This is a genomic window from Planctomycetota bacterium, assembly GCA_016207825.1.
GTDB lineage: Bacteria > Planctomycetota > MHYJ01 > JACQXL01 > JACQZI01 > JACQZI01.
In genome coordinates, this window is record JACQZI010000007.1 from 173014 (window position 1) to 288356 (window position 115343).

113 protein-coding genes and 1 tRNA gene (2 of these 114 only partly in view) are annotated in these 115343 nt (G+C 47.7%); 42 read left to right on the plus strand and 72 right to left on the minus strand.

Annotated elements, in window-relative coordinates; genetic code table 11:
- The 5 genes from HY811_02530 to HY811_02550 all read left to right on the plus strand — a co-directional run.
- Positions 1-446, plus strand: partial view of a hypothetical protein gene (locus HY811_02530; protein MBI4833683.1) — the 3' portion only. 58 nt of this gene lie to the left of the window's left edge; only the last 446 of its 504 coding nucleotides appear in the window; the start codon falls outside the window, past its left edge; the stop codon is at positions 444-446.
- 16 nt (positions 447-462) lie between these two features.
- Positions 463-996, plus strand: coding sequence for a hypothetical protein (locus HY811_02535; GenBank protein MBI4833684.1), 534 nt, complete (start codon positions 463-465; stop codon positions 994-996).
- Positions 997-1024: 28 nt separating this feature from the next.
- Positions 1025-1225: a hypothetical protein gene (locus HY811_02540; protein MBI4833685.1), complete on the plus strand. Its 201-nt coding sequence runs from the start codon at positions 1025-1027 to the stop codon at positions 1223-1225.
- A gap of 18 nt (positions 1226-1243) precedes the next feature.
- Positions 1244-2425: a hypothetical protein gene (locus tag HY811_02545; GenBank protein ID MBI4833686.1), complete on the plus strand. Its 1182-nt coding sequence runs from the start codon at positions 1244-1246 to the stop codon at positions 2423-2425.
- Positions 2426-3915: 1490 nt separating this feature from the next.
- Positions 3916-4086 carry a hypothetical protein gene (locus HY811_02550; protein MBI4833687.1) on the plus strand — a complete coding sequence of 57 codons (171 nt, stop codon included), beginning with the start codon at positions 3916-3918 and terminating at the stop codon, positions 4084-4086.
- Positions 4087-4392: 306 nt separating this feature from the next.
- On the opposite strand, the gene HY811_02555 is transcribed toward HY811_02550, so the two are convergent.
- A complete protein-coding gene (locus tag HY811_02555; protein ID MBI4833688.1) occupies positions 4393-5505 on the minus strand; it encodes a hypothetical protein in 1113 nt (370 codons plus the stop codon).
- Positions 5506-5838: 333 nt separating this feature from the next.
- Here HY811_02555 and groL (HY811_02560) point away from each other — a divergent pair, with 333 nt between their 5' ends.
- The 7 genes from groL (HY811_02560) (at position 5839) to murJ (ending at position 13815) form a co-directional block, all read left to right on the plus strand.
- Positions 5839-7449, plus strand: coding sequence for a chaperonin GroEL (groL, locus tag HY811_02560; GenBank protein MBI4833689.1), 1611 nt, complete (start codon positions 5839-5841; stop codon positions 7447-7449).
- 112 nt (positions 7450-7561) lie between these two features.
- The gene (locus tag HY811_02565) at positions 7562-8113 is read left to right on the plus strand and encodes a hypothetical protein (protein MBI4833690.1); all 552 of its coding nucleotides are present in this window, start codon (positions 7562-7564) and stop codon (positions 8111-8113) included.
- 148 nt (positions 8114-8261) lie between these two features.
- Positions 8262-8549, plus strand: coding sequence for a co-chaperone GroES (locus tag HY811_02570; GenBank protein ID MBI4833691.1), 288 nt, complete (start codon positions 8262-8264; stop codon positions 8547-8549).
- A 111-nt stretch (positions 8550-8660) separates the two neighbouring features.
- Positions 8661-10274 carry a chaperonin GroEL gene (groL, locus tag HY811_02575; protein ID MBI4833692.1) on the plus strand — a complete coding sequence of 538 codons (1614 nt, stop codon included), beginning with the start codon at positions 8661-8663 and terminating at the stop codon, positions 10272-10274.
- 8 nt (positions 10275-10282) lie between these two features.
- On the plus strand, positions 10283-11398 hold the full coding sequence (dnaJ, locus tag HY811_02580) for a molecular chaperone DnaJ (GenBank protein ID MBI4833693.1): 1116 nt from the start codon (positions 10283-10285) through the stop codon (positions 11396-11398).
- On the plus strand, positions 11395-12060 hold the full coding sequence (gene grpE / locus HY811_02585; protein ID MBI4833694.1) for a nucleotide exchange factor GrpE: 666 nt from the start codon (positions 11395-11397) through the stop codon (positions 12058-12060). Before dnaJ ends, grpE begins: the two co-directional genes overlap by 4 nt.
- A 90-nt stretch (positions 12061-12150) precedes the next feature.
- Positions 12151-13815 carry a murein biosynthesis integral membrane protein MurJ gene (gene murJ / locus HY811_02590; GenBank protein MBI4833695.1) on the plus strand — a complete coding sequence of 555 codons (1665 nt, stop codon included), beginning with the start codon at positions 12151-12153 and terminating at the stop codon, positions 13813-13815.
- Positions 13816-13832: 17 nt separating this feature from the next.
- Here murJ and HY811_02595 read toward each other — a convergent pair whose 3' ends face one another.
- The gene (locus tag HY811_02595; protein MBI4833696.1) at positions 13833-14507 is read right to left on the minus strand and encodes a type II secretion system protein GspG; all 675 of its coding nucleotides are present in this window, start codon (positions 14505-14507) and stop codon (positions 13833-13835) included.
- 180 nt (positions 14508-14687) lie between these two features.
- Here HY811_02595 and HY811_02600 point away from each other — a divergent pair, with 180 nt between their 5' ends.
- Both HY811_02600 and HY811_02605 read left to right on the plus strand, forming a co-directional pair.
- Positions 14688-15134 carry an EamA family transporter gene (locus HY811_02600; protein MBI4833697.1) on the plus strand — a complete coding sequence of 149 codons (447 nt, stop codon included), beginning with the start codon at positions 14688-14690 and terminating at the stop codon, positions 15132-15134.
- A gap of 76 nt (positions 15135-15210) precedes the next feature.
- Complete coding sequence (locus tag HY811_02605; GenBank protein MBI4833698.1) at positions 15211-15672, plus strand: hypothetical protein; 462 nt, start codon at positions 15211-15213, stop codon at positions 15670-15672.
- Positions 15673-15676: 4 nt separating this feature from the next.
- On the opposite strand, the gene HY811_02610 is transcribed toward HY811_02605, so the two are convergent.
- Genes HY811_02610 through HY811_02625 form a run of 4 tightly spaced genes read right to left on the minus strand, consistent with a single transcriptional unit; the run spans position 15677 to position 22364 of the window.
- Positions 15677-16105 carry a prepilin-type N-terminal cleavage/methylation domain-containing protein gene (locus HY811_02610; GenBank protein ID MBI4833699.1) on the minus strand — a complete coding sequence of 143 codons (429 nt, stop codon included), beginning with the start codon at positions 16103-16105 and terminating at the stop codon, positions 15677-15679.
- 59 nt (positions 16106-16164) lie between these two features.
- Positions 16165-17166 carry a type II secretion system protein gene (locus HY811_02615; GenBank protein MBI4833700.1) on the minus strand — a complete coding sequence of 334 codons (1002 nt, stop codon included), beginning with the start codon at positions 17164-17166 and terminating at the stop codon, positions 16165-16167.
- The gene (locus tag HY811_02620) at positions 17167-21327 is read right to left on the minus strand and encodes a hypothetical protein (GenBank protein ID MBI4833701.1); all 4161 of its coding nucleotides are present in this window, start codon (positions 21325-21327) and stop codon (positions 17167-17169) included.
- Entirely contained in the window at positions 21324-22364 is a 1041-nt protein-coding gene (locus tag HY811_02625) for a prepilin-type N-terminal cleavage/methylation domain-containing protein (GenBank protein MBI4833702.1), read from the minus strand. Before HY811_02625 ends, HY811_02620 begins: the two co-directional genes overlap by 4 nt.
- A gap of 142 nt (positions 22365-22506) precedes the next feature.
- Between HY811_02625 and cooS the strand changes: the two genes are divergently transcribed.
- From cooS to HY811_02645, 4 genes are all read left to right on the plus strand, one after another.
- A complete protein-coding gene (gene cooS / locus HY811_02630) occupies positions 22507-24444 on the plus strand; it encodes an anaerobic carbon-monoxide dehydrogenase catalytic subunit (GenBank protein ID MBI4833703.1) in 1938 nt (645 codons plus the stop codon).
- A gap of 55 nt (positions 24445-24499) precedes the next feature.
- Complete coding sequence (locus HY811_02635) at positions 24500-24892, plus strand: four helix bundle protein (GenBank protein MBI4833704.1); 393 nt, start codon at positions 24500-24502, stop codon at positions 24890-24892.
- Positions 24893-25048: 156 nt separating this feature from the next.
- Positions 25049-27313, plus strand: coding sequence for a CO dehydrogenase/CO-methylating acetyl-CoA synthase complex subunit beta (gene cdhC / locus HY811_02640; GenBank protein ID MBI4833705.1), 2265 nt, complete (start codon positions 25049-25051; stop codon positions 27311-27313).
- Positions 27314-27795: 482 nt separating this feature from the next.
- Entirely contained in the window at positions 27796-29076 is a 1281-nt protein-coding gene (locus HY811_02645; protein ID MBI4833706.1) for a hypothetical protein, read from the plus strand.
- A 508-nt stretch (positions 29077-29584) separates the two neighbouring features.
- Here HY811_02645 and HY811_02650 read toward each other — a convergent pair.
- The 3 genes from HY811_02650 to thyX all read right to left on the minus strand — a co-directional run bounded on the left by HY811_02650 (position 29585) and on the right by thyX (position 31921).
- The gene (locus HY811_02650) at positions 29585-30391 is read right to left on the minus strand and encodes an ABC transporter permease (protein MBI4833707.1); all 807 of its coding nucleotides are present in this window, start codon (positions 30389-30391) and stop codon (positions 29585-29587) included.
- The gene (locus tag HY811_02655) at positions 30388-31140 is read right to left on the minus strand and encodes an ABC transporter ATP-binding protein (protein MBI4833708.1); all 753 of its coding nucleotides are present in this window, start codon (positions 31138-31140) and stop codon (positions 30388-30390) included. Before HY811_02655 ends, HY811_02650 begins: the two co-directional genes overlap by 4 nt.
- Before the next feature lie 154 nt (positions 31141-31294).
- A complete protein-coding gene (gene thyX / locus HY811_02660; protein ID MBI4833709.1) occupies positions 31295-31921 on the minus strand; it encodes an FAD-dependent thymidylate synthase in 627 nt (208 codons plus the stop codon).
- A gap of 277 nt (positions 31922-32198) precedes the next feature.
- On the opposite strand from thyX, the gene HY811_02665 reads away from it, so the two are divergent.
- The 4 genes from HY811_02665 (at position 32199) to HY811_02680 (ending at position 36476) form a co-directional block, all read left to right on the plus strand.
- A complete protein-coding gene (locus HY811_02665; GenBank protein ID MBI4833710.1) occupies positions 32199-33038 on the plus strand; it encodes a PAS domain-containing protein in 840 nt (279 codons plus the stop codon).
- Between the two features lie 359 nt (positions 33039-33397).
- The gene (locus HY811_02670; protein ID MBI4833711.1) at positions 33398-34567 is read left to right on the plus strand and encodes an aminotransferase class I/II-fold pyridoxal phosphate-dependent enzyme; all 1170 of its coding nucleotides are present in this window, start codon (positions 33398-33400) and stop codon (positions 34565-34567) included.
- Positions 34567-35136: an RdgB/HAM1 family non-canonical purine NTP pyrophosphatase gene (rdgB, locus tag HY811_02675; protein MBI4833712.1), complete on the plus strand. Its 570-nt coding sequence runs from the start codon at positions 34567-34569 to the stop codon at positions 35134-35136. The genes HY811_02670 and rdgB overlap by 1 nt, the downstream gene beginning before the upstream one ends.
- 29 nt (positions 35137-35165) lie before the next feature.
- The gene (locus tag HY811_02680; GenBank protein ID MBI4833713.1) at positions 35166-36476 is read left to right on the plus strand and encodes a serpin family protein; all 1311 of its coding nucleotides are present in this window, start codon (positions 35166-35168) and stop codon (positions 36474-36476) included.
- A gap of 53 nt (positions 36477-36529) precedes the next feature.
- Here the strand turns inward: HY811_02680 and HY811_02685 are convergent, their stop codons facing one another.
- The 4 genes from HY811_02685 to HY811_02700 are packed head-to-tail and all read right to left on the minus strand — an operon-like array spanning position 36530 to position 38667.
- Positions 36530-36967 carry a peptidylprolyl isomerase gene (locus tag HY811_02685; protein MBI4833714.1) on the minus strand — a complete coding sequence of 146 codons (438 nt, stop codon included), beginning with the start codon at positions 36965-36967 and terminating at the stop codon, positions 36530-36532.
- A gap of 16 nt (positions 36968-36983) precedes the next feature.
- On the minus strand, positions 36984-38225 hold the full coding sequence (locus HY811_02690) for a DUF11 domain-containing protein (protein ID MBI4833715.1): 1242 nt from the start codon (positions 38223-38225) through the stop codon (positions 36984-36986).
- A complete protein-coding gene (locus HY811_02695; GenBank protein ID MBI4833716.1) occupies positions 38222-38425 on the minus strand; it encodes a type II toxin-antitoxin system HicB family antitoxin in 204 nt (67 codons plus the stop codon). The genes HY811_02690 and HY811_02695 overlap by 4 nt, the downstream gene beginning before the upstream one ends.
- Positions 38426-38427: 2 nt before the next feature.
- The gene (locus HY811_02700) at positions 38428-38667 is read right to left on the minus strand and encodes a hypothetical protein (protein MBI4833717.1); all 240 of its coding nucleotides are present in this window, start codon (positions 38665-38667) and stop codon (positions 38428-38430) included.
- Positions 38668-38876: 209 nt separating this feature from the next.
- Between HY811_02700 and nifS the strand changes: the two genes are divergently transcribed.
- Complete coding sequence (gene nifS / locus HY811_02705) at positions 38877-40046, plus strand: cysteine desulfurase NifS (protein MBI4833718.1); 1170 nt, start codon at positions 38877-38879, stop codon at positions 40044-40046.
- 2 nt (positions 40047-40048) lie between these two features.
- Positions 40049-41014: a thioredoxin-disulfide reductase gene (trxB, locus tag HY811_02710; GenBank protein MBI4833719.1), complete on the plus strand. Its 966-nt coding sequence runs from the start codon at positions 40049-40051 to the stop codon at positions 41012-41014.
- Between the two features lie 39 nt (positions 41015-41053).
- On the opposite strand, the gene HY811_02715 is transcribed toward trxB, so the two are convergent.
- The 6 genes from HY811_02715 to HY811_02740 all read right to left on the minus strand — a co-directional run bounded on the left by HY811_02715 (position 41054) and on the right by HY811_02740 (position 47135).
- Positions 41054-42733 carry a hypothetical protein gene (locus HY811_02715; protein MBI4833720.1) on the minus strand — a complete coding sequence of 560 codons (1680 nt, stop codon included), beginning with the start codon at positions 42731-42733 and terminating at the stop codon, positions 41054-41056.
- A 212-nt stretch (positions 42734-42945) separates the two neighbouring features.
- On the minus strand, positions 42946-43968 hold the full coding sequence (locus HY811_02720) for a hypothetical protein (GenBank protein MBI4833721.1): 1023 nt from the start codon (positions 43966-43968) through the stop codon (positions 42946-42948).
- A gap of 92 nt (positions 43969-44060) precedes the next feature.
- A complete protein-coding gene (locus HY811_02725; protein ID MBI4833722.1) occupies positions 44061-44585 on the minus strand; it encodes a hypothetical protein in 525 nt (174 codons plus the stop codon).
- Positions 44586-44596: 11 nt separating this feature from the next.
- Positions 44597-45484, minus strand: coding sequence for a hypothetical protein (locus HY811_02730; protein ID MBI4833723.1), 888 nt, complete (start codon positions 45482-45484; stop codon positions 44597-44599).
- A gap of 40 nt (positions 45485-45524) precedes the next feature.
- A complete protein-coding gene (locus HY811_02735) occupies positions 45525-46562 on the minus strand; it encodes a hypothetical protein (GenBank protein ID MBI4833724.1) in 1038 nt (345 codons plus the stop codon).
- Positions 46563-46595: 33 nt separating this feature from the next.
- Positions 46596-47135 carry a sigma-70 family RNA polymerase sigma factor gene (locus HY811_02740; GenBank protein MBI4833725.1) on the minus strand — a complete coding sequence of 180 codons (540 nt, stop codon included), beginning with the start codon at positions 47133-47135 and terminating at the stop codon, positions 46596-46598.
- An 80-nt stretch (positions 47136-47215) separates the two neighbouring features.
- On the opposite strand from HY811_02740, the gene mnmE reads away from it, so the two are divergent.
- The 3 genes from mnmE to HY811_02755 all read left to right on the plus strand — a co-directional run bounded on the left by mnmE (position 47216) and on the right by HY811_02755 (position 50550).
- Positions 47216-48601 (plus strand): tRNA uridine-5-carboxymethylaminomethyl(34) synthesis GTPase MnmE, encoded by a 1386-nt coding sequence (gene mnmE / locus HY811_02745; protein ID MBI4833726.1) that lies wholly within the window; start codon positions 47216-47218, stop codon positions 48599-48601.
- Positions 48602-48809: 208 nt separating this feature from the next.
- Positions 48810-49418 carry a dTMP kinase gene (gene tmk / locus HY811_02750; protein ID MBI4833727.1) on the plus strand — a complete coding sequence of 203 codons (609 nt, stop codon included), beginning with the start codon at positions 48810-48812 and terminating at the stop codon, positions 49416-49418.
- Between the two features lie 748 nt (positions 49419-50166).
- Positions 50167-50550 carry a hypothetical protein gene (locus HY811_02755; GenBank protein ID MBI4833728.1) on the plus strand — a complete coding sequence of 128 codons (384 nt, stop codon included), beginning with the start codon at positions 50167-50169 and terminating at the stop codon, positions 50548-50550.
- A 108-nt stretch (positions 50551-50658) separates the two neighbouring features.
- On the opposite strand, the gene HY811_02760 is transcribed toward HY811_02755, so the two are convergent.
- The 9 genes from HY811_02760 to HY811_02800 all read right to left on the minus strand — a co-directional run bounded on the left by HY811_02760 (position 50659) and on the right by HY811_02800 (position 57483).
- Positions 50659-51093: a DUF126 domain-containing protein gene (locus tag HY811_02760; GenBank protein ID MBI4833729.1), complete on the minus strand. Its 435-nt coding sequence runs from the start codon at positions 51091-51093 to the stop codon at positions 50659-50661.
- Positions 51094-51235: 142 nt separating this feature from the next.
- On the minus strand, positions 51236-52546 hold the full coding sequence (locus HY811_02765; GenBank protein ID MBI4833730.1) for an aconitase X catalytic domain-containing protein: 1311 nt from the start codon (positions 52544-52546) through the stop codon (positions 51236-51238).
- A gap of 55 nt (positions 52547-52601) precedes the next feature.
- Entirely contained in the window at positions 52602-53048 is a 447-nt protein-coding gene (locus HY811_02770) for a hypothetical protein (GenBank protein MBI4833731.1), read from the minus strand.
- Positions 53049-53101: 53 nt separating this feature from the next.
- Positions 53102-54808: a CocE/NonD family hydrolase gene (locus HY811_02775; GenBank protein MBI4833732.1), complete on the minus strand. Its 1707-nt coding sequence runs from the start codon at positions 54806-54808 to the stop codon at positions 53102-53104.
- Positions 54809-54928: 120 nt separating this feature from the next.
- Positions 54929-55234, minus strand: a complete 306-nt coding sequence (locus HY811_02780; GenBank protein MBI4833733.1) for a membrane dipeptidase — start codon at positions 55232-55234, stop codon at positions 54929-54931.
- Positions 55221-55982, minus strand: a complete 762-nt coding sequence (locus HY811_02785; protein MBI4833734.1) for a membrane dipeptidase — start codon at positions 55980-55982, stop codon at positions 55221-55223. Before HY811_02785 ends, HY811_02780 begins: the two co-directional genes overlap by 14 nt.
- A gap of 82 nt (positions 55983-56064) precedes the next feature.
- Positions 56065-56451, minus strand: a complete 387-nt coding sequence (locus HY811_02790; protein MBI4833735.1) for an endonuclease domain-containing protein — start codon at positions 56449-56451, stop codon at positions 56065-56067.
- Positions 56452-56486: 35 nt separating this feature from the next.
- Entirely contained in the window at positions 56487-56852 is a 366-nt protein-coding gene (locus HY811_02795) for a DUF192 domain-containing protein (GenBank protein ID MBI4833736.1), read from the minus strand.
- Between the two features lie 88 nt (positions 56853-56940).
- Positions 56941-57483 (minus strand): DUF2284 domain-containing protein, encoded by a 543-nt coding sequence (locus HY811_02800; protein MBI4833737.1) that lies wholly within the window; start codon positions 57481-57483, stop codon positions 56941-56943.
- A 246-nt stretch (positions 57484-57729) separates the two neighbouring features.
- Between HY811_02800 and yajC the strand changes: the two genes are divergently transcribed.
- The 4 genes from yajC to HY811_02820 all read left to right on the plus strand — a co-directional run bounded on the left by yajC (position 57730) and on the right by HY811_02820 (position 62447).
- Entirely contained in the window at positions 57730-58056 is a 327-nt protein-coding gene (yajC, locus tag HY811_02805) for a preprotein translocase subunit YajC (protein MBI4833738.1), read from the plus strand.
- Between the two features lie 36 nt (positions 58057-58092).
- Positions 58093-60813: a protein translocase subunit SecD gene (gene secD / locus HY811_02810; protein MBI4833739.1), complete on the plus strand. Its 2721-nt coding sequence runs from the start codon at positions 58093-58095 to the stop codon at positions 60811-60813.
- Positions 60814-60905: 92 nt separating this feature from the next.
- Positions 60906-61892, plus strand: a complete 987-nt coding sequence (locus HY811_02815) for a VWA domain-containing protein (GenBank protein MBI4833740.1) — start codon at positions 60906-60908, stop codon at positions 61890-61892.
- Positions 61893-61925: 33 nt separating this feature from the next.
- Complete coding sequence (locus tag HY811_02820; GenBank protein MBI4833741.1) at positions 61926-62447, plus strand: LysM peptidoglycan-binding domain-containing protein; 522 nt, start codon at positions 61926-61928, stop codon at positions 62445-62447.
- Here the strand turns inward: HY811_02820 and HY811_02825 are convergent.
- Positions 62434-63324, minus strand: a complete 891-nt coding sequence (locus HY811_02825) for an NAD(+)/NADH kinase (protein ID MBI4833742.1) — start codon at positions 63322-63324, stop codon at positions 62434-62436. The two genes, HY811_02820 and HY811_02825, sit on opposite strands and share 14 nt — an antisense overlap.
- Entirely contained in the window at positions 63311-64693 is a 1383-nt protein-coding gene (locus tag HY811_02830) for a HEAT repeat domain-containing protein (protein MBI4833743.1), read from the minus strand. Before HY811_02830 ends, HY811_02825 begins: the two co-directional genes overlap by 14 nt.
- A 66-nt stretch (positions 64694-64759) precedes the next feature.
- On the opposite strand from HY811_02830, the gene rnpA reads away from it, so the two are divergent.
- From rnpA to HY811_02850, 4 genes are read left to right on the plus strand one after another with little or no spacing between them, the layout of a single operon-like run.
- Complete coding sequence (gene rnpA, locus HY811_02835) at positions 64760-65107, plus strand: ribonuclease P protein component (GenBank protein MBI4833744.1); 348 nt, start codon at positions 64760-64762, stop codon at positions 65105-65107.
- Positions 65088-65309 carry a membrane protein insertion efficiency factor YidD gene (gene yidD, locus HY811_02840; GenBank protein ID MBI4833745.1) on the plus strand — a complete coding sequence of 74 codons (222 nt, stop codon included), beginning with the start codon at positions 65088-65090 and terminating at the stop codon, positions 65307-65309. The genes rnpA and yidD overlap by 20 nt, the downstream gene beginning before the upstream one ends.
- 56 nt (positions 65310-65365) lie before the next feature.
- Positions 65366-66373 carry a Gfo/Idh/MocA family oxidoreductase gene (locus tag HY811_02845; protein ID MBI4833746.1) on the plus strand — a complete coding sequence of 336 codons (1008 nt, stop codon included), beginning with the start codon at positions 65366-65368 and terminating at the stop codon, positions 66371-66373.
- Positions 66374-66389: 16 nt separating this feature from the next.
- Positions 66390-67094, plus strand: a complete 705-nt coding sequence (locus HY811_02850; protein MBI4833747.1) for a hypothetical protein — start codon at positions 66390-66392, stop codon at positions 67092-67094.
- On the opposite strand, the gene mgtE is transcribed toward HY811_02850, so the two are convergent.
- The 6 genes from mgtE to HY811_02880 all read right to left on the minus strand — a co-directional run bounded on the left by mgtE (position 67087) and on the right by HY811_02880 (position 73136).
- Positions 67087-68511, minus strand: a complete 1425-nt coding sequence (mgtE, locus tag HY811_02855) for a magnesium transporter (protein MBI4833748.1) — start codon at positions 68509-68511, stop codon at positions 67087-67089. The genes HY811_02850 and mgtE overlap by 8 nt on opposite strands.
- A 26-nt stretch (positions 68512-68537) precedes the next feature.
- Positions 68538-69986 (minus strand): homospermidine synthase, encoded by a 1449-nt coding sequence (locus HY811_02860; GenBank protein ID MBI4833749.1) that lies wholly within the window; start codon positions 69984-69986, stop codon positions 68538-68540.
- A 186-nt stretch (positions 69987-70172) separates the two neighbouring features.
- Positions 70173-70970, minus strand: coding sequence for a hypothetical protein (locus HY811_02865; GenBank protein MBI4833750.1), 798 nt, complete (start codon positions 70968-70970; stop codon positions 70173-70175).
- Complete coding sequence (locus HY811_02870) at positions 70967-71959, minus strand: trypsin-like peptidase domain-containing protein (GenBank protein ID MBI4833751.1); 993 nt, start codon at positions 71957-71959, stop codon at positions 70967-70969. The genes HY811_02865 and HY811_02870 overlap by 4 nt, the downstream gene beginning before the upstream one ends.
- 2 nt (positions 71960-71961) lie before the next feature.
- A complete protein-coding gene (locus tag HY811_02875) occupies positions 71962-72360 on the minus strand; it encodes a hypothetical protein (protein MBI4833752.1) in 399 nt (132 codons plus the stop codon).
- 191 nt (positions 72361-72551) lie between these two features.
- Positions 72552-73136, minus strand: coding sequence for a hypothetical protein (locus tag HY811_02880; GenBank protein ID MBI4833753.1), 585 nt, complete (start codon positions 73134-73136; stop codon positions 72552-72554).
- 516 nt (positions 73137-73652) lie between these two features.
- Between HY811_02880 and HY811_02885 the strand changes: the two genes are divergently transcribed.
- Genes HY811_02885 through HY811_02895 form a run of 3 tightly spaced genes read left to right on the plus strand, consistent with a single transcriptional unit; the run spans position 73653 to position 75298 of the window.
- Positions 73653-74402 carry a TIGR04255 family protein gene (locus HY811_02885; protein MBI4833754.1) on the plus strand — a complete coding sequence of 250 codons (750 nt, stop codon included), beginning with the start codon at positions 73653-73655 and terminating at the stop codon, positions 74400-74402.
- Positions 74399-74836 (plus strand): hypothetical protein, encoded by a 438-nt coding sequence (locus HY811_02890; protein MBI4833755.1) that lies wholly within the window; start codon positions 74399-74401, stop codon positions 74834-74836. Before HY811_02885 ends, HY811_02890 begins: the two co-directional genes overlap by 4 nt.
- A 3-nt stretch (positions 74837-74839) precedes the next feature.
- The gene (locus tag HY811_02895; protein ID MBI4833756.1) at positions 74840-75298 is read left to right on the plus strand and encodes a hypothetical protein; all 459 of its coding nucleotides are present in this window, start codon (positions 74840-74842) and stop codon (positions 75296-75298) included.
- A gap of 670 nt (positions 75299-75968) precedes the next feature.
- Here HY811_02895 and HY811_02900 read toward each other — a convergent pair.
- From HY811_02900 to HY811_03020, 25 genes are all read right to left on the minus strand, one after another.
- Complete coding sequence (locus HY811_02900; GenBank protein ID MBI4833757.1) at positions 75969-77207, minus strand: cation:proton antiporter; 1239 nt, start codon at positions 77205-77207, stop codon at positions 75969-75971.
- A gap of 73 nt (positions 77208-77280) precedes the next feature.
- Positions 77281-78621: a chloride channel protein gene (locus HY811_02905; GenBank protein ID MBI4833758.1), complete on the minus strand. Its 1341-nt coding sequence runs from the start codon at positions 78619-78621 to the stop codon at positions 77281-77283.
- Positions 78622-78677: 56 nt separating this feature from the next.
- The gene (locus HY811_02910; protein MBI4833759.1) at positions 78678-79766 is read right to left on the minus strand and encodes a mechanosensitive ion channel family protein; all 1089 of its coding nucleotides are present in this window, start codon (positions 79764-79766) and stop codon (positions 78678-78680) included.
- Positions 79750-80556, minus strand: coding sequence for a trehalose-phosphatase (gene otsB, locus HY811_02915; protein MBI4833760.1), 807 nt, complete (start codon positions 80554-80556; stop codon positions 79750-79752). The genes HY811_02910 and otsB overlap by 17 nt, the downstream gene beginning before the upstream one ends.
- A gap of 1 nt (position 80557) precedes the next feature.
- Positions 80558-81781 carry a glycosyltransferase gene (locus HY811_02920; GenBank protein MBI4833761.1) on the minus strand — a complete coding sequence of 408 codons (1224 nt, stop codon included), beginning with the start codon at positions 81779-81781 and terminating at the stop codon, positions 80558-80560.
- A 4-nt stretch (positions 81782-81785) separates the two neighbouring features.
- Entirely contained in the window at positions 81786-82463 is a 678-nt protein-coding gene (locus HY811_02925) for a hypothetical protein (GenBank protein MBI4833762.1), read from the minus strand.
- Positions 82460-83923 carry a trehalose-6-phosphate synthase gene (locus HY811_02930; GenBank protein MBI4833763.1) on the minus strand — a complete coding sequence of 488 codons (1464 nt, stop codon included), beginning with the start codon at positions 83921-83923 and terminating at the stop codon, positions 82460-82462. Before HY811_02930 ends, HY811_02925 begins: the two co-directional genes overlap by 4 nt.
- Before the next feature lie 19 nt (positions 83924-83942).
- On the minus strand, positions 83943-85016 hold the full coding sequence (locus HY811_02935) for an ABC transporter ATP-binding protein (GenBank protein MBI4833764.1): 1074 nt from the start codon (positions 85014-85016) through the stop codon (positions 83943-83945).
- A 17-nt stretch (positions 85017-85033) separates the two neighbouring features.
- Complete coding sequence (locus HY811_02940; GenBank protein ID MBI4833765.1) at positions 85034-85855, minus strand: carbohydrate ABC transporter permease; 822 nt, start codon at positions 85853-85855, stop codon at positions 85034-85036.
- A complete protein-coding gene (locus HY811_02945; protein ID MBI4833766.1) occupies positions 85855-86724 on the minus strand; it encodes a sugar ABC transporter permease in 870 nt (289 codons plus the stop codon). The genes HY811_02940 and HY811_02945 overlap by 1 nt, the downstream gene beginning before the upstream one ends.
- A 64-nt stretch (positions 86725-86788) precedes the next feature.
- Positions 86789-88039 (minus strand): ABC transporter substrate-binding protein, encoded by a 1251-nt coding sequence (locus tag HY811_02950; GenBank protein MBI4833767.1) that lies wholly within the window; start codon positions 88037-88039, stop codon positions 86789-86791.
- 18 nt (positions 88040-88057) lie between these two features.
- A complete protein-coding gene (locus HY811_02955) occupies positions 88058-89431 on the minus strand; it encodes an HAD-IB family phosphatase (protein MBI4833768.1) in 1374 nt (457 codons plus the stop codon).
- 13 nt (positions 89432-89444) lie between these two features.
- The gene (locus HY811_02960) at positions 89445-89759 is read right to left on the minus strand and encodes a hypothetical protein (protein ID MBI4833769.1); all 315 of its coding nucleotides are present in this window, start codon (positions 89757-89759) and stop codon (positions 89445-89447) included.
- Between the two features lie 217 nt (positions 89760-89976).
- Entirely contained in the window at positions 89977-91386 is a 1410-nt protein-coding gene (locus tag HY811_02965) for a sodium:proton antiporter (protein MBI4833770.1), read from the minus strand.
- 73 nt (positions 91387-91459) lie between these two features.
- A tRNA-Gln gene (locus HY811_02970) sits at positions 91460-91531 on the minus strand.
- Positions 91532-91586: 55 nt separating this feature from the next.
- A complete protein-coding gene (gene larB / locus HY811_02975) occupies positions 91587-92267 on the minus strand; it encodes a nickel pincer cofactor biosynthesis protein LarB (protein MBI4833771.1) in 681 nt (226 codons plus the stop codon).
- Between the two features lie 3 nt (positions 92268-92270).
- Positions 92271-93257 carry an inorganic phosphate transporter gene (locus HY811_02980; GenBank protein ID MBI4833772.1) on the minus strand — a complete coding sequence of 329 codons (987 nt, stop codon included), beginning with the start codon at positions 93255-93257 and terminating at the stop codon, positions 92271-92273.
- Between the two features lie 18 nt (positions 93258-93275).
- Positions 93276-93902: a DUF47 domain-containing protein gene (locus tag HY811_02985; protein ID MBI4833773.1), complete on the minus strand. Its 627-nt coding sequence runs from the start codon at positions 93900-93902 to the stop codon at positions 93276-93278.
- Between the two features lie 115 nt (positions 93903-94017).
- Positions 94018-94287, minus strand: a complete 270-nt coding sequence (locus HY811_02990; protein MBI4833774.1) for a DUF1232 domain-containing protein — start codon at positions 94285-94287, stop codon at positions 94018-94020.
- Entirely contained in the window at positions 94287-95306 is a 1020-nt protein-coding gene (tsaD, locus tag HY811_02995; protein MBI4833775.1) for a tRNA (adenosine(37)-N6)-threonylcarbamoyltransferase complex transferase subunit TsaD, read from the minus strand. The genes HY811_02990 and tsaD overlap by 1 nt, the downstream gene beginning before the upstream one ends.
- Entirely contained in the window at positions 95303-95926 is a 624-nt protein-coding gene (purN, locus tag HY811_03000) for a phosphoribosylglycinamide formyltransferase (GenBank protein MBI4833776.1), read from the minus strand. Before purN ends, tsaD begins: the two co-directional genes overlap by 4 nt.
- Before the next feature lie 28 nt (positions 95927-95954).
- The gene (locus tag HY811_03005; protein MBI4833777.1) at positions 95955-96866 is read right to left on the minus strand and encodes an isoaspartyl peptidase/L-asparaginase; all 912 of its coding nucleotides are present in this window, start codon (positions 96864-96866) and stop codon (positions 95955-95957) included.
- Between the two features lie 63 nt (positions 96867-96929).
- Positions 96930-97589 (minus strand): rhomboid family intramembrane serine protease, encoded by a 660-nt coding sequence (locus tag HY811_03010; protein ID MBI4833778.1) that lies wholly within the window; start codon positions 97587-97589, stop codon positions 96930-96932.
- A gap of 301 nt (positions 97590-97890) precedes the next feature.
- Positions 97891-98697, minus strand: coding sequence for an endonuclease/exonuclease/phosphatase family protein (locus HY811_03015; GenBank protein MBI4833779.1), 807 nt, complete (start codon positions 98695-98697; stop codon positions 97891-97893).
- A gap of 14 nt (positions 98698-98711) precedes the next feature.
- Positions 98712-100841 (minus strand): glycine--tRNA ligase subunit beta, encoded by a 2130-nt coding sequence (locus HY811_03020; protein ID MBI4833780.1) that lies wholly within the window; start codon positions 100839-100841, stop codon positions 98712-98714.
- A 195-nt stretch (positions 100842-101036) separates the two neighbouring features.
- Between HY811_03020 and HY811_03025 the strand changes: the two genes are divergently transcribed.
- The 3 genes from HY811_03025 to HY811_03035 all read left to right on the plus strand — a co-directional run bounded on the left by HY811_03025 (position 101037) and on the right by HY811_03035 (position 104080).
- The gene (locus HY811_03025) at positions 101037-101438 is read left to right on the plus strand and encodes a DUF3568 family protein (GenBank protein ID MBI4833781.1); all 402 of its coding nucleotides are present in this window, start codon (positions 101037-101039) and stop codon (positions 101436-101438) included.
- 234 nt (positions 101439-101672) lie between these two features.
- On the plus strand, positions 101673-103013 hold the full coding sequence (locus tag HY811_03030; protein MBI4833782.1) for a HEAT repeat domain-containing protein: 1341 nt from the start codon (positions 101673-101675) through the stop codon (positions 103011-103013).
- Positions 103014-103015: 2 nt separating this feature from the next.
- Positions 103016-104080 carry a radical SAM protein gene (locus HY811_03035; protein ID MBI4833783.1) on the plus strand — a complete coding sequence of 355 codons (1065 nt, stop codon included), beginning with the start codon at positions 103016-103018 and terminating at the stop codon, positions 104078-104080.
- Positions 104081-104090: 10 nt separating this feature from the next.
- Here the strand turns inward: HY811_03035 and HY811_03040 are convergent, their stop codons facing one another.
- Genes HY811_03040 through HY811_03050 form a run of 3 tightly spaced genes read right to left on the minus strand, consistent with a single transcriptional unit; the run spans position 104091 to position 106500 of the window.
- Complete coding sequence (locus tag HY811_03040) at positions 104091-104855, minus strand: AAA family ATPase (GenBank protein ID MBI4833784.1); 765 nt, start codon at positions 104853-104855, stop codon at positions 104091-104093.
- Positions 104856-104894: 39 nt separating this feature from the next.
- Entirely contained in the window at positions 104895-105746 is an 852-nt protein-coding gene (locus tag HY811_03045; protein ID MBI4833785.1) for an ABC transporter permease, read from the minus strand.
- Positions 105703-106500, minus strand: coding sequence for an ATP-binding cassette domain-containing protein (locus HY811_03050; protein MBI4833786.1), 798 nt, complete (start codon positions 106498-106500; stop codon positions 105703-105705). The genes HY811_03045 and HY811_03050 overlap by 44 nt, the downstream gene beginning before the upstream one ends.
- Before the next feature lie 216 nt (positions 106501-106716).
- Between HY811_03050 and HY811_03055 the strand changes: the two genes are divergently transcribed.
- Positions 106717-107049, plus strand: a complete 333-nt coding sequence (locus tag HY811_03055; protein MBI4833787.1) for a cupin domain-containing protein — start codon at positions 106717-106719, stop codon at positions 107047-107049.
- On the opposite strand, the gene HY811_03060 is transcribed toward HY811_03055, so the two are convergent.
- From HY811_03060 to HY811_03095, 8 genes are all read right to left on the minus strand, one after another.
- Positions 107042-107884 (minus strand): fumarate hydratase, encoded by an 843-nt coding sequence (locus tag HY811_03060; protein MBI4833788.1) that lies wholly within the window; start codon positions 107882-107884, stop codon positions 107042-107044. The two genes, HY811_03055 and HY811_03060, sit on opposite strands and share 8 nt — an antisense overlap.
- Positions 107871-108404 (minus strand): 2-oxoacid:acceptor oxidoreductase family protein, encoded by a 534-nt coding sequence (locus HY811_03065; GenBank protein MBI4833789.1) that lies wholly within the window; start codon positions 108402-108404, stop codon positions 107871-107873. Before HY811_03065 ends, HY811_03060 begins: the two co-directional genes overlap by 14 nt.
- Before the next feature lie 6 nt (positions 108405-108410).
- Entirely contained in the window at positions 108411-109289 is an 879-nt protein-coding gene (locus tag HY811_03070) for a 2-oxoacid:ferredoxin oxidoreductase subunit beta (protein MBI4833790.1), read from the minus strand.
- An 11-nt stretch (positions 109290-109300) separates the two neighbouring features.
- Positions 109301-110455, minus strand: coding sequence for a 2-oxoacid:acceptor oxidoreductase subunit alpha (locus HY811_03075; protein MBI4833791.1), 1155 nt, complete (start codon positions 110453-110455; stop codon positions 109301-109303).
- A gap of 8 nt (positions 110456-110463) precedes the next feature.
- Entirely contained in the window at positions 110464-110772 is a 309-nt protein-coding gene (locus HY811_03080) for a 4Fe-4S dicluster domain-containing protein (GenBank protein ID MBI4833792.1), read from the minus strand.
- A gap of 87 nt (positions 110773-110859) precedes the next feature.
- Entirely contained in the window at positions 110860-111567 is a 708-nt protein-coding gene (locus HY811_03085) for an NAD(P)H-hydrate epimerase (protein ID MBI4833793.1), read from the minus strand.
- Positions 111568-111648: 81 nt separating this feature from the next.
- Positions 111649-112290: an MBL fold metallo-hydrolase gene (locus HY811_03090; protein ID MBI4833794.1), complete on the minus strand. Its 642-nt coding sequence runs from the start codon at positions 112288-112290 to the stop codon at positions 111649-111651.
- A 22-nt stretch (positions 112291-112312) separates the two neighbouring features.
- On the minus strand, positions 112313-115343 hold the 3' portion of the coding sequence (locus tag HY811_03095; GenBank protein ID MBI4833795.1) for a DNA polymerase III subunit alpha. Its footprint extends 422 nt past the window's final position; the window shows 3031 of its 3453 coding nt (coding positions 423-3453); its start codon lies off the right edge, out of view; its stop codon occupies positions 112313-112315.

A 115343-nucleotide genomic window follows, 5' to 3' on the forward strand; every position in this document is an offset into this window, starting at 1 on the left:
CCTTTGAAGGGGCGGAAACAATTCTTTCCCAATGTCTTAACTTTATGAAAAATACCGGAAAACTGGGTGAAGTTGTGCATTCTTTGGGATTGGAACTCTCCAGGTTCAGGCAGAATGAAGCGCTGGAGTTCTATTACGATATAAAAAAGGACGGGGAAGACCTTGCCTATATTTCTAAAGGCTGGGAAGACCCCGGTTTTCGTTTGGGCGAATTGATAATCATCCCGTTTAAAGACCTGAATATATTCAGGCAAAACTCTGATAAAATACTTAATATCTGCTCCACGCAGGTGATTGCCTGCGGCGTTAACGCGACGCCTAAAAGCGAATTGCAGCTGGATTTGACAATCCCCATTTACCAGGACGGGCTGACCGCGAAAACGCTCAAAGACGCTCTGGACACGATGAAAACCTGCGTCACTAAAATCAAGGCGTTCTTCAGATAATAAGAAAGGAGTGTTTATGAGGTATTTAGTGATATTGTTTGTGCTTATGGCTATGCTGAGTGGATGTAGCAGAAAGCCTGCTGTGCCTGAGGCTTTTAAAGGGCAATTAATGAAGTTTTTAGATGCAGGAACCAAGATAAATGTGATGCTGCATGGGCAATTGTCTTATACTGAGTTTAGACAGCAGCTCGCTGATACTAAGGCAGCTCACGATTTAATGGGTTCGATGTGGCCGGGTGCGCTATCGCAAAGCTTTGATGATGGATTTGCGAAGGCAATAGAAGGGTGGGATTTAGTTCTAAGTTTGTGGACGTTTAAAGTGGATGGTGAGTATCCTCCGTCCGAGGTGGGAAATAATGGCTACGATTTCTATGTTGCTTATGAGGGAGATAAAGTGTGGACGGAAGAGTTCAAGAGTGACTGTCCTGATATAAGCAAACGAGGCAAGTTGTTTATTCCTGTTAACGAGAATGTTCGTATAATAGGCGACATAGCTGGTGAAGCGTTTGAGGATGGAAGAAATAAAATATTAAAGGAGTTAGAAAAGTGAAATAAGTGTGCTTTAGGACGTTATATTTATGCAAAGAATAATTGAAAGATTTAATATCTGCGCTACTCAAGTGATTGCCTGCGGCGTTAAATCAACGGATAGAAGCGAACTACAATTAAATTTGACAATTCCCATTTACCAGGGCGGTCTTACCGTAATCACGCTTAAAGATGCCTTGGATACGATGAAAACCTGCGTCACACAAGTAAAAGCTTTTTTCCCGCGGTAAAATATAGGGAGTAAGTTAATGGAAAAAGAAATATATCGGGCAGAGGAAATAACAAATAAGGAAAGGGCGATAATCTACGGAATAATCCGGAAAGACGGCACCGTATCCACCAGATACAGCAGTGAACCGATTTTCCCTGCCAAGTTGGCCGAAGAATTACGCCAAAACGATGACTTAAAACGAAAATGCCCCATAGACGAAAATGGAAACGTTAAAGTAAACGAAATAGATAAAAAAGAAATAACCCGATTAATGATTGATAATAAGGAACAGGTTTTCAGCCGTCTTTGTAGCGAGCGGAGCGAGGATTTGGTAACTTTTACGGTGTTCGAAAGCCTTAATATAATCCATGGTCGGGACGAAAACAATACGCCGTTTGATATCACTCCTTTGCTCGGCGGGCAAAAAGTAAGGTATAGGAATAAAGTCAGGCTTTGGTTTGGAGCAAACGGTGACACCTTGTTTTGGAGGCCGTTAGATGATAAAGATATTCCACCGGATAAATACAATCCGGCTCTTCTGGATACCATAAAGAAAATAGAAATTCATCCCAGGGAAATAGGCGGTCATATACAAAGAACCGAATCGGATGCCGTTCATGTAAACAGCGATAAAAAGACCATGGTGTTTCTGGATGCCAAATTAACTGCCCAATCTTCCCCTTGTTATTCTGCCGAGCAAAAAGCCTGCCGACTTTATGTTAAATGTTCAAGGAGTGATGGGGGGCATCAGAAGGAAAACCATTGCGATTATTGGGGAAGCGATAATTTTGCAGAAAAAGATTTAATTCCCAAATACTTTAATTCCATAAAAAAACCGGAAAACATTTCAGGGGAAGTGGATAACCAAATTGCCTTCTGTAATAAATATTACCAGCTTATGAGAAACTGGCTTTTCGGTAATATACTGGTGGATACAGTTGATGCTTTTAAAGGATGGGATTTCCACCTGGTTCACGTCGGTGATATAAATCACCTGCAAGATATGGAGTTTTACCTTGGGTTTAAAAAGCATTTGAAAGAAATTGATATAGAAGGGCAACCTTCCCGGACATTTGCCTTAACCACTTGGCAGCATATCGCCTCGTCTGTCGGGCAAACATTCCCCGCCGATGAAAAAGCATTGTCTCTTTTGGGTTGGCTTTCCAATCACCCTGTAACAGGCTCTATTTACGGACAACATAATTGCTTATTTCGATAACTGATTAATAAATGGGGACTTTAGCTGTATATAAGTGTAATAACTGCGGAAATCAATTTGAAGCTTCCAAGGGAGGGGGATTTAACTTTGTCGAATATAGGTGTGTTAAATGTGATTATATAAAAGGCGTGCCGAGCAAGAATAAAGGCGGCAAATATTATAAAAAGATTCCCACTAAACTAATAGGTGTATGCAATAAATGCGGAGGTGAACTGGACAATAAACTGCATCCCATGTGTCCGAAATGTAAAAAAAGAGATGTAACAGAAAAAGAAGTATTGTTGTATTATGATTAAAAAACGGTTTAGAAAGAATGTTTTGCTTGGATAATTCAGGGCATCCATCCCGAATTTCAAATCCCCCTTGACACTTGAAGTTTGTAATACATCCCCACGGAAAAAACCTACCATTTCGCTGAGCCTCGGACACCATTATCCACTATGTCTGATAGCAAGGCGCAGAGGAACGGTCTTCATTATGCACAGGATTCCTTAGCATTCCGCACAGGATCGGTCAGCAAGGCGCACCAGACCAGTCACCATTATCCACCGGATTCCTCTCCATTCCGCAATGTATAAGTCACCATGGCGCAGAGGATTCCTCAGCATGATGCAAAGGATTCCTCAGCATGGCGCAAAGAGAGAGACATACTACTCCCGCTCATCCGTTCCAATTCTCATCAGTATTAGCTTCTATCCCTGAGTATGGCAGATTAAACGATTAGTAGTGCCAGTCTCTATGGTCAAGATGGGTACGATAAATGATTAAGAGGGGTAGACTAAATGGCTTAGAGCGGTAGATTAAATGATTAGTAGTGCCGGATTAAATGATAAGGATGGGTAGGATAAATAGTTGAGAGGGGTAGTCTAAATGGTTATGACGGGTAGATTAAATGGCTGGGATGGGTAGACTAAATGGCTATAGTGGGTAGTCTAAATGGTAAAGAGTGGTAGATTAAGTGGTAGGGATGGGTAGGGGGTATGGTACCACCACCCCCAAAAAGTTAGAATACCACTTATTAGCAGGTTTAAATCAATATAAGCAGTAATCAGCCTATTTTAGGCTCTTTTTCGAAATAACCACTACCAAAAAAACACTGTTTTTTGGGTAGACCTCTACCACTTTTTAGGTGTTTTGAAGGGGTTTTGTACACTGATTCAGCAGATTTTGCTGATTTATCCGTTAAATCTGTTTAATCCGCTTACAGAACTCAATATATTAAAAATGGCGTCAAATATACGCGTTTTCATGGAATAAACGGAAAGATTGGGTTGACAAAGTGGAAGAAAATGCTTGACAAAGTGGAATAAATAAGTTGACAAGAATGGATTAGAATGTCAGAATATCAGGATACCAGATGACCAGAAAAAAACAGACTATCAGAAAATCAGAATAACAGAATGCCTAAATCTGATGCTCCCGCCAAAGGCGAGGCTCGCCGAAAGCGGCTGATAATCTGATGCTCTGATACTCTGATAATCTTTAAGCCTATGCCAAGAAGATGTATTTTCATCCAGCTGGATAAATCCGAGATTGCCTCGCTCCAGCACTTTATGTCCCGGATGTCGGTCGAAGGCAACCACCACGCGCGGAAACGCGCCCAGGCAGTCTGGTTTTCCCACGAATTCCATACCGTGGAACGAATCGCCGAAGAACTTTAAACCTCTCCCCGCTCGGTTTACCAATGGCTCAAACTCTATAAAGAAAAAGGGCTGAACGGATTTATTTATCCGATACGCTCCAGGAAATTAACCGCCCAACAGATTGATGAGATTATGTCCGTCAGCGGATGGTCCGCTTATATGATAAAAAGAAGGGTATCCACCGAAGGCTGGTCATCACGCAAAATCGCCCAGTGGATAAAAGACAACTGGAATATAAATATCTCCCATGAACGCTTAAGGCAGATTATAAATAAGAAACTGCGCGGAGGTTAAACATGTCCCCGAATTATACGCGCAAAGAGGTTATTCTTTTATAGGCAACTGGATTGTAATCCTCTCCGAGACGGTGCCTTTCTTGGTATCCATAATCCTGAAAGATAGGTTTACCTCGCCTGTTTTATCCGGCATCCTCAAAAAGAGCTGACGGTTTTTGGAATCGTATCTGAATGACTTCTCGTCCAGGTCAAGTATCTTAACTTCGCCATCCGGTATATTCGCGCCGATAAACGTGATGCCCGCTTCCGCGTTTCTCCTAAGGGTCATTTTAGGAAATTTTACCCCGATGACGCGGATAAAATCCTTCATATCCGCCAGCTTAAACCCGCCGGCGCCGGCCAGGATTGATTTATCGATTTCCCCGGCAAGCGCTTCTATTTTCCGGTAACTATAAGACCAATCCTGCCTCCCGTTTAATACCACCAGGACATTTTTCCGTGTAAAGAAAATCGTTCCGCGGTCGGATTCAGCGGGCAGCCAATAGCAATTATCCCCGAATTTGCCGCCGGATTGGCTGCCTTCTTTGGCTTTTTCCGCGAGCAGTAACGATTCTTCCAGCGCATCAACCGCGCTTTCGGCGTCAGCGAAGACTTTTACTGTCATCTCAAATGAATCCTTGTTGGGTTCGGCAAGCGGCGTCTTCTCATCGTTTTTCCCCTCCTGTTTTTCCGGCCGGACGGTAAAACAGCCCGCCCCGCCTTCAAGCGCGCCTTTCGGGAAAAAGCGGGCCAGCCATTCGGCGCTGTTAAATTCAACTATCTGGTTGCCGTTCACCTCTTTGACAACCCGGAATTTGTATGAGCCAATATGTTTGCCTTTCCTGATTATTTCCTTGGGTTTTTCCCGGCCGGGAGTTTGCTCCTCGGGTTTACTTTTCATTTTGTAGTCGAGGTTTAAATAGATAGTATTATCTGTGGTAAGCTTGGAATCCATATCCGAAGATTCCAGTTCTTCGATTTTCCTCCTGATGGTTTCCTTAAGCAGTGATTTATAGAGTTCGTCAAGCTCGTTTTGGTCGGACGAGGTTTTATCGTCATCCGAAGCGCCGGTAACGATATCTTCTGCTTTAAGGTCTGGGCAAACCGCCGCTAAACACATTAGCGTAATAAGCAAGGTAAATATTTTAATATGCTTTGGCATAAAGATAATCTCTTTCCTTAATGGGTAGTGTAAGATATTTTGGACGGGGTGTCAAGCGAAATTATGCCTGCCGTATCCCCATTCTCAATCTTCTTGACAAATCAGGCGTTTTGGATATAATATGCGGGTTTGAAGTATAGGTTTAACCGGATTAATGAATATATCCCGCTTAACTACGTTGCGGGACGCCCGATTATATGATTAGGTGGAACGGGCGCTGATAAAGCTGATGATATTTTTGAACTGTCCCACTCCGTCCCCCGACGTTACGTCGGGAGACTGCGGGGACGCTTGATTTATACTTGATTTTAGTAGAAGCGGAGGTTATTGTCTATGCCCAAAGAAATCAGATACGATGAGAATGCATGGAAATCCCTTAAAACCGGTATTGAAAAATCAGCCCGGGCAATCAAATTCAGCCTGGGACCCAGAGGACGCAACGTCATGCTCGACCAGGGCTGGGGCAGTCCCAAGATAATCAAGGACGGCAACGACATCGCCGATGAAATCGAGCTTTCCGACCCTTACGAAAACCTCGCCGCCAATATGGTCAAGCAGGCCGCTTCCAAAACCAATGACATGACCGGCGACGGCTCCACCACAACCGTGGTCCTGACCGAAGCCATCTTTATGGAAAGCTTAAAGCACGTCAATTCCGGCGCCAACCCAATGGCCGTCAGCCGCGGCATCGGCAAGGCCGCCGATTTCGTCATCAAGGAACTCAAGAAAGCCTCCAAGCCCGTAACTTCCAACGAACAGATTAAATATATCGCCACGGTCGCCGCGGGGAACTCTCCCGCCGTGGGCGAGATGCTCGCCAACGCCATGAAAAAGGTCTCCAAAGACGGCGTCATAACCATCGAGGAAGGCAAAGGCATAGAAACCGAAACGAAAATAGTCGAAGGCATGCAGTTCGACCGCGGATATATCTCACCTTATTTCATCACCGACCAGGAAAACCTGAAGGTGGAGCTAAACGAGCCTTACATCCTGGTTTACGAAGAGAAACTTGCCAGCACCATAGACTTAATCCCGCTACTGGAAAAGATAGCCCAGACCAAAAAGCCGCTTTTGATTATCGCGGACGAGGTGGAAGGCGATGCGCTGGCAATGCTCGTGGTCAATAAGACCAAAGGCATCCTCCAATGCGCCGCGGTCAAGGCGCCCGGCTACGGCGACCGCAGGAAGGAAATGCTGGAAGATATCGCCATCATGACTGATGCCGAAGCGATTTATAAGGATTTGGGCATAGATTTAAAGACGCTCTCCCTTGATAAACTGGGGCGCGCCAAAAAGGTGGTCATAGATTCGGAAAACACGACCCTGATGGAAGGCGCCGGCGCAACTAAGAAAATAGAGGCGCGGATAGCATCCATCCGTAAGGAAATAGAAAGAAACGATTCGGATTACGATAAAGAAAAACTGCAGGAACGTTTAGCGCGCTTAGCGGGCGGAATCGCCCAGGTGAATGTCGGCGCGGCAACGGAATCCGAACTTAAGGAAAAGAAATCGCGCGCGGAATCCGCCCTCCACGCAGTCAAGGCCGCTAATGAGGAAGGCTTTGTCACCGGTGGCGGAGTTACACTCTTAAAGCTTGCGGAGAAACTCGACAGCCTGAAACTGTCGGGAGATGAACAGCTCGGAACGGAAATAATGAAAAAGGCCTTGGCCATGCCCATCAGGCACATCGCCGGCAATGCCGGGCAGGATGGGTCATTGGTTATCAGGAAGATGGAACAATCCAAGGATGTTAATTTCGGCTACGACGCGGATAAAGAGGAGTTTACGGATTTGGCAAAGCGCGGGATACTGGACCCGGCGAAGGTCGTCCGTTGCGCCATCCAGAACGCTTCCAGCGTCGCCCAGCTTATTTTGACGGCAGGGGCGGCGATTATTGAAGCGCCTGAGGAAGAAGAGAAAGACGAAGAAACGCGGGGAGAATAACGACACACCCCTCACTCCCCTCTTATTAGAGGGGACTTAAATATCCCCTCTTGAGAGGGGGCAGGGGGTGTGTTACCGAAGGCTTTATTGTTTTAGAGTTACTAAATAGACTATGTTAAACAAAGCTTTATTGGTGCTAATCGGTTTCGCTATCGCATTCAGCGGGGTTAATCCATCCTTCGCTAAGGAGGAAAAGGAAAAAGTTCCCAAGGGCTTGAAGACAAAGACGGAAATAAACTATGAATTTAAAAAAGAATCAGGCAAATACAAAAAGACCTTATACGCTAAGAGTATTTACCAATACGATATTAAGGGTAAAGAAACTGATCGGAGCGTTTATAATACAGATGGTAAGTTAGCATCTAAGATACTTTTAAAATATGATAACAATGGCAATAAGATTGAATGGGATTTGTATGATGCCAATGATAAGTTAAAAAGCAAAGACCGTTATGAATATGATAACAAAGGCAATTGTATTCAGCTGGCTCAATACGATGGTGATGCTAAATTAACATGGAAAGCTCTTGCCAAATATGACGACAAAGGCAATATGATTGAGTTTGCTGTATATGCGATAAAGGAAGAATCCGGCAAGGAACAGGAAATCTTGGTATCCCAGACAAACTGGGAATATGAGTTTTATCCGGAGGAGAAGAAATAGTTATTAGAGTATATGTTATAACCGTTACCCCCCTCTGTCATTCCCGTGGAAACGGGAATCCAGAAGAGGGAATAACTGGATTCCTGCTTGCGCAGGAATGACCCCATTCAAAGATGTTAATTAATATTTAGTAAGAAGGAGTAAAACCATGAAAATAAGGCCGTTGAGCGACAAGATTGTGGTAAAACCATTAGAAGGCGAAACAAAGACTAAGGGCGGAATCGTCCTGCCGGATAACGCCAAGGAAAAACCCCAGAAGGGCGAAGTCATCGCCGTGGGCGAAGGCAGAGTCCTTAAGAACGGATCACTTGCCAAGCCGGTCGTTAAAAAAGGCGATATGGTTATCTACGGAAAATATTCCGGCAACGAGATGAAACTCGATGAAACCACCTATGTTATTATGAAGGAAGACGAGGTGCTGGCCAAGATAGAATAGATAACAGAATACCAGAAAACCAGATTATCAGATGAATAATTCATCAGAGATTTAACCCTCTGATATTCTGATGATCTGATATACTGATGCTCATTTATAAAAGGAGGAACTATGCCCAAACAAATAATGTTCGATGATGCCGCCTGGCAAAAGGTGCGTACCGGAATCGCCAAAATCACGGATACCATGAAAGTGACTTTAGGACCGACCGGCAAGAACGTCATTATCCAGAAATCTTTCGGCAATCCGGAAACCGCCAACGACGGCAAGACGATTGCCAAGGAAGTGGAGCTTCCTGACCCATTCGAGAATATGGGCGCCAAGATGATTGCCGAAGCCGCCGAGAAAACCGCCGAGGTAGTCGGCGACGGCACAACGACAGCGGCGATACTCACCCAGTATATCTATGAAAACGGCTTAAGGTATGTCGTTTTCTGCGCGAATCCTTCCTACATTAAAAAGGGAATCGACCGGGCAGTCGCGCTCACTGTTGAAAAGCTTAAAGGGATGTCCGTTCCAATCAAGAATAAATCCGATTACCAGAAAATCGCGACCATCTCGGCAAACCACGACGAAACCGCCGGCAAACTCATCGCGGACGCGATAGAGAAAGTCGGCAAGGAAGGCGTCATCACCGTGGAAGAAAGCAAAGGCCGCGAGACGACGCTTGAATTCGCTGAAGGAATGGATTTTGACAAGGGCTATATCTCGCCCTACTTCATAAATAAAGCGGATAACTTCACCGCGGAGCTTTCCGACCCGTATATCCTTATCAGCGAAAAGAAAATAACCAACGCGCAGGAACTCCTGCCGATACTGCAGAAAATACTCCTGACCGGCAAGCCTCTCCTTATCATCGCCGAGGAATTGGAAGGCGACGCGATGACGCTTCTGGTAACCAATAAACTGCAGAATGTCCTCTCCGTCTGCGCGGTCAAGGCGCCGGCATTCGGAGACCGGAAGAAAGCGATGCTTGAAGATATCGCCGCGGTTACCGGAGGCGAGATGCTTTCAGAGGAAAGCGGGCGGAAGCTTGAAAATATCACGCTCGATGAGCTCGGCCGCGCCAAGATGGTCCGTGTGGAAAAGGAAAAGACCACCATCATCGAAGGCTACGGGGAAAAGAAAGCCATCAACGCGCGCATAGAACAGATAAGGAAACTCCTTAAAACGACCACCTCGGATTACGATAAAGAGAAATACGAGGAGCGGCTCGCCAAAATACAGGGCGGTGTGGCGCTGATTAAAGTCGGCGCGCCGACCGAACCGGCCATGAAGGAAAAGAAAGCCGCCGTGGAAAACAGCGTCCACGCGGTCAAGGCGGCCAGGGATGAGGGAATTCTTCCGGGCGGCGGTATCGCATACTTAAGGATTATCCCTGACTTAAAGAAGCTGGAAAAATCCGTTGACGATGAAAACGAGAAAATAGGCGTACGTATCGTGGCGGAAGCCTTAAAAACGCCTTTAAGACAGATTGCCATAAACTCCGGACACGACGGCTCGGCGATTGTCGAAGAAGCCGCGGAAGGTAAAGGCAACACCGGCTTTAACGCGATGACCGGCAAATTCGTCGATATGCTCGATGAAGGAATAGTCGACCCGACCAAGACGATGCGCCTGGCATTACAGAACGCCGCGAGCATCGCCGGTATGATGCTGACTTCACGCACCATGATTACGGATTTGAAGGAAAAGAAGGAACAGATTGAAGGCAGCGTGAAATAGCAATTGTTATGTCTGAAAAGAAAGATTATTATGAAATTATCGGCGTCCACAAGGGCGCTTCGGAAGAAGAGATAAAGAAATCGTTCCGCCAGCTGGCGCTTAAATACCATCCGGACCGGCATCCGACCGATAAGGAAGAAGCGGAAAAGAAATTCAAGGAGATCGCCGAGGCATACGAGGTTTTAAGCGACCCGGAAAAGCGCGCCCAATACGACCGTTTCGGACACGCCGGACTGGGCGGGTTCACCAGCCGCGGATTTTCATCTATCGAAGATATCTTTGACGTCTTCGGCAATGTCTTTGAAGGAGACAGCATATTTTCCAGTTTATTCGGGGGCGGTGGAAGGCGCCGCGCCAGGGGAACAAATCTCAGGGTCGAGGTGACCATACCTTTCCGCGAGGCGTATTCCGGAGTGGAAAAGACGATTAACTTAAAGCGCAACGAAATCTGCCCTGAATGCAAGGGACTGGGCGCCAAGAAGAACGATATTGTCACCTGCAACAAATGCGGCGGCCGGGGCGAAGTCACCCAGAGCCACGGATTTTTCTCCGTGCGAACGGCGTGCCCTTATTGCGGCGGGCAGGGCAAGATGATTAAAAAGGCGTGCTCCTATTGCCAGGGCACCGGAATGGTGAAAAAGGAGCGCGAGATAAAACTGAAAATACTGGCCGGGATAGAGGATTCTTCCCGTATGCGCGTAGCAGGCGAAGGCGAGCCATCGCGCGAGGACGGTTCGGTCCGCGGGGATCTTTACTGCGATATCTTTGTCGCGCCGGACCCAATATTCGACCGCTATGAACTAGATATCGTCTGCGAAATGCCGATTACCTACAGCCAGGCGGCGCTGGGCGCGGAACTTGACGTGCCTACCTTGAAAGACGGGCCGGCTAAGCTTAAAATACCCGCCGGAACAAAGAGCGGACATATCTTCAACCTAAAAAGCTTGGGATTCCCGGATTTGAGAGGCAAACACCGCGGAAGCCAGATAGTCCGTGTGACCATAGACCCTCCGGATAATATTTCCAAAGAGCAGGCGGAGCTGATAAAAAAACTGAGTCAGTTTGACGATATTAAGAATATCAATACAATCCGTAAAATCAGGACGCAGGAAAAAGTATCATGATGAAAAAGAAGAATCAGGAAAAGCCTTCGGGACTGGTGATGCCGGACGGAACGCCTATTGTCTCCCAGCCTAAGCCCGAACCGCCCGCCCCGAAAAACCAGCCGGAGCCGGCAACGCCACTGGATAAAATCTGCCGGGCAATTTCCGATGACGCGGCGTTACTCAAGAAAGTGGAAACGGATATAGAGGCTTTAAGAAAAACGGTCAAGGAAAGGGAGGAATTCCTGGATTTACTCCAAAGGACGCAGGCGGATTTTTCCAATTACCAGAAACGCATCAAACGGGAAAAGGAATGCTGGGAAAAATACCAGGATGAATCTATTTTGAAGGAACTGATGCCGGCCTTTGATAACCTTAATAAGCCGCTTGAAATGAAATGCGAATCAGCGGACGCCAAATGCATACAGGAAGGCGTGGATTTAACCCGCCGGGAATTATTAAGAATCCTGGAAAAGCGCGGGATTACCGTGATGAAAACCATCGGGGAAAAGTTTAATCCCGCCCAGCACGAAGCCGTTGCCACTATAGAATCCGATAAGCACCCTGAAGGCATAATAATGGAAGAAGTCCGACCGGGCTTTATACTCCACGACCGCGTTATCCGCCCGGCGCAGGTAAAGGTGAGCACGCCACCCAAACAAAACACGAACCTGCCCGAATGACTTTGGTCAGGCGGGTAACACGAATACAACGAATCCCACGCAGAAGTAATTGCTTGATTCCGTTTATAAATCCTACCGATATAATAGATTATGCCGGAAAAACACTCTGACAAGGCAAAGGAAGCAACCGTAGCCGGTTCCGCCAAAATCATCAGCGCCTGTATCATGCTTTCGCGCGTCTTAGGATTTATCCGCGATATGTTATTTACGACATTTTTCGGATGGATTGGGGACGCCTTCTTTTTCGCCTTCATGATTCCCAATCTCTTCCGTAAGCTCTTCGGCGAAGGGGCGTTATCCAGCGCCTTTATCCCGACCTTCTCCGATTACATCCATAATAAAGAGCGCACGGAGATGCAGAGATTCCTGAATATCATCATCACCACGCTGACGATATTCCTTATGGTGATTTCTGCGGTTATCGTCGCAATTTCATTTCTCATACCGGATATGGCGAATATGTTCCCATCGCAAAAGGACCCGGGGTTTTATCCGCTATTCGCCTCGCTTTTGAGGATAATGATTCCCTATATGCCTATTATCTGCCTGGTCGCCCTTTTGACGGCAATCTTAAACAGCCTTAAGCACTTTGCCATGCCGGCCTTGGCGTCGGTCGTATTAAATATCTCCTGGATAGCGGCGTTCCTAGTGGCGCCGTTATTTACGCCTGCCCCGGAAAAGCAGGTCGTCGTGATTGCCTGGGGCATTATTATCGGTGGGTTGCTGGAACTGGTTATGCAGATACCTTCGCTTATCAAACGGAAGATAGGCTATAAGCCGCAGGTAGATTTCAAGAATGAAGGCTTTAAGAAGATACTGAAACTGATGGGTCCGGCGACCTTCGGGCTGGCCATCGTCCAGATAAACCTGATGGTGGATGTCATTATTGCGCGGGCGTTTGTCAGGGAAGACGGCGCGATTTCCGCCCTTTATTTCAGCAACCGCATCATGCAATTGCCGCTGGCGATTATCGGCATCTCCATGGCGATTGCCGTATTCCCGTTCCTTGCCGAATACATCAGCAAAAAGAATATTTGCGGGATGAAGCAAGATCTGGCGAAGTCTCTCAGGCTCACTATGTTCATCGCGATTCCGGCATCTATCGGCCTAGTTGTCTTGTGCGTGCCGGTTGTAGATTTGGTATATAATATTTTGCCTAAGTTCTTATTCCACGGCAAAGGACTTGATAACGCGGCGGTAACGCGCACGGCCGCGGCGCTTGCCTGTTACGCCATCGGCATCTGGGCATATGGTGGCTTGCAGATAATCAACCGCGCTTTTTACGCCTTTAACGACATGAAAACGCCGGTCAAGATTGGCGCCATGATGGTTATGATGAATGTTGTCCTTAACCTTATCCTGGTCCAATACATGCAGGAAGCCGGGATTGCGCTGGCGACGGCGATAACGGCGCTGGCCAATTTCTTTACGCTGTTTTATCTACTTGAGAAAAAGACCTGCACTGGAGAGACTGAGGTGTTTGGCAAGTGGCAACGGGCAGAGTTTTCCAAGTCATTTATCTCCGGCTTTATTATCGCGCTTATTATGGGAGCCGGTTGCTATTTCATGCTCCTGGCGATGCCGGAACCGATTGATAAAATAGAAATACTCTGGGTCGGGCTGATGAAGGTGATAATCCCGGTAACCGGCGGCGTGATTTTATATATGCTCATTTCTCTGGTATTCGCACGCGAAAACTTCAAGGAATTCTGGGTTAATGCGGGCTTGAAACGCAAGGCAAGAAAGAATAAGTAAAAGCTGCGCTTCGTCTCTCATTCTTCCAAGGCTATATCATCGGAGGTATTGTCTTTGCCATCCGGGCCGAGTGATTTTAGATTATATTGATGCTCGTCAACGAGCTCGTAAATAATTTCATTACCCCATGGATCTTTAAGCATGTTTTTATCCATAAAAGATCCTTTATCATCATGTTCCAGAGTTAGGAAAAGTAACCCTTCGTCCGTGGCCGGATACTTTGCGTAACAGCACTTGTATTTCTCCAGGGCATATTGGATTCCTCTAAGGCGGCTTTCCGCCGAGATAATCATGGCCTTGGCCCTTTCAGCGGACAGCTTTTCATAGTATTCAGGGGCGTATTTTTTTACGACTTCTTCTACAAGCGCGTTTTCCTTGCTCAGATCGCCGCCGGTCAGCTCGGCACTTAATGTCTCGCCTTCTTTCAACAAGCTTTGTTCCCTTTGCGCCAGTTTTTCGTCAACCCGCAATTCAGGCAATTTCTCCTTCTGCGCCTCGATATCCACCAACTCCTTTATGATTTCTGCCATCCGCATTTTCTTGGCTTCAACCGGGTTATCAGGTACCGTCTCAACGGGAGTTGTTGCCGAAGGATTGACTGCCTCCTTTGGTGATTCCTTTTTGCAGGCGCCTAACGGAATTATAAGAGCTACCAGCAAATTCAGGACAATAATTCTTATGAATTTATTCATACTCGCCTCCTTATGTTAACACTTATTTATCGGAATTTGGTATGCTTAGAATTGACACTTTTCGATTATTATGGTATAGACTTTTTATAAACAGATTAAATCCCGCTCCCTCCCGCTGGGGCGGGACCAGCCCTGACCCCGAATGCTTTCGGGGTCGGGGGTAATTGAAAGGAGCGAATCATGGACACGAGAGCAATAATTTTCATCATAATCGCCATATTCGGATGGGGAATTGCCGCGGTCTTCGATAAGATGGCCCTTAAGACAGGCGATTCTTTCTCCGGGCTGACCATCCGGGCAGCGGTGGTTTTTGTCACCATGGCGCTTCTGGCGGTTTTCTCCGGCAAGAGCCAATCCATTATAACTCTCGTCCGGAGTGATATGCGCTCAACATTGTATTTTGCCGCCAGTGGAATACTCGCCGGTTTTATCGCCATGGTCGCCTATTACGCGGCCTTGCGGCTGGCGCCGAGCTCGCAGGTAGTCCCGATATCATCGGCGTATCCTTTGGTTACGGCGCTTTTTGCCATGTTCCTATTAAAAGAAACCGTTTCCGTCCAACAATGGCTGGGAATTTTACTCATTATGATAGGAATTTACCTGGTGCAGGTTAAGCCGACCACATAGCTTATTAATTTTATTTGACAGGCAATAGCCTTTTGGATTAATATAGAAGGCGTAATCACTAAAGAAGGAGATAATTATGGGACCAATTCCGATAAATCCGTGGGAAGTGGCAGATAATTCAGTCGCATTCCTGTTTTCTCTTTTTACCACCGCCGCACTGACATACCTGGTCTGGAAAGTGATGAATAGTTTCCTGGATTTATTCGTGGGAAAAGGCATGGCCTTTCTGGGCGCGGTCTTCTCGGCCGTCTTGGTAATGTCGGCGGGATTACAGGTCTCGGTCAGCTTCCTTGAAAGCGCGCGGACCATTTATATTTTACAGGGACTGATTGCGGGTATCGTCCGGACGATTAACGCCTGCATCGCACCGCGCTGGATGAATCCGCTGGAATTCCTTATTTTCGTTTCTTTCGGCCTTTATATTTGCTACTGGCTCCATACGCGCTTCGCGCCCAAGCATACGGCGGACGATTTAAGACGCAAGATTGACCGCGCACTGGAAGACAATAGCTCCAAGGAAAAATCCTATCCGTATTAAACACTTACCGCAACATAATGGCTTGGAACTTTTCCGAATGGCTATACCTGCCCCGCATCCATTTTATGGTCAGAACCACAAGTATGGAATTCTTGCCGGCATCGCGCACGGCGGGACTTACCGGTTCCAAAGAAACGAATTCGAGGTCATAGCTGTAATTAGGAGGGAAAGAAGGATGTTTCTGGTCGTATAAGCTTTGCGGGGTATCCCCGATAGCTTTAAGCTTTGCGGAAATCTCGGAAAAGATGGTGGTGGCATAAGAGGTCAGCGTCAAATCGGTTACGCCCTGGTAAAGCGAATGGGTGCCCCGGCCCAGAAGTGAAAATATACTGGATAAACCAATTGCCAAAACAAGCAAAGCAATAATAACTTCAAGCAAGGTAAAGCCCTTAATGACCTCGCGTTGACAACCGTATTTTTTACCTGTAATCATATCTATAATGCCACACTCACCTACGGTCTCCGCCCGCTTTCATCCCGCACAAGACGGGATTACGGGGACGTCGCTGTTGCTCCGCTGGTAACAAAATACAACAATTGTTTTAAGGTTTCTCCGTAAATGACAAATGCCCCGCTTGGATGGTCCGCCTTTGCGGTATTACGAGCGCCGCGCTGGCTGACCTTTATGTTGTTACCGCTGAAGCCGGAAAACTCAATCCATTCCTGATCTATTTTAACGTATTCAGAAGGCGCTGGTAATCCGTTGGTATTGCTGACAAGCAATGTATTATCGTTATCTGTCCTCAGCGTGATATAAGGCTCCGGAAATACCGAGGGCTTCAAGACCACTTCAAGCTCTATCGCGGGGGGCAATGTCTGTTTTACCACCAGCGTATTTTCATCCGAAGAAGGCTTAAGGGTGTCTTTATCCTGAGGCAAAGAATCCCATTTTTTCTCTGTTTTAGAACTGTCAATAACCAGCTTGACCCCAAAATAGACAACATCTTCAAAAAGCGTCTCCTGGGTGGATAGAGGGAAACTTCCTGAGATGTATTCTTTATCCACAAAAAATTTAACGGCCGTGGCTTTATCAAGTACGCTGCGGCATAGGGTTGTTTTACCCGAAGCATTCGTTCTAATGTAATACATCACCCGGATAACCCTTTTAGAGGGTATATTACCGGAGCTGAATTCATACATGTTATCGCTGTCGGTCCGGACAAGATAAACCCAATGGTTACCTGCCTGGTCGATATCGGTATAAAAACTCGGCTCTTTTACGCTGATATCATCAGGCAACGGCTTGTTCCCGACGATATCTTTAATAACTTCTCTGGTTTCTTTTTCCAAATAAACGCTTTCCATGTCGTTTCTTAATGTTTCCAGTATTATCTGTCGGCGGTCGGTAACATCACCCTGCCGTTCGCTCCCGCGCCATAAATCAAAAGACACCTTGATAAGCCCGGCAAGCAACACGCATAAAAAGGAAAATATGCTTATGGCGATAAGGAGTTCAATAAGAGTTAACCCGTCTTTCTGTTTCAGTTTAATCATCTACTTTTCCTGGTTGGTTCTTATGAGATTTGGCTTTTCGTATTCCACCCACAAACCGCGTAAGGCCGGTGAATATTTCCAATCATCGCTTAAGAATGCGCCGCTCAGGTATTCCACGAAAGTCAGAACTTCTATCTGGTCGGATTTAAAATCGAACTCGTTGGCCCCGTCCGGCGCGGTAAATTCAAAAATACCGCCTTCTTCATTGGTCGGGTCGGTATCCCATGCGGGAAGCGAATTAAACCTAACCAGCATTTTTATCCTTACGTTAGGACGGCCGGAGCCGTCATCATCCCACTTCAGGTTTTTCCATTTGGCATCAATCATTCTTGTGGCCGACTTGAAATACGCCATGGTTGTATCAAACGCACCCACCTGGTAACGGTCAAAATAACGGAAAGGAATCCCGACTGCAAGCGTATTCTGGCTGTGCGGAAGTGGCATGGTGCCGAAGGAACCGCGGTATATACCCCTGTAGTTTTTGTCATACGGCATATAGGGGTCGTTCCCCGACAGTCCTGAATAACCGATCACCTCGTTATCAGCCAGAATATAACCTTCGGTCATGAAAGTCGACTGCGTGGTAAACGTAATATAACTATCCTCGGCTGAAATATCCGTATCAAGTACGCCGATAGGGATGAAAGCCATATGCATGGCGCGCTGGCTGTTATCATGAGTCTGGATAGGCGACTCAAGAAAACCGCGCTTGCAATTAATCAGTTGCCGACCTGAAGCACTAATGCTGACATAACCGATAATTTCATCGCCTATTTTTATCAAGCCGGGTTCGCCCAAGCCGCTTACATTATTCATGGTAATCGGGTCGCCGGAAGCAGGGCTGTCCGGAAGAATATCCATGGCGGATTTGAAATCGCCTTTGTTGGTCCGGAAGAATTTCACCTCATCAATCATACCGTCAAAACTTACCGGGATTTCGCCGTCAATAAACGGGCATTTGCTTCCGGCATAGCATTTTTCCGGTATATAAGAAAGCAGTTCGTCTGACGGGAATTTGAGAAGTCTGGTAATATTATTATCTACCGGATATTCCCGGCTGACATTATCCGTAAAAGTCAAAAGCCATTGGTTATTGATATAACGGAGGCGGCTTATGATGCATTCCTCCTTATCCAGGGTCTGGTCAGGCTCGATGATAGTCACCCTGTCGCCTCCTCCGGAATAAGGCGACTTGGCGGCGATGACCTGCATTATTTTAGACCCAACAGTCTGTGTCATTGCGCCGGTCCAGTAAAGTCCCCTTTGGAAATTGAGAGGCGTAGTGCCGTTGACAATCCCGATAAAATAATCGGTTCCTTCCCTCTGCACTGGCCCTAGCCATTCATCGCCGATTTCGATAATCCCGCGGTCCGGGTAATTAGTATTATCCGTAACCTTTAGAGAATATAATTTAGTCTCGTTCCGGTCTCCATGAAAAGCGGCGGTTGTGGATACCATTCCTCGCTGGCAGCCGGTAAAACAGCCGACGGTTACGGTCGGGGTGCTGATTTCGTTGATTTGAATCATCCCATCGCCGTTTAAATCGTTTTCTATATAATCAATTACATCCATCGTCCCTTTACCGGAATAGAAAATAACCTCTGACCCTATCACAAGATAACCTTCACCCGGAAAATCGTCTATCGTGCATGTCCTGGTATAGTTCGTATATGCATAGGTTTGTGTATTATAGACCGAGTAAGAAATATCACAAGGGGTAATCGGTATCTGCGAATCGGCTGCCAGAATTCCTTCTTCCTGCAACACATTACCTAAACCATCCAATATTTCCGGCTTGCAAACTTGGACTCGGGGCATGAATTGGGGTAATTCGGTCGCCACGGTTGCCCCGCCGGTTTTTATCCTGGAACTATCCAGCGCCGGATAACCGCTTAAGGTTATGTTGCTTTTAAGCACATTGGCGTATCCATACATGGTTACCTTGGCGCCAGCCGGGTGTTTTTTAATCGTCGTCCCCCGCGCCCCACGCCCGTGATAAGCAAGGATATCCGGCTGTCCCGGAGTAGGATTCGGGATCCAAACCTGAACGACGCGCAGCCCACCGCCGGCTGTCCCGCTGTATTCAATAGCTTCATCGCCGATTTCCACCACCCCGCTCGGAGGGAATAAACCGGCAAAGGTCATCGGGATAATAAGTCCTGCTCCGTCCGGCGTGGTTATATCAACCGAATCGGTTAGTTCCGCGGAAAGCTCACCCACCAAATCCTGCCCGCCGATATTATGTGAAAAATTACCGACCGGTTTCCCATCCAGGAATAAAGCCATCTGGGCGTATTTAGTCCCTTTCCAGTAAGCACCCAAATGATACCAGGTATCGGCTCTGAGCGTTACGTTTGCCTTGATCTGTGAGAATTCCTGGGCAACGGTCGCATCACACGCCTTAAGAATAAGCTCGCCTCCGGCATAATAAAGCACAATGCGGTTTTCATAATCCCGCTGGCCGATATCAAAGAAATATAAGGGGGAAACAATTGTGTTTATCTTCACCCACATTTCCACCCCGCCGGGCATGATATCCAGGTTCTGCATGGTAAAAATATTACTTGCCGTGTAGCTCACGGGATTCCCCTGTAAATCTATTCCCTCATGCGTATCGTTGAAATGGTCGCTTAAGACTATACTGTTACCGCGCGTATCCGTACTTGCCTTAAGCTTCAATTCTCCTTTATCGGGGTCGCGCGAATGGTCCGGAAGCACATCCGGGTTGGTTGTCACCAAATTAGTTAAATTAGGATAAGTGCTAAACATGGCGGCATTACCGTAAGGAGATAGAAATTCCCTGTCGAAATCATACTGGCTTTCAATCCCCCACTTATTTGTTCCCGGCGGCGTGATATCAATAACCTCTCTTTTGGTCACCATGGTTGCCTCGTTTCCGGTGGGGTAATTCACAATCCCAGCTGAAACCGCGGTGTATTTATCGTATGAACGCACACAAAACGGGACTGTCGCGGTAAAAGTCCCTTCGATTAAATCATTGAATTCGGATTTACCGAGGTTGTTATTATAAAGAACATTACGCTGGTAACCGGTGATATCGGTTGCCGATACGCAGGCATCAAGCAGGAGATAATATTCGGTGATATCGGTAAATCCACCGGCTTTGACGTTCGCCCTTATCTTTTCCGTCACCTTTTCCGCTTCCTCTTCAGTCACGCGGTAATCGCGCTCCTCCCAAATCCACTCTTTGGCAATATCGTCCCAAACCGCTTCATAACCGTGCCAGCCCACGCCCAACAAATTAGCCTTAAGCACCTCATCCGGTGCCGTATTTATGTTTATGGGATGGATTTGGGCAACCTCTATGACCGTAAAAGGCGAACGAAATTCCTCCGGCACATCACGGTCCAAATACACGCTTCTGGGTCCGGGGACGGTGTACCACTCTTCTCCCGGAGGGGGCCCGCCCGGCCCCGGCGGAGGCGGCGGGTAATGTTGCGGATGGTCGCTTATCGATACGGGATAAATTCCGTAACATACCGTGCACTGTTTTGTCGGAATCACATAGGAACGGGCAAAGAATTGCTTATCGCCCTTGGTCAATCGGATGCGTGCCCCATCCCGGCGATACCGCCCTGATACGGGAGCAGTAAATATTGTCCGGGTCGTTTGCGTCGCCTCGTCAAAATAACAACCGCGCATCTGCACCGGTTCTATCCATTCATCCGAACAATACGAATATTCGGTAATAAAATCTTCCAGCTTTACCCCCTGCAAACTACTCATGATAGTCTTGAGATTGCGCATGATTGCCTCCGGCGCCGAACGGATATTGATTTTTCCCTGCTCGTCAAAAATATCAACACCCCAGATATCGCCCCGCGGGTCCGGCACCTTGGTTAAAAAGGAAAACGCGTCCATATTCACCTTTAATTCCTGGGGGGTATCAACATCCGTATTTGTATAAGGCGGAACCGAACCTGCCTGCGTTTCGTAGGTGTCGTGTGTTTGGTAAAGACATGTGATAGCGGTATTACGCGCCGACTGCGCGTCATAGCGCGCCTGGTTGACAAAAAAGGTATTCCTGGTAATGCGCTCCTTGAAAAACATGGAAATGACAAAAGGTATTGCCAGCGCCACCAGGCTAGCCAGAATCAAAACCACAATCACCAGCGCCAAACCCCGCTCACGCTTCTTCATTTAGCCTCCACCATTCCCGACGAATTTATTGTAATGCTAAAAGACTCCCTGTTAGCCGGCCAGGCCATCCCGATAGTTGCCGTGGTTGCCCCGCTTAAATTTCCTTTGCTGTCAAACGTCACTGTTATTTTATTATCTATCGGCGCTATACTGGATGTAATTTCCACGCTCGGTGGATCCAGCTTGGTCAGATCGGTTGCCGCAATCGTGCTGATTTTAACCTCGTCCATTTTTCCGTAAAAAGGCGTATCCTGAAGCGAAAGCATCATAGGATTGAATTCCTTGGCCTGGGTCGTTCCGCTGATTTGGGCAACCAGGCTGTCGTTCAGCCAAACTTTTAAATCACCCCATTGCATGTTGTAAAGATTAGGCAAACGCGCTTCGTAAACCATTTTAAGCCGTGACCATCTTTCCAGCGGGACGATTCCTTTCATTGAAGTCGTTTGGACATCTCCGAATTTGGCGACCAATTCCCTATCATCGGTCAGCATCAGGAAATATTTGCTGTCCGCAGGCGATTCATCTTCGACAACGGGCATGCGCAAAATAATCTGGTCGGTCTGGCTGACCGGATAAATCCATAGGTCTATCATCAGGGACGTTTCGTTTCCCTTTAAGACAAGCTTTCCGCAATCTACCTCCCCGGCTCCGTTAAAAGCCAGTCCCCTGCCGAAACGGCCCTCCGGTGCAAGCTCAATAAGCCCGGTAAACTGGGCATCATTGCCGAAAGCGCCGGTGACTTTACCCATCGTGCCGTCTTCCATATGCCACAGGCGGCTATTGCGCCTGACCAAAAGGTAAACCTCTTTCTTGGAAAGGTCAAAGATAACCGAGGATGGTTCTTTCTGGGTAATCGCCTGGCTGCGTGCGCTTCTCAGCATGGAAACAATCGAGCCCTGGGTTGCCTGGAAGCCGAATTGCTTGTTCGCGGTGGAAATAAAAGCTATGCCCACGCCGGAAAGCATCGCGATAATGGTTATCACCACAATTAGCTCTATTAGCGTAAATCCGCCGCTCTTTTTCCCCGCGCATTTCATATATATTGGAAATATATCTTATTTCCCGGGAATTGTCAATATCTTATATCCCGCTCAACGACAATATTTTAGCGGCGTTTTAGATTGACGCTGGCGGCATCCTGTGCTAAAAATAATATCCTTATAAGCAAAGGAACAACCTATGCCAAAAGAAAGCGGAAAACCTTCGGCCTGTAAATCCACTAACGAAATACTGGACTGGGCGGATAAAAACAAGATGGAAACGGTTTTCTACCGGGCGAAGAAAGTAAAACCCTGCCCCATCGGTGCGACCGGCAGCTGCTGTAAAAACTGCGCCATGGGACCCTGCCGCTTCAACCCGAAAAAGCCGGATGAGGTAAAAGGCGTCTGCGGGGCGGATATCAATACCGTTGCCGCGCGCAACTTCGCCCGCATGGTTGCTTCCGGCGCGGCATCGCATTCCGACCACGCCCGCGAAGTCGCCCGGACTTTTACCGCCGCCGCGCGCAGCGAAGTCCCCGGCTACGAAATCAAGGACAAAGCCAAACTAAAACAAACTGCTTCTTTCTACAATATCAAAACCGAAGGGCGAACGGATAACGAAATCGCCGAAGAGCTAGGGGAGAGATGCCTGGCTGAATTCGGACAGCAGTCGGGCGAGCTCCAAATGGCAAAGCGCGCCCCGGCAAAACGGCAGGATCTCTGGAAAGACTCCGGCGTCGCCCCGCGCGGAATCGACCGCGAAATAGTCGAAATGCTCCACCGCACCCATATCGGGGTGGATATGGATTATAAAAATATCATGCTCCAGGCTTCCCGCTGCGCCCTGGCAGATGGCTGGGGCGGCTCGATGATTGCCACGGAACTGCAGGATATCATGTTCGGCACGCCGGTTCCACTGCGCGCCAAGGCGAATCTCGGCGTCCTTAAAACCGACCAGGTAAATGTCATTATCCACGGGCACGAGCCGTTACTCGCGGAAATGATTGCCCGCGCCGCCAAAGACCCGGCTCTCATAAAACTCGCAACCTCAAAAGGCGCCAAAGGAATCAACCTCGCCGGAATGTGCTGCACCGGAAATGAAATACTCCTTCGCCACGGAGTTCCCATGGCCGGTAATTTCCTCCAGCAGGAACTGGCGATACTCACCGGCGCGGTCGAAGCCATGATTATCGATGTCCAGTGCGTCATGCAGTCCCTGCCGGAGCTGGCCAAATGCTTCCATACAAAAATAATCACCGCCTCGCCCAAGTCAAAGATAGCCGGTGCGGAGCATATCGAGTTCAACGAGCACGACGCGCTGAATATCGCCAAGAAGATGCTCACCGTGGCGATAGAAAACTATCCCAAACGAGGCAAGGTCCTGATTCCCAAAAACGAAGTGGACTTAATCGCCGGGTTTTCCCACGAAACTATCAATTACATGCTGGGCGGCTCTTTCCGCTCTTCCTACCGCCCGCTTAACGACAATATCATCAACGGCAGGATACGCGGAGTGGTCGGGGTGGTCGGCTGCAATAACCCGCGCGTCCAGCACGATAAATCCCACATAGATTTAGTGAAAGAACTTATCGGCAATGATATCCTAGTAGTGGAAACAGGCTGCGCGGCAATCGCCTGCGCCAAGGAAGGATTGCTTATCCCGGAAGCGGCAACCCAGGCCGGCAAGGGACTGGCTGAAGTCTGCTCCGCGGTTGGCATGCCGCCGGTCCTCCATTGCGGCGCCTGCGTGGATAACAGCCGCATCTTAATCGCCTGTTCGGAAATGGTCCGCGAAGGCGGACTTGGAAACGACATCTCCGACCTGCCGGTGGCAGGCTGCGCGCCGGAATGGATGAGTGAAAAAGCCCTTGCCATCGGGCAGTATTTCGTCGCCTCCGGAGTCCTGACGGTTTTCGGAGTCACTTGGCCGACCCTCGGCAGCCCGACGCTTACCAAACATTTATTCGAAGATTACGAAAAAATATATAAAGCAAGGTGGGCGTTTGAAACGGATGCCGGCAAAACAGCCGCCCTGATTATCGACCATATCAATAAGAAACGCGAAGCGCTCGGCATCTCCAAAACGCAGGAACGAAAACTCTTTGATATGGAAGCCCGAAGGGCGTTAGATGTTTAAATGTTCTAGTGTTTTAGCGTTATAGTGTTACAATGTTTTAATGTTGGAGTGTTTTATGGGAATAAAAAGATTTGAAGATTTAGAGGTCTGGCAAAAATCAATGGAACTGGTGAATAAACTCTACGCCTTAACAGGCAAAAGCTCTTTTAAGGATTACAGCTTACGTGACCAGCTGCGCCGCGCGGCGGTTTCCATCCCTTCCAATATTGCCGAAGGATTCGAACGTGGTTCCAATAAAGAATTCATCCAGTTCTTGTTTATAGCCAAAGGCTCAGCTTCCGAAGCCAGGACACAGTTATATATCGCACTTGAACAAAAATATATCAGCAAAGATGATTTTACCTCTGCGATAGAATTAGTTACCCATATTTCAATTATGCTAAAAAGGTTTATTGATTACTTATGCAAAAGCAGTATTAAAGGGGAAAAATTCAGATTGCGTAATTAAAGAGTTACAATGTTAAAATGTTACAACGTTTTAGTGTTTAGAGATATCAACAAAACAATTTAATATTAAAACAGCGAAACTCTTTAGCATTAGAACAATAAAACTCTCTAACAATGTAACAATAAAACATTCTAACATTGTAACAGAAAGTATCGTATGTCAAAGTTAATCGCCACCCGCGCCATCCGCGGGGCGCATAAGCTGGTCGCCCGCGCCGAACGCGCGCTTGAAGATGCCTTGAAAACCCACGGGCCGGATAAAAAGGTGGAGCTCCCCAATACCGGCTATTTCCTGCCCATCTCACACGGTATACTCGGGATGGAAATCACCAAAACCGCCCAGCTGAAAGAACTCCTCCAGGAAGCCAAAAAACTACTGCATCCGGTGCCCGATGAAAAGGTCTGGGTGCCCTACCTCGGCCATACATTGGATTGCGGAATGGCAACGCTCTTCGCGGATGAAATAATAGAGGCGATAAAATATATCGAGAAGCCCCCGTATATCGTCGCCGAGAACTGCCCGGAAGAAGGCGATTTCTGGCTCGGCGCGGCGGATGACGTCATTATGCGTAAGCGCGGAATCGAATTCGTGGACGGCACCGCACCCGGCTTCGCCGCCTGCCTGGGCGCGTGCCCTTCCAGGGAAATTGCCGTAAAGGTCGCCCGCGAACTCCAGGAAAAGAATTTATATGTGTTTATTTCAGGGTCCAACAAGGTAAATGCCCCCTTGCCTGACGGCAAGGGACTCCCGATTAATTCCTCCGGAAAAACTGAATGGGGTATGGCCAATCAACTGCGCGAATCAAAGGTCCAGATGGGCTGGGAAACGCGTTTGGTTCCCTTTGGGAGCGATGTCACCGCCACGGTCCACGCCCTTGGATTCGCCACGCGCGCGGCCCTCTCTTTCGGCGGGGTCAAGCCGGGCGATTTCCGCCGTATCCTTAAATATAACAAGATGCGCATCTTCGCCTTTGCCTTGGCATTCGGCGAAGTGGATGACGAAAAGCACGCCCAGGCGGCCGGCGCCATCAACTTCGGATTTCCCACCATCTCGGAAACGGATATCGGGCAGATTCTCCCCAGCGGCGTCTGCACTTACGAGCACGTCGTCTCTCCGGTCAAACCGGAAGAAATGGTCCAGAAAGCCATCGAGGTGCGCGGTCTTAAAATACAGATACATAAAATACCCATCCCGGTTGCCTACGGCCCGGCGTTTGAAGGCGAGCGCATCCGCGGAGAAGATACCTACGTGGAAATGGGCGGGAATAAAACCCCTGCCTTTGAATACGTCGCCATGAAAAACCCCAAGGAAATAACCGACGGCAATATAGAAGTCATCGGGCCGGAAATAACCGACCTCCCGGCCGGAAGCAGTCTGCCAATCGGCATCGTGGCGGAAGTCGCAGGCAGAGAGATGCAGGAGGATTTCGAACCGGTCCTGGAACGCAGATTCCATAACTTCATAAACGAAGCCCAGGGCATCTTCCATATGGGACAGCGCGATATCAACTGGATTCGCATCAGCCGTGAAGCCAAAGAAAAAGGATTTAAGCTCGCGCACCTGGGCACGATTCTCCACGCCCAGTTCCATACGGAATTCGGCTCGATTGTGGATAAGGTCGAAGTGAAAATATACACCAAAGAAGCGGACGTCATCAAATGGCGGGAGATTGCCAGGAAAACCTACAAGAAGCGCGATGAGCGCATCGGCTCGATGACCGATGAATCCACCGATACATATTATTCGTGCCTACTGTGCCAGAGCTTCGCGCCCACCCACGTCTGCGTGGTCTCGCCGGAGCGGACGGGGCTGTGCGGCTCTTATAACTGGTTCACCTGCAAGGCCGCTTACCAGATTAATCCGCGCGGGCCAAACCAGCCTGTCCCTAAGGGCGAAACGCTCGACCCAATCAAGGGGCAGTGGAAAGGCGTGAACGATTTTATCTATCAATCCTCAAGGAAGGCGCTTTCTTCGATGAGCGCTTACAGCATATTATCGGAACCGATGACCTCCTGCGGATGCTTTGAATGCATTGCCGCGGTCCTGCCGCTGGCAAACGGGATTATGAGCGTGAACCGTGAGTTCGCGGGTATGACGCCTTCGGGAATGAAGTTTTCAACTTTAGCCGGAACGGTCGGGGGCGGACAGCAGGTCCCGGGCTTTATCGGGCACAGCAAACGTTATATCATCAGCAAGAAATTTATATTGGCGGAGGGCGGCCTGAAGCGCCTCGTCTGGATGCCCAAGTCTTTGAAAGAAGACCTGAAGGAACTGTTTAACCAGCGCGCCGAGGAAATCGGCATGCCGGATTTACTGGATAAGATTGCGGATGAAACGGTGGCGACGACGGAAGAAGAAGTCGTGGCGTATTTGACCAAGACCAACCATCCGGCACTGAGTATGCCGCCGCTGATTGGGTAAAAAGAAACGGTTATTGCTGGCTGGCGCGTAAGGAAAAGGTCTGCAAGGCGTGCGTCCAGACGACGAATTACGTCTACCTGCCCGAACGCAAACAGGCGCGGGTGTGAGAAATAGAAAAATAGGATGTGTCCCGAATACAGGCGGTTTGGTATGTGATCATTACTAACCACTCCCTCCATACTATTATTCGCTTGACCCCCCTGCCTTTTGCGGGAAAATCTTGGAATTCCATGAAAATTTCTCATATTTCTCCTCCAGCTCGTTTATATTCATATTTACACCCTTTTTCATTGGTCACTGTTCATTGGAAACTGGTCATTTACTGACCGTTCCCTTTAATCCTGAAACCATTAATCTTTTAAGCTTTATTTGTGTCGTCTCGGTTTTATCTCTTGACAAGTCCTGGAAACGAGATATAATCGTCTTGGGCGAGAAAAAACGATTCCTATATCACCGGGAATAAGTCATTAAGAATAGATACTATGATTTTAATTGATGAAAAATCACGGGACAGAGTTGAATTTGCTTTAGATGAATTAATAAAACTAACTAAGATATCTTCACAGGGCAGCATAGAGCATACTGACAATTTTAAATACCTCCAATGTTTATATATTTTATCGCATGCAATTAAAATTGATGTAATCAAAGAATACGATTTTAAAGAAAACCTAATACGTACGAGTTTTAATATCTTCAGAAAAGATAATAACCTGTCGTTTAATAGATTCAAAGAGGTTATAAAGCAACAGATTAATCAATCACTAAACGCAAGTAAAAAGAGTTTCCATGTTTTATTCCAACTTAATATAAAGCCAGATATGTTCAACCGGAAAAAGCTTTATAGCATATGTGGCGATAAAATACATTGTCACACATGGAGATATATAAATAGTAATTTTGCTTTTGATAAATTTACCAAGGACGCAGAATATCGGATATCAACTTTTCGGTCTATTAGCTTAGATGATTTTGCATGGTTTGAAGTTATCGGGGAAGGAAAGCATATTGGAGAATGTTTTTCATCCGCGTATAAAAAGTTTGAATTATTTCGTGCTATTTTAAATTTTAGCAATAACGCCTACGTTATTCATAATCAATCTGGTGATAGAAGTTACCTTAATTCGTTTTTGCCCTCGCCCTTTTACGTAATTTTTAATCCTGATAAAAGCTATAATCAGTTTAGATACGAATTAACCGAATTTAAATATAAAACAGTTAATTTGATGATACACTTTAAGCCCACTGTTTTTAAAAAGTTATTGGCATTATTTTTAATAAAACCATCGGAGGATAGCTTGAAATGGTTAATATTAGAAGCTGTTTCAAAATATGGGACTTCATTAGACTCGTTAGAATGGGATACAAATTTCCTTAAACTGTGGCAGGTATTAGAGCTGATTACTTTTCAATCCGAGAAAACGTCTATAAAAAATGTAGGGGATAAAATCAAGCTGATTTTTGGACAACAAAAAATATGGAATTATACAATAGATATTATGTGTGAACTCAGAAATTCTTTAGTGCATAAAGGAAATTTTCCGGGAGAGGGATTGGGTAAGTTAAATATCTTAAAGTTTTTGGTTGAAAATTGTATATTCCATTTAATTCAATTAAGTCATCATTTTAAAAGCGAATCTGATTTGGAAATGTTTCACCAATTACTATCCCAACCATCAGGTAATTTAAAGAAGCAGATTAACATAGCGAATAAAATTATAAAATTTAGAGGAACGAAAATCAAAGCGCGCAATGCGAATTAACAATTATTATGAAAGGAATAGTTGCCCAGACCGTAACATACTGTGCCTGCTAATATTTGATTTCTCCATTATCTCTTGCCTCGTTTTCTGGATTCATTTTTGCATAGGTATATACCACCGTTACTATCATGGAGTCCCTCCGCATCTAAGATGGAGTCCCACCGCACTTAAGATGGAGCCTCTCCGCATTTGAGATGGGGTCTCTCTGCATTTGGAATGGAGTCCCTCCGCATTTGGGATGGGGTCTCTCCGCATTTAAGATGGAGCCTCTCTGCATTTGAGATGGGGTCTCACCGCATCTGAGATGGGGCATCACCGCATTTAAGATGGAGCCCCTCTGCATTTGCCATGGAGTCCCTCCGCATTTGAGATGGGGTCTCACCGTATTTATGAGTAGTTAGCCCTAAGTTTAGGGGGGAGTAGCACCACCCCCCTGCCTTAAAACCTACTTATATTCGTTTTAATCCGCGTTTAATTCGTTTTTTAGGATTAAGGAAATGTTAGTTTATTATACCTCCGCGCTGAAGCGGCCGATATTGCCGTGCTTCAAATTCCGCTTGTAAACCCTCATAAAGAAATAATACGCCGCCGCCAGATATGCCAAAGCCAATGCCGTTCCCCCTGCCAGGTTAGACGCTACCCGGGCGCCGAATTCGCCACCTTCGAATATTATCCGCATGCTTTCAAAGACATAGCTCGCCGGAATCAGCCCCGCCACCACCTGAAGCGCGTCCGGCAAGACGGATATCGGATAGAATACCCCAGCAAAGATGGACATGATAAACGGTATCGGCCAGCCCAGCCACTCCGCCGCCGGGCCCAGCCTGAATATTACACCGGTAATAAAAATCCCCATCGCTACCCCGAAGACAAAGAGAATCATGATAAAGGGCAGAATCATCACGCCGATGATAAAGAAATTGTATCCGAAGCCCGCGCCGGCAATGAGTATCATGATAACAAACCCGATGAGCGCCGTAACGATACTGGTGATGACCAGCCCGGCCAGGTATTCGCTGATTTTAAGGGGCGAGGCGAAATAGTTGAAGAAGTTCTGGCTCCAGATATCTTCCAGGAATGCCATCATGATGCCCGCCTGCACCCTGCCCATGAATTCCCAGAGGATAATCGCGCCGAGTACCACGGTGACAAATCCGAAAGTCGCCTGCCCGAACGTCCCCAGATATTTGCTGATAAACCCCCACTGGATGACGGAAAACAAGAGCCAGACGAACATGCCTGCCAGCCGGATGGGATTCGCTTTGATTAAATAAATCTGCCGCAGGAAAACGGCGTAAATCCTGGTTAAGTTCATGCTTGTTTCTCCAAAGTCAATGGCTCGCGCGCCACGGTGATAAACAGTTCTTCCAGATTGCTTTTATTGTGCTCTGCCGGCAGCGTCCGCGGATTCCCGGAAAGCAGGATGCGGCCGTGGGAAAGGAAAAGGACGCGGTCGCATACCGAGGAAATCTCGCCCATGTTATGGGAAGTCCAGAGAATCGCCGCGCCGGTTTGGGCGACGTAGTCTTTTATCCGGCCGCGGATAAGCTGGGCGATGCTCGGGTCTAAGGACGCGGTCGGCTCATCGAGCAAGAGCAGGCGCGGGCGGTTGATAATTGCCTTAGCTAAATTAAGCCGGCTGGCCTCTCCGGAAGAAAGCACGCCGGTTTTTGTATGGGCGAATTGTTCCAAATCGAATTCCTTTAAAAGCGAGCGGCAACGCTCCTTAAGGCGCTCCACCCCGTAAAGCAGGCCGAAGACATGCAGGCACTGGGAAACAGTCAGGTTTGCCGGCATATGGGCGTAAACCGCGGAAAAGTTCATGAGCTTAAGGAGTTCCGAGCGGTGCTCGGCAAGGCTTTTCCCCAGAATCCTGATAACGCCTGAGGTGGGCGTGAGTATCCCCAGGAGCATATTGATGGTGGTGGTCTTGCCGGCGCCGTTGGGTCCCAATAGCCCGATAATTTTCCCGGGTTCAAGGGAGAAGGAAATATTATCCACCGCCTTCAGTTCCCCGAACTCCTTGGTGAGATTAGAAATCTCCAGCACTTGTTCAGCAGGCATAGTTATAGGATTGTTCAATTGTTTTAATGTTGTATTGTTAAATTGTTAATCCGGAACGCTAAAACATTGTAACATTGTAATCCCGCTCCTCCCGTCTTGCGGGATGCGGGGACGTCGTCCCGATGAATCGGGACTCCGCATTGGAACTCCGGCTTTATTCTTCCTTCTTCTTGACGATGATTTTCTTTTCGTCGTCAATCTCAAAATCGACAAAGACCGTCGGCAGATGCTTTTTCAATATCCGCAGTATTTCTATGATGGCATACCGTATTTCCCATTGCGCATGGCGGTGGCCGCGCTGCTGGATGATGTGTTTCCACTCCCTTAGATTCGCCGTGACAATAAGCTGGGTAGTAACCGCATTCGGAAGGACAAAGCGGGCGTCTTCCTTCTTGATGCCTTTTTTCTGCAATGCCGTATATGCTTGCCGCGAATGCTCCATGAATTCGGCAAAGAGGGCATGGCATTCCGGGTCGGCGGCTATGGACGGAGGCTCCACATGGTAAAACTTGCTTTCATCCACATAGCGCTGTGATTGCTGGGTAAATGAGCACAGGCGGTGGCGGACAAGCTGGTGTGTAAAGGCGCGCGAAACACCGGAAAGGCGGAAGGTCGCCACGGCGTGTTCCAGGACGGAAAGATGCCCTTTTTTGACGAGCATCTTGATGAATACCTTTTCCGTATCACGACCTTGCTTTTCCTGGGAAAGGTAAGCGGTCCTGCCTGCAGTTTCTATCAGGCGCTCCGCGTCCGGCGTAATGGTCAATAATTCCACTTTCATAATATGGTTTTTATTATACTCCTGCCGGCCGAATAATCCATAAATAAAATAGTTTATTTAATGAATAATCCCCTTCTCTACGTTACGGGGACGTCATCCCGCCCTTAAAGGACTTTCCTCTGCGTGGACTATAGCCTTTGGTCGCAAAGCGGGATTCCAGACCGTTACATTATTTAATGCCGTATTGTTGCTCCGGAACAATAAAACGATGAAATATTAATGGAAAAGACCTTGCAAATTATTCCGCCCCTGGTATACTATTTAACACTGGAACGACATGAAACTGAAACCAGAAAACTGCACCCTGTTCTGTAAGAATGACCGCCGATGCCGGGCTATATTCGATAACATGACCAATGCCGTAGCGGTCTACACAGCAGTGGAAAATGGAAAGAATTTTGTCTTCAATGATTTCAACCGGGCGGCGGAAAGAGTAGAGAAAATCAAAAGGGAAAAGGTAATCGGGCGGAAAGTTACGGAGGTCTTTCCGGGAGTAAAGGATTTCGGTATCTTTGCGGTGTTCCAAAGAGTCTGGCGCACTGGTAAACCGGAGCATTTCCCGGTTTCCCTGTATAAAGACGAGCGAATCGTCGGCTGGAGGGAAAATTATATCTTCCGGCTAAACTCGGGTGAGGTCGTGGCGATTTATGAGGATATCACCGAGCGCAAGCAGACGGAAAAGCACATCCAGGAGCAAAGCAAGGCGCTCGAACAAAAGAATATCGCCTTAAAAGAGGTCATGGAACAAATCAGCGTGGAAAAGAACGAGCAAGCCAAAAAGATAACCTCCAACCTGGAAAATATCATACTACCCAAGCTGCGCCGGCTGAAAGCAAGGGCATCGGAAACCCAAAAGAAACTCTGCGAAAGCATGGAAAAGGATATAAAAAACGTCGCTTCGGACTTCGGAATAAAAATATCGGACAAGCACATCGCCCTTTCCAAAAGGGAACTGGAAATATGCGCCATGATTAAAGACGGCTACAAGAACAAAGACATCGCCGAGGAATTGCATCTTTCCACCAAAACCATCGAGACCATCCGCAAAAGCATCCGCCGCAAGCTCCATATAAACAATAAAGCCGTTAATCTCCAAACCTACCTCCAGACCCTCTAAGCCCCTCAATCCCATAGTGGGGCCAAGGCAATCGAAACGCAATGAATTGATTTTAAAGGGAGTTACCAGGTATATAATATACCCATTATTAGCCTGTTTTTACCCAAACTACATTTTTTGACAATTGCACGGTTTTATTATATAAATAAAACAGTTCATGGATAAAGAGGGGAACGGCTTGATTCAGCATCTTTGAAGAATTCAGCTTTGAGTATGCACCATGCGTTCCACCCGTGCTGTTTCCCTCTTTCCTTTATCCCCTTTCCTTTATAATTATTTCAAGCATAATGGCTTCCTCAACTTTTTTAGTTTGGCGGTTTGATTTGACTTTTCTCCTTTGCTTTGGTATGCTCCTTTTTATGATTGCGAAAGATTTGCGCGCACAAAGGGTCAGGAATCTCCCGCCTTACATATTTGACGAGCTGGACCGAGTAAAGCATAAACTCGTTTCGCAGGGAAAAGACTTGATAGACCTTTCGGTAGGCGACCCGGATATGATGCCTTCCAGGTTTATCATTAACGAGCTAAAAAAGCATTTGAGCGACCAGAAGGTCTACCGCTACCCGCCCTACCAGGGAACCAGGAATTTCTGCCAGGGGATTAGCGCCTGGTATAAAAAAGAGCTTAAGGTAAATATCAATCCGGCAAACGAAGTCTGGTCTTTAATAGGGAGCAAGGAAGGGATTTCGCACCTGGTGATGGCGCTGGTCAATCCGGGCGATACGGTACTCCTGCCCAACCCGTGTTTCCCGATGTATGTTTCATCCGTTATCTTAGCCGGCGGAAAAGTTCACTTTATGCCGCTGCTTAAAGAGAACGATTTCCTACCGGATTTATCGTCAATCAGCCCCGCGGTCTTGCGTAAAGCCAAATTGATGCTTTTAAATTATCCGAACAACCCGACGACCACCGTGGTCACAAAAGAGTTTTACCGGGAGGCAATCCGTTTCGCGAACCGGCACGGAATCGCCATCTGCCAGGACGCGGCATACAACGATATTTATTTCAAGGAAAAGCCGGTATCATTCCTGGAAATCCCGGGCGCCAAGGAAGTGGGCGTAGAAACGCGCTCCTTCACCAAGATGTTTAACGTGGCGGGCTGGCGCATCGGATGGCTTGCCGGAAACGAGCGTATCGTGAAGGCCGTCGGTCAATTGAAGACTAACGTCGATTCAGGTCTTTTCGTGGCGTTCCAGAGGGCGTGCATCGCGGCGCTCTCCAAAGGGATGGGAGAAGTCGCGCGTGTACGCAATATCTACGAAAAACGCTGCCAAATGCTCTCCCGGACAATGCAGGACATCGGATGGGACGCTCGAATGCCGCAGGCAACTTTTTACCTCTGGGTGCCGGTGCCGGATAATAAAGGCTCCATGGCGTTTTCCAAGGAGCTCCTGAAACGGACCGAGATTCTGGTGACTCCGGGAATCGGTTTCGGCAAATATGGGGAAGGTTATTTCCGGGTATCGCTGACCGTTTCCGAAGCCACATTACAAAAGGCGATAAAAAGGCTTAAAGGTTTAAATGTTTAATGGAACTAATCATTGCCACGCGTAACAAAGGTAAACTAAAAGAAATACAAGCGATTCTGGGGAAAAGCGCCAATCTGATATCACTCGATAAAATCCCGAACGCCCCGAAAGTTAAGGAAACAGGGAAGACATATAAAGCCAACGCCTTAAAGAAAGCGAGGATAATATTCCGGAAAACCAGTTTGCCGACCCTGGCGGAAGATTCCGGGCTGGAAGTCAAAGCGCTAAGAAATAAACCGGGCATTTATTCGGCGCGCTATGCGGGACCTAATGCTGATAGCAAACTGAATAATAAAAAACTCTTGAAAGCGCTGGACGGAATCCCTTTAAACAGGCGACAAGCGCAATACAGATGCGTGGCGGTATTTATAAACAAGCACGGAAGGATAAAAACAGCGGAGGCTGTTTGCAAAGGAATCATAGCGCTGGCGCCTACCGGAGGAAAAGGATTCGGCTATGACCCGTTATTCATCCCGAGAGGGTTCGATAAGACATTCGGCGAGCTGGCGGAAAAGATAAAAAACCGCATCAGCCACCGGGCAAAGGCGATCAGGAAATTGCGGATTTAACCTATTAATTATAGAAAGGAGCAAACCCTATGAGAAAGACACTGATAATGGCGGGACTGCTGCTGGTTTTGGCGATGTGCTTTGCCATCACCTGCAAGAAAGAGCCTGCGGAAAGCACCACCCCTGTAACGGATAAAAGCACGGAACCGGCGGTAAAAAGCGATGTGCCGACCACCAAAGAACCGCTTCCGACAGAGAAAAGCGGAGATATAAGCTCGCTGGTCGCCGGCAACACCGAATTCGCGCTCAATCTTTATGACTACCTGGCGGGACAGGAAAAAGGCAATATTTTCTTTTCGCCTTACAGCATTTCCACGGCGCTGGCAATGACCTACGCGGGCGCCCGGAACAAGACCGAAGAGGAGATGCAATCTACGCTTTGCTTCCCGGAGGAATGGAAGCAGGAAAAGCTGCACGCCGCGTTTGCCGAACTCTTGAACAGGACAAAACCGGGTAAGGATTCCGGATACCAGCTTTCCGTCGCCAACGCGCTCTGGGGGCAGAAAGGCGTTCTCTGGCTTAAAGGGTTCCTGGCCGATTCCCGGAAATATTACGGAGCGGGGCTAATGGAAGTCGATTATGCCATGGACAAGGAAAAGGCGCGGCAGGAAATCAATGCCTGGGTGGAAAAAGAGACCAATGACAAAATCAAGGAGCTTATAAAAGAAAACATATTGACCGAGCTGACCAGGCTGGTTTTAACCAACGCAATATATTTCAAGGGCACCTGGGCGGAAGAGTTCGATAAAAAACTCACCAAGGAAGGCGAATTTTACGTTTCCCAGGATGAGAAAATCATGACGCCCATGATGCACAAACAAACAGAATTTAACTATTTCAAAAACGACACCTTCCAGTGCCTGGAAATCCCTTATAAAGGGAACGAAATCGCCATGGTGGTATTGTTGCCCAAAAAGGGCACGGAGCTTTCGGAATTGGAATCCTCGCTTGATATGAAAAGCCTGGCCGAAGGGCTGAAAAGCCAGGGGAAAACAAAAGTCCATGTCTCACTGCCCAAGTTTAAAACGACCTGCGAGTTTGAGCTTTCGGACCCGCTTAAGGAAATGGGCATGTCGGATGCTTTCAGCATGACGGCCGATTTTTCCGGCCTGAACGGCAAGAAAGATTTATATATTTCTAACGTGATTCACAAGGCGTTCGTCGAGGTAAATGAAGAAGGCACCGAAGCAGCTGCGGCAACCGCCGTGATTATCGAGACGAAAAGCATGCCTCCGCCGCCGGAGTTTTTCACAGTTGACCGGCCATTCATATTCTTTATCAGAGACCTAAGGACCGACAGCGTGCTTTTCCTAGGAAGGATAACGAACCCGACCAAATAATCAACATAAAAAACCTCTCATCCTGCCTGAAAACGGGATGAGGGGTTCTTCTTTTAGCAAGCGGGAACTATTTCCACCAACGTAATTTCGAAAATCAAGGCCTTGCCGGCCAGAGGGTGATTGCCGTCAAAGGTGACGCTGTCTTTGGTCAGTTTGGTCACTTTAAAACCAGCGCGTCTTCCATCCGGCTGGGTAAAATACACCATTTTATCAAGCTCCGGCTTGATATCAGAAGGAAGCTCTTTGAGCGGAAAAGTTGCCACCCTTTTTTCGTAATGCTGCCCATAGGCTTTTTCCGGAGGGATGGTCACGGTTTTAGTCTCGTTCAGATCCATCCCGAGGACGCCTTCTTCAAAGCCCGGCACAACCTGCCTGGCACCGAGGGTAAATTGCAGGGGTTCGCGTTTTATAGAACTGTCAAAAACAGAACCGTCTTGGAGTTTCCCTGTATAATGGACCTTAACGGTATCGCCCCTTTTTGCCTGTGCCATTATTTTTTCCTTTTAATTACTCGTAGCAATTTGTTTCTTCTTCATCGGTAAAGGAAGCCCTGAACTGGTCATATATTACCGTAGCAACATGCCTGGCTAAACCGGCTTTTATTGCTTTACAAGTTATTTTATAAACCAGTTTATCGCCCACGGCTAAAATAGGGATGGTTTCAAAAACAACTTCACCGGTAATGTTATCCAATTTATAACCTGAAGGACCGTCTGCATTGCTGAACTCCATCTCCGGAGGTATTTTACTTTTTAGAATTATATTAGTGAAAGCGCTGGTCCCTTCATTACGCATTTCGATTACATAGGTAGTCTGGTAGCCCACGTTAAGCGGGTCATCCGTATCATATTGCGAAATTTTCATTTCCGGAACAGGGCTGATTATCAGCGAAGCTGTCGCTTCCAAAGAAGCTATAGTCGGCGGTTCGGAAGAAAACGAAGACAGTTTAACCGAATTAACGACTCTTCCTAAATTCTTTCCGCGAAGTTTTAAGAAAAGCTCGGTTTTTGCCTTGGGTGCGATATTATCAAGCCGCCAGGTAACGCTTGCCGGAAAGTCATCTTTTTTGGGATTGAATACCCCGCGCGGCGAGGATTCAATATATTCCAAAAAATCAGGCACTGTATAAACAATCTGGATTTCTTTGGCCGAACCATCTCCGTTGTTATTTATTGTAATTGTATAAGATATTGCTTTATTAAGATAACAAATCCGTTCGCCTCCAATTGAAAGCTTAAGCTCAGGCGCTACGACTTTTATCGTAAAACACAGCTGATATTTAAATTCCCTATTGATATAAAGTTCTGCCTGCGAGGTAAAGATGCCGGTCCCAATGGTGCCCAGCATATAAGTAATTTTCCTGGTTTCATCCGGTAATAAATCGCCTAAATCCCATCGGAGAACCGTTCCTCCTGTAATATCATTATATTTCATTCCGGCAGGGATTTTATCCAGGAGAACAACATCTTTTACGATTGACTTGCCGGTATTGACAACAGTTAAAATATACGCGGCGTTCTGCCCGAGCCTTACTTCTTCCGGACCGTCTTTAATAACGGAAACCTGGGGTTCGTCAGGCCTGGCAGTGGTATCCACCGAAGGATTATTGTTTTGCGTAGGCGAGGAAGGAACCTGGTCGTTCGGCTGCATCGAAACAGATTGATCTTGCGGCTCTTTGGGAATTTCTTTCTTACAAGAAAATAAGGCTAAAACCACCAGAATCAATATCGTCCATTCAAAACATTTCATTTATCGCCTTTTTTATCTTCCAGATTTATTCGGGCGTCTTTGTCACCCAAATGCTGTTTGATGGCAAGCTTTATAAGTTCTTGAAGCTCTTCCATAGTTTTCGCTTCGGCACAGCATCCTTTCAATTCGGCAACAGAAGCGATATAGGTGCCATCTTTTGTCTGTTCGATAACGATGGTAAAATCTTTATGTGTTTTCATGTTTAATCCCGCTTTATTTCATCCTTAACTTTTTTAAGCACTTCTTCCACTATTTCTTCGATATGCGGCTTGACCCAATCATTGTGTTTAAAATAATCCTCAGTTTTTGCCGGCGTAGCCAGGGCATCGATGATTTTAAGAATCCCCCAGGCGATAAGAATAACAGGCCAATCGCGTGAGAACTCAAAAGAAAAGCCGGCTATTCCATAGTTTGCAAGCAGGATATACAATCCTATTAACATGAGGGAAATAGCCCAGAAAACTCTTTTTATCTTGTGTCTTGGTGAAAAAATACACATATTTTTGTTTTCTCTTTAAACACTAACGCATTATTTTATTATTACTCAACGTGATAATCAAGTAATTTACTGCTCTTAATTAATGTAACAAGCTAACTGATGCGTTTTTTGTTCTTGACAAAACCGACTATTTCAGGTAAAACTTAAAAGCGATGTCGACAAAACTTATTTATATGGACCATTCAGCCACCACGCCGGTTCATCCGGAAGTGCTGGAGGCAATGAAACCGTATTTCATGGAGAAATTCGGCAATGCCTCCAGTCTCCACCAGGCAGGACGTATTGCGCGCGATGCGGTCGAATCCGCCCGCCAGAAGATAGCCGATTACTTTAAATGTGAACCAAAAGAAATAATATTCACCAGCGGAGGGACGGAATCCGATAATTTTTCCGTCTTTGGGACGGCACGCGCCAATAAGGAAAAAGGCAGGCATATCATTACTTCCAAAATAGAACACCACGCCATTCTTAATACTTGTCACCAGTTGGAAAAAGAGGGATTCGAAATCACCTACCTTCCGGTGGATGGACAAGGGACGGTCTTACTGGAAGAATTGAAGAAGACCATAAGGCCGGAAACCATCCTGATTTCCATCATGCACGCAAATAACGAAGTCGGAAGCATCCAGCCCATCGAAGAAATTGGCAGGATTGCGAGGGAGCATGAAATTATATTCCATACGGATGCGGTGCAGTCCGTGGGGAAGATTAAAACAGAATTGGATAAATTACCTGTGGATTTAATGACCTTTTCCGGACATAAATTATACGCCCCTAAGGGAATTGGAGGATTATTTATCCGGCATGGAACAAAAGTTACTCCTATCCAGTATGGCGGGCATCATGAATTTCGCAGGCGTGCCGGGACGGAAAACGTGCCGGGTATCGTTGGGCTCGCCAAGGCGATAGAAATCGCAAAATCTAATCTTGATGCCGAAGGCAGGCGCTTAAGCTCGTTGCGCAACCGCCTTGAAAAAGGAATTGTCGATAACATAGAAGATATCCGGATTAACGGCGCCGCAGCAAATAGACTGCCCAATATGCTTAATATTTCATTCAAATATGTTGAAGGGGAAGGCATTATTCTCAATCTGGACAGTTTCGGGATTTGCGTATCTTCCGGCTCGGCCTGCACCTCGGAAAGCCTGGAACCATCGCACGTCTTAAGCGCCATGGGAGTGCCGGTCGCCGAGGCGCACGGTTCGATCCGCTTTTCCCTGGGAAAAAGCAATACCGAAGCGGATATCGATTTTACCATCGAATGCATGATGAAAATCATTTCAAAACTGCGCCAGATGTCGCCCTTATACCACAAGAAATAAACATGCCAGAAACTTACGATATCATCATACTCGGCGGCGGCCCTTCGGGCCTGACTGCCGGGATGTATGCCAGCCGGGCATTGTTGAAAACAATACTCCTGGAAAAACTTTCGCCAGGCGGCCAGATTGCCCTGACCGATAAAGTGGAAAACTACCCCGGGTTCCCGGACGGCGTCAATGGTTATGACCTGGCACAACTGATGGAAAAGCAAGCCAAAAAGTTCGGGCTGGAAATCGCCAATGCCGAGGTAAAGAAAATAGAAAAGGACAACGATACATTCCTAATTAAAACAGATTCCACGGAATACCGAAGTCTGGCTGTGATAATTTCCACCGGTGCTATGCCACGAACACTCGGTATTACAGACGAAGGAAAATTTACCGGGCACGGAATATCTTATTGCGGGACTTGTGATGCACCATTCTTTAAAGGAAAGGAGGTAATCGTTGTGGGCGGAGGGGATACGGCGGTTGAAGAAGGGCTTTATCTAACCCATTTTGCCAACAAGGTTACGTTGATTCACCGCCGCGATAAACTGCGCGCCACCCCCATTATCCAGCAAAAGGCTTTTGCCAATCCGAAAATGCAATTCATCTGGAACGCCACAGCCGAAAGTATTTTGGGTAAAGATAAAATAACCGGACTTAAAATAAAAGATGTAAAAAACGGGGCAATCAGGGAACTGCCCGCTGAAGGGATATTCGTCTTCATCGGCTATATTCCTAATACTGGTTTTCTCTCCTCCAAGATAGAGTCTACCTTAAACGGAAAAGATTTTCTCAAGCTGGATGAAGACGGCTACGTAATCGCGGATAGCGAGATGCGAACATCCGTAAAAGGCATATTTGCCTGCGGGGACGTTATTAAGAAAAGCTTACGGCAGGTGGTCAATGCTTGTGGAGAGGGAGCTGTGGCGGCAGTTAATGCCTATCATTATATTGAGGAAATAAAAAACCACCCCGAATAATTTCCAGGGTGGTTTTAATTCTAAGCAAAAATAGATTGTTTAATGCCCTTCGACAATTCTTATCCTGTAATAAACCTCCAGTGTAAGAATAGCGATAGCAGTCGAATAAATCCTTCCGACTTCAGGGCTCCAGCGATCAATCGGATCCCAACTTCCGTTTGCACAACCGTCGCTTTTAGTTTTCTGGCTCTTGATAACCACCGGAAGCATTTCTTTTTCCCATTTACCCCAGCAAGAACCTTTAGGCCCGTCAAACTGGTTTAAAGCATAGGAGCCGTAGAACCAATAATAATAATCTATTTTACCGTATTGATTGGCATCCCATTTTGGAAGGTTGCCGCCCTCTACCAGCATCGCAGCACTATTGGCAATTACCGCATCTTTTCTATTCTGCCCCATAAAGATACGGCACATGATACCGACGGCCGTTAACGAAGGCGGAGTATAAAGTTGTCCGCTATCCCATTTTTCTTTTTCTGAACCGAGGATAGCAACATTGCCTCTTTCACGGTATCCGACGCCGCCGTAGCCAAGGTCGGTAACATCATCCAGATGCGCTTTTACGCCGTCCCAAACGGTTTGCGGGACTTTAATCAATCCCCCCTCTTCGGCGGTTTTTAGCGCCATCATACACCAACCACTGACCGACATATCGTTATCACCGTCTTTCGGTTTATAACGCCATGCCTTGCCGTCGTTCTGCGAATCGATAATGCACTGGACTCCTTTAAGGGCGGTATCTTTGAATACATTTACAGCCGGTTCACCCTTATCTTTCATGACGCAATAAAGGTCGGACATGCCGTATGAACAAGTTCCCTGATTATACATAAATTTAAGCATGGAATTTTCACCATACATTCCGTTTGCCTTTTGAATTCCCTTAAGATACATAGCGGCTTTACGCACGGTATCGCCGAATTTTATTCCGCCAAAAGTATCACGGGGCCCGATTGAACCGGGGCTATAATTCGCTCCGGTGAAAGCCAGGAGAGCCAATCCGGTGAGCCCGACATCAAATTCAGTCTGACCGGTTCCACTGCAACGGCCTCCTTTGCATTGATTCTGGAAAGCGGTAGCGCCCCATGAACCATCCGGATTTTGGTGCCTGGCTAACCAGTAAAGCCCGGCCATAACCGCGCTTTCATTCCTGCCGCCACCACCCTTTGCGGCTAAATTCCGGCGACCGCCACGGGGACCACCGTAACGACCACCCGCTCCGCCACCTACTCCCATCATATCATAAACACCAGCCCCTTTAAGAGGCTTATCAGAAACGAAATCATAGCTATCGCCTTTAGATTCATTAAAATCCTCGTCGTCGGCTGTTTCGTTATGGTCCGATTCCTCGGCATCTTTCCAGACAGGATCTGTTTCCGATACCTGGTCATCCTTAGGCGGTTTATTATTTTCGATCACGTCGCGTGGAAGTTCCATATCCAGTTGTTTTTCTTCCACCGGTGGAGGCAGTTTAATCGTTTTAATTTCCTCCGTTTTGACAACCGGTTCAGCTACGATCAGAGCTGCCAAGATAACGATACCGAAAACGTGGACAAAAAGTGAAATCAACAATGGAATCCCCATGGTATTAATAGTCGATTGCAACCAAGCGCCGAAATCAATCTTTTGGGTTACCAGTTGTTCGGCTAACGACCCTTCTGCAATTTCCACTTCATCCTGTGATGGATCCTTCGGAATGTTTTGTCTTTGAGTTACCATATCCGCCTCCTTTCAAAACTCAATTTTAACACGTTTTTATCAGTTTGTCAAGCTCTGAACGATTATTCCTTGTCATCCCTATATATATAAACGTATAAAAACGTGATTGGTTCAAAAAATCTTATAAAACCCTAGAAATATTTTATACAACAAAAAACCCGGGATCCGGCTGTTCCGGTTTTCCCGGGTTTTACTTATTCACCTAAAAACAATTACCAATCCCAGTTTTCCTTTTCGCCGAGTATTTGTTTTAATCTTTCCCCGACAATCTTTTCCTTTTCGGACTTCCTTTTCCTCATTTTTTCCTTAAGCTTGTTTACCTCTTCTTCCATCCGCTTGATATCGTCTTCCCTGCCCTGCTCCATCATATCGAACGCTTCCCCCAGCAAAGTTGCCATTTCCGCCTTAACGGTTTCCTTCTCTTTATCATCCTTTGACTGCCGGTATTTATCCGCCAGCTCACGTATCCTGCGTTCTTTTTTCTGCTGTTTAGCCCACTGCTCATACCGTTTCGGGTCGCGCTTTTTCATCTCTTGCACCTCCTGCATCTCCCTTGAATGCTGGCGCAATATCTGCAAATACATTTCATGGTCCTCATTTTTAATCTTTCCCAGTTCCTCGGCCACTTCCGGTCGGAATTCTTTCAGGAAAGCCATGACGTCGTCCGGGCTGAATTTTTCCATCGGCATCATCTTATCGTCCGGAAGTTGTGGAAAATCATCAGCCGGTTTCTTTTGGGTCGGTTTATTTATCTCCGGTTTTTGCGGGCGTTTCTTATTATCTTCGGGCTTTTGCTCTCCGGGCTTGTTTTTCTTTCGTTCATTCATTATCCGCTCGAATTCTTTGGGAGCTTCTTGCTTGAGCCTTTTCAGCATCTGCATTTCTTCCCACGATTGTTTTAACAATTTTTCAAACTGTTCTTGATTTTCCTTTCGCAATTTACGCAGCATCTCCATCCTTGACGGGTCGAATTTGTTGTAAAACTCCTCTATCTCACCCAAGTTAATCTTCTGGGGCTCCTTGGGGTCTGGCTCCGGCTCTTCCATATCATCAATGCCCTCTTCATCTTCCAGTAAAAGTTCGTCATCCAGAGACAAATCATCATTCATAAAATCCTCGTCATCCAGCTCGTCCGACTCATCAATTTCGGGCTGGGCAAACGCATCTTGAACCGCCCCCAGGCAAAGGAGCATAAAAACCGCCGCCCCTGCCAGCCATATCAGTCCTTTTCCCATAAGCTCTCCTTTCTATACATAAATATTACCCGCGTCCCGGCGTATGCTGGGACGGGGTATCGCTCAATAATTTTTAATACCGCAGTAGAGCTTCACATTTCTTCTATCTGTTCATTAAGCTCGTTGATATTGTCTTCCATCTCGTCCAGGAATTCATCCCATTCGGTTGATTCCGCGCTGAGCGTTGCCTTTTCAAAAGAGGCTATCTTATATTTTAAGAGTGAAATTTCGCTGTCAATCCCGTTTTTCCATTTAAGGCCTTCCTCGCTTGCCGACTGCATCAGTTGTCCGTTCTTTTCGTAATCATCCGGTTTCGGAACGGAAAGCAAAAGCGCTATCAGCAATGCCGCCGCCGTGCTCAAACTCGCCCAAAAGACCCGCTTTATGGAAAAATCGCTTCGGTTAATCATCCGCCTGATTTCCCGGGCGCGCTCCGGCGAAGGCGACATGACGCCGGCTGATTTAATCCTATCAATGATCGCCCCGGCTTCTTCCATCTCTTTACGGCATACCGCACACATGGTAAGGTGTTTTTCGTACGAGGCAAGTTCATCCCCAGAAAGCTCTCCCGAATAATAAAGCAATCCATATTTAGTAAATTCAGCGCATTCCGCCATATTGCCCTCCTTTAACGCTTGTTTTCCAGTTTTTCCAGTTCGTTATTGAGCCTCTCGGTCTTTTTATCTATCTCGGCGTATTTCTTGTCTATTTCCGCCTGTAAGGAATCGACTTTGTTATCCAATTCCCTGCGTTGTTTTTCCAGGCTTTCAAGTGCATCTCGTATTTCCAGGGAATGTTCGCGGGGTGCTTTTGCTGTTTCTTTGGCTACCTCATGCCATTTTTTAAGCTCTTCCATTTCCGTGCGAACAACTTTCTCCCTTTTATTCAATTCATCCATTTCCCGCTCGGAATGTTCTTTCATCATATTTGTCCTCTGCTTCAATTCAGTCTTTTGCCGGTTGATTTCCTCCAGTTGGCGGTTAAGCTCGTTAAAACGCATCCTCGCCTCGGTGTTTTGCTCTTCCATGTGCTTTTTCTTTTCACTCTCAATCGCGTTATTAATGCGTTTAAGCTCGCCTTTCAGCCGCTCGGTTTCCTCTTTGGCATCCGGGTTTTTAGAAGATTCTTTAAGATGCATTTCAAGTTTTTCTTTTGCCTCTACAAGCTCTCGGAAATGCATATCGCGTTTCTCCATCTCCATCCGTTTCTGCTTTTCCATTGCCTGGTGATGGCGCTCGGACACCTTGTGCATTTCCTGATCAATCCTCTCTTTCTCGTGCTGGAGTTTATTAATCTCGTTATCGATATCCCTCGCTCTGGCATTCAGTTTATCCATATGCTGTTCCACGCCCGACGGATTTTCTTTAACCTTGTGCGTTTCTTTCTCCGGGGCTTTCTTTTTCACTTGCGGAGAATGCTTCGGGTTCCCTTTTACCTCTTCCGTTTGTGAACAGCCCGCCGCGATAAAAAGACAGAGGCCTATTGCCAGATACGCCAGATTAATTTTCCTTTTCATGCTTTTTTCTCCTTTTATAAACACAATCCCGGTTATGATTTTATTTCTTCCTCCCCTCTTTCGGAGTAGCATTAACCTTGTCCAAATCCACCGGCTCAGCTTTAGGGGTGTTTTTCATCATCTCCAAACGCTTCGCCAGAATCGGCGCCATCGCCGGGTTTAAAATAAAATGCCCGATCTTGCCCACTCCACCGCGCCTGGTTTTTTCCAACTGCATAATCTCTTCGCGCAAGTCTTCCCCTTTGAGTTTCTTGCCTCTTTCCATATATTTAGTCGCCATATCCGGCGCATTGAGTTCGAATTCCACATCATCCATATTTCTCACTTCTTCAATAAGTTCCAGGAAACATTCTTTTTCCTCTTTATATTCATCCTGGGTTAATTTGCCGATATGCTCCTGGAGCATTTCCAGGTGTTTCCTGACGATTTTATCTTTATCTCGTTCAAACACCTCGTCCGGAATCTCCCTAATCCGCTGGAAGAGATTCATGAGCATCTCGTTATCATTCGCCTGTCCGGCACGGACCGGGTCTTTTAGGTTCTTTGGAGGAATCAGGCAGGGATTAAAGGTGTTTATTATTTCCAGCTGCGCCCGGGTCAGGATTTTCTCCGCCTCTTTTTCATAGCCCGGCAATTTTGACTCAAACTCCTTTTTCAACTCTATAATCTGGCGTTCCATCCGAAATGCCTTCTGCTCAATATTTTCAGGTATGCCCTGGTTTTTCTCAAGCGCCTCTTTAAGCTTCTGGTAAGCGGTTAACACTTCTCCGGCCAGCTCGTTTGCTTTGGATTCATATTCTTTACGGAGATTATCCGCTTTCTTATTCAGGTCGATTAGTTTGGGGATTTGCGTATCGGTAAGATTCAATCCGTTAACCAGGTTCAACAGCATGATTTCTGTGAATGCCTGCTGGTATTTCTGCTCAAAGTTAAGCGATGCAGCCGAAGCAGATTCTTTATCCGTCCCGCATTCGGTTTCGTTGTGCTCATCGCATTTTCCACAATCGCCCCAGCCCGGCAACGCCACCAAGACGGCTAACAATATTACCAGCCATAATCCATTTAATCCTTTTCTCATAGTTTTCTCCTTTCGCATTAAAACGCCTTTACTCTATAAACTCTCCGAACTCGTAAGCCTCTTTAAACTCTTTACGGCGTAATGCATCCTGCCCAAAACGGTATTCAGGGGGCAATCTAAAATCCCGGCGATTTCCTTAAAGCTCATATTACCATAAACCCTTAAAAGCACAACCTCTTTCTGTTCAGCCGGAAGAGCGCCAAGCGCTCTTTCAATCGCCTTCATCTTCGGATTCTCCGCCGCAATGGTCTTATCCGCCGCGCAATCAAGCGAATTATCCAGCTTTACCGCGGTATGCCACTTGGAGCCTTGCTTATCGCGGCAGAGATTGACAGTTATCCGGTAAAGCCAGGCGGCAAAAGAGCCATCCCCGGCGGGCGAAAAAGACGCGGCGTTTTTAATCACCTTCTCAAAAACCTCCTGCAGGATATCCTCTGCCAGCGCCCGGTCACTGGCCAGGCGGGCAATATAGTTAAACAATGGCATCTGGTATCTCTCATACAGTTTCTCAAGGGATTTTTTATTGCCCCTGCTGTATTCGCCTATCAGAATCTCATCAGGCTTTTCTGCCATTTAATGCTCGCTGTATTTAAAACGATTGATAAGACGAAAATATTGTATATTTTTATTTTTAGTTGTAAAATAAAACCATCATGACAGAAGATACGATAATTGCCGTGGCAACACCTGCCGGCTATTCGCTCGGGGCGGTTATCCGCCTTAGCGGTCCTTTGGCGCTAAAGCTCGTCCGGAAGGCATTCCGCCCGGCAAACGCCCTGCGCCTTAACCGCCGCAGTATTCAAGGCCAGCTTATTTTGGAATCTCCGGGCGTGCGCATTCCCGTTACATTATATATAATGAAAACCCCCGGCTCTTATACCGGGGAGGATATCGCGGAAATCCATACCTTTGGGGTGCCGCCGCTCCTTAAGATACTCCTCGATTATTTCATCTCCAAAGGCGCGCGTTTAGCCCAGCCGGGCGAATTCACCCGCCGGGCGTTCCTCAATAACCGGATGGATTTAACCCAGGCGGAATCGGTCCTGGCTATCATCAAGGCGCGTAACGACCGCGAACTCTCCATGGCTGTCAATCAGCTAAAAGGCGATTTCTCCAATGAAACCCACTGCCTGAATAAAACCATAAAAGACCTCTTAAGCCGCCTTGAGCTCTCGCTTGATTTCTCAGACCAGGATATCGAAATTATTAAGGATGGCGAGATAAGGAATTCCGTTGATAAGCTGATAAGGGAAATATCCGGCTTACTTAAAGGCGAGCAATCGAAAACCGTATTCAAGGAAGGCATCTCTCTGGTTATCTGCGGAAGGCCCAATGTGGGGAAATCCAGCCTCTTTAACCGACTCTTGAAAAAAGAGCGCGCCGTGGTCATGCCGCTTGCCGGCACCACCCGCGACGTTATCGAAGCGGACTTCAAAGTAAAAGGCCATGGCTACCGGCTCTTTGATACGGCAGGGCTGGGCAAAACAAACGATAAAACCGGCATCCAGGAAATCGCCGCCCGGCAAACCAAAGGGGTTATCGGTCAGGCGGATATGTTCTTATTCGTCATTGACGGGAGTCGGCAGGTTTGCGATGAAGACCTGAAAATACTGCGCCGCCTGCCGCCTGAAAGGGTCTTGCTCATTATCAATAAAAGCGACCTCGCCCAGCCTGCCTCGCCGTCAGGCGGGAAGGCAACTGATGAATCCGTGCGGCGTAAGTTAAAGTATAAAGGCATCATCTGCCGTGTTTCGGCGCTTAAGGGGAGCGGAATAACAGAACTGGCTAAACATTTGAAAGGCTTATTGAAAGAGAGTAAAACGGATAAGTCATCGGCTCCCTATATCATCAGCGCCCGCTACCGTGAAAATCTAACACGTGCCTTGGACGCACTGAAGCGCGCGAAAAATACACCGTCAACAGAACTCGTTGCCTTTGAACTGCGCGAGGCATTGAACCATATCGGAAATATCACCGGGGCAACTACGCCGGAGGATGTGTTGAATAATATATTCGCCAGGTTCTGCATAGGAAAGTAACACACCCCCACCCCCCCTCTCCAGAGGGGAGTTTTTTAGTCCCCTCTAATAAGAGGGGATAAAGGGGTGTGTGATTAAAGCGATACGGCTTTTATTTATTGACGCTGTGATAAAAAATCGTATCTTATAGAGAGTTTTAAAGAATTGTCCCGACCCCGCAAAGCGGGATCGGGACGTCCGATTAACATTGATTGATGGTGGGGACGAAATGGCTGCTAAATTTATTGTTATAGACGGGCCGGACGGCTGCGGAAAATCCACCCAGGCGAAACTGCTGGCAGGCTACCTTAAGAAGAAACATTTTAAGGTGCTGAACCTGCGCGAGCCGGGCGGCACTCCGATAAGCGAGAAGATACGCCGTATCCTCCTTGACCCGGCAAACAGCCGTATGACTGTCCCGACAGAGCTCTTCCTTTACATGGCAAGCCGCGCGCAACTGGTGGATGAAGTAATCAAGCCGGCTCTTGATAAAGGCGTAATAGTCATTTGCGGAAGGTTTTTATCATCCACGATTGTGTATCAGGGCATTGCCGGCGGCATTGGCAGAAAACTGGTGGAAGATATGGGCAGGATTGCCACCCAGGGAACGGTGCCGGACTTAACCATCATATTGGATATCCATCCGGAAAAAGGATTAAAGCGCAAGAAGACTAAACCGGACCGGATGGAGAAAAAAGAAATAGCGTTTCATGCCAAGGTGCGGAAAGGATTCCTGAAGCTGGCAAAAGAAAACCCGGCAAGGTATAAGGTAATCCCGTCAACCGGCTCGATAAACTCCATCCACCAAAAGATTATCTCTCTTGTCGGTATTGGGTAAAACCGTCAACGGGGTTAAACTAGATTGAATTAAATAAGCTCTCCCCCGGAATTAGCGAATAAACCCATTCCCATATTCTATAACTCTAAAACGGACTGAATCAAACACAACTTTTCCTGTTCCACGATTAAACGGGAAAAACTATTTAAACTAACCCGTTAATAACGATACGATACTACTCTGCCGAATTTAAGTCCCCCTTTCATATCTTATGGGGAATTATTGCGTTTAGGGCTAAAAAATAGGGGGTGGGGTATGGGTAGGTAATTAGACCTATACCCCTTGCGGATTCATAGGGTAGGGGGTGGGGGGAGGTATCCTACCTATCCCGGATGGGTATCCCGGTAATGCCGGACCTATATCCCAGCCCATAATCTGAAAAGGCCATATGGGGGGCGGGAAAATGGGATAGTCCTCCCGGAATAATGGGTTAGGGGTAGGGGGGAGGTATCCTACCTATGCCGGGGGAATATCCGGCTAATGCGGTGATACTACCCCGCCTCAGGATGACAAGGAGAGGTATGGGTAGCGGATTCGTGGGGTAGCCATGGGGGAGAGGTATACTACCTATCCCTCTCCCATACCCCTTAAGGAAAAACTGATTAAATGAGAATTTAAAAGATGATAGGAAACAGAATGCAGATTACAATGGTTCTCTAAATTTACGCGGGGACGTTAAATTCATCATGCACTGATTTTACTTGACTTTTCGGGAAATATTGGTAAAATTACTCTTAGGAATAATAAAATGGTAAAGAAAAACGACAATTTATTTTCCGATTTCGAGATGGCCCTCTACGAGGCGGCGGTCCGCTCCAATCCCAATAACGAGGAAGCCCTGCGCGCCCTCGGCTACCTCTACACCAAAAAGAGAAACCATACGAAAGCCCTGACCATAGACCGCAAACTCTGTTTCCTGCGTCCCGATGATTCGGTCGTCCATTATAACCTCGCCTGCAGCCTTTCCAACCTGGGCAAAATCGAGGATTCGCTCGAAGCCCTTGAGATGGCGATACTTTTAGGCTATAGCGACGTACGCCATATGGAAAAAGACCCGGATTTGGATAATATCCGCAACGAACCGCGCTATCTCGAGATAGTGGAAAAGATGAAGGGAAAATCAAAGGCCTAGTTAGTTCATTGGTTCACAAGTTCAACTGTTCATCAGATTGATTTTTTATAGTATCATCTGCTAAATCCGCCTAATCAACTCAATCGGCACCCCTACGAGTGCTCCCTGTTATTCGGGTGTCCCCGAAGCAAAGCGGAGCGGGGTGTACGAAATGATGCCTTTGTCAGCATCGACACGGATATGCGTGCCGGTGGGGATTTCTGAAATAAACTTTGGGCTTAGGTCGCAGACGAACGGAATCTTCGATAGTATCGCGCCTTCGGTCAAATTATAATCCGGCGCTTTTATGGTCACGAGAGCCGCCGGCGCGGCATGTTTCTTTACCAGCGTCATCAAGACCACACAGCCCCCTGAAGAGCCCTTGGATTCCTTGAAAACGAGTATCTTCCCTTTAAGCGTTTTGCCTTTATTGGGATTGGATGGGGCGATGATTTCGCCGGTCTCTAAATCCACATCGCCCAGGAAGGAAAAGCTCTCTGGACAGATAAGGGCCTCGCCGGAGGCGGTGCCCCTGACAACCTTACGCACTTTATATTTGTTCATATTTATACCACATCCCACTCCTCCCGTCCCGCAAAGCGGGACGGGATTCGGGGACGCCCGATTATTTAAAATACCTGTAGGGGCGGACTCTCACGAATCAGACAAATCACACTAATCATTCGTGCCATTCGTTCTATTCGTCTTATTCGTGTTCTACCAATCTCCCCTTCAAAGCACTTTCTATACATCTATCCGTATCGGCCAAAGCGGTATTGCATCCAATCAAATCTTTGACATAGCGCACCATCTTGACGCTATCCGTGACCATATTCCGGACATTCGGCACCTTTAATCCGTATTCACGGCAGGTCGATTGCCTCATATGGCTTTCCACCGGGCAGGTATCTGCCACCACCTTCGCACCGGCGGATTCTATGGTTTTGATATAGCCGGAATATTCCGCCTGCTTTCTGGTCATGCGGTTCGTGCATATCCAGAAGCGGACATCTTTCCTGACGCGCCTGCCCGCCAGTTTCCGGGCGACGTATTCTATCTGCGCCAGGTTATAATGGGGACATCCGAGCGTGACGAAATCAATTTCCGCGCCCGGCTCAATATTATTCACCTGATTGTAGACATCATCTAAATCCTTTTCCCTGATTTCATAGGCGTCTTTGGGGACTTTGCCGTCTTTGAACGCCTCTTTCACGGTCCGCGCTTCCGGTGTAACGCCGGGGATATGGAAGAGCGTTACCGAGCCGGAGGTTGCCAGAGCAGCGCCGAAGCCAATCAGGAAGTCGGTTCGTTGTAAAATGGAAGAGTTGTCAGTTGTTAGTTGTTGGCGGTTAGCTTTGGGTAATTGGATAACGGGGATATCGCTCCCAACTATTTTGCCTATAATAAATCCGAGGGCGCACCAGGCATCATAAGTCTTTAAGCGTTCGGGAGGAATCATCACCTTAAATAGATGCGTGCCATAGCGGTTTTCAGGGAGGAGATATCCCATCAACGGATATTTTCCGGTCACGGCGGAGAAGCGGGTAAAGAGTCCGCCGCGGTTAGTCCGCGCGCCCAGGACCGAATTAAAATAAATAATCGCACTGCTTTCGACCGAGGCGATGTAACTGCCGAAAGGCGGGACGAATCCCAATAATTGCGGGGTGCAGGTATAGGTTTCCAGAATGCCCATGGAACGGTGCGCCGGCTCGACCTCGGCCTGAAGCCGGGCGAGCTTTGCCGGTATGCCGGTAATAGAGGGTTTTTCCAAATCAGCGCAGAGCGTGGAGGTGGTGGTCGGCACACGAACCTTGGCGCCCCTTTTGGCGTAGCGGACGAGGTCCTCGATATCGCCGTAATAGATGCCCATCTCCGCCGGGTAGTGGCAATAGGAGATATCGACTAAGCGCGGTGCATTGAACGCCTCGCCGAACTGGATGATGTAATCCATCGCCTCGGCAACGACCTTACCTTCAGCGCCGCCGCGCATCCGTTTTTCCGAATCAGTTAATTTCATAAAATTCTGTAAGCGGATTAAGCTGATTTAGCAGATAACTTTAAAATCAAGTTAATTATTCTTCTATAACAATTCTTTTATTTTCATCCCATTTTTCTCTATATATTTTCCCTCCGGCCGTAGCAAAATACATATCTCCATTCTTGAATTGTATATCCCATGGTTCATAGCCTGCACTATTGCCGAAGGTTTGAATTTTAATACCCCCTTCAAACTCAAACACCAAATCTGCTGTTATAATATCATTATTAAAATCGATTATCTTTTTGCCTTTTAGCATTTCCATGACATTTTTCGCCACATTCACGGGTTTCGGCAAACCATAAATATGCCCCTCATCACCACTTGCTTGCCTGATTTGTTTGGTATCAATAATTCTCCACGGGGTACTAACCCTGACAAATGCATCTTCGTTAAATACAAATAACCAATCCAATGATTCTTTTTGAAATATAATTTTAGTGATTTCTCGCCCTATAAACAATGCTTTATCTATTTTCATCTTTTCGCCCTTAATAATCATCTGTTTAATCTGCTAAATCCGCTTACAAAAACTCATGGTTTAATCTCCGGCCCCAACGCCTTTTCCGGAACCACGTCCACGACCAATGCGCTTGGATAATCTTTCGTATGATAAACCGCCTGATGGGCAAGGCGGGGTTTCGTTTCATACGCTTGGTCGGTATCGGTATTCAGATGCGGAGAAAATTTAGGGACGGCGCTGGAGGAGATTTCCAGCCGTATCTGGTGGCCTTTCAGGAAGCGCATCCCGGTCGCCCACATATCAACCGTCACTTTATAAACTTTGCCGGGAGAGAGCCATTCCGGCTTTTCCAGTGAGTTCCTGAATTCCGCGCGCTGGATGCCATCGCAGAGTTGAATCGCCTTGCCATTGGGCCAGACATCCACGAGCTTGCCGGTGAAATCCGTGCCCTTAACATCCGTGGAGACATAAAGCTCGGCAAACACCCTGCCGCAGATAATCACATCCTTCTTTAACGGCGGCGTGGAATAGACCAGGACATCCATCCGGCGCTCTATCGCCTGCTGGTCGCAGGCTTCGCCCAGCTGTAGGCTTATCGGGTCGGTGACATACGGCACCGGGTCTTTGGGGTCGTAGGTATACCTATCCGTCTTTTCGGTAGTGGAAGGTTTTTTCTCGCTCATCACCCCGTCGCCGAGCAATGAATTGGCATTGCCGTTGCTATGTAGATAGAATTCTGTGGTAACTGCCTTGGGAATGGGCCAATCGGAAACGCCGTGCCATTTATTTTCTCCCATGATAAATATTCGTCCTCTCGGTTCGCGCTTTTTATCATACACTTCTTCGGTAAGATGGCGGGCGAAGAATTTAAGGATGATGGAATTCATGTCTATGAGCGCCTTGGGGCCGAAATCTATTTCGCCGACCTTGCTCGAGACATTTAACTTATGCGCCCAGCAGCCGATAATCAGTTTCTGCGCATCGCGCGCCTTGGGTGTTTTGGCGCGGGCCCTCATTCCTGGGAAATTCTTATAGGTGGAAATGCCGTCATCATCATACCAGCCGCAGATATGCAAAGCCGGAATATTAATTTTATTCCATAGATGCATATAAGAAACCTCTTTCCACCACTTATCAAAGGTCGGGTGGTCCATCCAGTTTTGCCAGGTTCGGCTTTGCATGCCGACCGCCTCATCGAGTTTGCGCAGAGGCAGATAAGTATAAAATTTATTCCAGTTGATATTGGCGAGGTTCTGGTTGGTCTTGCCGAAGACCATAAGCCCCCAGACAATCATATTCCAGAAGAAGGCGCCGTTCTGGTAAGGGACGTTGATGACCGGGTCGGGCAAAGCTACAAGCGGGACAATGGCCTTCAGTTTGGGATGGAACGAAGCGGCGCCCATCCAGGAGGTGTAGCCTTCGTAACTGCCGCCCATCATGCCGATATTGCCGTTTGAGAAATCCTGTTTGGCGAGCCAGGAGATGGTATCAAAGGCGTCCTTTTTCTCATAGCGGAAGGGCTCCCATTCGCCTTCGCTGTCGTGGCGTCCGCGGCAATCTTGGAAGGCGTAAACAAACCCGCGCTGGGCGAACCAGACTTTCGCGACCAGGCGCAGGGAATCGTGGTTGCCATAAGGCGTGCGGCTTAGGATTACCGGAAAAGGGCCTTTGCCCTTGGGGAGGTAGATGTCGGTGGAAAGCCTGACCCCGTCCCGCATCCTTATTTTGATATCAATCCTTTGCTCCACTTCGTATTTCTTAGTTAAGCTTGTTATCATAAAATCACCTTCTAATCTTTTAACACGAATCACACGAACAAAGACAAATCACACAAATAAGAAAAGATAATTACATTCGTGATATTCGTCTCATTTGTGTCATTCGTGTTTATCTGCAATTTATTTAAGCACTTCTCTTATCACCCTCAGCCAATTCCCGCCGAGGATTTTCTGGATTTCATCCTTATGGAATCCGCGTTTCACCAGTTCAATCGTTATATTAGGAAGTTTGGCGGCATCTTCCAATCCTACGGTCACGCCGTTATAGCCATCGAAATCCGAGCCGAGGCCGACGTAATCTAAACCGAACTTCTCGGCGATATAGGCGATGTGGTCGACGACATCCGGCACGCGGCAGATCATCTTCCTGCGGGCGATTTCCTGGAAGGTCAAATTTCCTCCGATGATAAATTCAGGGAGATACATACATCCCGACGACGCCCTTCCGGCGGGCGATTTCTTTTATCTGGTCATCATCAATATTACGCAGGATATCCCGGAATTTCCTCACCCCCGTATGGGAGCAGATTACCGGACCCTTGGCAATCTTCATCGCATCCTTAAAGCCGGGCCGTGCCAGGTGGACGATATCCAATATCATATTCAGGCGGTTGATTTCCCTGATGACCTTTTTACCGAGGGCGGTCAGCCCGCGCGGGTTATCCACCCGGACGCCGTCCGCCAGCTCATTGGCATGGTTTTGGGTCAGGCTGATTGACCGTACTCCCAGATGGTGAAACATCTCCAGTAGGCGCAGGCTTTTATCCAAGCATATCCCGCTTTCGATATCTACCAGGAGTCCTTTCTTGCCTTTGGCAAGCTCTTTTAAATCTTTGGAGGAGCGGATGAAAACTATTTTTCCGTTGCTATCGCTGACCGCTTTTCTCATGGCGGTGAGCATTTTCAGGGCGTAAAGCGTGGCGTCCGCGCCCTGGTAAAAAGGCGGTGTATAGATTGCCATGAACTGGAGGTCAACGCCGCCTTTCACCATGCGGAGGAAATCCATATGCTGCCAGTCATTATCCGATTTGGCTTTCTCCCCCCAGCGAAGGGCCTTGGGGCCGGGTGAAAGGAAATCACCGTCGCGCGACAAGGTTTTACCGAAGGAATCGGCGTGGCCGTCGACAAGGATTGATTGATGGTGCAGTTTAATAATTTCGGCGCGCGTCAACATTATACACTCCGCGATATTCACACACCCCTGCCCATCCCCGATTGGGTCGGGACTCCGCTATCGCTCCGCTTTTTAGAGGGGATTAACTATACTCCCCTCTTGAGAGGGGGTTGGGGTGTGTTATTTCTCTAATCTTTCCTTCTATCGTACTTAAAACACCTTCTATGTTTTTCTTCATATCTATGTCCAAAAACCTCAGCACAGAAAAACCCAACGACTCCAGCTTTCTCTGCCTTATTTCATCTTCATCTGTTTTTCCGCTATGGCTTTCCCCGTCGATTTCAATAATCAGTTTCAAGCACGGGCAGAAAAAGTCAACAATATACTCATCAATCGGCTTTTGCCTATGGAAATCATATCCCAGCATCTGCCGCTGTTTAAGCTTCTGCCACAATAATATTTCTGATAATGTTCCAGTTTTCCGAAGTTGACAAGCCAGTTTTTTAAATTTGGGGTTATAATAAATCATTAATTACACACCCCTACCCCTCTTATTAGAGGGGATTAATCAGACTTTATCTTTTTGATGGAATCCGGGATAAAGACCTTATCGCCTTCTTTGATGTTATTACGTTTGAACCAGCCTTTATTCATTTCCAAGGCGTATTTAACCGCTACCCGTGACCAGGTGGTATCTTCGGTTAAAGGCTTCATATCAGCTATCTGGGTAATAGTGCCATCCTCTTTTATAAAAGCGATTGAAAGCGGAATAAGCGTGTCTTTCATCCAGAAACGGACGGGTGTTTCTTCCGGATAAAGGAAAATCATGCCGCTGTTTTCAGGTAGGTTTTTCCGGTGCATCAGGCCCAACTCCCTTTGGTCGGCGGTGGCGGCGACTTCCACATTGATTGCCTTGCCGTTAATGACCAGTCCTTCTTGGGAGACGTCTTTACCCTGGCAGGCAATAGGTAGAACTGCTAATGTAAAGCTTAAAAATAAAATATAAAAATGTTTCATGTCAATTAATCAGCACGAGGCTGTACCAATTCACCTCGTCGGATTTGGATTTAAGGGTTTTCAAAGGCAACCCTTGCTTATGGGCGGTGGCAAAGACATCTATCCCGACCGCCTGCATGGCCGGGCGGGCCTTTTTTTGGGCGCGGCATGGCCTGGGAAAAGAGCACTTTTTACAAACCGCGCAATCGGAAAAGCTGAAGGCGAAGTAATTGCCGTCCACATAAGCCGCCTGCTCTATTTTATACGAGATATCGTGGGAAAGCTTTTTACCACTAGGTCCCCGTAGTCCCGATTTGCGGGACGGAGCGGGGTCACGGGTATGGATAAGCAATGCCTTTTTATAATATTTTATGATGCGGGCAAAATCGGAGACGGTAATGGCGCCGGGGGCGGAGGGACAAGTCCAGTTATTGCCCCAGCCGGTGCAGCCGAAACGGCATTTGAGTATTGTGCGCGGGTCAAGGACAACATCCCGGGCATTAATCAGGACCGCGTGGAGTGCGCCCTCTTTTCTGGCAAGCGCGGCGTATCGGTTTAAATTCATTAAGCGGATAATACCACATAAAAAAGGCGAAGTAAATAAATTAACGGCTCTATAATACCCCCGGCGCCGCCCTAAAGTTATATAATAATTTTCTTGCTTGACTGAGGGATATATTATTAAATTAGATACTTTATGTACACGGATTAAGCCCCGCTCCACTGCGTTACGGGGACACCCGATTGATAATGAATCTGGAATGGGGCTGATAAAACTAATCAGCTTGCTCTTATTAAGAAAGGTGATTTTATGTTTAATTCTATGATATTTTTAGCCCAGGACGCGGCTCCAAGCGGCTCTTCTGCTTTAATCAGCATGCTCCTGCCTTTTGCCCTGCTTTTCGGTTTAATGTACCTCTTGCTCATAAGACCCCAGAATAAAAAAGAAAAGATGCGTCAGGAAATGATTAACAGCCTCCAGAAAAACGACCACGTCATCACCAGCGGAGGAATGTTCGGAATTGTTTCCAATATCAAGGATGATGAAATCTCGCTTAAAGTGGATGAGGATTCCAACGTAAAGATACGCGTTTCCAAAAACGCCATTGTAGGCGTAATAAAACGCGCGAACCCCTAGAATTAAATAGTTCGCTCTATAAAGGAATAATTATTTATGAAAGAAACTCTCAAATGGCAATTGCTCCTGGTTCTTATCATAACCGCCATCGCCGGTTACTTCGCTTACCCATCTGACGATAAAATGTTCTTTAAGGAAGGCGAATGGTTCGAAGGCTGTAAAATCCAGTTGGGACTCGACCTTCAGGGAGGAAGCGAGTTGATACTCGGTTTCCAACAGCAGGAAACGATGAGCTCGGAAAGCTTAAAATCCGGGGTCGATTCCGCCCGCAACATTATCGAACGCCGTATCAACAGCTTCGGATTGAAGGAACCGCGTATCCAACCTTACGGCAACCAGCTTTTGGTCCAGCTACCTGGAGTTGACCCAAGCGAAATAGACAATATAAAAAAGCTGCTTATCACCACCGGCAAGCTGGAATTCAAACTGGTGGCAAAACAATCCGTTATAGATGTATATGAAAAACGCTACCCGGCAGTTCCTCCCGGTTACCAGTGGTATGACGAAACTCCGGTAAAGGATAAGCCGGTTGAACACCTCCTGCTTGAGGAAAAAACCATCATCAGCGGTGAAAATGTCGTTGATGCCGGATATAAAGTGCTGGACCCGATGGAAGGAATCGTGGTTACCTTAAAACTGGATCTGGTCGGTTCGCATATTTTTGAAGATGTCACCGGAAAGCATAATGAAAAGACATCCGACCAAAGAAGGCTGGCAATTTTGCTGGATAGCAAAGTGGTTTCAGCCCCGAGTATCAGAAGCAAGATAACCGGCGGAGAAGCCGTTATTACACACGGGGGAAAAGGCGGATTCCCGGAAACAGAGGCGCGCGATTTATCCATGATACTGCGTTCGGGAAGCCTACCCGGAAACCTGGAAGTCAAAAGCGAAAACACATTAGGGCCATCTCTCGGTGCGGATGCGATTAACAGAAGCGTCACCTCTTTTACCCTGGCAATAATCGTGGTTGCCCTATTCATGATTGTTTATTACCATCTGGCAGGAATGATTTCGGTCCTCGCACTTTTAATAAACGCTATCCTGCTTTTAGGCATACTTTCCTTTTTCTCAGCAACCCTGACACTCCCCGGCATCGCGGGCATCGTCTTAACCATGGGTATGGCGGTCGATTCCAATATCATTTTCTACGAAAGAATCAGGGAAGAGCAGGAAAAAGGCAAGACCACGGTGCAATCGTTTGAAGGCGGGTTCGGCAAGGCGTTGGTAACGGTCATAGACGCCAACCTGACGACCCTGGTTGCCGGATTGGTATTGTGGTATTTCGGAACAGGTCCGATACGCGGATTTGCGGTTACACTTTCCGCAGGCATTCTCACTACGCTTTTCAGCGGATATTTCGCCACCAAACTCATGGTCCAGTTCGTCATTGAAAGCGGAATAGCCAAGAAAATCACCATGTTAAAGATACTGACCAAGCCTAATATCAACTTTATGAAAATCAGCCATTATTTTATCAAGTTTTCGGTAGTTTGCATCTTGTTGGGAATGGTTGCTTTTTATATGAGAGGAATAAAGACCAACACCGCTTACGGGGTGGATTTCACGGGCGGGACGGTTTTGAACCTACACTTCAAGGAAAAGGTCAATATTGCTGATGTCCGGACGACCATAAAGAACATTACCGTAACGGATGCCAAAACCAACGCACCTGCCCCCAAATACCCGGACGCGGAAGTATTAAGCGTCATGCCACCGGTCACGGATACCGGCGCGGGCGGGATAAAATCCATGTTCTCCAAGGCCGGGCAGATGTCGGAAGAATTCCAGATACGTACCCGATATGTGCGCACGGAAAAAGGCGTTTTGGAGTTGAAAAACGACCTCCTTGCGAAATTTTCCGATAAAGTCGCGCAGGAAACCATCACTCTCATCACCTCAACCAACAAGGCCGGTTATAAGCTGATGATGGAATTAAACCTGGGTAAACAGGTTGGGGTTAACGAGTTAAAAGTGAAACTCGCCGAGCTTGCCAAGCGCAATAAAAAGCAAGAACCGCTGGTGATTATACCGGAGGCATCCGAGGAAATAACCGATACAACATCGGCACATTTTGAAATATATTTCAGGGAAGACGAACCCGTGCAGTGGGAACGGGCACTGCGAGCCAAAGAAGGTCTGGATTTACCGAGAGGCGTTTTCCCGGTTGCCGGCATGATAGATACCATGGTTTCCAAAAGTTTGCAACAAAACGCGGTTATTGCCATCATCCTTTCGTGGATATGCATGCTCATTTACGTCGCCTTCCGGTTCGAACTGAAATACGGACTGGCGGCGGTAGTTGCGCTGGTGCACGACGTTTTATTCGCCCTAGGCGCGACGGCGGCATTCAACCTGATTGTCCCGGACAGCTGGGGTATTAGTGTCGAAATAAACTTTACCTCAGTGGCGGCGCTTATGACCATCATCGGTTATTCGGTCAACGACACCATCGTCATCTTCGACCGCGTCAGGGAAAACATGACGGAAATGAAACGCCAGCCGCTGGAAGCGATTTTAAACGCCAGCGTCAACCAGACGCTCGGCCGTACAATTATAACATCATTGACTGTTTTCTTCACGGTGGTGATACTCTTCCTGGTCACGGCAACAAGCGGCGCCGGGATCGTTAGCTTTGCCTTCCCGATGGTAATCGGCACGATCGCCGGCTCTTATTCCACCATCTTTATCGCCTCGCCGTTTGTCAAGGCTTGGGGCGGAAGCGGGGAAAAGAAGCCGCAAGCAGAGAAAAAAGACTGATTATCCGGGAAACGGACGAAAAACCAAGTGTTTTTATTGACGGGTTTATTTAAACAAGGTATTATTTACCCGTAAAAATAAAAGGCAATTCCATGAAAAACCTGTGGTCGAAGGTTCTGGCAGTTTCTTTCTTGATATTCTCTTTTTCCCTATGCGCAATTCTACCTATCACAGGGGAAGATAACAGCCAATCCGCAACGGAAGAAACTAAAGAAGAAGAAACACCGGAGCAAAGCCAGGCGCAAACTGATACCCAGGTCACCATCTCCGTAAAGCCCAAATATTACGGCATCGAGATGAAATCCGACCACCTTATCTTTGTGATTGACGTTACCGGAAGCATGTCTACCGAGCTTGACATGAGCGTTAAGGAGAAAGCAAAAAAAATGCTCAAACCCATGGAAACAGGGGGGAATAAACCGAAACCCGAAAAAGACAAGAACGCCAAGAACAAAAGGGATGCCGGCGAGGGAATAGACTGGGACAAAATAAAAAACCATCTGGATCTAGCGCGGGCGGAATTTGTTGAGGCGATAAAATCGCTTAAGCCGGATATTTCTTTCGCGGCGCTGGCTTATAATACAAAGATATTCCCGCTGCAAAACACCTTCGTGCTTGCCGACCAAAAGAATAAAGATAAAGTAATCAAAGCGGTCAACAGTTTCAAGCCTGAAGGGCCGACCGACGCCTTTTTTGAAGCGCTCTTGAAGGCAATCAGCTACGCGAAAGACAAAGCGCCGGAAAAGAAACAGGGAAAAGACAGTAAAAACGCGCAGGTCACCGGAAAGGATAAGGGAAAAGCCGCCAAGAAAAAGGAAGAACCGCCATACGAAATATTCTTCCTGACGGATGGAGCTCCGACCGTAACTTCCGCCACAACCGTGGCCGGTATGCCTGAAGAGAAAATAGAAGAAAACCTGAAAAAACTTCAGGAGGCAATAGAAAAGAAAAACGTCTGCATACACGCCATCGGAATTGGTTTTCATAATACCGGGCTGATGCAAAAGATTGCGGAGATAGGCAACGGACAGTATGTAAACCTGGGGCCGGATAGAAATCCGCCCCGGGAGCAAAAATAATATTCTATTTTATAAAAGGAGCGAAGTATTTTTATGAAACAAGCAGCCATAATAATAATAGTTGCCTTGGTCGTAATCATGGTGGTAGGGTTAGTGCTGTGGCAAACAGATTATTTCAAAAAGCCCGAACCGCCGCCGCCTCAAGAACCGGTGGTAACCATGCCCGCCAAGCCGATTGAACAACCCAAGCCCCAAGGAGAATCTTATACGGTAAAACAAGGCGATACGCTTTGGAGCATTGCCAAGGAAAAATACGGAACCGGCGCCAAATGGGAACTTATCATGGAAGCGAACAAGGATAAAATTACGAATAAAGATTCCCTGACAGTCGGCTGGGTTTTGTTTATCCCTAAAGACACCGGAGGAACGGTACAGCCGGCTCCGAGTAGTGTAATATACCACACCGTAGTTCAGGGCGATACGCTGGAAAAGATTGCTCTTAAATATTATAATGATGCCTCGAAATCAGAAATGATTTTCCAGGCAAACCGCGATAAGTTAGCCACTAAGGAAACTTCTTTGCAGGCAGGATGGAAACTGGCTATCCCGAAGTAATAAGACCTGATTTATTTTGCTGTTTTGCCCCATTCCTCCCGCCCCAGAGCATCTTTTCCGTCAGGGTCTTGTAAAAAGTCCGGTGGAGCGGCTCTATCAGGTAAAACACGCGCCGGGAAACGGAGACATGCACTTTATCTTTCGGGCTTAGCGCCACAAAAATCTGGCCGTCTACGGTCAGCACTATTTTTTTCGATTCACCCAAAAACCCGATTGAAACGGCATCTTCAGCCGGGATGACTAGCGGCCGCATTGCCAGGGTGTGGGCACAGACCGGAGTTAGGATAAATCCTCTTACCGCAGGGTGGATAACCGGACCTCCGGCGGCAAGCGAGTGTGCGGTTGAACCGGCCGGAGTAGAAACAATCAAGCCATCCGCTCCAAAAGTCGCCAAGTGATTTTTATTTATCGATAATTTGAGGTAAAGCATCCGGGAAGATGCCTCGCGCGATACGATTATTTCGTTCAGGGCAATAAAGCTCTTGCGCTTGCCTCCCGGCTTAATAACCTCGCATGCTATCATCATGCGGGAAGATTGTCGGTAATTGCCTGAAAGGATGCGGCTGAAAGAACGCTTCAGTTCTTGGGGAGAATAGCCGGCCATAAACCCGAGCTTTCCCAAATTAACTCCGATGACCGGAACCGGGTTTTCGCCCAAGCGCCTGGCCGCGGAAAGGATGGAGCCATCTCCTCCGAAAACAACAACCAAATCGGCTTTCTTGCTTGAAAGGGACAGCCGATTATTTAAATCCACCTCAACCCGGCATGCTTTTTTGGAAAGCCATTGTCTCAGGGAATTAATAAGCCTTTTGGTTTCCGGTTTTTTCCAATTGCCTGTTAGGATAACCGTCTTATTACTCATTTTATTTTTCGGCATATTCGCCGTAGTTTTCATCGGCCAGCTTTTTAAGGAATTCGGTATCGACTTTCCCTGTGGGGCCGCCCCCTCCCATGGCGCCCGGAGGAGGTCCGCCGCCACCCTGAGGCATATTACCGGGAATCGGCTCGCTCCCGCCCACCCCAACGGCAATCACATTAATCCTGATTTTCTTGGTCTGGTTTAAGATGCGCACGGCACTGCGGATTTCATCCGTTTTAAGATATTTTCCGGCGGTCGGCTCACCATCGGTCATGAAATATATGGTATCTGCCCCTGAACCTTTACCGCTGATATAACCGCTTACGTTGACATCTTTCTTATCTCCGGTAAACCCGAATCCGGTTTCCAGGGCGTCGTAAATATTGGTCAATCCGGACGATTTAAGCTCATCTATCCATTTCAACGCCTCTTTCTGGTATTGCTTAACCGGAACAAGCGTCTTCTGACATGAATTAACCTTATCGTTGAATATGATAATGTTAAATTTGGCATCCGGCGACAGGTGTTCCACAGCGCTTTTCAATTCTTTGATAAGAACATCGAAACGGCTGCCGCCTTCTTTTGCCTTGAACATCTTCATGCTTGAACTGATATCCACCACAAAAACCGGTGCTTTTGAGGTTATCTTCATTCCGTAGAAAACGGCAATGGTTTCCTGTGAATCGGACGGTGTTTCCTTGCCGGTAAGCTTCTTTATGGCGCCGAGCATGTCTTCCCTCAAGCGGCCCGACTCCTTATTGGATTGGGCGGTAAGCGCTTCCGCCGCCTTGGTTTTGGATTCCTCGTCCGCTACTTTAGAAAGGTAATTCGTTGCGCTGGCGCGCACTTCCCATTCCTTGGCTTCAAACGCGGCAATCACTTTATCCAACGCCTCTTTCGGGCAGATACGGCTTAATGCATCTATGGAACACACTTTAATGCGGGAATCTTTATCATCCAGGAATGAAATAAGAAGTTCTGTTACCGGCGGCTTATTGACCGCGCCCAGCGCCGGGATGACGGCTATCCTGACGTTAAGCGGCGCCTTTTTGGCTTCCGCAACCAGGGCTCCTATGACGGAATCACTTTTGATACCGCCCAAAACCTCGACCGCGGCGTCTATATTTAAAGGGTAATTGCCGTTAAGTTCATTCGGAATAACCTTGCCGATTAAAAGCTTAACCAAATTTGGATGCTCTATCCCTCTCAGTCTCTCGATAGGAGTATAGCGTAATTTGCCATCCTTGGCGGCAGCCGGCTTGGAGTATTCCGACTGGAAATTCTTTTCCGCCTCAGCCCATTCCTTATCAGAAACCTGCCCGAAAACAGAAAGCCCGTATGCGCAAAGAAACAAACCCATCATGAGGACGATTATTTTTTGTTTCATAAGACTTTCCCTCCTAACAGCTTTTTTATATAATATTGGCTTAAAAGTCAAGAGATATAAGCGATAATGAAAAAATACACCTTCCGTAAAAAAGAGCACCTTTTAAAGGAACGCGATTTCGAGCGGCTTTTAAAGCACGCCGAACGGCTCGGCGATAAGCTTATGACCATTTACCTTTTGCCCAACGAGCTTCCTCACAGCCGGCTGGGAATTATCGTCGCTAAAAAGCGTGTCAGGAAAAGCACGCGCCGCAACTATATAAAACGCCTCGTCCGCGAGGCATACCGGCTGAATAAAAATCTCCTCCCCAAAAAGCATGATATAATCATAAACATTACGCAAACCGAAGGTTTTTCCCTCAAAGACATAGAAGAAAGCCTGTTAAAACTAACCAATGAGAAAACTAATAATTAACCTGTTGATATCCCTCGTAAAGATGTATCAGGTTTTATTGTCCCCGTTACATCTGCCTTCCTGCAGATTCCAGCCGACCTGTTCGGACTACTGTATCCAATCACTAAAAGAAAAAGGCATTATAAAGGGATTACTAAAAAGCGCCTGGCGGCTTTTAAGATGCCATCCCCTGGGCGGCTCTGGCTACGACCCGGTCAGCTGATTTAGTAAAACGCATATATCTTGAATTCACCATTTGAATCTGGTAAACTTCCGGCTATGATGAAAATCGCGCTAATCGGCTACGGTTACTGGGGACCGAATCTCCTGCGCGTCCTCATGGAGAACCGCCTGGCGGACGAAGTTTACTGCTGTGAGATGGATTCCAAACGCCTGGAAAAGGCGCGCAACCGCTATCCTCCCGTCAAGGCAACCAGCAAGCTTGACGATATCCTCAAAAACGATTCCATCAACGCCGCGATTGTGGCAACGCCCATCGGAACGCATTTTAATATCGCTTCCAAACTGCTCGAATCAGGCAAAAGCGTTTTTGTGGAAAAACCCATGGCCGCCTCCGTAAAAGAAGCCGAAAACCTGATTAAGCTTTCCAAGAAACACAATAAAACCTTGATGGTCGGGCATACGTTCGAATATTCGCCTCCGGTTTTAAAGATTAAGGAAATTATTTCCAAAGGGGAACTCGGCAATATATTCTTTATTTCCTCCAAGCGCGTTAACCTGGGTCTCCACCAGAAAGATGCCAGTGTCATCTGGGACCTGGCGCCGCATGATTTTTCCATCATATTTTCCATCTTGGGCGAAAGCCCCAACCGCATCCAGGCAGTCGGGCGCGATTGCGTCAAGAGCAAATATCCGGATGTGGCATTTATCAGCCTCAGGTTCCCGTCCGGCGTGATTGCCCATATGGAGCTTTCCTGGCTGGCGCCGAGCAAATTAAGGAATACCACGATTGTCGGCTCCAAGAAAATGCTCGTCTATGACGATACCCAGCCGGTGGAAAAGATAAAGATATTCGACCACGGAGTGAATTTCAAGGACCCGGAAACTTTCGGGGAATACCAGCTCTCCTACCGGACGGGAGATATCGTCTCGCCCAAGGTGGAAACATTCGAGCCTTTGGGCGCGGAGATTTCCCATTTTATCGATTGCGTCAAGACCGGCAAGAAACCGAAAACCGACGGCGAATCCGGACTGCGCGTGGTCAAGGCGCTGGAAACAGCCGAGAAATCCTTGCAACTTAATGGAATCCCTCAAGATATAAAATAAACATCGGAATAAACCAATGAACCCATTGCCAGAAGAAAAACATTCATCCCTTGAGCAATGCCCGTTCTGCGAGCTGGATACTCATAAAGGGGAAAGCGGCTTTTACCATATCCGGCATGAACTGGCCGCGCACCTGCCTTTTTCCTTCGGGGCGGCATTGACCAGCTTCGCAATCATCTGGCTGATTACCGAGCTGGGGAAACTGGGCAGCTTCCAATCCGCCTTCCATATCTTCCACCCGGCGCATTTATTCCTGAGCGCGACCGCCACCACGGCAATGTTCTGGCGGCATGACAGGAAAATCATCAAAGCTATTTTAATCGGCGCGCTGGGAACCATCCCGATATGCGCCATCAGCGATATTTTCATGCCCTACTTAGGCGGCGAAATCCTGGGTAAATCCATGGCGCTCCATATCTGCCTGATAGAAGAGCCGTTGCTGGTTTATCCCTTCGTCGCGCTCGGAATCATGACGGGCATCGTCGCCTCCAATTATTTGCGGCATATCACTTTCTTTTCCCATAGCGCGCATATACTGGTAAGCAGCCTGGCTTCGCTCCTTTATATCATTTCTTTCGGGCTGGTTGACTGGGTGCCTTATCTCGGCGGGCTGGTGATTATCGTGGTGCTTTCCGTCCTGATTCCCTGCTGCTTGAGCGATATTGTTTTTCCTCTGCTGTTTATCCACGCGGCAAAAGAAAATAACACTTCCGCTACTTAACAAGGCTCAAGAAAAATGCGGCACTTCCCAAATAAATTACCATGGTGGACATATCGATAAGCGCCAAGGCTAACGGGCCGCTTGCCACCGCCGGATTAACGCGCAGTTTCTTCATAACAATAGATACCATCAAAGACAAAAGCGCCGCCCAGCAGACGGAAATAAATACAGTTGCGCTAAGCAGGAGCCCGAAATTAATATTACCGAATAAAAGGACGGAAGCGACGCTGACCACGACACCCGCGTATAGGCCTATCAGCAGGCTTACCATGAACTCTTTATACACAAAGGCGGACAGTTCCGCGCGCGGAATGCCGCCGTCACCAATCGTGGTCAGCACAATCGAGGTCATCTGCACGCCGATGCTTTCCCCCAAAGCCAGAATAATCGGGATGAAAATTCCTATCATGACCATTTCCGCCAGGGTATCCCGGAAAAAGCTGCCGATGACCGCGCAACCCAATCCGCCCATGATTGTCACCGTCATCCAGGGCAAGCGGCTGCGCGTCACCGCGAAAGTGGTCTTGAAGACTTCGCGCGGGTCGACGCCGGTTATTCCCTGAATCACCTCTTTTTCGCTCTGGCGCATGGCGGTTATTACATCATCGAATGTAACGATACCTACCAAGCGCTCTTTTTCATCCACTACGGGCAGGGAAATAAAATGGTATTGGTTAAAGACGTCGATTATCTCTTTTTTGAGCGCGCTTGATTTTAACTTAATGACATTCCTGACCATGGCAGAAGTAACGGACTTTCTGGAATCCGTCAGGAGCAATCCCCTGAGCGGCGCCACGCCCTCCAAGCGGCCACTGGCATCAACGATATAAATGTAAGAAGGCGTATCAGGCCGCTTGGCACAGCGCAGGAGCTCTATCGCCCGGCCGACCGTGATGACATCCGGAACGCTCAAGTAGCGCGTGGTCATTAGCCCGCCCGCGCTTTCCGGGTCGAAGGTCATCAGCTTTTCCACCTCCGCGCTCAATTCCGGGTCGAGCAGTTTGATTACCTCCTGTAAATAGTTTTTGGGAAGCCTCAGCAGGATATCGGCAAGGTTATCCGGGGAAATAAGCTTAAGGACCGGCGTGATATTTTCCGGCTTGATGCCGGCCAATATGGAAACGAGGCTGGCGCTGTCGCAATCCGCCAGGATGGAGGCGGCCAGCGCCGGCGGCATGGCGCTTAAGAGCGCCTTCTGTTCGGCAACGCGCAGTTGAAGAAAAAACTCGGCGCGCAGCGCCGGTGATAACCGCTTTACCAAAAAAACGGCTTCCGCCAGCCCGCCTGCCTTTAATTTATTGCGGATTAACGCGGGCGAAATCTTTTCCGGAACCGGAAAAGTCAAATCCCTTTCGGGTTCAGCCGGCGGATTTGCCAAGCCGGGTTCCTTGATATTGCCATCGCACGTGTCTTTCAATTCCATCTCTTATATCACTGCAATATTTACGGCTTAAAGGCGAAGTTGCGGAATTGCCACGGGTCGGCCTTATCCGGCTGGGCATTCGGGTTTTCCACAAAGAAGACCTGGTAATTGGATAATGGGCTCCAGTTGGAGGGCTCCGAGATAAACTTCCCCAAATATGGCTTGGCGATATTCAGGATATAATCATGCGGCAGGTCTTCCGGGAAGCAAATGCCTTCCTTGGGGTTTTCCAGCATCCACAAAATAGAGGAAACAACGCCGATAGCCACCTGAATCGTAGTCGCGTTCTGCCCCGGCACCAGCCGGCGGGCTTCTTCTATGCTTAAGATGCTTCCTGTCCACCAGGAATTATATTTATGGCCCATAATCAAGGCGCCCAGCGAATCACTGCCGCTGGCTATCTCGCCGGCCATCACTCTTTTATTCGGCTGGAGTTCATATCCCCGGCAGCGCAGTTCATGCAAAGAAAGCATCGTTTCATCCGAGGGTAAATAGGCGTAAAGCACGGTCGGGCGGTAGACCTGCTTTTTGCCGCGCTTTACGGTAAGCAGTTTGGAAATGCCGAAGGCTTCCCCGTGCGGGATAATCATGCCGACGAATTCCTGGTGCGGCGTCCAGGAGCGTATCCAGGTATTGATTCCCATCTGGGAAAGGATTATCTGGTTTTTCGGGCCGTAATTCGGTTTGGTTGCCAGTGGCGGCAGGGTTTTCTCGTGCGTGCCCCAGCCCAGCTCGACCGGAGCGATTGCCTCCTCCATCATCGCCTCGATGCTCCAGACGTTCACGAACTCGTCCGGCTTTTTGGATTTATTCGTGAACTGGGTATCGCGCTCGCTGCAATGGATTACTTTAACGCCCAGCTTCATGGCGAGGTGGTTGAACATCTTCTTTTTGGCGAAGTGCTCCAGCATTTCCGCGTCGCGCCGGGAAACCTTCCGCTCGGCGATGAGCCTGCGGGTGATATCAACCAGCCCGCGCTTGGCGAAATGGGAAACCAATCCCGGATTCGCGCCGTGGTCGAGGACCGCGGTGGCCGTCCCTTTCCATTTGGGGACCATTTCCAGGAGTTTCACGTATCTGCGGTAAAGTGATTTTTCCAGCGATGTCCGGGTATGAATTTCCGCGTAAGGGTCCCATTCCTCGACCGAGGCATTGACATAGAGCATTTTATTGTTATACGTCCATTGGAGGACGTCCAGGCAGTCCACGTTCCAGGCAAGGTCCACTATCAAGCCGCCGCCGTTGACATAAGCGGAGAGTGTCCGGGTCATGTTCTGGGGCGTCACTTTTAATTGGACGAACTTGACGCCCTTGGCAATCCATTTACTGAGGTGTTTGGACTGGTCGACGAAATCTATGATGGTGATGTTTTTATAAGGGATTCTGATATGTTTGAGTAATAAAGGAAGAAAGCTCCGCGCCACCGCGCCGAAACCGAGGATTAACATTTTATTATTAAAATGCACCATCGTTATGCATTCATAATAATTTATGATTGGGGGGTTGGTCAAGTAAATACACAGGCTAAAAAGAAAGGGGCGGGTTTTATCCCGCCCCCTTCTTTAATCCGTGTAATCTGTGGCTACACCTGGCTCACTCGGCTCTACAACAGTTACATAAATCAGCCGTCCCGATACAGAGTATCGGGATTTTCCTTAGACCTGACTGACCTTAACCTCCAAGAACAACTGCCCGTTATCCTTGACGAAGTCCAAGTGAGAAGCCCCACCCGGAGTAAAGCTTTCCAGCCCTAATGCCGGGTCAATCATCCCCTGAACAAGCGAGTTCAAGAGAGTATTGACTTCCGTTATCACGGGCATGCCCATTCCCGAATGGATGATTGATATCCCGCCCTGAATCAGGCGCGCGAATATCAAAGACCGTAGCGAACTCCTCTTTTCCGCCGTGGTGACGTTAAAAGGTTCGCTCGGCGCGAGGTACAGGTCTGCCGGCCTCATTATCCCTTTGGATTTTGAGTCGCCGGTCAGCCAATACACCGCAATCCTTGCGGGACCGGATTCCATTGACTTTATGCCGGTCAAGGCGAGCGTGGTCGCGCTCAGCCTGTCGGCATAGATATCCTTGGCAGAATTAACCTTATCCTTAAACCGCTTGGCGGGAACGCCGTCAATGGTCTCAAACATAAGGTTCATATTCTGCAGATACCTTGCCCATGCCTGCTTGATTTTATAAGCCTGGGTAGAATTTATCCTGTTCTTATTCTTCCCCTTGCGGCTGATAAAAGCCGGGTCAAGCACCTTTTGGTACTCGGCTTCGGCAGGTTCGGCAATCCGTGAAAGGTAGGCAACTTCGTCGGGGATTACCGCCCTAAGGCGTTCTATCAGCTTTTCAGCATTGACAGATAATCCGTCCGACCAGAGTTTCCCGATTCCCGGCACGGCTTGGGTCAATGGGTTTACGGCAAGCTTTATCCAAACTTTTGTCGTACTCATCGTAGTATCCAATCTTTGGTTAGTCCCATCCGCCGGCATAACTCCCGATGTTGCGCGCTTGCATCAGACACCTCGTTATCCCTACTAAGCGGATGGAAAGTTTCAGGTTGCAAGTTATAAGTTTCATGTTCTGTCTTAAAACCTGTAACTTCTAACTTGAAACTCTCAAGAAAGTCATAGACTTGATTGATGGGAACAATACCGGCCATAGTGGTTATCAATTGGTCGCCATATAATCTTACCCATACAGCTATCCCAATCAGTTCATGAGTCTTCGCGTCGTAAACAGGCCCACCCGAATTCCCCGGAAGTATCGGCGCGGTGATTTCTACTGAATCAAAGTTAATAGCCGATACGATTCCTGAAGATGGTCTGGGATTTAGGCCTAACGAACACCCGACAACATAAACAGGAGTGAAAAGATAATATGCATAATCACGCGGAGCGAGTCTGGCAGTTCGGATTTCGGATTTAGTATTTCGTATTTGAAGGAGCGCAAGATCCTTATTAGTATCTGTTAATACAACAGAAGCGTTTAGTGTCTTCGTGTCTTGGTGGCTATATTCATAAAAGATAACATCTACTTCTTTGTAATTTCCTACCACATGTGCAGCAGTTAAGATATAAATCGTATTCTTTGTGTCCTTTGTGTCCTTAGTGGTTAAAATTACCCCCGAACCTGTCCCTGTCTTTGTGGTGATTCGCACCGTTGGATAGAGCATATCTTCGTATTCCCGTTGATAAGGGTTATTAGCTTTATCCAAGGGGCGGATGATTATCACGCCCGAAGGCAGTTCCGGCAGCTTAGTCGCCCATGCCGTTAAACCGATTAAGGCAATGCCGGTTAAAATAATAATGAGTAGCCTAATAACCAACCCTTTTTTAGGCCGATTAAGGTCATCCAGCTTGTCTTCTACTTTTTTCTTAACAAGCATCAATAGTGCTTCCACGACCACTTTCAGCACGCCTTTTAATATCTTCTTAAACATATTTATATCCCCCTTCCCGTCGGTTTAGCTTCCTGTCTATCCATTCCATCAAATAGCCGAAACCAGAAATTCTCTCCAGCGGCAAATGCGCTCGTCCACATGGCAAGCATAAGCACCGCGCCGGTAGCGGGCCTTAAATCATAATCCTTTTTCCAGAGTTCTTTCAGTTCGTTGACTATGTCGCTTTTAAGATGCTTTTTGCGCCTTATAAACCGCATAAACGTTCTGGCATCCTTAAAAGGGGCAAGCGAGCTTACGCGCGCTTTTACATTATTAAACTCTTCCTGGTAACCGCCCCTTAACGCCACCTGATAAAGGTGCTCGTTAATGAATTCAAAATCGGTCACCTCGTCGGGATGTTTCGTGGTTTCGCTTTGCGTGATATTTCCTGTCTTTTTCATCTTTCTACCCTCCTTAAGGGGAACTCTTAGCCTTTTAGAATTCCCGGCTTCTCTTTGTTCCCCCGGTATTTAGGGGTTTGTTTTAAGTTTTGGACAAAAAAAGACAGGGCGATTTTTCTAACTCCCTAAAAATAAGGAGATAGGGATTTTAGGGTTTTTTATCCGGTAGCGGATTTTGGATAAAATAGGGGTTAGTTAAGGCTGGAAAGGTAGGGTTTTTTCACCTTTAAGGAGAGGACGTAATAGACCCTGGAACGGGAGCAATCCATCTGGGCGGCGGTTTCGTCTATCTCTCCTTTATTGTGGTAAAAGGCGATGATGATATCCCGGTCCCCGGCCTTCAGGCGCAGTGTAATCCGGGTGATGAGCGTGATGATTTCCCTGGTGGTAAAGGAGATATGGCCTTCATCCGTAAAATGGACGAGCCAACTGTAATCATGGCGGACGGTTTTAAGGATATTGGCAAGCCGCGATTTTGGGATATCGCATTCTTCGCAGGCCTTGCGCCATTTGAAATTATTGTAATAGAGGCATTGGATGACGGGTAAATCTTCGGGCAGGTGTATGTATATGCGCGCGACCAGGTATGCTATTTCCCTGACCGTGAAGGGCTGTTTTTGGCTTGCAGGCTTTCCATGGAAGAACCTGCGGTCGAGCTCTTCCTGGGAAAATTCGTTGTTATCTCCGTAAGAATTACTGCCATCGTCATAAAAGCGGTGCGTGCACCATGCGCCATCACCATCCTTTCCGGCTCCGCCCGTTCGATATAATATCAATCGGGCGTCCCGGCGAATGCCGGGGCAATTCCTATTCCCGATTTACATAACCGCCGAGCCAGGGCCTCCGTTTTACAGCGCATTTGCCGTAAAGGTGGTACTTCATATTACTTATATAGCAAATATCGTGCCATGCGCCTTAAAAGACCGTTTAAAACGTTTTTATCCGCTTATTTCCCTTTAAACCTTTTTTTTTAGCCAAATTAGTGTAAAAAGGGTTTACAAAACCGCAAAGAAACTTTACATTTTCTGCGGGGTTAAAATAAAGATGTGCCAAATTATGATTTTCTGTTGACAATATCAAAAAAGGGGGTATAATCGCCAAAAAGGACGGCCGTGGCTGGCTGGCAAAGGAAGGCAAGATTGTGATTATCGACGATAAAAAGGGCAAGACCATCTGCCTGACTAAAGCCGAGGCAAACGAATACCAGAAACAGGCGGGGGTGTGAGTTAAAAGCTTTATAGCCATCTTAAATATATTGCATTACTGATAGTCTTTTTATATAATTAATAACCATGGTTGATACAATCCATTTCCCTAACGCCCCTATTGTCGAAGCGCTATTAGACATTAGAGTTGATCTTCCCAAAGAAGTTGACCTAAAAACCTTATTGCCTTTTCATGATGAGATAAAAAAAGACTTTCCTGCAAAAAAAGAACAGTTTTCTTGGCAGGTAGATTTTAAAATGGGTCCTGGTAAACTCCCAGAGTCTCAACAACCCAAAGGCGGAACAATAGGATATTTGTTTAACTCAGCCGACGGCAAGAAAATTGTTCAGGCAACACAAAACGGCTTTACTTTTAATATGCTAAAACCTTATACGGATTGGAAATCATTTAGCGCCGAAGCAAAAGCATTATGGCAAAAATATATTAAAATCGCCAAACCAGTTAAGGTGTCCAGGATTGCTCTCCGATATATAAATAGGATAGAGATACCGTTCCCGTTTAATGCTTTTAAAGAATATATTTTAACTATTCCTGAAATAGCTCAGGGAATACCTAATGGCCTTTCCGAATTTCTAATGCGTTTAGTAATCCCTATGCCGGAGATGGAAACGACAGCTATTATTACCGAAACAATTGATAAAATGGACAATAAAACGACTAAATTGCCTTTAATATTTGATATTGATGTTTATAAAATGAAACCCTTTGAACCATCGTCAGATAATATATGGACTGAAATGGAACATTTGCATAAATTCAAAAATGATATTTTCTTTAATAGCCTTACTGATAAAACAAAGGAGTTATTTAAATGACTAGTTTTACTCTTACATGGCCATGTTCAAATATTAGGAATTATCAAGATTTAGGTCGTAGTAAGGAAGCCTCTATAACAAAAGAAAGATATAAAGAAGCATTACAAGATCCGGATTATTATGAAATCCCTGTATCAAGACGTAGTTTAGCTCAAGAATTTTATGGCCTATCTTCCGAATGGCAAAAGGATGTAAAACACTTTTCTTCTGTTACTGAAATGGCATTACATCCGGCGTATCAACAAATTATTGGTTTGGGGAAAGACGTGCTCCCATTAATACTTAATGAACTTACTCAGCAATCTAGTCATTGGTTTTGGGCGCTTAAAGCTATTACCGGAATAGACCCTGTTCCTACGAACCAACGAGGCAATATACGCCAAATGACACAAGCATGGTTACTGTGGGCTAAAGAGAATAAAATAAATTATTAATACATGCCTCTTCCTATTATTACTAGTCCAGAAACTGCCGAATATAATTGTATTGCGTGGGCTGCCGAAGAAAATACCCGCTGGTGGGAACCCGACCCAATGGATCTTTATTATTGGCCAGATAATATTCCTCGCGAATTAACATTAGAAGCTTTTAGAGAAGCGTATAAAACTTTAGGATATGAACGGTGTTATGATGCTAATTTAGAAGAAAGATTCCAAAAAATAGCAATCTATATAAAAAATAAAAGACCAACTCATGCCGCAAGACAATTAAACAATGGGAATTGGACAAGCAAACTTGGACCATCTTTTGATATTGAACATGAATTTATTAAAAACTGGTCTGGTGTAATATATTGGCTTGATGGCGAACCACATGATTTATCCGGTTATGGAAAGTTAGGGTGTATTTTAAAAAGACCGGTTTCTTTGAATTCCGGTAATGCCATAGTGAATTAGCCTCCCTTTAGGGATTTACTTCATAAACCATCCTTTCCCTTTTTCCGTGTAATCTGCGGAGCGAAGCGAACGTTCCAACTAATTGTTTGGGTGGCAAAAACACCCAAAACCTGGCTTCAGATTTTCTAACCCACTATTTTATAACACCTTGGATAAAGATGGGGGGCTATAGTCCCCCGAAGCGCAGCGTAGGGGGGTAGATACCCTATCCCCCCTCCCCCTGACCCTGATATCCTGCCCATCCTGATTTATATCTCCCCCCATTTTAATTGAAATCTCCCCTCCCCTTGGCCACTAATAGGAGCCCTATGGTGAAGTAATAGGAATCCTATGGTGTGATAATAGGAACCCTATAGCGAAGTAATAGGAATCCTAATGTGTGGTAATAGGAGCCCTAAGGTGAAGCAATAGGAATCCTAAAGAGTGATAATAGGAACCCTATAGAAAGCTAATAGGAATCCTATGGTGTAGTAATAGGAGCCCTATGGTGAAGTAATAGGAATCCTAGAAGAAAATAATCTCCCTACCCCCAGAAATTCATCCACCCCTTGCGGGAAAAATAGTAAATTTTATATGGGCTATAATCCGGAATCGGGATGATTCATCTTTGTCGGCTACTAAATAGAGGGTTACGAAAGGCGGCAATCACCGGAGTGAGCGTTATCTGGAATCACGTAACGCTGTTGCCGTTACCGTTGCCATTATTTTTCAATGCCCGGCGCTCCACGGTGAAAACCCCCAGCACCATAAAGATATTGGAAAGCAATATCACCAGAATCGTATATGTGACGAAGTTTTCCGTGCCGGGTATTTTAAACGCGGCCGGCAATGAAGCCACTACCGCGGATGCCAACCCGCGCGGCAACATGGTAAAAAATGTAAATCTCTCGGCACGCATCGGCTTATATACGGCGCATAATATCCAGACAAACAGATACCTTACTATAATGAGGCTTCCCGAGATAAGCAGGGCATCCCGCAGGATTTCCGTATGCCGGAACAAATCCCGGGAAATAAGCAATCCCATATAGACAAAGAAATACGTCCGGACAAAAAATGTGAATTCACCGTGGAACTCCTCTATCTTGCCGTTAAGGGTGAAGGTTTTGGAAGTGTCAAAGACCCTTAAGAACCTGGTGCCATTGCGCAAGACCAGCCCGAAAGTAAAGGCCGCTACGGCGCCGCTACCCTTACTCATTTCCACCAGCCCAAACAAGACCAAAACCGCCGCCATGGTAGTCATATAGGAAAGGGCGGATATTTTGACGCTTTCCAGCGCCTTCATCCAGACCAGCCCGAAAAGCACGCCAGCGACTATGGCAATGGAAAAAGAGCCGACCAGCGAATTAAGGATTTTTGATGCCTGAATTTGCCCCATCAGGCTGATATCTATCAATACCAAAACCCCGATGAGCGCGAAGATTTCCGTTAAAACTGATTCTATGCTGATAATGGAGCGGGTTTCCTCCCGCGAATTCATCTTGGTAATAAGCGGAAGGATTATCGCCGGGCTGGTGCACCCAACGATACAGCCCAATATCAGGCTGTTTAAAACAGAAATACCGATGACCTGTGTGCCAATCAAATAAAGCGCGAAAACGGAAAAAGCAAACGTCCCGATGCTCAATCCAATGCCGCCGATAAAATATTTTATGATAGAATCGAAGGAAAGATGCATCCCGCCTTCAAAGAGTATGATAATCAGCGCCAGGCGGCCGAAGTAAGGCGTGATTTTCTCCAATTGGGACGCCTCTATCCATCCGGCAACCGGCCCGATAAGCGCCCCGATGGCGATGAGGAACAGGACATCCGGAATGCGGGTTTTTTGGAAGAAAAGCGTTCCGAGAAACCCGATAAAGATAATCAGCCCGGCAATCAGGAACGGCAGGTTTAAGGCGATTTCATCCATCTCTTAAGTTTATATTTTAGCGCGCCGCAAAGTCAAGGATATTCCTATAGCATAATCTGGCTTTTTGGCGCAGTTATTTTTTATCGGTTTTCCGGAAAAGCCCGTAAAGCCTGTGGATGATGCCCCTTTTCCTTTCGTGGAATTTGGGTTTTATCCCTTCCATTTCTTTACCGATTTCGATTTCAAACGATTCTGATTTCTTAATTGAGAGAATCTGGGAAGGATAAACGCTGCGATGGCCGGTCATCAGGAAGCTGATGACGCAGGCCAGAGCGGCATAAGGCGCTATTTTAGGGCCGAACATTTCTATCGCCATAATGCTTGCCGCAATCGGGGTGTTGGCGGCGCCGGCTAAAAGCGCCACCATGCCGATAGACGAAAAGGTCGCTATATCCATCCCGAAAACATCCCCCAAAAACGCTCCGGCAGTGGCTCCGATAAAAAATATCGGCGTGACGATACCGCCGCTTCCGCCGAAATTAAGGGTAATGCTGGTGAAAACAGCCTTGAGGATAAAGGCATACCAAATGGCTTTCGCGCCCCCGAGAGAAGATTGGATGGTATCCAGCCCGAGTCCGAGATATTGCCCGGAGAAAACCATGGCAAGCAATATCAAAGCCGCTCCGCCGATAACTCCTTTTAGCGGCGCCCAAAACTTCAGCTTACCGGATACAAATTTGCCCGCTTTGAGCAATTCTATCAGCAGGACCGAGCATATCCCGAAAAAAACACCTGCTAAGATTACTTTGATAAAGAAAGACCGGCTGAAAACCGGCACGACGTTAATGGCATGATGGAAATAAGCAATCCCGAGTGACGATGAAACCTGGTAGCTGATAATGCCGGCGATGAACGAGGGCAGGAGCACTTCATAAAGGACACTGCCCACGAAGAGTACCTCGATGCCGAACATCGCGCCGGCAATCGGCGTGCCGAAGACGGATGCGAAACCGGCGCTGATGCCGCAGATGACCAGCTTCTTGCGGTCGGTATTGCCGAATTTAAAGATATCAACGAACTTGGAGGCCAACCCGGCGCCAATCTGGGCGCAGGGACCTTCCTTACCGGCCGAGCCGCCCGTCGCGATGGTTAAAACAGTCGCGATCAGTTTTACCGGCACGACCAGGACTTTTATTTTGCCCGAGCGCTTATGGATTGCCTCGATGACTTTTTCCGTGCCGTGCCCTTCCGCGTCCGGCGCCAGGTATTTGATGATGATAACCGTCAGGAAAAAAGCCGCCGGCAGGAGTAGAAAAAAATAAGAATACCGTCCGGTAAAGGCAATGCTCCAATTAAGCGATTCTAAAAATATCGTGGTAGAAATGCCGACGATAATTCCGATTAAGGATGCCAAGAGCACCCATTTCAGGACGCTGATGAATAAAACCGTTTCTTCGGCTAATCTTCTGCGCATAAACTATTACGGGTTAATCACGCGGGCAAACAGGTGTCGCCGTAACATGGGCAATTTTAAGCCTTAATGCCGGAGCCTGATATATCCACCTTTTCCTGCTCCAGATTTATCGCCCGGATAGGATAAGGGATTATAATGCCTTCTTTCTTATAGCGTTCATGCAGGCGCTTGATAAATTCGTGTTTCATCAAATAATTGGCGACGAATTCCCCAGCCCGCATAATCACGCTGAAATTTATGCTCGAATCGCCGAAGGTATGGTAACGGATAAAAGGCTCGAATGTTTTGACCGCGCCCGGAACGGTTTGCTGGATTTCCTTGGCCACCTCTCCGGTAACCTTTTCGACAAACTCCAGATTGCTGTTATAATGCACCCCGACCTGGACCAATACGGCCACTTCTTTTTCAGGCAAGTAATAATTAGTCACGACCGACTGGGAAAGCTTGCTATTGGGGATAAGCACGATATTATTCGCCAGAAGCCTTACCTTAGTCACCCGCCAGCTGATATCCACGACATAGCCTTCTTCCCCGGATTCCAATTTGATAAAATCGCCGGGCCTGATATTCCTGGCAACGGTGATATAGAAACCGGAAAAGACGTTGGAAAGGGTATCCTGCAAGGCCAGCGCCACGGCCAATCCGCCGATTCCCATCGCGGTCAAAAGCGGCGTAATGGAAATCCCCAGGGCGTTCAGTACCATCAATACGCCGAGGATGATAATGACAATCCTGACCAGGTTTTGGGTCAGGCTGGTCAGCGGCATCGCCTGGTGAATCTTTTCCCCGTAAATTCCGATGAGTGCGGTGGCGATATTGGCAATGGTGATTATGGCGCTTAACCCGAAGATAGTAATCAGAGTTTTATCCGCAAAGAGGCTGGTATTTTCAGGAATAGAAGCCTTCCATATTTCCTTGGCAAAATACAGCCCTAAAAGGACGCACCAGAGGATAATTGCCTTGCGCAAATGGCGGATTACCGGGTCATCCCATTTCCACGAGGTCTTTGCCGCCAGCCGGGAAATATAACCGGCGACAATTATCTTGATAAAGAGCCCCGCCAAAACGGCAACGCACAAAATAGCGCCGGAAAGAATTATATCAAACCAGGGCTGGCCGATTAGCGTCCTAGTAGATTCCATCATTTTTCGTTTCCTCCATTATTCTTTTGAGAAACCTCTTAACGTCCGATACGTCGCGCAAATAGAATCCGGCACAAGATTCATTCGTCTGTCTGCCGACATAAATACTTATGCCCTTTTTGCGCAACACACTAAAAGCGTCTTCGTCAGTTATATCATCTCCGATAAAGACAGGCAAAACATTTTGTCCGGATGCTTTCCGCATGATAAATTTGAGCGCGTTACCCTTGTTTATATCCTTAAAAGGCGGTTTGATTTCAACCACTTTTTTACCGTAACTCGAATGCCATTCCGGCGCGACAAGGCGTTTGGCATGATGGACTGCTCTTTGGACGGCGGGAACGGCGCTGCGGTGCGCATTGCGATAATGGACGGAAAGAGTGATGCCTTTATTTTCTATGAGCAACCCTTTGATATGGCCAAGTGTTTCCGCCAAATAGCGATTGATTTTTCCCGCCTGCCTCCGAACGGCGGGACTGTATTGCCGCAATATACCACGGCCCGGCTGATAGATTTCCAATCCGTGATTGCCGGCGTAATATATATTCCTAAGCCCGACTAACCTGCGGATGTCATTTATCGCCCGGCCTGAGATAACGGATACGGTAAATTTATGATTGCGGCTTAGAGTTTTTATCAAATCACGAGTGTCTTCAGCCAGGCGCGCTAATTCCGGCCTTTTGGCAATAGGGGTGAGTGTCCCGTCGTAATCCAAACCAAGAACGATATGAGAGGCTTTTTTCAGGGACGTAAAAAGCATTTCCGACGACAAGGCATACGCACGTTTCGGCATATTATAACTGGATTAGCTCCTCGTTAAGATGTTTCAAGAACACAAAAGCCAGCAGGTAATCACGCAGATGCCTGGTAATCAGGAAGTTTTGCTTGACATGCTCCTTGCCGTTCCGGGCGAGTTTTTGGGCATATTCCGGCGTGTGTAAAAGCTGCCTGATATAATAAGCCGTGCCTTCTATGGTATTGGAAAGCAGTCCGCTGTATTTATGGGTAATCTGCAGGGGAATTCCGCCGACCGATGAGGCAACCACGGGTTTTTCCTTCCAGAGCGCCTCGGCTACGGTTAAGCCAAAGCCTTCACGCAATGATTTCTGGACTATTACCGTGGAAATCCGCTGGAGGGCGTTTATCTCTATATCGCTGGTCGGTGGCAAAAGCAAGATATGGATATCCGGGTCGTTGCCGGCTTTTTCCCGTGTTTCGGCAAGGACAGCCTCGCTTTCCGGGTCATCCGTTGCCGAACCTCCGGCCAAAACCAACTGGCAATCCGTGTGTTTTTTGACTATTTTATACGCTTCGATTACGCCAACAGGGTCTTTCAGGCGGTCGAAACGGGAAACCTGCGTAATAACGGGGCGGCCTAAATCGAGATTAAAGTTTTTGACAATTTGCAGAATCTCTGATTCGGATAAATCCTTATTCTTATTGCTTAAGGGGTCTATCGAAGGGGCAATGAGCAATTGCTTTATCTTAATCGGCTGGGCATAAGCCGGCGCGGAGAATACCGCCGCGTCATACTGTTCTATATAAGGCAATAAAAACTGCCAGACCGCCGGTAACGGGGCGGAAGAATCAATATGGCAGCGCCAGAGCCAGTTCCGGCCGATTTCTTTCCGTTTCTCTATAAGCGCGATAGGCTGGGGGTCATGTATAAAAATAATATCGCCCGCAAAATCCATTTCCCGCAAATTGGCATTGTTTACCTCCCTGAATAAATCGAATTCATCGTCCGTAAAGCTCTCTTTTTGGCCGTGCATCGCGTTGTGCATCTTCTTGGTCATAGAGAAAAACTGCTCGCCCCCTTTGATGACATCCCAGCGGGCATTGATGCCCACTTCTTTGAGGAGCGGAATCATCCGGTTGAGAATTTCCGCCACGCCGCCGCCGACCGCGGTGGAATTGATATTCTGCACGGTAAGACCCTCCAGTTTATTTCCCAAGAGGAATAATTCATCCAGGACTTCCTGCCCGATAATCCGGTTATAATCTTGCAGCTTAGACATATTTTTAATCCGTCCTGCCGGGTTCCCGGCGAAGATGTTTATCAATCAGTTTAATTATATTAGCCCGGAGGCTTTCCATCGTGTGGGTATAAGGGTCTAAACGTTCTATCTCTTTTGCCAGGGCGTGGTTCCCCAAAGAACCGGATAGCCAATTGGAAAAATCGTTGGTCGGCCGTTTCAGCCTTAAGCGTGCTTCAAAAATATGGTAATAGAGGGAATGAATGGTGACTTTCCCGATTGCCCCCCGGAATTCATGCAGGTTAGAAACTTGGTACGAAGTAGGCGTAACGAAGGTAATTGCCTTGATAAAATGGAATTCCTGCCCGGTTATGACGTCACGCAGGCAGCGGCTGTTAGCGGCGATGTAGTTTTCTATCGTAGTGATGATTTTAACGCGCAACTGGTTAAGTTCGTTGAAATCGCCTATTTCAATACTGGATAATTGTTCCGCCAAGAGGGATTCGCCCAGGATTTCCTGCACCCAGTAAGCAAAGTCGTTGGGCGGCTCCGGAGAAAGGTAAATATGCTGTTGCAAGAAATGATGGGTATGGTAATAGATAACCGCGTCAGGAGCTGATTTGAGATATTCCACCATTTCTCTGAGATTACGCGCCTTAGAGCCGGTGAGTTCCAGCAGGTTTAGCCGGGTGTAGAATACAAATGGGTTTTGGGCTTCTTTCATAATTTCACCAGTTTCTCAATAAAGTTGCCGGCCCAGAAGTAGATATTATTTTCGCGGATAGTTTCTTTCATCTTATTCAGGCGTTCGGTCTTTTCCACAGGATTCATTTCTATAGCCTGCTTGATGGCGTCGGCAACGCCGTCCGGGTCATAGGGGTTGACCAGGATGGCTTCTTTTAGTTCCCTTGCCGCGCCTGCAAAACGGCTCAAAATCAATATGCCTTTGTTATCCGCATCCGCCATCAAATATTCCTTCGCAACCAGATTCATACCGTCGTGCAGTGAACCGACTATGCAGATATCGGCTGTGCGGTAATAGGCTAAGTGTGTAGTATAATCCAACTTTTTATTCGTAATTACGATGGGATACCAGGCACCGCTCTGGTGTTTCCAGTTAACTTCCTCCGCTAATGCCTGGACGTCATCTATCAATTGTTTATATGCTTTAATATGCATTCGGGAAAGGGCGCCAATCTGGATGAATACAAATTTCTCCTTGTATTGCGGGTGTTTATCTAAAAACCTGTCCACCGCCTGTATTTTCTGCAAGATGCCTTTGGTATAATCAACCCGGTCAATACTTACCGCTAAGATTTCATAAGGCGGGTCTATTTCGTGGGCGATAAGTGGAGTTCGTTTCGTTACCTCATCTCCTCCCGCCATATTAGCGATTCCATCCGCATCAATACTGATGGGAAACGACTGGATAATAGTTTTGTGGTCCTTATAAGTAATCGCCGATTCTTCCCAATCAACCTTCGACTCCAATTCTATCTCAGCCGCGGAAAGGAAATTGTGGCAGTGGTACGGAATGTGGAAACCGAGCAAATCATTGGAAAGCAACCCTTCCATAATCTCCTTTTTCTGCGGGCAGATGCGAAATGCCTCCGGGTTAGGCCAGGGAATATGCCAGAATAAAGCCACAATTACATCAGGTCTTTTTTCCTTAATATATTTGGCGCAGAGTGTCAGATGGTAATCCTGCAACCAGACAAACGCCTTTTCATCCCCGATTTCCTCCAGAATCGCCTGGGCGAATTTCTGGTTGACTTTCTTGTAGTATTCCCAGTGGTCAGGCAAAAACACCGGCATATGGTAAACAATATGGGACATCGGCCAGAGGGCCTGGTTGGCATAGCCGTAATAATAACCGTTTTCTTCCTGTTTGGTTAACCAAACTCTTTTAAGGGTGTAGGCGGGATTTTCAGGCGGAACCCTTATCTTGTTCTGCTTATCCACCACCGTTTTGTCGGCATCACCGCTGCCGTGTGCTACCCAGGTTCCATCGCATGCCTGCATCACCGGGTTGAGCGCAATAGTTAACCCGCTGACAGAAGGGACACAGGATATTTTTTTACCGGAATATTCATGGCTGTAAGGTTCGCGGTTGGATACGACGATAAACTTGTAACCGCCAAGTTTTTGCTGAATGATTTCTTTCAATGTTTCTTTAGTCCACATTATATTTCCCCCCTCCCTCCTATGAATTGATTAACAATTCTGATTCCGGGTCAAAAAGATATAATCGGTTTAGATTAAATTCTACGCCAACTTTGCCGGAATAAGATGCGTCAATTGAAATCAGCGATTTAATATTTTCTCCATTATCTAATTTTAGCATAACAGATATTTGCGCGCCCTGCGGTTCTCTGACAACTATTTCTGCCGGTATTAAACCCTCTTTGGAGCCAGCCGGATACAGTTTTACATCTTCCGGTCGTATTCCAATGATTAAGTCCGATATTTTTATCTTCCCGATTAATTTATCCGGTAATCCAATCGTGCCGCTATTTACCAGCAATTTATTTCCTTCCGCCTGCCCTTTGATGAAGTTCATCCGCGGGCTTCCGACAAAACCCGCCACAAACATATTTGCCGGCTTATTATAAATCTCTTCGGGGGCGCCAATCTGCTGGAGCACCCCCTGATTAAATACGGCAATGCGGTCGGACAGACTCATCGCTTCGCTCTGGTCGTGTGTTACATATATAGCAGTAGTTTTAAGATTAGTAAAGAGAATTTTTAGTTCACTGCGGGTTTTTTCCCGCAACGTCGCATCTAGATTGCTAAGTGGCTCATCAAGCAGGAAAGCCTGGGGTTTACGAACGATTGCCCGTGCTAAAGCCACCCGTTGCCTCTGCCCGCCGCTTAAAGCACGGGGTTTGCGTAACAAGAAGGTTTCCAACCCTAATAAAGAAGCGGTTTCTTTAACCCGTTTGTCTATCTCTGAACGAGGTGTTTTTCTTAGCCTTAATCCCACGGCAATATTTTCATAAACGGTCATATGGGGATAAAGTGCGTAACTCTGGAAGACCATTGCCAGGTCTCGTTTCGCCGGCAGGATATCATTTGATTTTATTCCATTAATAATAATCTCGCCTTTATCAGGTATCTCCAAACCGGCAATAATCCGCAAGAACGTGGTCTTACCACAGCCCGAAGGCCCCAATAGCGTCATAAATTCGCCGTCGGCTATGGAGAGACTAATATCTTTAACGGCCGGATGTTTGCCGTCATAAATCTTTGTAATGTTCTTTAGTTCTATTGTTGCCATAATAATATAATTACTAATTATCCCTTCACCGCACCGGCCGTCAGCCCTTCGATAATCTTCCGCTGGAGGAATAATACTACCAGAACCAGGGGCAAGGTTGTCGCCACCACCGCCGCGGCAATCTGTCCCCATGGGATTTCATAAGGACTTACACCGGTTAACATTGCGATGCCGACCGGAATCGTCCGGGCGGACGCCTCACTCATAAAGGTCAACGCCAGAATAAACTCATTCCAGGAGAAGATAAATACCAGGATAGCCGTGGTCGCCAGTGCAGGCGCTGAAATCGGCAGGATTATCTTTGCCAGCAGGCCTATTCTTGAAAAACCGTCCACCAATGCCGCATCTTCAATATCACGCGGAACCTGCCGAAAAAAACCGGTTAATACCCAGATAACAAAAGGCAGATTTAATGCCGTATAAGGCAGTATCAGGGCCAAATAATTATTCGCCAGCCCCGCGGCCATAACCATCTCATAAAGAGGCACCACCAGGATAACCGGCGGGAAGAGTGCGACCAGGAGAACCGCTTTCTGTAAAAATCCTTTCCCTTTTAACGGCAAACGTGCCAGGGCATAAGACGCCGGCGTCCCCACTACTAATGCCAGAAAGGTCGTCCCGCACGCGACAATAAAACTATTCAGAATATACCGGGCAAACGGCTGGCGGGTGAAAATAGTTATATAATTACTTAATGTTATCTGGTTTGGAAGATAACTGATAGGTGATGATAATATTTCAGCGGTCGGTTTCAGCGAGGTCAAACATTCCCATAAAAATGGGCCAAGACTAAAACCCACCGCCAACAAAACCGAAAAATACAGCAACAGTTTCTTCATTAGTATTCAACCTGTGTTCTGTGCAATAACGAGATTATCCCGGCAATTGCCAGTAATATCAAGACCGTAACGATGGTTAAACTCGCCGCATAACCAATATTGAGATACCGGTATATATTATTGTAGAGATAGAGTGAGATGGTTTGGGTGCTGCCGCCCGGTCCGCCTCCGGTTAAGACCCAAACAAGGTCAAATACACCAAAGGCATGAATCGTCCGGAAAAGTAATGCCATGACAATATATGGTTTAAGTAACGGCAGAGTAACCCGTCGGAATTGACCCCACCAGCCGGCGCCATCTATCTTAATTGCTTCATAGAGGTCGCGCGGGATAGATTGTAATCCGGCTAATAAGATAATCATAATGAAGGGCGTTGTCTTCCAGATATCCGCAAAGATAAGGGCGCCCATTGCCAAAGCCGGTTTACCCAGCCAGGCAACCGGTGAACTGATAATTCCTAATTTCATCAGGATATCGTTAAAAACCCCGTAGGTGCCGTCATACATCCAGCCCCAAGCCATCGCCATCACCGCGGGCGGTAATGCCCAAGGGACTAAGGCACAGGCGCGGGCTAATCCCCGTCCCTTAAACGAGGCATTCAAAAGCAACGCAAACCCTAACCCGATAATAAATTCCAGGCTTACCGAAATAACCGTAAAAACAATTGTATTATAAAGACTGGAGTAAAACCACTTATCCGCAAGGAGTGTAGCATAATTGCTCAACCCGACAAAATGAACCGGCTCGGCAGAAGTCTTGACATTATGGAAAAAACTCAGGTAAAAGCATCTTAAGACAGGGAAAAACACTACGATAAAAAGCAAGATTGCCGCCGGTAAGATAAAAAGATAATTCTGATATCGTTTCATAGCCCTAATATAAAAAAATTAGCCAAGCCAGTCAAGAAGATTTTCGTGACACCAATAAAAACTTTTACTTAAGCAACTGCCTTATTTCCTGGGCGGCTTTTTTAAGAGCGGATTCGGGCGTTTCTTTACCAACCAAGGCACTGCTAACATATAGTTGCAGGATATCCGAAATATGTGCATAGGATGGATGTCCTGGTCTGGGACGGGCGGTTAAAAGCACTTTATATAAGTCCGAATAATGCGGGCTTTCGGAAATAATTTCGGCATCTTTAAACAAACCATGCAGGGTAGGTATAGCTCCGTTTTTGAAGTGCATTATTTTCTGTCCTTTTTCTCCGGAGACAAATTGTATAAATTTCCATGCCGCCTGTTTATTCGGCGATGATTGTGCAATAGCAAATCCCCAGCCGCCTAAAGTTGCCGCACTTCTTTGTCCTTCCTTATGAACCATAGGAATAATGCCGATTTTATCTTTTATCGGCGATTCTATCCCTTGGGCCAATGTCCAGGCATAAGGCCAGTTACGCATAAAGATTGCGTGGCCTTCCTGGAAAAGCCGGCGAGCATCTTCTTCCTGATACTTGGTAATATCCGGAGGAACAATTTTGTATCGGTTTACCAGATCGCATAACCAAGTGAGCGATTCAATGGCTTGAGGGCTGTCAATGACGATTTGATTGCTTTCATCCATTAAATCAGTGCCTCCGCCCCAGAGAATTTCAAGAAAACAGCATATAAGGCCTTCGTATTGCATTCCCTGGAAAGTAAAACCATAGAGTTCCGGCGGTTTCTGCAATTCGATAGCGATACGGTTAAGTTCATCCCATGTTTGAGGCGGCTTGAGATTATGTGCTTCAAGGATATCCTTGCGATAATATAGCATTCCGGCATCCGTACGCACAGGGACGCGATAAATTTTCTGCTGGTATTTTGAACCGGCGATATCTCCGGGAAGAAACTTTGCCTGTTCTTCCGGAGTAAAAAACTCATCCAGAGGGCTAATCCAACCGGCAGAAGCGAATTTAGGTACCCATATAATATCCATATAAACCATATCATAAACAGATTCGCCTGCCATAAAAGAACGGGCATACATATCTTCGCGGCTATTGGTGGCCGCCGGTCCCTCGACTAATTCTACTTTTATATTAGGATAAGATTGTTCGAATTCTGTTATCAGCGATTTCCATGCTCCGCCTGTGTCAGCCGCATCAAGGAATCTTAAAGTAATATTACCCTGTTCTGCTTTACCGCAAGCAGTCAGGTTTAATATTACAGCTAAAACAATCCCTGTAATCAAAAAATGTTTTAACATTAGCTAATGCTCCTTTCTTTATAATGCGAAATTAAGAAGCTCGTTAAAACTTTTAGCCTCTATCCGGTAATCCGCGACGCTATTCAGGATGTGGTTGCTGGAGCAGAAGGCAATGCCGATGCCGGCGAACCTGACCATGCAGATATCGTATTCGCTGTCCCCGACCGCGATAATATTGCCCAGCGGCATATCGTATTTTTGGGCAAGCTTGAGCATGACGTTGCTCTTGCAGAAATTATGGTTGCATTTGCTTTCTTCCGTGCGCATGAAATAGGAGGGGACTTTGACTTCTCCGGTCGCGATAGAGTTAGAAAATTCCAGTTCGTTGGCAATGGCGAAATCCGCCCCGATTTTCATCTTGATATGGTTGGCAACCGCGTCATAGCTGTCGCTGATAATCCCGACGATATAACCCCGTTTCTTTAGCTCCTGTATGGTTTCGATTGCGTCGGAAACGAGCGGAATCTTCTCCGCCGCCGCGAGCATCTGCGCGATGTTCAGCCCTTTCAGATGCTGGGCAATCAGCTTGGTCAAAAGATAGGATTCCGAATTGGTCGCCAGAATCTTAATCAGCTCTTTCTCAAAGTTAAACTCTTTTGCCGCCGTGAAAATGAACCTTCCTTCCAGCAGGGTATTGTCCATATCGAAGATAATCATCTTCTTTAAGGGCAAGAGCGTTTCTTTGATAGCCAGTTCCATCTGGTCGCGGATGATATTGATGGTTTCCAAAGAATCGAGGGAGAAATCCGGGCGGGTTCGGGAGCGCTTGAGGATAGCGCGTGAAACCTCGCGGGACATTTTCCCCAGTTCGCGCCACTGTTTCATCTTGTGCGAAACGTTGCCGATGTTGACTTCGCGTATCCGGACGCCTAAATTGAGCATATCAAGAAGTATCCCGATATCCACCCCGTAATCATTCTCGAACGTTATCTTTTGGAGGAACACTTTTTTGCCCGCGATAATCCCGCTCAACGGCTGGGAGAATTTGAGGGCTTCCGGCATCAATAGAGAAAGGAGCGGCTTGGCAACCAGTTCGGTCACCCGGCCGGCTTCGCGGCCGAAAGTGGATTTAACGAAATCCGCTTCATCCTTAAGGATGGGTTCAGCCAGGCGGTCAATCACATCCGGGGCGTAATTATCTATATCGCCGTCCAGGTAAACGACGATATTATTCTTCGCGACAAGCAATCCATCCATCATGGACGCGCCTTTGCCGATTTTGGGGGATGTGATTACGCTCGTGCCGGATTCCTTGGCAATCTCCACGGTCCGGTCGACGGACTTATCGTCCACGACGATTACTTCATCAACCCCTTTGGATTGGCGGGCAAGCGTTATCACCCGGCCGATAGTCTTTTCTTCGTTAAGGGTTGGAATAATTACTGATATCATATATAATCAGAAGCTATATTAAAACAACCTTTTTAAGACCAAAATGCGCAATCAGCCAAAGCGCAATCGCCGCGATGGGGAGGACCGTTACATATAATTTAACCGCGCGCCGTTCAGGTTCAGGGGCGTCCGGTTGCGGCTTATCAGCAATCCGCGCCGCAACGGTAAGCATCAAAACCACCCCGTAGAAAATATCGAACGGGCCGGGGAAGGCTGCCTGGTAAATGCCGATGAAGATAGCGCTGATAAACAAGGCAGCCGGCCCGACTAAAATCCAAAAGACTCTTAATAAACATCCGCCCAATGGGGTCTCTTTTTCATTATCCATAATAGGCCTCCTTTAATAGCGCAGAAAATCAGTCAATCAATGTGAACAAACGATAAGAAAACGCGTATCAATGAAGCTAAACCAAGGTGGCTACTTAAAAAGGAGGGTCGCGGGGAATGGGTGGAAAACTCAATATATAAATCTTATTGCCGGATAATAGTATTTTATTGTCCATGAACACTATTCTATTATTATCCCAAGCGCCTGTCAAGAAAACTTACCTGAAGAACACAAAAGTGGTCAGGATAAATATCGGGATTAATATCAGGACCGAATAAGCCATATAGCCGAAGAACGAGGGCATTTTAATATGCGATTCCTCGGCGATTGCCTTGACCATAAAATTCGGGCCGTTTCCGATATAGGTGTTCGCGCCCATAAAGACCGCCCCGCAGGAAATCGCGGTAAGCAATACTATACTGCTTTGCCCTGCTTTAAGGAATTCCGCCAGGTAAGAGCCTTCCAGCGGGACGTTCATTATCCCGCTTGCCGTCGCGGCCATGGTCAGGTAGGTCGGCGCGTTATCCAGGAAGCTGGAAAGCGAACCGGTCGCCCAGAAGAAATGCCACGGCTCGGTTAATCCCAAAGACTTGCCGTTTGCGTTCAGCAATATCAAGGCCGGCACCATGGTGGCGAATATGCCGATGAATAAGACCGCCACCTCGATTATCGGGGCAAAGGTAAACCCGTTTTCCTTGCGGGTGTGCTTTTTGGTCATGACCATGGAAAGTATCGCCAGGAAAACCATAAAGCCCTCTTTAACGCCGAATTCCCAGGGATGCTTTTCCTCTCCGCCTAACGGGTCTCCGGAAAGGAATATTGTCGCGACGATTCCCAAGAGTAACAGGAAATTAATTCCGCCTTCGATTGCCAAAGGCTTTTTAGGCTCGACCTGCTTATCCAAATCGCCCGGAGTGGCGATATCTTCACGCCTGAATTTCCACTGGTCGATAAAGTTAAAGACGATTAAGAGTATCCCGTTGACAAAAAGCCATTCCATCCAGAGCCTGAATGTCCAAAGGAACGGGACGCCTTTAAGGAATCCCAGGAAGAGCGGCGGATCGCCCAGCGGGGTCAATAACCCACCGCAGTTTGCCACGATAAAGATGAAGAAAATAATGACGTGCGCCTTATCCTTGCGCGCCTTATTGGCCCGGATGAGGGGACGGATTAAAAGCATTGCCGCACCGGTCGTCCCGATAAAACTGGCCAGGACCGCGCCTATCGCCAAAACTACGGTATTTGTTAGCGGGGAACCAGCCAGCGACCCCTTGATGTAAATACCACCGGCAATGATAAAAAGAGAGCCTAAAAGAATAATAAACGAAATATAATCCTGAAGCACGACCAATAATTCCGGCGGATAGACGTTTAGGACATAAATAACCGCCGGAAGGCCTAAGACAAACGAGATGATTCCTTTATTTAGGTTGCTTTCCCACCAGTGATGGAACATTAAAGGCAATATTGCGATACAGAGGAGCATCAGGACAAACGGCGTAATCCACCATATGTTAATATCCGGGGCGTGGTGTCCGCCGCTTTCCGGATGCGCTTCCGCGCTTGCCGCATGCGGCGCGGGTTCGACGGTCTGAGCAAAGGCTCCGCTTATCAAAAGTACTACCATGGCTAATGATATAACCAGGCCTATTTTCTTAATCATAGCTTTCTTTCCTTTTCAATCAATCTCAAATATTAAGCTACCCGGCTTGGACTCGAACCAAGACTAAGAGAACCAAAATCTCTTGTGCTACCAATTACACCACCGGGTATTATCCGAAACTTATGGTTAGATGTTACAAGTTGCCTGATAAAATGTCAAAAGTTTTAGGATGATACTTTGTTGATAAGCGATGCGAAATAGCCGGCGCCGAATCCGTTATCAATATTTACGACCGAAACCCCTGCCGCGCAGGAATTAAGCATGGTCAAAAGCGGTGCGATGCCCCCGAAATGCGAGCCGTATCCCACGCTGGTTGGGACAGCAACAACCGGCTTTGAAACGAGTCCCCCGACGACGCTTGGCAACGCCCCTTCCATCCCAGCCACCACGATAATTACCTTTGCCTCGTCCAAGAGTTTGCTATGGGCTAATAACCGGTGCACGCCGGCAACACCGACATCATAAAGGGTTTTAACCTGATTCCCCATGATTTCGGCGGTAATCCTCGCTTCCTCGGCCACCGGTATATCCGAAGTCCCGGCGCAGGCTACTAAAATAAACCCTTTTCCTCTTTCATCTTTCATCTTTTCTCTTTTAGTTACCGTTACGCAACGCGCCTCTCTATGATAAACCGCGTTTCGCGCGATGGATTTAATCGCCTTATACGCCTTTTCGTCCGCACGCGTGGCCAAAAGCACTTTGCTGTGCTTGAGAATCTCTCCGGCAATATGTTTAATTTGTTGGGGAGTTTTACCCTGGCAGAAAATCACCTCCGGAAAGCCACACCGCTGGTGGCGGCCTGTATCCACCATCGCGCAATCTAATTTACTGTAGGTTTTTCTCATTGCCTAAATCCAGTGTTTAAGGATAAGATAGCTGATTGCCGAAACAACCGCTGCGGCCGGGATGGTCAGAATCCACGCCCAGACGACCCTTCCGGCTAAACCCCACTTGACCGCGGTCAGTCTTCTAGTCGCGCCGACCCCGATAATCGAGCCGGTTATCGTATGCGTCGTGCTTACCGGAACTCCCATAAATGTGGAGACAAAAAGCATTGCCGCGCCGGCGGTCTCCGCGCAGAACCCTCCGACCGGCCGCAGTTTTGTTATCTTTTGCCCCATTGTCTTTACTATCCGCCACCCGCCCATCAAGGTTCCCAATCCCATTGCCGCGTGGCAGGCAAGCACTACCCACAAAGGCACGTAGAATTCAGTTCCTAAATAACCGGAAGTAAACAATAGAATTGCGATAATACCCATGGTCTTTTGGGCGTCGTTGCCGCCGTGCCCCAAACTATAGGAGGCGGCCGACAGGAGCTGGAGCTTGCGGAAATAACCATCTACCTTCACGGGCGTGGCATTACGGAACAGCCAATTTGTTATATTCATAAAAATAAAACCAAGTATCAGTCCAGACACCGGAGACAATACGATAAAAACGCATATCATCAAAACGCCTTTGGCAATTACCACTCCGAACCCGTTATGGGTAATGGCCGCGCCAAGCAAACCGCCGACTAGGGCATGGGATGAACTGACCGGCAATCCGAGATACCAGGTAAGGATATCCCAAACAATCGCGCCCAAGAGTCCGGCTGCAATCACCGCCGTGGTGATGGCGCTGGATTCCACTACGCCTTTGCCGATGGTGGTCGCCACATGCGTCTCGAAAATAAGAAAGGCGATAAAATTGAAGAATGCCGCCCAGATAACCGCCTGCTTGGGGGAAAGGACGCGGGTGGATACGACCGTGGCGATGGAATTGGCCGCGTCATGAAGCCCGTTTACGAAATCAAAGATAAGGGCGATAGCGATTATTATGATGACTATGGTCAATCGAAATTCCTCCCCCCGCTACGCGTTCTTGAGGACGATTCCCTCAACGATATTGGCGACATCCTCGCATCGGTCGGTCGCCCGTTCCAAATCCTCGTAAATCTCTTTCCATTTTATCACGTAAATCGGGTCGTCCTTTTTGCCTTCGAACAGTTCCACCATAGACTTGCGCAAAAGCACATCGCCTTCGTTTTCTATGGTATTAACGGCAATACAGCAATCGAAAATGCATTTCTGGTCTTTTATTTTGCGCAAACTGGAAATCCCCGTTGAAAGAACTTCGGTGGCTTTAACCAGGATTTTACCGAACGATTTGGCGTGTTCCGTGACATAAGGGATTTTGTATAGCGATAACCGGCTGGCCGCGGCATCCATAAAATCTAAAACGTCATCTAGTTTGGTTATCAGCGCGTAAATATCCTCCCGTTCAAGCGGCGTCACGAAGGTTTTATTGACCATTTCCACGGTCTGGTGCGTAAGCTGATCACCCTGGTGTTCGATATCTTTCATCCTCTTGATTTTCTGCTCGACATCTTTGGGATAATTCTGCAGTAAGTCATCCAACGCTTTGGCGCCCTGGCAGGTGTTGTTTGCCGCCTTCTCGAATAATTCGTAGAATTCCTTGTCCTTGCTTAATCCAAACATAATCCTCTCCTTATTTGCATTTTAAAGAGTAAAACAAAATCAGGTGATTAAACCACGTAATATAAAATTTGTCAAAGGTTTTTACTATGGATAGTTTTCATATCCGCGGGCCGGATTAATTTGATTTATACAAACGGTTGTAATGCTCCTCATAAACGTTACGGGGCACCATTTTATACGCCAGAAACAGCAATAAGGGAACGATGATAATATCATCCAATTGCACCAGCACCGGTATGAAATCCGGTATCAGGTCGAAAGGCAGCATAAAATAACCGGCCGCCAGCGCGATCAGCCAGCGCGCCAGGCGCGGAGTGCGCTTGTCGCAGTAAATCGCCCGGTAAAGCTCCATCCGCTGTTTCAGGCTTGTTAATATTTTTCTCATCAGGTCGGCACCGCGTCAAGGTAAAGATTATTTGCTTTGATATCTTTCTTTTTATGGTAAGCCACTCCGGCAATCATCGCGGCGTTATCCGTGCAGAGCCAAATAGGCGGGATGACCAGCCGGATATTTCCCCTTTCAGCCTCTGACTGCATCTTATCGCGCAGGCGACTGTTGGCAACGACTCCTCCGCCGACGATTATTGTCTTTGCCTTGAATTTATCTGCGGCGCTAAAAACCCTTTCCGTAATCGTCTCCACCACCGCCTCCTGGAAACTTGCCGCCACGTCCGGAACCTTTATCCCGCGCTTTAATGGGCTGCTCTTTGTGGCGTTCTGGCCCTTGGCGTAATATAAGACGGCGGTCTTAAGCCCGCTGAAACTGAAGTTGAATGATTTCCGGTCGGGCACGCCTAAAGGAAATCTTATCGCCTTCGGGTTTCCTTTCATCGCGGCCTTCTGTATGCTCGGACCGCCCGGATAGCCCAATCCGAGAATCGCCGCCACCTTGTCAAACGCCTCGCCTGCCGCGTCGTCAACCGTAGAGCCTATACGCCGGTATTTGTTTATACTGGACATTAAATAGAGCGAGGTATGTCCACCTGACGCGACTAAACCTATCGCCGGATAATTAATATTAGAATTTGTCGCCAGGTATCCCGCATAGAGATGCGCTTCCGAATGGTTTATCCCGATAAGCGGCTTATTAAGGATAAGGCTTAGAGATTTAGCCGCCGAGACCCCGACCAAGAGCGCCCCGACCAACCCCGGCGTATTGGCAACGGCAATTGCGTCTATATCTTTTAGCTTCAGCCTCGCCTTAGTTATCGCACGGTCGATAACCGGAAGGATTGATTCAATATGTGCCCGGCAAGCGATTTCCGGCACCACGCCCCCGTATAACTTGTGCAAATCTTCCTGCGATACGACCACATTGGATAAAATCCTATAGCCATCAACAACCACGCTTGCCGCGGTTTCGTCGCAGGAGCTTTCGATACCCAGGCAAATAAAACGCTTCATTTCAGTATTATAACCTTATCATTTTCTATCTTGATTCTTCTCTCGGCAAATAATCTGATGGCTTCCGGATAAGCGATGAGTTCCTCCGCAAAGACACGGTCAGCCAGCGAATGCGGGGTATCGCTTGCCAATACCGGAATCTTCCTCTGCAGGATTATCGGTCCCTTGTCATAAACATTATCCGCGAAGTGGACCGTGCATCCGGTAAACTTGGCGCCGGCCGCTATCACCGCCTCGTGGACTTTATCCGTATAAAAACCCTTCCCTCCGAATGCCGGCAGAAGCGCCGGATGGATATTCATCACCTTACGCTCGTATTCGGGCGGAATTTTATAAAGGTTAAGGAACCCAGCCATGGTAATCAAATCTATCGGATAATTCTTAAGGACCTTATTTATCGCGTCGCTGAATTCTTCCGAGCTCTTGAACTCCTTGCGGTTGACCGTAAAGGCGGGGATATTATGCTTCCTGGCTCTGTCCAAGCCGACAACGTTGGGCTTGCTGGAAATGACCATCTGAATCTTGGCTGGAAGTTCTCCCTTGGCAATCAGGTCGATAAAATTCTGCAACGTCCTCCCCGAACCCGATATCAAAACCGCTAGGTTAATAATATTCCTCATCTTATCCTCACTCCTCGCTACTCGCTACTCACTTCACAATGGCGGTTGCCGCCATCTGCTGATTCGACGCAATCCCATACCCGTCGAGCGAAACCGCGATAACGCCGATGGGCATCTCCTTCGGATACAGCTTCACTCCCCATTCACAGGCATGCTGGGCGGAGAACCTTTCCGCCATCTTTTGGTATATCTCGCGGGCGAGCATCTTCTTGGTGATTTCCTCCCCGATTCCGGTCGATGCCACCGCGCCGAACGGCCCGGCATAGAATCCGCATCCGACCAGCGGCGTATCCCCGATTCTTCCAGACAGCATGAAAGAGGTCCCTCCGGTCGAGTCTGCCACCGCGAAGTTATTCTTCCCGTCCCGCGCCACCACGCCGACGGTGTCATGCACGCCTTTTAGGTATGCCTTAAGGAACCGCAGGTTCTTTTTCTCCTCCCATTTCTGGGTAATCCATTGGGGAAGCTTGTTCGTCTTCATCTGGCGCATGCGCTTGGCATAAAGCTTTATCGCCTTTTGGGTTGAAGGGTCGTAATCCGGGAAACCTTTCAGTCGGGCGAAATCCGTCGCGCCCTTGCCGGATAAGAATGTATGGGGAGAGCCGACCAGCGCATAAGCTACCTTAACCGGGTTCTTGACGCGCTGGATAACCGCCACCGCGCCGAGCGCGCCATTGGAATCCATTACCGCGGCATCCATCTCTATGCTCTTGCCATCCAAGCGCAGATACGAACCCGTCCCGGCATTGAAGCGCGGGTCATCTTCCATGGACATCACGCCGGCAACTGCCGCCTCCAGGACCGAACCGGTCTTTTTAAAGGCTTTCAGCGCCTCTCTGGCGGCCTTGTCCGTGCCGTCTTTTAAAGTAAGCGGACTGCCCGTCCCGCCGTGCGCGACGATGATTACTTTAGTCCTGCGCGAAGTCGAAGGGTTCTTCATATATTATTATATCTTTCCTAATTATTTCCCCTCCATTTACGGGAGGGGGCCGGGGGAGGGCGATTATTTTCGCTCCCTCTTTCGCTCTGTGCTTCCAACGCCCAGCATTCTCAAAATAATAGATACAAATAACCCAAAGGCAAAGCCGCCGGCATGCGCCCAGTAAGCCATGCCAGACGGCATATTATAACTTATTTCCGCGTAGGAAAGCAATAATTGTTGGACAAACCAAAAGCCCAGGAACACGATTGCCGGCATATAAAAGGAGAAGGGGAAGATAAGGAAGATTGCCCAGAACTTGATTCGGCTGAAGGGGAAAAAGGCCAGGTAACTGCCGAGTATTCCGGCAACCGCTCCGGAAGCGCCGATGGTCGGTATATCGGAGGCGTAATGCGTCACCACGTGCGCCCCGCTGGCGATAAGCCCGCTCACCAGATACAAAACCAGGTAGCCGAAATGTCCGACTTTATCTTCCACGTTATCCCCGCAGATTAAAAGGAAGAGCATATTGCCGATAAGGTGCGCCAGGCTCCCGTGGAGGAACATAGATGTAAGGAAGGTAAGCGGCTCCAATCTCTCCGGGATAAGGGCGTATTGGTAGATGAAATCCTCGTCCAGCCCATATGCGAAAAAGACGTAGCAGTTGACGGCGGCCAGAAGGTAGTTAACGAATGGGAAAGTCCTTCTCGAATTGACATCGCCGACGGGCAGCACGATAAACATAAATAATTTCTATAGTGCACCGATTGAACTGATTTCTCTGATAAACAAAACCATCGGCTTAATTCGCTTAATCTGTGTACAAGCAACCTATATTATAAAAGTAGTTTACAAAATGTAAACATAAACCAGATCATTCACCGCCAATCCGTAGAGATCATGGAGAAATAATTTATAAGGGAAACAAAGGGGAAGGAAAATAAATCCTGATCTCTTTATGAAAAGGACTTGACAAGAGCAGTGTTGTGCTGATAAGAAGCATCAACCTTCCGGCAATGATATACAAAACCATCTTCATACAGTTTTATTTAATTGCTCTTTTCTCAAACACGGCAACTACCGGGAAATGGTCAGAGCCGCCGCCATGAATTACCATTGCGTTAAGGCAGTATAATTTCTTGGAATACAGGATATGATCGAATCTTTTCTTTAGTGTAATATAACTCGTCTGCCATTCCCAGGTTTTGCTTTTGTAATCAAATTCTGCCAGTGCATCGGTATATCCCTGCTTGACCGCCCATTCAATCGCATCACTTGAATCGCTCTCGTTAAAATCACCCAGGACAATCGTGGCGGTTTCTTTTTTAAGGTGCGAGAAGAGCGTTTGTATCTCGCCCAGGCGTATTTCAGGTGTTGATAAATAAGCGCCGATGCTGAAACTGCCTTTGTTATTAAGCGTTGGGTGGAGATGGACACTCAGGATTTGTATGGACCCGATATCGGTTTCGAATTCGTTGACCCAGCCTGGAAACCAGCCTTTAGCCGGCAGGATATATTTAAGTTCTTTAAAGGGTTTCTTTGAAAATAACGCCTGCCCTCCGGCGCCGCCTTCATGGCGGAAATCAATAAATGGATAAATGCCTTCTAGTCCGACAGATAAGAACCTTTCCCAGTCCGGAGTGGTTTCTTGAAGGCAGATGATATCCGCGTTTATGTCGCGCAATATCCGGAGCGTTTCATTAGACTGGGGCATGCCCCAATTAACATTCCATGTCACGATTTTGAAGTGCGGCCCGGTCGGCTCCTCCGGTTTTCTTAACACCCTATGAACGCAGGATAAAGACAGGGTGAGAATTAGCGTGATTAATATGCAACGAAAGCCCTTACCCATAAAAATAGATTATATTACTTAACGGTGGCCTTGCCACTAACCACCTGTGACAAATCGGCGATGTGCTCGGAATACAACTTGTTTATATGCCTCATCATCAATATCCGGTTGTTCTTCAGCATCTGGTCCGGCACATTCACAAACACCTTATCAAAAAACGTGTGCACCGGCTCGGCAAATACCTTGGCATATAAAATCGAGGCGTCATAATATTTCTGCTGGCTGATGAGCGACTGAATCTGGTCCTTGTTATTCCGGTATGCCTCCCACAGGATATGCTCTTCCTTTTCCCTCAAAAGCTCGTCACGGACCGCGCCCGAGGCCTGCGATGCTTTCTGGATATTATAAGTCCGTTCCACCACCTCAACCAGCTTGGGCCAGGAGGCGTGCGTATGCAGTTTCACCAAATCCTTCAGGCGCGTCTTGAATAAGGACATATTGTCAAACCCGCTATTCAACACCGCCTGCACCAAATCGTGCGGATGCTGTTCATCCACGTGGCGGTTAATCAGCCGTTCCTGGAAAAACGCCATTATCTTATCCGCGTATTCCCGCGATTGCCCGAACTGAATCCGGTTTTTATCCGCCAATGTTTGTATCGTCCTTTGTATCTGCTCAAGTGCAAAGAGCATCAGTTTCCGGATAGAGGGCAGTGGAAGCCCGTTTTCCTCGATTATCCTGATAACGCCCAGCACCTGACGGCGCACCGCGTAAGGGTCCTGCGAACCGGTCGGCTCGAATCCGGCGACAAAGCAGGCCGTGATATTATCAAACTTCTCGGCAAGCGAAAGTACTATCCCGGAGGTTGATTTCGGGATGGCGTCATCCGCGGTCCGCGGTAAATAATGTTCTTTGATGGCGATGGCAACCTCTTCCGCGGCGCCCTGGATGCGCGAGTATTCATAGCCCATGATGCCCTGCAAATCCGGGAACTCGCCGACCATCTCGGTCAGTAAATCGGTCTTGCAGAGTTCCGCCGCGCGGGAGACGGTCAAGGTGATATCCGAACCGTAATTAAGCTCGGAGCAGATGAAAAGTCCGATTTGCTTAATCCTTTGGGATTTATCGTAGAAAGAGCCGAGCCTGCCCAGGAACGCCATCTGCTTAAGGTTTTCCGTTTTGGAGGCAAGCGGTATCTTTTTATCCTTTTCCCAGAAGAAGCGGGCATCGGTCAGGCGCGCCCTTAAGACCCTTTCGTTGCCTTCACGCACGAGTTTCCGGTCTTTGCCTCCGTTGGTGATGACGATGAATTTGGAAAGCAATTTATTGTGGACATCGCGCACCGGGAAATAGCGCTGGTGGCTTTTCATGGCGGATTCCAAAACCGCCGCGGGCAGTGCCAGGAATTCATGCTCGAATTCGCATTCCAATACCTCCGGATATTCGACGAGGTTGGTGACCTCATCAAGCAATTCCGTTTCCGTGAATTTGGAGCCGTGCTTTTTCAGGGCGTGGAGTAGCAATTGATGTATTTCCTCGCGCCGCTCGTCGTGGTCAACCATGACCGAGGCGCGTAATAAGGCTTTTTTATACTGGCTATAATCAGCCGAGCTTATCGTAATCGGCTTGTTATTTAATATATGATGCCCGCGGGTTTTATTGGATGACGCGATATCTGATAGTGATATCTTTATGACTTTCCTGCCCAGCAATACTACCAGGGAGCGGATAGGGCGGGCAAAGGAGAATGCCTTATCCTGCCACCACATTGATTTGGGGAAGGAGAGCTTGTTTATAAGAGCGGGGATGATGCGCGCGAGAACCGCCTCTATCTTTTCGCCGCGGACGGTCTGGAGAATATAACAGACTTTTCCCTTGTCCGAATCCTTGACCTTGACATCTTCGGGCTTGGTCTGGTAACGGCGGGCGAATCCGATTAATGCCTCGGTCGGCTTGCCGTCTTCTTTAAAGGCGATGGCGATCTTGGGACCTAAGATTTCCTTGCTGAAAGAAGTCTGTGAGAGAGGCAGCCCGGCGGCAAAGAGGACCATGCGGCGCGGGGTGCCGGTTGTATAGATTTTGCCGCAGGCCAGGCGCGATTCCTCCAGGAGCGCCTTAAAAGACTGCTCCATCTGGGCTAAAGCCGGGGTAAGATAACCGGCCGGAATCTCTTCTGTCCCTATTTCAAGCAGTAAGTTTGGCATAATTAATTAGTCACAGAGAGCACAGAGCCAGAATATTAATTTTTTCTCTGCGTACTCTGAGTCTCCGTGGCAAAACTTTAATTATATCTTATCACCATGGTCTCTAACGGGGCAAGATAAAAAGATAAACTTTTGGGGTCAGAATGACGATTTAATATAAACAGTATCATTAAGCAACTTATTAAAGGAATTACAATGAAAAATATTATTTTCTGCTTATTGCTGGGAGTTTTGGTTTTATCATCCGGCTGTCTGGCAGCCTTTGTGGGATTAGGGGCGGTGGGGGTATATTCATACAGCCAGGGGGAATTGGAAAGGACATATCCGGCGGATTTTCCAAAGACCTGGGAAGCGACCATGACGACATTGGAACAGCTGGAATTCGAAATCGGCAACCGCCAGAAGGATAATATTAACGGGCATCTGACCGCGAAAATGGCGGATGGCACGCCGATATACGCCAAGGTCAAGATGGTTTCAAGCGACGCAACCTCGGTGGGCATTCGGGTAGGGACTTTCGGAGACAGGGCGATTTCCGAGCATATCCACGATAAGATAAGAGACAAATTGAGGATTCCGGAGGGGGAGAGTAAGTAGAGAATATTCCGATGCCTTCGGTCGGGACTCCGCTTCGCTACGCAGACTGCCAGAGAATCAGAGTATCAGACTATCCCGACGTTCGTCGGGAGGCTTCGCACTCAGATTAGCGCATTCTTTGTCTTAAGCAACTTATCCAGCTTTTCATGATTTTTACACAAATTGGTTGCTGAAACGAGTCTAATATTATATAAAGAAGCTAACTATTATTGAATTTAAAGAAGGAGGAAACACATGGAAAAAGCGTTGAATATTGCCCTGTTTTTAATGGCTTGCGTTGCCGGGACATTCCTGTTTGTATTCGGCATACATCAGATTAAGCAAAAAGCCCATTCCAGATACGCCACAAAGTTTTTGCTTTACCTGAGCATTGTTCTTTTGGGGCTGGGCGCGATTGTCGGGGTAAGCAAACTGGGGAGGGCTCCGGTTTACGCCCAGGATAAGGAAACGGAAAACCCGCTGCTTAAACATGCAGACTGGATATTTATCCAGTCGACTTACAACCGAATAAAAACCGCCGGCACAGAAACAATCAAAGAACTGGAGAAGAACGTGATTGAGGCGCAGAAGAAAGCGGATGAACTGCATGCCAAAACGCTGATTTCGCGGGAACTGAGCGATTATTTAAAGACCCTGTTAAGCGAGAAACTAGAAATAACGAAACAGCGGCTTCAAGATAAAAAACCGGATATGAAAAAGATGCTGCCTTCAACCGTTAAGAATCTCCAGTTCCAGGGCAAGATTCTGAAAGAATTTGCCCGCGATATCTCCCGGAACGACTCATGGCTGGCACAGATGATGAAAGACGCGGTTAAAGAAAACTTCCTGCAGATGAAAGGGATGTCTTTTGACGAACGGATAAAGGCGGGAAACCTTAAACGCGTGGAATATAAAGAAACCGTAACCGCGCTTATGGATAATTTGTTTGTATATTACCGCCGTTCGATTCCCGGTTCTATTTTGAATAAACCAACGGAAGACGAGCCGGAATTCACCACTAAATACGGAGTGATTCCTTTTGACGATGAAGAGATCGCTCCCGCTCCAAAACAGTCAGCAATAAAAAACATCAAGGGCTCGTTGTTGTTTAAAGATGCCGGTAAGGATTGGGATAAAGCCAGAGAAAATATCGGCCTGTTTACCACAACCGTTTTGGAAAACCAAACGAATGAAACAGTAGAAATTATTTTTACCAACGGCATGACCGCTGAAATCAGCAAGCAGGAAATTTTGGTCGGCTGGGAATTGGATGTCGGGTTTAAAGCCACTCCGGAATTGAAAGATAAGATAACCGGCTTAATCAAGCAATTGGGCGATGATAATTGGGATGTCAGAGATAAAGCAACGGAAAAACTGAAGAAAATAGGCCCGGTTGCCAAGGAGCTTTTAGAGGAAGCCTTGAAAACAGCCACTGAACCGGAGGTCAAGATGAGGATAAATGCTCTTTTGAAAGATATTGCGGAGAAGCTCAAATCCATAGGAACAGAGCCTATTCAGGATAATCTGGCAACCAAAGTCCCCCAATTTGAACCTTTACTGCCGCCGCCACCGGTTTACGGGTCAAGGCCGAAATAATTATGATAAAGCAGGCTTTTAACCGTTTTCTGGACTATAACTGGGCGAATATCTGGAATACCATTTACCGGATAAAAGGGAAAGCAGGGCTGCTGCCCCAGCCGGAAGAGGTCCAATGGCTGACAACCGGCCGGTGCAACCTTTCCTGCGCCCATTGCGGAACGAATGCCGGGCATAAAAGCGAGGATGAACTGACCACTCGGGAAATCAAGCAGGCAATCGACGAACTGGCTTTGATGGGCACGAAGCTTTTGGAGCTTACCGGGGGCGAGCCTTTGCTAAGAGAAGATTTGTGGGAAGTGCTCCATTACGCCAAAGAGCAGGGCATTAAATATTCGTTGGTAACCAACGGCGCTTATGTCCCGCGATACGAGAAAGAGTTGAAGGCGTTGCCGCCGGCGGCGGTTAAGGTCAGCGTGGACGGCATTCCGAAAACACACAACGGATTGCGCGGGGCGGATAATTTTGATGCCTGTATGCAGGCATTAAAGTTTTTTGAAGGATTAAATATCGGCACGCGGGTTTTATGCACTACGCTTAACCAAAGGAATTTTCAGGAGTTAGAGGAGCTTTTCCTGCATGTGCGCGCTTCAAGCGCCAATTACTGGGAATTTCATTTATGCGTGCGCGAAGGACGGGCGAAAACGAACCAGGATTGGATGTATCTGGATAAAAACCAGATTAAGCAGCTTTTCCGCTTTATACTGGCGAATAAGAACGTCTTCAATATTTTTATGGGTGAAAGCTGCGGTTATATCGGTTCCTATACCAGGCGCCTTTATGACCATAGATTTTTCTGCGGCTGCGGCTGGAGGACATTTACCATTATGCCGAACGGCAACATCGCCGGCTGCCCGGCGTTTGAAACGCAATGGACAGAAGGGAACCTGCGGCAGAAGTCTTTGCGCTGGCTCTGGCAAAACCGGTTTGAGCGGTTTCGCCAGCAAACCGATTTGACGGATGACTGCCGTAAATGCGATTATCTGCCGGCCTGCGGCGGCGGATGCTGGATGATGCGGCGGACCGGCGACCATTGTTATAAGGAAATCTGGGAAAACGGCCTCTAATCGGCTAAACTTAATTCAATCCGCCTCTTATCTTTTTTAACTCTGAAATAAGCCGGGGATCTTTCATCTGGATGCCGTTTGAAGCGTGTGATTGGTCGGCAGAAAGGATATCCAGGCTGAAAGGCAGAAACCCGATAATTTTTATCCCTTCTAGATCCTTACGGACCAATTCCTTGTCCGAATCATTCCTGATTTTATTCCCGACCGCCCTGATATTTTTAATGCCTATCTGCTTGGCCAGTTGTTTTATTTTGAGAGCGGCCTGGATGCTTTTGATGCTCGGCTCGACAACCGCAACCATGACATTGACTGAATCCGCGGTGCTCCTGCCCAAGTGTTCGATACCGGCCTCCATATCCATAATCACGACCTCATCACGGTCCAGTATAATATGCCGGACGAGCGCCTTGATAAGCGCGCTTTCCGGGCAGACGCAGCCCGAGCCGCCGGCCTTGATCCCGCCCATGACAACGAGTTTTATACCGTTATATTCATGCGCAATCTTTTCCGGCAGGTCTTCCACCGTGGGATTAAGCTTGAACATCTGGCCGAGCGTGCCGGGCTTGGCGCCGGTGCGCTCTTCTATCAAGGATGACATCTCGCTTAGCGGCTTGATTTTATCCGGATTGGGGAAGCCCATTGCAAAGGCGAGGCTCGAAACAGGGTCGGCGTCTATCGCTAAGACCTTTTTCCCATCATCCGCGAACGAGCGGGCGAGCAATGCGGCCAGGGTTGTCTTGCCTACTCCGCCTTTACCGGTAATTGCAATCCTCATAAGATAAATCCTACCGCAGAGACATAGAGAGCACAAAGATTAAGTTATGATTCTTCGATATAATTTCCCGGCGATAAAGACAACGAAAATAGTTACTAAAGATAATACCCCGATATCCTGCCCGATTCCGTATATGCTTGCCCCGTTATCGAGCATCAACGCCCTTAAGGCATCGACCTGATAGGTCAGGGGGTTGAAGCTCGAAACCACTTGGAGCCACGAGGGCATTATCGATATCGGGTAAATGGCGTTACTGGCAAAGAAGAGCGGCATAGTCATCAATTGCCCGATGCCCATAAAACGCTCGCGCGTCTTGACCAGGCAGGCAATGATAAGCGAGAAGGTGGAAAATATGACCGCCCCGAAAAGCACGACTAGAAGCACCCCGGCTATTTTCAAGGGATGGAAATCCAGCGACACGCCGGCGATTAACGCGACGATATAAATAATCACTGTCTGGCACAAGCCGCGCACCCCGGCTGATAACGCCTTGCCTAGGACCAAAGCGGTTCTGGGGGTGGGCGAGACCATGAATTTATGGATGACGCCCAAATCGCGGTCGAGGATGATGGAAATTCCGTAAAAGATTGCCACAAATAAGACGCTCTGGGCGAGTATGCCGGGCGCGAGGAAATCGAGGTATTTCAGGTCGCCGGTCGGGATGGCACGCACCTTGGTAAAGACGCTCCCGAAGATGACGAGCCAGAGTATCGGCTGGACCGCGCGCATCAGGAGCTCGCTCGGGTCGCGGCGCAGCTTGTGAATCTCGATATTGACAATAACGAGCGTCTTGGTGACGAACTCGGAGACTCCGGCGATAAACCCTCTCTTTTGGAAAGCCAGCGGTTTATCCGAGCCTTTTTGCGGTGCGTCTGGTCCTTGAGATTTCACGGTAATTCCCTTCTGAAGTCAATTCGCTTTTGGCGTAATGGATAAAGACGTCGTTCAAGGTGGCGTCAGGTTTTTCTATGGATTTCTTAAGCTCTTTCGGCGTGCCCAAGGCGACCATTTTGCCCAGGTGCATAATCGCCACGCGGTCGCATAATTCATCGGCCTCTTCCATGTGGTGCGTGGTCAGGAATATGGTTGTGCCGAATTCAGACTGGAGATTCCGGATATGTTTCCAGACCGCCTCGCGCGCTATCGGGTCGAGGCCAACCGTTGGCTCATCCAGGAACATAATGAGAGGTCTGTGCACCATGGACTGGGCGATTTCCAGGCGGCGAATCATCCCGCCGGAATACTTGCGCACGAGCTTATCGGAGACATCGCTTAAGCCCATAAAAGCCAAGGCGTCATTCACCCGAAGCTTGGATTCCTTGCGAGTGATATCGTAAAGCCGGGCGAAGAAATAAAGGTTTTCGTATCCGGTCAAAGAGCCGTCCGCGGAAATCATCTGGGGAACATAGCCGATAATCCTGCGGACAGAAGAATCCTGCTTGATTATATCGAAACCTCCGACCGTTGCCGAGCCGGAAGAAGGAGGTAATAAGGTGATGAGCATCTTGATAAGGGTGGTCTTGCCGGCTCCGTTCGGGCCCAAGAGGCCGAAACACTCTCCCTTTTTGACGGCGAGCGAAAAATTATCCACGGCGGTTAAATCGCCGAAACGGCGGGTGATAGATTGCGTTTCCAATATCGTCATTGAATAAAAATATACACCAATTAAAGGGGCGCTTCAAGAAAAAGAAAGGGCATATTAACCACAGAGTTCACAGAGAAAAGATATTTGCTGAGGAGAATAATTTGTTTGCCCCATTGAAAGGAAGTTGATATAGTTAAGGAATAATTTTCTCAGTGCTCTCTGTCCCCTTACGGGGAGGCTAACGCACCGGCTAAGTATTAAATAAGGAGTGATAATATGGGGTTTTTCAGGGAAGCTGAATTGAATAAGCGCGAGATTATCAAGGGAGTTAATCTAAGAGTTGCCTCATGTGAAAAGACCATGATAACGCTCTTCGACTTCGAGCCGAATGCCACAATGCCCCCACACCGCCATCCGCACGAGCAGATAACCTACATCATCAAAGGCGAGCTCGAATTCACCCTTGAAGGCAAAACCAAGGTGCTTAAGGAAGGCGACGGGGTGGTAATACTCGCGAATCAGGAACACGGCGCCAAGGTGTTAGGCAAACCCGCTAAAGTGATTGATGCCTGGTATCCGCAGAGGGAAGATTACAAAACGGTTAAATAGTGATTGTTTTATAGCGTGCGGCGTGGCAATTCAAATTGACCGCCACCGGCAGTGCAGTGATATGGCAGGAAGCTCTTTCGATATGAACCGCCAAGGCTGTGATTCTTCCGCCCAGTCCCGAAGGCCCGATTCCGGTATTATTTATATCCGTCAATAATTCCTGCTCCAGTTTCGCGTAATACGGGTCGGGATTAGCTGTTCCCAAAGGCCTCAGGAGCGCCCGCTTTGCCAGGACCGCCACTCCGTCAAAGGTGCTGCCGATTCCGATTCCGACCACTATCGGTGGGCAGGGATTGGAGCCGGCGGTTTTAATCGTCTCTACGACAAACTTCTTTACGCCCGCGATTCCGGCAGAAGGGGGGAGCATAATCAGTTTTCCCATATTCTCGCTGCCGCCGCCTTTGGCGATAAAGGTGATTTTGAGCTTTTCTCCCGGGACGAGTTCCGTATGGATAACCGCCGGGGTGTTGTCTCCGGTGTTCTTTCTGTTCAAGGGGTCGATGGTGATGGATTTCCTCAAGTAGCCTTCGGTATAGCCCTGGCGGACGCCCTCGTTAATCGCGTCATAAAGATAGCCGCCCTTAAGGCAGACATCCTGTCCGAGCTCGATAAAGATGACCGCGGTGCCGGTATCCTGGCAGATTGGCATCTGCTTATTGCGCGCCAGTTCATTATTCTTAACCAGCTGCGCCAGCACTTCCTTCCCGACCGTGGATTCTTCCTTTTTTATCGAATCTTTCAATGCCTGCTGGACCTCCTCTGGAATAAAATAGGCGGCGTCCATGCAGATTTTCTTGATGGTGGAAGTGATGATATCGGTTTTAATTTCCCGCATAATTAAATCCTTTCAGAAAAGCCTTGATATTAAGCTCCTCTGTTCCGGGGGGAACGGAGGATTTAATGGCTTCCTGCATGGCCTTTTCCGAGACCACTTTTGCCTTGGCGGCGAAGAAGCCGAGCATGACGATATTGGCAACCATGCGCTTGCCGACTTCTTCGGCCAGCTTGCTTGCCGGTATCTTGAATATCTTGACGTCTTTACGGGGCGCGTCCATTTTAACCATATCCTGTTCGACGAGCATGATTCCGCCCGGCTTAAGGTCGGCGGCGTATTTATTATAAGCGCCCTGGGACATGACTATCAGGACGTCCGGATGGGTGACGATCGGGTAGGTGACGTCTTTATCGGAAACGATTACCTGCGTGCTGCAGGAGCCGCCGCGCGATTCCGGCCCGTAGCTCTGGACCATGGTCGCGAAGAGGTCGTCGTAAATGCTGGCGGCCTTGCCGGCGATATACCCGGTGAGTATTATCCCCTGCCCGCCAAGCCCGCTGAATATAATTTCCTTATTCATTCTATTCTAATGCCTGTCTCTTTCTTCTTCGGCCATTTTAAATACCTTGCCTTTTTGCATGGTGTTGCTCCGGCGCTCGGTGGTCAAGCCCAGGTAGCTGGAGCGTTTGATATCGACAAAGTTGCCGACCACGATTTTCTCCTTGCGGACGATATTTATATCCTTAAGCTGGGCTTTATGGTCTGTCAAGGTGTTTTTCTGGTAGAATTTCATCATGTCAAGTCCGCTTCCGATTTTATTATTGCGCGCGTAAAGGGTCGGGCAGGGCGAGATTATTTCCAGGAAGCTGAATCCCTGTTTTAAGATGGCTTTGCGCATGGATAATTCCAGCTGCCGCGCGTGGTAAACGGTCCAGCGGGAAACATAAACCGCGCCCGAAGCCGCCGCGAGATACGGAAGGCTCATCGGAAACGCGAAATTGCCGTATGGAGTGCTCGAGGTTATCGCGTTAAGCGGGGTGGTCGGGCTTGCCTGCCCGCCGGTCATCCCGTAATTGGAATTATTGACGCAGATGACGGTGATATCGACGTTGCGGCGCGCCGCGTGGATGAAATGGTTGCCGCCGATGGCAATCAAGTCGCCTTCCCCGGAAAATACAATAACCGTCAAATCCGGCCGTGCTAGTTTTAATCCGGTCGCGAACGGAATCGCCCGCCCGTGCGTGGTATGGAAAGAATCTACATTTATATATCCGGCGATGCGCCCGGAGCAGCCGATGCCGGAAACTACGGCAATCTTGTTCTTTGGGGTTCCGGTATTGACCAGCGTATTCAAAAAGACATTCAGGGCAACGCCCAGCCCGCATCCGGAACACCAGATGTGGGGCATGCGCTCTTCCCTGACGTATTCGTCAAGAGGATGGAGCATATCGGGCTTTTCTAACATTAGTTCTTCTTTCATTTCACCGCTTTCTTTATAGCTTCAAGTATCGTATCAGGATTATGCGGTTCGCCGCCCATATGGGGTAGTAAAGTCACCTTGGCTTTTCCGGCAACCGCCCGCTCCACTTCGCGGACCATCTGCCCGGCGTTAAGTTCCGGGACGATAAACGCCTTTACCCGGCCGGCGATTTCCCTGATTTCTTCCTCAGGGAACGGCCAAGCGGTAATCAGGCGGAACATCCCGACTTTGATGCCTTCTTTGCGCGCCTGTTCAATCGGGCGCATGGCGATTCTGGATGTTATCCCGTAAGCGCAGACAACAATCTCCGCGTCTTCCAGGTATTTTTCCTCATACATGAGGATATCTTTTCTATTAACCACAATTTTATCAACCAGCCGCTGGACGGATTTCTGCTGGGTTGCCGCGTCTATCTTGGGATAGCCGTTTTCCTCGTGCGTCAGTCCAGTAATATGTATGTAATAACCTTCGCCGGCATTGACCATATCCGGAACGAGGTCTTTTTCCGGTTTATAAGGTATATATTCACCCGGAGGCAGTTTCGTATGCCTGCGGGGATAGAGCTTTATCTGGGAAGCCGGCGGGATGACAACCTTGCCGGTCATATGGGCAATCACTTCATCAGCCATGACCAAGACGGGCAGTCTGTATTTTTCCGCGAAGTTAAATGCCTGGATGGTCAGGTCGAACATCTCCTGGGGAGAATTGGGGCACAGGGCTATGATTTCATAAGTCCCGTGGGAGCCCCAGCGCGCCTGCATCATATCCGCCTGTGCGACCAGAGTGGGCAGTCCCGTAGAAGGTCCGCCGCGCTGGACATCCACCACCACGCAGGGAGTTTCGGTCATGATTCCAAGCCCGATATTTTCCATCATCAGGCTGAAGCCTGGGCCGGAGGTTGAGGTCATGGATTTCTTGCCGCCCCAGGAAGCGCCCAGAATCGCCGCCATTGAAGCGATTTCATCCTCCATCTGGATAAAGACGCCGCCTATCAGCGGGAGCCTTTCGGACATCCGCTCGGCTATTTCGGTCGCCGGGGTGATGGGGTATCCGCCGAAGAAAGTGCATCCGGCGGCCAAGGCGCCCTCGGCGCAGGCGATATCGCCGTTGATGAAGTGGGTGCCCGTTAAAACCGGTTCGTTTTCAGACATATATTTCCTTAGGAAGCCGACCCGTCGCCGGGGTCTTCCGTTTTCGCTCCCTTTGATTTCTTGATATAGATGGCGAAATCCGGGCATAAAAGCCCGCAATTATTGCACCCGCTGCATAGTTCCGGTGATTTTACCAGAGGGTAGTGGTAGCCTTTGCTGTTATATTCGGGGGACATTGCTAGGACGGCTTTGGGACAGAAACTGATGCAATATTCGCATCCTTTGCAGCGTTCGGATATGGTAACAAGCTCTCCCTTGGGTACTTTGGTGACCTTTATCTTGAGTTTATCTTTCAGTAAGTCACTAGTCGATTTCATAGCATTTAAACCATCTGGTTACTTTATAACAAGCTGGCAGTTATGTCAAATAAAACCCGTTTTGTTGAATAAGTCGGCAGGGATAAGCTAAAATAAAAAGCGCGGAATGCTGATATCGGAAACAATAAGTTTTCCCAGGTATTTTTTGGCTAACTTGTTCTTGAATCCCGTTTTAGGCGCGCCGAAGGTGATGGTTTTGTCCGCTTTGATAGCTATACCCAACGGGATACCTTTGTCGCAATCGAGACCTGAAGGGACGTCCACCGCAATAACCGGTATTTTAGAGCGGTTGATAGATTCAACCAGTTCTTTTATAGGGCCGTTTATCGGACGTGTTAAGCCAATGCCGAAGATAGCGTCTATGATAAGTGATGGGTTTAGACCGTTTAACGGTTTAACCGTTGATTCCATTACGGGGAGGCGCATCTTCAGGGCGATTTTCAAGTTGGTAGCCGCGTCGCCGGTTTTGGCCAGGGCTTCTTTAAGATTGCCCAGATAGAATACTTTGACCTTTACGCCGGAATTAAAGAGGTGACGCGCGGCAACAAATCCGTCGCCTCCGTTATTCCCTGAGCCGCAGATAATATGAACTATCCCGCTCCGCTTCGCTTCGAGAACGCGACGAATATTTTTGTGGTGGGTCAGCGCACTTCCTTTCTTGGATTTTAGCATCTTGAGAGCTTCCAATGCGACAGCTCTGCCGGCATTTTCCATGAGGACCATTCCCGAAATGCCGTATTCCTCGATAGTCCGGCGGTCGAGTTCCTGCATCTCTTTCCTGGAAAGATATTTCATAATAAATTACATTCAGTATGGTAAACGGATTTAGCTGATTTATCTGATGGGATAAATATCAGTTTAATCCGTTTAATCAGATTACAAAAAAGGATTACCGTGCTTTTCCGCGCCGACGGTCGTTGCCGGTCCGTGGCCAGGATAAACCACCGTATCATCCGGCAGTGATAATATCTTTTCCTTAATGTTCCGTATTAATTCCTGCATCGAGCCGCCGGGGAAATCCGTCCTCCCCACTCCCATCTGGAAAAGGGTGTCGCCGGTAAATATAGTCGGAACGGCTTTAATCCCGGACGGTTGATGCAACAGGGAAATGCCGCCCAGGGTGTGTCCCGGCGTATGGAGAATTTTAAACTCGTGTTTCCCTATCTTTAGGGAATCGTTTCCTTCAAGAAGTTTATCGGGTTCAGGCGAGGTATAGGAAAAGCCGAGTTCCGTGGAGAGATTTTTATGCGAGGCGCCCAGCATTGCTGAATCAGAAGGATGGATGCAGAGCAGGGCATCCGGGAATGCCTTCTTCAATTCCGCGTTCGCCCCGATATGGTCGATATGCCCGTGGGTATTGACGAGATAAACCGGTTTCAGCTTTTTCTTCTTAAGATAGTTGACGATTTCTTCCCCATCACCGCCCGGGTCGATGACAAGGGCTTCGGAATCCGGCGGAAAATTTACCACATAACAACACGCCTGGATGGGACCGACAATCAAAGTTGCTACATTCATAGTTCTTTTTCCTATATATTTACTAATGATTAAACGTTAAATGCCCGGCGCCGATAATTTCCTCGATATCCTGTATGAATCTTTCAGAGGGGGAAACGATGAAATCCGTGCCTGTTTTAAGGAGAATTTTCTGGTTTTCCGGAGTGGTGATATAAATAAAAACTGGGCAATTACCGGGATGCGCCTGAAGGACATCTTTCACGCCCTGGATGATGCGTTCTTCCAGGCCGGTAACTGAAAGGTTGATAGTGACGCTTCGGGCAAGTTCTTCATAAGCGTGCGCCAGGGGTGCGACTTCCCTTACCTTTATAGCCGTGATGCCCTGGCGGATGCTTAATTTCCCTTTGATAAATATAATTCTATCTTCCCGGATGAGGTCTTTATGCCTTTTCAGTTCATCCAGATAAACAATCGCATCAATCATGCCGGTTAAATCCCTTAGTTTAAAGATGAGCCGTTTCTCGCTTTTCCCGTTTCCGCCCCGCCGGAGGCTCGATTGAACGCCTGAAACAATGCCGCCTATTTTAACATCAACCTCTTCGTTTAAAGAGTTAAGGGTTTCCGTATTATGGGAAGAGAGTTCTTTGATGATTTTTTCATACTTGACTAGGGGATGGCCGGTGATATAAAGCCCGGTTGCCTCTTTTTCCATCTTAAGCAATTCTTCCTGGCTCCACGGGTTAATTCTGTTAATATCAAAATACGCGGAATAATTGGTTTCGCTATCCGAGCCGGTTTTTGTGGAAAGGAGATTAAGCTGCCCAGATTTCCGGTCCGATTGTTTCTGGGCGGCAATCTTGATGGTTTTATCGGCGATTGCCATCAGTTGTGCCCGGTGATGACCGAGGGAGTCGAAAGCGCCGCATTTAATAAAGCTTTCCATGACCTGTTTGTCTACGATAGACAAATCAACTCTTTCGCAGAAATTGAAGAAAGAGCGGAATTTGCCGTCTTTCTCGCGGGCGGTGATTATTGTTTTCACGCCTGCCTCGCCGACGTTTTTTACGGCCGAGAGGCCGAAGCGGATTTTCTTTCCTTCAACGGTAAAAGTGGATTCGCTTTCATTAACATCTGGCGGTGCGATTTCAATTTCCATGCGCTTGCATTCCTCGATGTATTCCACGATTTTATCGGTTGTATGGCGGTGGGTGGTGAGAAGCGCGGCCATATATTCAACCGGATAATGCGCTTTAAGGTAAGCGGTCCGGTATGAAGTCATCGCATAAGCGGCCGAGTGCGATTTGTTAAAACCGTATCCGGCAAAGAATTCCAGCAGGTCATAAATACCATTGGCGATATCGGATTTAATCCCGTTTTTGACCGAGCCGTTGACGAATTGTTCGCGGTAATGGCTGGCTAATTCCACTATTTTTTTGCCCATGGCTTTGCGGAGCGCATCGGCTTCTGCCAGACTCAAGCCCCCCAGCCGGTTAGCGATGCGCATAACTTGCTCTTGGTAGAGAACAACGCCGTTTGTTTCTTTCAAGATTGGTTCGAGTGTCGGGTGTAAATAGGTGGTTTTTTCCTCCCCGTGCTTGCGCAGGATGTAGTCATCCACCATGCGGCTTTTCAAGGGGCCCGGGCGGTATAAAGCAATCAAGGCGATGATATCTTCGAAAATATCGGGTTTTAATTTCTGTTCCAGGTCACGCATGCCGGCGGATTCCAGCTGAAAGACGCCTTTGGTATCGCCGCTGCTCAATAAGCGGTAGGTATCCTTGTCATTCAAGGGGATTTTTTGGATATCTATTTTGATATTACGGTTCTTTTCCACTATTTTAACGCAATTATCTATGACCGGCAAAGTCGCCAAGGCGAGCATATCAACTTTCAAGAGACCTATTTTCTGCAACTGGTCCATATCGTACTGGGTGGTAATGACGCCGGAATTATTATAAAGAGGGGTATATTCAGTAAGGACTTTATCGGCAATGACGACTCCGGCCGCATGTGTTGAGGCGTGGCGGCAAAGCCCTTCCAGTTTCATTGAAATATCGAATAATTCTTTTGTTTCTTTCTTGTTTTGGTATAAGCTTTTCAATTCCTTATCTGAATCCAGCGCTTCCCTTAAGGTTATCCCTAGCGTATCCGGTATGCGTTTTGCCAGCCGGTCCACTTCGAACAAAGGCATGCCCAAAACGCGACCGACGTCGCGCACCGCGGCACGCGCCTTCATGGTTCCGAAGGTAATGATTTGCGCGACACTATCATTCCCGTATTTTTGCCGGACATAATTTATCACCTGTTCGCGGCCTTCCTGGTTGAAATCAACATCGATATCCGGCAGTTCGCGCCGCCCGGGATTCATAAAACGCTCAAAGAGCAAATCGTATTTTAAAGGGTCAATATCCGTGATTTCAAGCGTATATGCCAGCAAAGACCCGGCGCTGGAGCCGCGGCCGGGACCGACGGAAATATTATTCTGCCGCGCGTAACGGATAAAATCCCAGACGATAAGGAAGTAATCCGCGAAGCCCATTTTTTCAATCACGCCCAGCTCGTATTCCAGGCGCTTCCTGGCTACGTCCGTTGGTGTTCCATAACGCATATTCAATCCTGTTTCGCACAGCGCACGCAGGTATGCCGCCGAGCTTTTCCCTTCAGGAGGCTTGAATTTAGGCAGGTGGTAATCCCCAAAGCGCATTTCCAGGTTGCAGGCATCCGATATCCGGACGGTGTTTTTTATCGCGTCAGGTATTTCGGAAAAAATGGCTTTCATTTCATCGGGTGTTTTATAATAGAATTCATCCGTCGACATCTTGAGACGGTTGGAATCGGTGACGAGCTTGTTCGTGGCAATGCACAGGAGCACATCATGGACCTTGGAATCATCCCTGGCTAGGTAATGGACATCATTGGTGGCGGCAACCGGGATATTGAGTTCTTTGGATATTTTTACCTGCCCCTTGATGATTTCTTCCTGCTCTTTTATGCCGTGGTTTTGCAGTTCGATGTAAAAATCCTCTCCCAATAAATCCTTGTAAAAGGAGGCGACCTCGAATGCTTTTTCCGGCTTGCGGTGGTTAAGGTGATAAGAAATTTCCGAACTCATG

What these genes read in the sequence shown, in the direction of transcription:
- HY811_02950 (MBI4833767.1), bottom strand. Translation starts at nt 88,039, where the DNA reads ATGTTAAAACATTTTTTGATTACAGGGATTGTTTTAGCTGTAATATTA.
- rnpA (MBI4833744.1), top strand. Translation starts at nt 64,760, where the DNA reads ATGAAAAAATACACCTTCCGTAAAAAAGAGCACCTTTTAAAGGAACGC.
- purN (MBI4833776.1), bottom strand. Translation starts at nt 95,926, where the DNA reads ATGAGGAATATTATTAACCTAGCGGTTTTGATATCGGGTTCGGGGAGG.
- HY811_03070 (MBI4833790.1), bottom strand. Translation starts at nt 109,289, where the DNA reads ATGTTAGAAAAGCCCGATATGCTCCATCCTCTTGACGAATACGTCAGG.
- HY811_02665 (MBI4833710.1), top strand. Translation starts at nt 32,199, where the DNA reads ATGAAACTGAAACCAGAAAACTGCACCCTGTTCTGTAAGAATGACCGC.
- trxB (MBI4833719.1), top strand. Translation starts at nt 40,049, where the DNA reads ATGCCAGAAACTTACGATATCATCATACTCGGCGGCGGCCCTTCGGGC.
- groL (MBI4833689.1), top strand. Translation starts at nt 5,839, where the DNA reads ATGCCCAAAGAAATCAGATACGATGAGAATGCATGGAAATCCCTTAAA.
- HY811_03040 (MBI4833784.1), bottom strand. Translation starts at nt 104,855, where the DNA reads ATGAGGATTGCAATTACCGGTAAAGGCGGAGTAGGCAAGACAACCCTG.
- murJ (MBI4833695.1), top strand. Translation starts at nt 12,151, where the DNA reads ATGCCGGAAAAACACTCTGACAAGGCAAAGGAAGCAACCGTAGCCGGT.
- HY811_02715 (MBI4833720.1), bottom strand. Translation starts at nt 42,733, where the DNA reads ATGGTAACTCAAAGACAAAACATTCCGAAGGATCCATCACAGGATGAA.
- mnmE (MBI4833726.1), top strand. Translation starts at nt 47,216, where the DNA reads ATGACAGAAGATACGATAATTGCCGTGGCAACACCTGCCGGCTATTCG.
- HY811_02845 (MBI4833746.1), top strand. Translation starts at nt 65,366, where the DNA reads ATGATGAAAATCGCGCTAATCGGCTACGGTTACTGGGGACCGAATCTC.
- nifS (MBI4833718.1), top strand. Translation starts at nt 38,877, where the DNA reads ATGTCGACAAAACTTATTTATATGGACCATTCAGCCACCACGCCGGTT.
- HY811_03055 (MBI4833787.1), top strand. Translation starts at nt 106,717, where the DNA reads ATGGGGTTTTTCAGGGAAGCTGAATTGAATAAGCGCGAGATTATCAAG.
- HY811_02635 (MBI4833704.1), top strand. Translation starts at nt 24,500, where the DNA reads ATGGGAATAAAAAGATTTGAAGATTTAGAGGTCTGGCAAAAATCAATG.
- HY811_02905 (MBI4833758.1), bottom strand. Translation starts at nt 78,621, where the DNA reads ATGCGCAGAAGATTAGCCGAAGAAACGGTTTTATTCATCAGCGTCCTG.
- HY811_03030 (MBI4833782.1), top strand. Translation starts at nt 101,673, where the DNA reads ATGGAAAAAGCGTTGAATATTGCCCTGTTTTTAATGGCTTGCGTTGCC.
- HY811_02780 (MBI4833733.1), bottom strand. Translation starts at nt 55,234, where the DNA reads ATGTATCTCCCTGAATTTATCATCGGAGGAAATTTGACCTTCCAGGAA.
- HY811_02925 (MBI4833762.1), bottom strand. Translation starts at nt 82,463, where the DNA reads ATGAAAGAAGCCCAAAACCCATTTGTATTCTACACCCGGCTAAACCTG.
- HY811_03060 (MBI4833788.1), bottom strand. Translation starts at nt 107,884, where the DNA reads ATGCGGGAAATTAAAACCGATATCATCACTTCCACCATCAAGAAAATC.
- HY811_02535 (MBI4833684.1), top strand. Translation starts at nt 463, where the DNA reads ATGAGGTATTTAGTGATATTGTTTGTGCTTATGGCTATGCTGAGTGGA.
- HY811_02645 (MBI4833706.1), top strand. Translation starts at nt 27,796, where the DNA reads ATGATTTTAATTGATGAAAAATCACGGGACAGAGTTGAATTTGCTTTA.
- HY811_02885 (MBI4833754.1), top strand. Translation starts at nt 73,653, where the DNA reads ATGGTTGATACAATCCATTTCCCTAACGCCCCTATTGTCGAAGCGCTA.
- HY811_02900 (MBI4833757.1), bottom strand. Translation starts at nt 77,207, where the DNA reads ATGGATGAAATCGCCTTAAACCTGCCGTTCCTGATTGCCGGGCTGATT.
- HY811_03050 (MBI4833786.1), bottom strand. Translation starts at nt 106,500, where the DNA reads ATGACGATATTGGAAACGCAATCTATCACCCGCCGTTTCGGCGATTTA.
- HY811_02775 (MBI4833732.1), bottom strand. Translation starts at nt 54,808, where the DNA reads ATGATAACAAGCTTAACTAAGAAATACGAAGTGGAGCAAAGGATTGAT.
- HY811_02820 (MBI4833741.1), top strand. Translation starts at nt 61,926, where the DNA reads ATGAAACAAGCAGCCATAATAATAATAGTTGCCTTGGTCGTAATCATG.
- HY811_03005 (MBI4833777.1), bottom strand. Translation starts at nt 96,866, where the DNA reads ATGAAGAACCCTTCGACTTCGCGCAGGACTAAAGTAATCATCGTCGCG.
- HY811_02800 (MBI4833737.1), bottom strand. Translation starts at nt 57,483, where the DNA reads ATGAATTTAAACCGATACGCCGCGCTTGCCAGAAAAGAGGGCGCACTC.
- HY811_02930 (MBI4833763.1), bottom strand. Translation starts at nt 83,923, where the DNA reads ATGTGGACTAAAGAAACATTGAAAGAAATCATTCAGCAAAAACTTGGC.
- secD (MBI4833739.1), top strand. Translation starts at nt 58,093, where the DNA reads ATGAAAGAAACTCTCAAATGGCAATTGCTCCTGGTTCTTATCATAACC.
- HY811_02765 (MBI4833730.1), bottom strand. Translation starts at nt 52,546, where the DNA reads ATGAAATTAACTGATTCGGAAAAACGGATGCGCGGCGGCGCTGAAGGT.
- HY811_02785 (MBI4833734.1), bottom strand. Translation starts at nt 55,982, where the DNA reads ATGTTGACGCGCGCCGAAATTATTAAACTGCACCATCAATCAATCCTT.
- HY811_03090 (MBI4833794.1), bottom strand. Translation starts at nt 112,290, where the DNA reads ATGAATGTAGCAACTTTGATTGTCGGTCCCATCCAGGCGTGTTGTTAT.
- HY811_02550 (MBI4833687.1), top strand. Translation starts at nt 3,916, where the DNA reads ATGCCAAGAAGATGTATTTTCATCCAGCTGGATAAATCCGAGATTGCC.
- HY811_02815 (MBI4833740.1), top strand. Translation starts at nt 60,906, where the DNA reads ATGAAAAACCTGTGGTCGAAGGTTCTGGCAGTTTCTTTCTTGATATTC.
- HY811_02860 (MBI4833749.1), bottom strand. Translation starts at nt 69,986, where the DNA reads ATGGTGCATTTTAATAATAAAATGTTAATCCTCGGTTTCGGCGCGGTG.
- HY811_02690 (MBI4833715.1), bottom strand. Translation starts at nt 38,225, where the DNA reads ATGAAATGTTTTGAATGGACGATATTGATTCTGGTGGTTTTAGCCTTA.
- HY811_03080 (MBI4833792.1), bottom strand. Translation starts at nt 110,772, where the DNA reads ATGAAATCGACTAGTGACTTACTGAAAGATAAACTCAAGATAAAGGTC.
- HY811_02555 (MBI4833688.1), bottom strand. Translation starts at nt 5,505, where the DNA reads ATGCCAAAGCATATTAAAATATTTACCTTGCTTATTACGCTAATGTGT.
- HY811_02965 (MBI4833770.1), bottom strand. Translation starts at nt 91,386, where the DNA reads ATGGTAGTACTTTTGATAAGCGGAGCCTTTGCTCAGACCGTCGAACCC.
- yajC (MBI4833738.1), top strand. Translation starts at nt 57,730, where the DNA reads ATGTTTAATTCTATGATATTTTTAGCCCAGGACGCGGCTCCAAGCGGC.
- otsB (MBI4833760.1), bottom strand. Translation starts at nt 80,556, where the DNA reads ATGCCGAAACGTGCGTATGCCTTGTCGTCGGAAATGCTTTTTACGTCC.
- HY811_02605 (MBI4833698.1), top strand. Translation starts at nt 15,211, where the DNA reads ATGGGACCAATTCCGATAAATCCGTGGGAAGTGGCAGATAATTCAGTC.
- HY811_02870 (MBI4833751.1), bottom strand. Translation starts at nt 71,959, where the DNA reads ATGTTTAAGAAGATATTAAAAGGCGTGCTGAAAGTGGTCGTGGAAGCA.
- HY811_03065 (MBI4833789.1), bottom strand. Translation starts at nt 108,404, where the DNA reads ATGAATAAGGAAATTATATTCAGCGGGCTTGGCGGGCAGGGGATAATA.
- HY811_02960 (MBI4833769.1), bottom strand. Translation starts at nt 89,759, where the DNA reads ATGGATAATGAAAAAGAGACCCCATTGGGCGGATGTTTATTAAGAGTC.
- HY811_03020 (MBI4833780.1), bottom strand. Translation starts at nt 100,841, where the DNA reads ATGCCAAACTTACTGCTTGAAATAGGGACAGAAGAGATTCCGGCCGGT.
- HY811_02985 (MBI4833773.1), bottom strand. Translation starts at nt 93,902, where the DNA reads ATGTTTGGATTAAGCAAGGACAAGGAATTCTACGAATTATTCGAGAAG.
- larB (MBI4833771.1), bottom strand. Translation starts at nt 92,267, where the DNA reads ATGAGAAAAACCTACAGTAAATTAGATTGCGCGATGGTGGATACAGGC.
- tsaD (MBI4833775.1), bottom strand. Translation starts at nt 95,306, where the DNA reads ATGAAGCGTTTTATTTGCCTGGGTATCGAAAGCTCCTGCGACGAAACC.
- HY811_02735 (MBI4833724.1), bottom strand. Translation starts at nt 46,562, where the DNA reads ATGAGAAAAGGATTAAATGGATTATGGCTGGTAATATTGTTAGCCGTC.
- HY811_02895 (MBI4833756.1), top strand. Translation starts at nt 74,840, where the DNA reads ATGCCTCTTCCTATTATTACTAGTCCAGAAACTGCCGAATATAATTGT.
- HY811_03010 (MBI4833778.1), bottom strand. Translation starts at nt 97,589, where the DNA reads ATGTTTATCGTGCTGCCCGTCGGCGATGTCAATTCGAGAAGGACTTTC.
- HY811_02610 (MBI4833699.1), bottom strand. Translation starts at nt 16,105, where the DNA reads ATGATTACAGGTAAAAAATACGGTTGTCAACGCGAGGTCATTAAGGGC.
- HY811_02740 (MBI4833725.1), bottom strand. Translation starts at nt 47,135, where the DNA reads ATGGCAGAAAAGCCTGATGAGATTCTGATAGGCGAATACAGCAGGGGC.
- HY811_02875 (MBI4833752.1), bottom strand. Translation starts at nt 72,360, where the DNA reads ATGAAAAAGACAGGAAATATCACGCAAAGCGAAACCACGAAACATCCC.
- HY811_02595 (MBI4833696.1), bottom strand. Translation starts at nt 14,507, where the DNA reads ATGAATAAATTCATAAGAATTATTGTCCTGAATTTGCTGGTAGCTCTT.
- cooS (MBI4833703.1), top strand. Translation starts at nt 22,507, where the DNA reads ATGCCAAAAGAAAGCGGAAAACCTTCGGCCTGTAAATCCACTAACGAA.
- tmk (MBI4833727.1), top strand. Translation starts at nt 48,810, where the DNA reads ATGGCTGCTAAATTTATTGTTATAGACGGGCCGGACGGCTGCGGAAAA.
- HY811_02725 (MBI4833722.1), bottom strand. Translation starts at nt 44,585, where the DNA reads ATGGCGGAATGCGCTGAATTTACTAAATATGGATTGCTTTATTATTCG.
- HY811_02680 (MBI4833713.1), top strand. Translation starts at nt 35,166, where the DNA reads ATGAGAAAGACACTGATAATGGCGGGACTGCTGCTGGTTTTGGCGATG.
- HY811_03075 (MBI4833791.1), bottom strand. Translation starts at nt 110,455, where the DNA reads ATGTCTGAAAACGAACCGGTTTTAACGGGCACCCACTTCATCAACGGC.
- HY811_03025 (MBI4833781.1), top strand. Translation starts at nt 101,037, where the DNA reads ATGAAAAATATTATTTTCTGCTTATTGCTGGGAGTTTTGGTTTTATCA.
- HY811_02865 (MBI4833750.1), bottom strand. Translation starts at nt 70,970, where the DNA reads ATGAGTACGACAAAAGTTTGGATAAAGCTTGCCGTAAACCCATTGACC.
- thyX (MBI4833709.1), bottom strand. Translation starts at nt 31,921, where the DNA reads ATGAAAGTGGAATTATTGACCATTACGCCGGACGCGGAGCGCCTGATA.
- HY811_02935 (MBI4833764.1), bottom strand. Translation starts at nt 85,016, where the DNA reads ATGGCAACAATAGAACTAAAGAACATTACAAAGATTTATGACGGCAAA.
- HY811_02700 (MBI4833717.1), bottom strand. Translation starts at nt 38,667, where the DNA reads ATGTTAATAGGATTGTATATCCTGCTTGCAAACTATGGAATAGCCGGC.
- HY811_02670 (MBI4833711.1), top strand. Translation starts at nt 33,398, where the DNA reads ATGATTGCGAAAGATTTGCGCGCACAAAGGGTCAGGAATCTCCCGCCT.
- HY811_02620 (MBI4833701.1), bottom strand. Translation starts at nt 21,327, where the DNA reads ATGAAGAAGCGTGAGCGGGGTTTGGCGCTGGTGATTGTGGTTTTGATT.
- HY811_02685 (MBI4833714.1), bottom strand. Translation starts at nt 36,967, where the DNA reads ATGGCACAGGCAAAAAGGGGCGATACCGTTAAGGTCCATTATACAGGG.
- HY811_02760 (MBI4833729.1), bottom strand. Translation starts at nt 51,093, where the DNA reads ATGAACAAATATAAAGTGCGTAAGGTTGTCAGGGGCACCGCCTCCGGC.
- cdhC (MBI4833705.1), top strand. Translation starts at nt 25,049, where the DNA reads ATGTCAAAGTTAATCGCCACCCGCGCCATCCGCGGGGCGCATAAGCTG.
- HY811_02720 (MBI4833721.1), bottom strand. Translation starts at nt 43,968, where the DNA reads ATGGGAAAAGGACTGATATGGCTGGCAGGGGCGGCGGTTTTTATGCTC.
- HY811_02570 (MBI4833691.1), top strand. Translation starts at nt 8,262, where the DNA reads ATGAAAATAAGGCCGTTGAGCGACAAGATTGTGGTAAAACCATTAGAA.
- HY811_02695 (MBI4833716.1), bottom strand. Translation starts at nt 38,425, where the DNA reads ATGAAAACACATAAAGATTTTACCATCGTTATCGAACAGACAAAAGAT.
- groL (MBI4833692.1), top strand. Translation starts at nt 8,661, where the DNA reads ATGCCCAAACAAATAATGTTCGATGATGCCGCCTGGCAAAAGGTGCGT.
- HY811_02655 (MBI4833708.1), bottom strand. Translation starts at nt 31,140, where the DNA reads ATGCCTGCTGAACAAGTGCTGGAGATTTCTAATCTCACCAAGGAGTTC.
- HY811_02890 (MBI4833755.1), top strand. Translation starts at nt 74,399, where the DNA reads ATGACTAGTTTTACTCTTACATGGCCATGTTCAAATATTAGGAATTAT.
- HY811_02910 (MBI4833759.1), bottom strand. Translation starts at nt 79,766, where the DNA reads ATGATGGAATCTACTAGGACGCTAATCGGCCAGCCCTGGTTTGATATA.
- HY811_02625 (MBI4833702.1), bottom strand. Translation starts at nt 22,364, where the DNA reads ATGAAATGCGCGGGGAAAAAGAGCGGCGGATTTACGCTAATAGAGCTA.
- HY811_02650 (MBI4833707.1), bottom strand. Translation starts at nt 30,391, where the DNA reads ATGAACTTAACCAGGATTTACGCCGTTTTCCTGCGGCAGATTTATTTA.
- HY811_03015 (MBI4833779.1), bottom strand. Translation starts at nt 98,697, where the DNA reads ATGGGTAAGGGCTTTCGTTGCATATTAATCACGCTAATTCTCACCCTG.
- HY811_02540 (MBI4833685.1), top strand. Translation starts at nt 1,025, where the DNA reads ATGCAAAGAATAATTGAAAGATTTAATATCTGCGCTACTCAAGTGATT.
- HY811_02825 (MBI4833742.1), bottom strand. Translation starts at nt 63,324, where the DNA reads ATGCCGAAAAATAAAATGAGTAATAAGACGGTTATCCTAACAGGCAAT.
- HY811_02770 (MBI4833731.1), bottom strand. Translation starts at nt 53,048, where the DNA reads ATGAAAATAGATAAAGCATTGTTTATAGGGCGAGAAATCACTAAAATT.
- dnaJ (MBI4833693.1), top strand. Translation starts at nt 10,283, where the DNA reads ATGTCTGAAAAGAAAGATTATTATGAAATTATCGGCGTCCACAAGGGC.
- HY811_02955 (MBI4833768.1), bottom strand. Translation starts at nt 89,431, where the DNA reads ATGATATCAGTAATTATTCCAACCCTTAACGAAGAAAAGACTATCGGC.
- HY811_02615 (MBI4833700.1), bottom strand. Translation starts at nt 17,166, where the DNA reads ATGATTAAACTGAAACAGAAAGACGGGTTAACTCTTATTGAACTCCTT.
- rdgB (MBI4833712.1), top strand. Translation starts at nt 34,567, where the DNA reads ATGGAACTAATCATTGCCACGCGTAACAAAGGTAAACTAAAAGAAATA.
- yidD (MBI4833745.1), top strand. Translation starts at nt 65,088, where the DNA reads ATGAGAAAACTAATAATTAACCTGTTGATATCCCTCGTAAAGATGTAT.
- HY811_03085 (MBI4833793.1), bottom strand. Translation starts at nt 111,567, where the DNA reads ATGAAATATCTTTCCAGGAAAGAGATGCAGGAACTCGACCGCCGGACT.
- HY811_02790 (MBI4833735.1), bottom strand. Translation starts at nt 56,451, where the DNA reads ATGATTTATTATAACCCCAAATTTAAAAAACTGGCTTGTCAACTTCGG.
- HY811_02945 (MBI4833766.1), bottom strand. Translation starts at nt 86,724, where the DNA reads ATGAAACGATATCAGAATTATCTTTTTATCTTACCGGCGGCAATCTTG.
- HY811_02850 (MBI4833747.1), top strand. Translation starts at nt 66,390, where the DNA reads ATGAACCCATTGCCAGAAGAAAAACATTCATCCCTTGAGCAATGCCCG.
- HY811_02920 (MBI4833761.1), bottom strand. Translation starts at nt 81,781, where the DNA reads ATGTCTAAGCTGCAAGATTATAACCGGATTATCGGGCAGGAAGTCCTG.
- HY811_03035 (MBI4833783.1), top strand. Translation starts at nt 103,016, where the DNA reads ATGATAAAGCAGGCTTTTAACCGTTTTCTGGACTATAACTGGGCGAAT.
- grpE (MBI4833694.1), top strand. Translation starts at nt 11,395, where the DNA reads ATGATGAAAAAGAAGAATCAGGAAAAGCCTTCGGGACTGGTGATGCCG.
- HY811_02755 (MBI4833728.1), top strand. Translation starts at nt 50,167, where the DNA reads ATGGTAAAGAAAAACGACAATTTATTTTCCGATTTCGAGATGGCCCTC.
- HY811_02990 (MBI4833774.1), bottom strand. Translation starts at nt 94,287, where the DNA reads ATGAGAAAAATATTAACAAGCCTGAAACAGCGGATGGAGCTTTACCGG.
- HY811_02940 (MBI4833765.1), bottom strand. Translation starts at nt 85,855, where the DNA reads ATGAAGAAACTGTTGCTGTATTTTTCGGTTTTGTTGGCGGTGGGTTTT.
- HY811_02730 (MBI4833723.1), bottom strand. Translation starts at nt 45,484, where the DNA reads ATGAAAAGGAAAATTAATCTGGCGTATCTGGCAATAGGCCTCTGTCTT.
- HY811_02565 (MBI4833690.1), top strand. Translation starts at nt 7,562, where the DNA reads ATGTTAAACAAAGCTTTATTGGTGCTAATCGGTTTCGCTATCGCATTC.
- HY811_02830 (MBI4833743.1), bottom strand. Translation starts at nt 64,693, where the DNA reads ATGAAACAAAAAATAATCGTCCTCATGATGGGTTTGTTTCTTTGCGCA.
- HY811_02545 (MBI4833686.1), top strand. Translation starts at nt 1,244, where the DNA reads ATGGAAAAAGAAATATATCGGGCAGAGGAAATAACAAATAAGGAAAGG.
- HY811_02600 (MBI4833697.1), top strand. Translation starts at nt 14,688, where the DNA reads ATGGACACGAGAGCAATAATTTTCATCATAATCGCCATATTCGGATGG.